Raw genomic sequence first — 115,343 nt, 5'->3', positions numbered from 1 at the left:
TCACCGGCACGTGCTGCTTCGATGGCGGCGTTCAAGGCCAGCAGGTTGGTCTGGTCGGCGATCGACTTGACGTCTTCCAGCAGCGCGAAGATGCCATCCAGGTGCTGCGCCATCTCGTCGATGTGGTGGACGGTGTTGGTGCTTTGGCCGCTCACCTGTTCCAGCGCTTCCACCAGCTGCTCCATGCGGGAGCTGGCGTGCTGGGCGAAGCGGGCGACGTCGACGCCGGCATTGCCATCGTCGCCAGCGCGGTCGACGATGCGGGCCAGTGCCTGGCTTTGCTGACGCGACTTGCGGTTCATCGCTTCGAAGCTGCCACCAAGACCGGACACGGCCTGGCGGATCAGTTCGCGGGCACGCTCGACTTCCGAGCGCGAACCGTCGACTTCGTTGCTGACGAACGTACGCAGTTCGTTGAGCAGTTGGTCCTGCTCGCGCAGGATGCGGGTCTGGTCCGGGTTGCGCCGGAACTGGGAATACGTCACCCAGGCAGCGAAAACCAACCAACTAAGGGTCATGGTCGCCAGGATCGCCCAGCGCACCGAGGCGGGCCAGTCGAATCCGACAGCGAAGGGAAACAGCAAGGTCAGAGCCAAAGGAGCGGCTAGACGGATGAGTGGACGTGAATACATGGGCGTTCTCGGCAGAGTCACGGTTGCTGTATCGGCCGTACCCCCTTTGTCTTTAGCGCCGATCGCTAGATCGTCCCGCTCCTACCAGCGTAATCGACGCACGCTAGCGAGCGCTGGCGGTGCCTGAAAGCATGCGCATTGCGTTGATTCAGCGCAGCGCGCGATCCACCGCCTCGATCATTGCACGCTTTGCGAACAGGAAATCCCACAAGCTGCCGCCCATCTGTCGCCACAGTACCGCCGAGCGCACCGCAGCGAGCAGGAGCGCGCGGATTTCCGCGACCACGCCGGCCTGGCCCAGGTAGTGCGGGTTGCCTTGCACCATGACCTTCGGGCGCAGGTGGCTGATGGTCTGCGCATACAGCCCGCCCAGCGCGCTCAGCACGTCGGGATGGCCGCTGTCGCCCAGGGTCTGCGCCTGATGCGCGGCAGCCTCGATACCGTTGGACACGGTGGTGACGGTTGCGGTGTCGCGCACGAACCGGCGCTCCAGCTGCAGCACCGCCAGCGCCAGGCGCGGCAATACATCGTCCTGGCCCTGATTGCGGAAATAGTTGTGCAGCAGCCGAAGGCCCGAGGCCAGGTCGGCTGGAGAGCCATACACGGCCTCTGGCGAGGAGGCATCCACCCGGAACACGCTGTCCATGGCGGTGCGCACCGTCGCCGCCTCCGAATGCCCGGTTTCGGCGATGCGTCGCACCTGTTGCAAGGCCTGGGCGACGCCGGCCAGCGCCAGCACGCGGTGATCCATGGAAGAACTCATCAAGCCACTACCTCAGGTGAAAAAGAAGATCCCGCCAATTGGCGTTCCAGCGGAGCATCGGTGGCGGCAATGACCGCGCCGCCCAGGCATTGCTCGCCGTCGTACAACACCAGCGACTGCCCAGGCGTCACCGCCCGTTGCGGCCGCTCGAAACGCACCTGCACACTGCCATCGTCCTGCACATCCACCGTGCACGGCTCGTCGGGCTGGCGGTAGCGCGTCTGCGCGGTGCAGCTGAAGTTGCGTGCCGGTGGCGCGTCGGCGACCCAGTGGGCCCGCTCGGACTGCAGCCAGCGCGATTGCAGCAGCGGGCTGTCGCGGTTCTGGTCCACGTACAGCACATTGCTCGCCACATCCTTGCCGACCACGTACCACGGCGCCGCAGCGCGTCCACGCACGCCGCCGATGTTCAGGCCTTCGCGCTGACCCAGGGTGAAATAGAACACCCCGGGATGCTCGGCGATACGCTGCCCTTGCGGGTCGCGGATGTCGCCGGTGCGCGCCGGCAGATAGCGGCCCAGAAACTCGCGGAAGTCGCGCTCGCCGATGAAGCAGATGCCGGTGGAATCCTTCTTGGCATGCGTCGGCAGGCCGGCGTCCTGGGCGATCCGGCGCAGCGCGCTTTTTTCCAGCTCGCCAATGGGGAACAAGGTCGCCGCCAGTTGGGTCTGCCCCAGCTGGTGCAGGAAATAACTCTGGTCCTTGCCGCGGTCGGCGCCGCGCAACAGTCGCCAGCGTCCGCCGCTGTGCGCCACCCGCGCGTAGTGGCCGGTGGCAATGCGTTCGGCGCCCAATGCCCGCGCCGCGTCCAGGAAATGCTTGAACTTCACCTCGCGGTTGCACAGCACGTCCGGGTTGGGCGTGCGTCCGGCCGCGTACTCGGCCAGGAAGTGCTCGAACACGCCGCTCCAGTATTCGCCGGAAAAATCGCGGAAGTGGAACGGGATGCCGAGCACGCCGCAGACAGCCACCGCATCACGACGGTCGTCTTCGGCGCGGCAATCGCCACTGCCGTCGTCGGCCCAGTTCTGCATGAACAACCCGGCGATGGACTCGCCTTGCTGTGCCAGGCGCCAGGCCGCCACCGAGGAATCCACGCCGCCGGAGACACCCACTACAACGCGCGGCGTGCTCATGCGAAGTGACGCACCAAGGCCAGCGGATAGCGTTGGCCGGCCAGGTAGTCGGCTACCACCTCCCACACCAGCGGGCTGCGCAGGCGTTCGGCTGCGGCGTGCAGTTGGTCCGGGGTCATCCACAGCGCGCGCACCACGCCGGTATCCAGGCTGCGTTCGGGGTGATGCGTCAACGCCTCGGCAACGAAAGCGAAGCGCAAGAAGCTCTGCCCGTTCGGTGCCACCCATTGGTAGGTACCGATGAAATGGGTCAGGCGCACGTCCCAGCCGGTCTCTTCCAGGGTTTCACGCACTGCGGCGTCCAGCAGGCTTTCGTCCGGTTCCAGATGGCCGGCAGGCTGGTTCAGCAGCAACTGGCCATTGATGGTTTCTTCGACCTGCAGCAGGCAGCCGTCGCGCACCACTACGGTGGCGACGGTGACATCCGGGTGCCAGCGCGATGCGGCAGTGCTCATCGGCCTCGGTCCTGTCCGGTTGTGGCACGCGCCACGCCGTCACTGACCGAGTGGGCTTGGCGATTGTGCGCAGGCGCGTGCGCGCCCGATGTCGCGGCGGAGGCGCACGCGGCAGCGGTGAGCGATGGCGACAACTGCAGCACGGTCGAAGGAACGGTCATCAAGGGCCAGCCAGGGAATCGGACACAAATTGTGCGTGCCGCAGCGTAAATCGTCCAATGCGCGCGACGATGAACCGTATAATGGACGAATGCCTCGTAAGACCTCCCACGAACACGATCACGGCCTGACGGTCGAAGCCAGCAAGCCCGAAGTCGCGCCACCGCCGCGCTACCAGGTGCTTTTGCTGAACGATGACTACACCCCGATGGACTTCGTGGTGACGGTGCTGCAGCAGTTTTTCAACCTCGATCTGGAGCGCGCCACCCAGGTCATGCTGCATGTCCACACCCGCGGGCGCGGGGTCTGCGGGGTCTATTCCCGGGAGGTTGCCGAGTCCAAAGTGGCGCAGGTCAACGAATTTTCGCGGATGAACCAGCACCCGCTGCTGTGCACGATGGAGCAGAGCTGAGTCCGCTAGAAGGACTATTCCAGCAGCGCAACAGTGTGGACGCGGTCACGTGCTAACGCTGTCTGAACATCCCTGTTCGATAGGGTTGTGGAAAATCCCGATAAAAGCCGCATATTGTTGGCAACAGCCGTTCGGAGTTCCCAATGTTCAGTAAAGACCTAGAGCAAACCATCGGCCAGTGCTACAAGCGAGCACGCGAGGCGCGCCATGAGTTCATGACCGTCGAGCACTTGTTGCTCTCGCTGCTGGACAATCCGTCCGCCCAGGCCGTGCTCAAGGCATGCGGCGCCGATCAGGTACGCCTGCACAACGATCTGGAGCAGGCGATCGAGGCATCGGTCTCGCGTCTGGCCGAAGATGACGGCCGCGACACCCAGCCCACGCTTGGCTTCCAGCGGGTGCTGCAGCGTGCGGTCTATCACGTGCAGTCGTCCGGCAAGAAGGAAGTCACCGGCGCCAACGTGCTGGTGGCGATCTTCGGCGAAAAAGACTCCCACGCGGTGTATTTCCTGAATCAGCAGGACATCACGCGGCTGGATATCGTCAATTACCTCTCGCATGGCATCGCCAAGCTGGGCGAGGACGGCGAGCAGCCGTCTGCGTCTGACGGCGAGCCCAAGGCCGAGGGCGGGGAGGGCGAGGCCAAGGGCGATGCGCTGGCCGAGTTCGCCACCAATCTCAACGAGCAGGCCCGTAACGGCAAGATCGACCCGCTGGTCGGCCGCGCCGACGAGATCGAGCGCACCATCCAGGTGCTGTGCCGCCGGCGCAAGAACAATCCGCTGTACGTGGGCGAGGCCGGCGTGGGCAAGACTGCGATCGCCGAGGGCCTGGCCAAGCGCATCGTCGACAACGACGTTCCCGAGGTGCTGGCCGACGCGGTGATCTTCTCGCTGGATCTGGGCGCGCTGGTGGCAGGCACCAAATACCGTGGCGACTTCGAGAAGCGCCTCAAGGGCGTGCTGACCGCGCTGAAGAAAGTGCCCAACGCGGTGCTGTTCATCGATGAGATCCACACCATCATCGGTGCAGGCTCGGCGTCGGGCGGCACCATGGACGCCTCCAACCTGATCAAGCCGGCACTAGGCTCGGGCGAGCTGCGGTGCATCGGTTCGACCACGTTCCAGGAATATCGCGGCATCTTCGAAAAAGACCGTGCGCTGGCACGTCGCTTCCAGAAGATCGACATCGTCGAGCCGACCATCGGCGAGACCTTCGAGATTCTGCAAGGCCTCAAGCCGAAGTACGAAGCCCATCACGGCGTCACCTACGCCGACGATGCGCTGCAGGCGGCGGTGGACCTGTCGGTCAAGCATATCGGCGACCGACTGCTGCCGGACAAGGCGATCGACGTGATCGACGAGGCCGGTGCGCGTCAGCGTCTGCTGCCGGAAGGCGAGCGCAAGGAGCTGATCGATATCGAAGAAATCGAAACCATCGTCGCCAAGATGGCGCGGATTCCGGCCAAGCAGGTCAGCGCGACCGACAAGGACGTGCTGCAGCATCTGGAGCGCAATCTGAAGATGGTGATCTTCGGCCAGAACCCGGCGATCGAGACGCTGGCCGGCTCGATCAAGCTGGCGCGGTCGGGTCTGGCCAATCCGGAAAAGCCGATCGGCAACTTCCTGTTTGCCGGCCCGACCGGTGTCGGCAAGACCGAGGTCACCAAGCAGCTTGCGTTGCAGCTGGGCATCGAGCTGGTGCGCTTTGACATGTCCGAATACATGGAAGCGCATTCGATCAGCCGCTTGATCGGTGCCCCTCCGGGGTATGTGGGCTTCGATCAGGGCGGTTTGCTGACCGAGAAAGTGGTCAAGACGCCGCACTGCGTATTGTTGTTGGACGAAGTGGAGAAGGCGCATCCGGACATCTTCAACATCCTGTTGCAGGTCATGGATCGCGGCATCCTGACCGACACCAATGGCCGCGAGGCGAATTTCAAGAACGTGATCCTGGTGATGACGACCAATGCCGGCGCCACCCAGGCCTCGCGTCGGTCGATCGGTTTCACCAAGCAGGATCATTCCACCGACGCGATGGAGTCGATCCGTCGCGGCTTCACGCCGGAGTTCCGCAACCGCCTGGATGCGATCGTGCAGTTCCAGCCGCTGGCTTTCGACCACATCCTGCGCGTGGTGGACAAGTTCATCATCGAGCTGGAAATGCTGTTGCAGGAAAAGCACGTCTCGCTGTCGGCCACCCCGACTGCGCGTGACTGGCTGGCCCAGCACGGCTTCGATCCGCTGATGGGCGCGCGCCCGATGTCGCGCGTGATCCAGGAGAAGATCAAGCGTCCGCTGGCCGATGAGCTGTTGTTCGGCAAGCTGGTGGAAGGTGGCCGGGTCAACATCGACGTCAAGGACGGCGAGCTGGTGGTGGAAGCGCACCCGGAACCGGAGCGTCTGTTGCCGGCAACTGTCGACTGAGCGATGCGGTTGGCTGACGCGTTCTAAGAAAAGGCCGCTCGGATGAGCGGCTTTTTTTATGTCCGGGCGGTGCGGTGTTGCGCGAACAGCGCGTTGCCGCCTCAGTGCCTGACGTTGCTCAGCGCAACACCTGGAATTTGCAACGACGTGTGGTGACGCAAGACTGACACGCCGCGTGACAAGCAGAGCGCTGCCGCATCAGTGCAAGTCTGCGTTTACGTCGCGAATAAGTGGCGAAAGCCCGCGCGCCCGGTTCACCGTCAGCTCGCGATCGGATGTCCCTCAGCGGCTCGTCTGCCAGAGTCCTTCCACCCAGGCATAAGCAACGTTTTGTCCTTCGTTCTGCTGAGGCAAGTTCCTCAGCAAATCGCGGGCACGACAAAAAGCGGCCATTGGCCGCCTCGCGTCTCACCACCAGTACCGCTTACTTCATGCGGTAGGTAATACGACCCTTGGTCAGGTCGTAGGGCGTCATCTCAACTTTGACCCGGTCGCCGGTCAGAATGCGGATGTAGTTCTTGCGCATGCGGCCGGAGATATGGGCGATGATCTCATGCCCGTTTTCCAGCTTGACCCGGAACGTGGTATTGGGAAGCGTCTCGCTGACGCTGCCTTCGAATTCAATGGAGTCGTCTTTCGACATGTAATCCTGTGCAATCACGGCTGGCCCGGGAGGGCCGTAAGGGACGGCATTTTACGCTCCATCTCCCCGTGGTGCAAATTTTATGTTAAGCGGGCTTCACCAAGTGCGCTGGCCGGGCGCTCGCCGTAGTGCGCTGACCACTTGCCGGGTGCTGCTGGTTGGGCGACCTGCGACTGCACGTGTTGCAGGAACTGGGCGCGGGGCAGGTGGTGCGCGCCCAGGCGCAGCAGGTGCGGGTTTTCCACCTGCGCATCGAGCAGAGGCCATCCGCTGGCATGCAGATAGGCGGCGAGCGCCGCCAGCGCCACCTTCGAGCCGCCGCTGGCGGCACTGAACATGCTTTCGCCGAAAAACATCTGGCCGATCGCCACGCCGTAGATGCCGCCCACCAGGCGAGCGCCATCGAATACCTCCAACGAATGCGCATGGCCCAGGTGGTGGAGTTCGATATAGGCCTGTTGCATCCGGGGGGTGATCCAGGTGCCGTCCTGGCCAACGCGCGGAATCGACGCGCAGGCGGCAATCACCTGCGCAAAGGCGGTGTCGGCGCGGACGGTCCAGGTGCTGCTGCGCAAGTGACGCTTGAAGCGTGACGACAGGCGGACGCCATCGGTACGAAACACCATGCGTGGATCCGGGCTCCACCACAGGATCGGCTGACCCTCGGAAAACCACGGGAACACGCCGTGCGCATACGCGGTGAGCAGGCGCTGCGGCGACAGGTCGCCGCCGATCGCGAGCAGTCCATCCGGCTCGCGCAAGGCGTCCTCGGCCGGCGGAAACGCGGCGGCAGGATCGGCGGCAAGCAGATAGGGAAGGCGGCGTGGCATGCCGTGAGTGTAGAGCGTGTTGTGCATCTCGCCCCTGGAGCGTGGCATGCCCGGGGAGGATGGCCGTGGGACGGGTGTGGCTGGCCCTGAGTGTGGAACACGTCCGCGCGCACTGCGGTGACGGTGCGCCATCCGCACACGCCGACAACGGGTAGCCAAGTGTGCGTGCCGTTGTTGCCGCTAATGCTTCGGGAAGGCGCCTGCGATCAGGCGTGCATGCCGCTGCTGTCGGTCGCGCTGGATCAATCGCGAAACGGGCTGTGCTCGGACAACTCATGCGCATGCCGGGCGACCGCATCGCGCTCGTCCGCACACCACTGCGCCAGTGGCTCGCGAAAGCCGGGATCGGCGATCCAGTGGCGGCTGCGCACGAGCGTCGGCAGGAAGCCGCGTGCGATCTTGTGCGTGCCTTGTGCGCCCGGCTCGAAGCGGGTGAGACCTTCGCGCAGGCAGTATTCGATGCCCTGGTAGTAGCAGGTTTCGAAATGCAGCCCGGGCAGCGCCTCGCCGCCCCAGTAACGCCCGTACAGCGTGTCGTGTCCGCGCAGGCACAGCGCGCCGGCAATCGGCTGCCCGTCCAGCTTGGCCAGAAACATCACCAGCTGGCGCGGCAGATGCTGGGCGAGATGGCGCAGGAACTGTGGCGTCAGCGCAGGCGAGTTGCCGTATTCGTTGAAGGTCTTGAGATAGAAGCCATACATCGCCTCCAGGTCCGCCTCGCTGGCCTGGTCGCCGTGCACCACGCGCAGTTGCACCCCGGCCCGCTGCACCTTGGCGCGCTCCTGGCGGATGTTCTTGCGGCGTTTGTGATCCATCGCCGCAAGAAAGCTCTCGAAATCGCTCCAGCCGCTGGCGTTGTGCCAGTGGTATTGCAAATCGTTGCGTTCCAGCCAGTCGGCATCGAAGGCGGCATCTTCATCAGCCAGATGAAAATTCACATGCGCCGAAGACAAGCTGCTGCGCTCCACCAGCTCGCGCATCGCGGCCAATAGATGACCGCGCCACTTGGGCGCGCCGAGCAGGCGCGGGCCGGTCACCGGGGAGTAGGGCACGCCGCACAGCCACTTGGGGAAATACTCCTGCCCATAGCGCGCGTAGGCATGCGCCCAGGCGTGGTCGAACACGAACTCGCCATGCGAATTGTTCTTCAGATACCCGGGCGCGGCAGCGACCAGCGTGTCGCCGTCCCACAGCGTCAGGTGCAGCGGATTCCAGCCCCAGTCCGGACGCAGGCAGCCCTCGCGTTCCAGGCCTTGCAGAAACCCATAGCTGATGAAGGGATGGGTGCCGTCGTGCAAGGCATCCCAGGCCCCGGCGGGAAGTTCGTCCAGCTGGCGACACCAGCGGGCGGTAACGCTCACGCGTTCAGCCCGCTGGCGATGCCGCTGCCCGCGCGGCGCGGCCGGCGGTCAGCGGCCACCTCAGGCACTCTTGTCCAGATAACGCTCGGCATCCAACGCAGCCATGCAGCCGAAGCCGGCCGAGGTGATGGCCTGGCGGTAGTGCTGGTCGGCGACGTCACCGGCTGCGAACACGCCGGCCACCGAGGTCTCGGTCGCTGCGCCGTTGAGGCCGGAGCGGATTTCCAGGTAGCCGTTGTTCATGGCCAGCTGGCCGTCGAACAGCTGCGTATTGGGATGGTGGCCGATGGCGACGAAGAAGCCGTGCGCGTCGATGTCGCGGGTGCTGCCGTCGATAGTGGACTTGACCCGCACACCGGTGACGCCGGCGTCGTTGCCCAGCACTTCGTCGATGGCGTGGTGCCAGACGGTTTCGATCTTGCCGGCGGCGACCTTGGCGAACAGCTTGTCCTGCATGATCTTTTCGGCGCGCAGCGTGTCGCGGCGATGGACCAGGTAGACCTTGCGGGCGATATTGGACAGGTACAGCGCTTCCTCGACCGCGGTGTTGCCGCCGCCGACCACGACCACGTCCTGGTCCTTGTAGAAGAACCCGTCGCAGGTGGCGCAGGCGGAGACGCCACGGCCCTTGAAGGCCTCTTCGCTGGGGATGCCCAGGTACTTGGCGGTGGCGCCGGTCGCGATGATCAGTGCGTCGCAGGTGTATTCGGCGCCGTCGCCGCTCAGCCGGAACGGCCGCTGCGACAGGTCGGCGGTGTGGATGTGGTCGAAGATCACCTCGGTCTCGAAGCGCTCGGCGTGTGCCTGCATGCGGGTCATCAGGTCCGGGCCCATCAAGCCGTGGGGGTCGCCCGGCCAGTTATCGACTTCGGTGGTGGTCATCAGCTGGCCGCCTTGCTGCAGGCCGGTGATCACCACCGGCTTGAGGTTGGCGCGGGCGGCGTAGACCGCGGCGGTCCAGCCGGCCGGGCCGGAGCCCAGGATCAGCAGGCGGGAATGCTTGGCGGAACTGGCAGAAGAGGCGCTCATGTATACTCGCGATCTAGGAATTGGCAGGGTTGGCGAACGCATTCGCGCCCCTCAGGCGGCATAGAGTGGCGGTCCCCACCCGGTGAATCAAGGCGGCGCGATGGAACTGCTTGAACCGCAGATGGCATGGTCCGCCCCGTCCGCGTAATCGACGCCGCCTTGTGCGGCGTTTTTTGTTGACCGCTGAATACCGTGGCGACCGGTCGTCATGCAACAGCTGAAACCGTGGCCTCAGTCGTTTATTATCAACCACTAACAGCATTTTTCTAAGGTCTGGCTACAGGTGGCAAAGCAGGTTCCCGAACGCAGCAAGCCCGCAGAAGGCAAGACGTCCTCGCGCAAGACGGCGGCGGACACTCCGCGTCGGCAAAAGCTCTGGCGCGATCTGGCATTGATCGCAGTGGCGCCGCTGCTGCTGTATCTGCTGGCCAGTCTGTTCACCTACTCGAGCGCCGATCCGGGTTGGTCGCAGACCGGCAGCGTGGTCGCGCCGATACACAACATGGGCGGCCGCGTCGGCGCCTGGACCGCCGACGTACTGCTGCAGCTGTTCGGCTACGTGGCCTTCCTGCTGCCGGTGGTGCTGGGTGCGGTGGCCTGGATCGCCTTGTTCGGCATGGACAAGGAAGGGCAGGCCGAAGCCGATCTGGGGCCGGCATTGCGGTTGGTCGGCATGGTCGGGTTCCTGATCGCCTCGACCGGCTTCCTGCATCTGCGCCTGTTCACCGGCGACGTGGCCGGGGCCGGCGGCATCCTGGGTCGGCTGGTCAGCAATTCGTTGAGCGCCGGCTTTGGCGCATTGGGCGCCAATCTCTTCGTGCTGGTGCTGCTGCTGGTCTCGATCACCCTGGCCACCGGGCTGTCGTGGTTTGCGGTGATGGAGCGCATCGGCACCTGGGTGCTGGCGCTGGGGCCGCTGCTGCAGCGCAAGAGCCATCAGGCCACCGAGTGGCAGCAGACCCGGGTGATGCGCGAGGAGCGCGAGGAAGTGCGCAAGGTCGATGCGGTCAAGCAGGCCAAGCGCGAGCCGGTCAAGATCGAGGCGCCGCCGGCGGTGGTGGTGGAGAAGAGCGAGCGCGCCAAGCGCGACACCCAGATCCCGATGTTCCAGGGCGTCAGCACCGACGGCTCGGACCTGCCGCCGCTGGCGCTGCTGGACGACCCCAAGCCGCAGGCCAAGGGCTATTCGGAAGAGACGCTGGAAACGCTGTCGCGGCAGATCGAGTTCAAGCTCAAGGACTTCCGCATCGAGGCGCAGGTGGTCGGGGCCTATCCGGGGCCGGTGATTACCCGCTTCGAGATCGAGCCGGCGCCGGGCATCAAGGTCAGCCAGATCAGTTCGCTGGACAAGGACATCGCGCGCGGGCTGTCGGTGAAGTCGGTGCGCGTGGTCGACGTGATCCCGGGCAAGTCGGTGGTGGGTCTGGAGATCCCCAACGTGACCCGCGAGATGATCTTCCTGTCCGAGCTGCTGCGCTCCAAGGAATACGACAAGTCGACCAGCCCGCTGACGCTTGCCCTGGGCAAGGACATCGCCGGCCGCCCGACCGTGGCCGATCTGGCGCGCATGCCGCATTTGCTGGTTGCCGGTACCACCGGCTCGGGCAAGTCGGTGGCGGTCAATGCGATGGTGCTGAGCCTGCTGTTCAAGGCCTCGCACAAGGAACTGCGGATGCTGATGATCGACCCGAAGATGCTCGAACTGAGCGTCTACCAGGGCATCCCGCATCTGCTGGCGCCGGTGGTCACCGACATGAAGGAGGCCGCCAACGGCCTGCGCTGGTGCGTGGCCGAGATGGAGCGCCGCTACAAGCTGATGAGCGCGGTGGGCGTGCGCAACCTGGCCGGCTTCAACAAGAAGATCAAGGACGCCATCGACGCCGGCCAGCCGATGATGGACCCGCTTTTCAAGCCGAACCCGGAACTGGGCGAAGCGCCGCGACCGCTGGAGACGCTGCCGTTCATCGTCATCTTCATCGACGAATTCGCCGACATGATGATGATCGTCGGCAAGAAGGTCGAAGAACTCATTGCGCGTCTGGCGCAGAAGGCGCGTGCGGCCGGCATCCACTTGATCCTGGCCACGCAGCGGCCGTCTGTGGACGTGATTACCGGCCTCATCAAGGCCAACATCCCGACCCGCGTGGCGTTCCAGGTCAGTTCCAAGATCGACTCGCGCACCATCCTGGACCAGTCCGGCGCCGAGGCGCTGCTGGGCAATGGCGACATGCTGTATCTGCCGCCGGGCACCGCGCTGCCGGACCGTGTGCATGGCGCCTTCGTCAGCGACGAGGAAGTGCATCGGGTGGTCGAGCATCTCAAGGCCAGCGGGCCGGTGTCCTACGTCGAAGGCGTGCTGGACGAAGTGCAGACCATGGGCGATGGCACCGTGGTCGGTGCGACCGGCCTGCCCGAGAGTAGTGGCGGCGGTGGCGACGAGTCCGACCCGCTGTACGACGAGGCTCTGCGCATCGTCACCGAAACCCGGCGTGCGTCGATCTCCGGCGTGCAGCGGCGCTTGAAGATCGGCTACAACCGCGCCGCGCGTTTGATCGAAGCGATGGAAGCGGCTGGCGTGGTCAGCCAGCCAGAGCACAACGGTGACCGCACCGTGCTGGCACCGCCGCCGCCTAAGTAAGCCGCGAGGCGATGTGGCAGCGGCACGTGCTGGCTGCGGATTGAGGGCGGGGGGGGCGGGTGCCGACCTGGCGGCGACGTACCACGTTGCAGCCGATTCAGCGGTGCGTGAAGTCGGTGTTGTTGGACCTATGCACCTGCCATTGCCGGCCACAACGGCTACCCTGTTGTGCAAGGGCCGCTCCGGCTCGCTGCGATCGAGACCCATGCTGCATCGTCTTCTGCTGTTGCTCGTGTTGCCGAGCTTCCTTCCGCTGCTGGCCCAGGCCCAGGCCCAGCAGCAGACTGCGCCTGCGGCAACCGCTGCGCGTACCCAGGCCGACACCAACTACAGTTTCGTGCGCTATCGCGCCGACTACGAAGTGCGCGACGACGCCAGCAGCGTGGAAACCGATGCCTACGAAATCCTGCTCAAGACCAAGTCGGCGGTGGAACAATTCAGCCAGGTGCGGCTGAGCTATAGCGAGAAGATGGAAACCCTGGAGGTGCTGGAGGCCTACACCGTCACCGCCGAAGGGCTGCGCCAGGACGTGGCGGCCGACAAGATCTACACCCAGGAGAGCTATTCCAGCGCCTCGGCGGCGATGTACGCCGATCGCAAGGTCAAGGTGGTGGTGTTCCCCAACCTGGCGCCCGGTGCGCGCATCGTCTATCGCGTACGCCGTGCGCAGAACACCCCGTATTTCCCTGGCTATTTCAGCCTGTGGGAGACCTTCAGCGTGTTCGCGCAGTACGACGATGCGGTGGTCACGCTGGTGGCGCCGAAGTCGCTGCCGATGCATCTGTCGGTGCGCGGGTTGCAGGGCGGCACCAAGCCGGTGGTACGCGGCGATCAGGCCCGCTGGGAGTGGCGCTACCAACGCGCCATGCCGATGAAGAACCAGAACTGGAGCGCGGCGACCTGGGAGTTCAGCCCCACCTTGATGGCCAGCACCTTCGACAGCTGGTCGCAGATGGGACTGGCGTATCACGTCAAGGGCGGACGCGCGGCAGCGGTGACGCCGGCGATCCAATCGTTGGCCGATGCAGTCACCAAGGGGATCGACGACCCGCGCGCGCAGGCGGCGGCGTTATACGCCTGGGTCGCACGCAATATCCGCTACGTGGCGGTGTATCTGGGCAATGGCGGTCTGGAGCCCAACAGTGCCGACAGCATCCTGGCCAACCACTATGGCGACTGCAAGGATCACACGGTGATTCTGGAAGCCTTGCTCGCGGCCAAGGGCATCGACAGCACGCCGGTGCTGATCGGCGCCGAGGGCGGGCCGACGCTGCCGCCGATTCCGGTGCTCGGCCGCTTCAATCACGCCATTACCTATATCCCGGCGTTCGATCTGTATGTCGATTCGACCAACCCCTACGCACGTTTCGGCCAACTGCCGGCCGGCGACCTTGGCGCCCCGGTGGTGCATACGCGCGATGGCAAGGTCACACAGACGCCGCCGAACGACCGCAAGGTCAATCGCTACGTCGCACGCACCGAGTATCGCTTCACTCCGCAGGGCGGGCTTGAGGGGCTGACCACGCTCGATAGCGGACAGACCGGCGAGGTGGGCTTGCGCGCGATGTTCGTACAGCTCAATGCGCAGAACCGCAATCGTATCGAGGAGTCGATCATTGCCCAGTCCGGTTTCGACGGCACCGGCGATCTGTTGATCCAGGGCGACCCGCTGGATCTGGATGCGCCGTTCAATTACCGGTACGCGTTCCAGGCCAAGGATGCGGTGGATTTTTCGGTGGTCGGCGGCATGACCTTGCCCGATATGCCGGGTGCCGAATCGACGCGTGCGATCTACACGACCACCTCGGCCGAAGACAACCTGACTCCGTTCTACTGCAACGACAGCGTGCGTGAAGAGACCTATGTGGTTCGCTTCCCGGACACCGTGCCGATCATCGCGATCCCGCGCAGCACAACATTTCGTAACGCCGCCGGTGAATATGCCGTCGAGTGGACGCGTCAAGGCCAGACCGTGACCGCGGTGCATCGGCTGCAACGCGCCGCCGTGCGCGGGCCGCAGGCGCTGTGCCAGCCGCAGGACTACCGCGCGTTCCGGCAGTTGTACCAGCAGGTGCGGCGCGGCTTTCGCGGACAGATCGTCTACGGCGATCTGTCCAAGGTGCAGACCGCACCGTGAGAGGCGGCGGCACGCCGTTCTCATCATGAACGCGTCGCGCGATAGCGCTCGCCCATTCATCCATGAAGTATCAAAATCCACCGATGTCCTTTTGGAAGACCGCGATGCATCGCCAGCTCCGTTATGCCGTTCTCGCCGCCGCTCTGTTCGCCGGCACCGCAGTTGCCGGTGCGCGTCAGGAGCTGGACACGTTCACGCGCGGCCTCAAGGGGCTGGACGGGCAGTTCAGCCAGCAGGTCGCCGATGCCAATGGCCGGGTCAAGGAACGTTCGAGCGGGCGGGTGGCGTTGTCGGCACCGCGCCAGTTCCGTTGGGAATATGCCAAGCCCTATAAACAATTGATCGTGGCCGACGGCAAGAAAGTGTGGGTGTTCGACCCCGACCTGGAGCAGGTGACCGTGCGCGCGCAGGGGAGCGAGGAACAGAACAGTCCGCTGGTGGCGTTGATCGATCCGGCGCGTCTGGACAAGCAATACGACGTCAGCGAGGAAGCCGCACCGCGCGACGGGTTGCAGTGGTTGTCGCTGACGCCCAAGGTCGATACCGAAGCCAGCTTCCAGATGGCCTCGCTGGGGTTCGGCAAGGACGGACTGGCGAAGATGGAAGTGGTGGATGCGGTCGGCCAGCGCACCGCGATCAGCTTCAGCGGCTGGAAGCGCAATCCCGCATTCGCCGCCGACACCTTTCGCTACATTCCGGCCAAAGGCGTGGACGTGGTCGGCGACGCGCAATAAGAGCAGCTAACAAAAGCTAGCGAGCGCCTGTCAGTGAGTGCAGTGGTTTTGTCGGCCGTATCTTGGTGGATGCCGTCAGAAGTCCAGATCAAACACTGAGTGGGTCGAATGCGGGGTGCCCTCACTGCTGGCGGGACACCCCGCAAGTACGTCCATGTAGGCTCGGTGGCGGAATCCATGCCGCCACACGGTCCCGCAAGCGGCCAGGACACCGCACCAGAGACTCCGCTGGTTGCTGTGTTTAAACCCATGCATGCCGACCATCTCGACTGGTCCTTGCCCGCCCAGCGTCGCGTAAGAGCTTCCAAGGACGTACTTGCAGCGTGTCCCGCGACGCTGGGCGGGCAAGGGCCCTGCAGCCAGGCCGCAGATAGTGGGCCTGCAGTAGGCTGACGCGAAGTCGTTTTGTTAGCCGCTCTTAGCCCTCGCTTGCAGCATCCGCGCAGCCAGCGGCCTTCTTCGCAGAAGGGCGTTGGCTGACGCGATACAATGACCCGTGGCACGAACCAAGCTCCCCATCGCTCCCGAAGCCGATCTGCTCAGCGTAGACGGCGAGCATCTGCGTCCGCTGGCCGAGCGCATGCGTCCGCGCACCCTCGACGAAATGGTCGGGCAGAAGCGACTGCTGGCGCCCGATAGCGCGTTGCGACGCGCGGTGGAATCCGGCCGCGTGCATTCGATGATCCTGTGGGGCCCGCCCGGCTGCGGCAAGACCACCCTGGCGCTGCTGCTGGCGCATTATGCCGATGCCGAGTTCAAGGCGATCTCGGCGGTGCTGTCGGGTTTGCCCGAGGTACGCCAGGTACTGGCCGAAGCTGCGCAGCGCTTCGCCAGCGGTCGCCGCACGGTGTTGTTCGTCGACGAGGTGCACCGCTTCAACAAGGCGCAGCAGGACGCGTTCCTGCCGCATATCGAGCGCGGCACGATCCTGTTCGTCGGCGCGACCACCGAAAATCCCTCGTTCGAATTGAACTCGGCATTGCTATCGCGTTGCCGCGTGCATGTGCTGGAAGGCGTTTCGCCGCAGGACATCGTCGAGGCCTTGCAGCGCGCGCTGCACGATCCGGAGCGTGGGCTAGGGCAGGAGACGATCCAGGTCAGCGATGCCTCGCTGCTGGAAATCGCCAGCGCTGCCGACGGCGATGTGCGGCGGGCGCTCACGCTGCTGGAGATCGCCGCAGAACTGGCGAGCGGCGAGGGCGGTGAGATCACCCCGCAGACGCTGCTGCAGGTGCTGGCCGACCGCACGCGCCGCTTCGACAAGAATGGCGAGCAGTTCTACGACCAGATCTCGGCGCTACACAAGTCGGTGCGCAGCTCCAATCCCGATGCCGCGTTGTACTGGCTCACCCGCATGCTCGACGGCGGTTGCGATCCGGCCTATCTGGCGCGGCGGCTGACCCGCATGGCGATCGAGGACATCGGCCTGGCCGATCCGCGCGCGCAGAGCATGGCGCTGGAGGCCTGGGATATCTACGAGCGTCTCGGCAGCCCGGAAGGCGAACTGGCCTTCGCGCAACTGGTGCTGTATCTGGCCAGCACCGCCAAGTCCAACGCCGGCTACGCGGCCTTCAACCAGGCCAAGGCCGAGGTGCGCGCCACCGGCACGCAAGAAGTGCCGCTGCATCTGCGTAATGCGCCGACCAAGCTGATGAAGACGCTCGGCTACGGTCAGGACTATCAATACGACCACGATGCCGAAGGCGGGATCGCGCTGGACCAGACCGGCTTTCCGGATGCAATGGGCGAGCGGGTCTATTACACCCCGGTGCCGCGCGGGCTGGAGATCAAGCTCAAGGAAAAGCTCGATCGCCTGCGCGAGGCCAGGGCGCAGGCGCGCGCCGACAAGGGCAGGGCAGGCACTTAGCGCAGCGGCAGCTCGAGCGGCTGCCGCCACGACCGCAGCGACTCACTGCCTGTTGTCGTGGTCCGCGGCGGCGCTGCGCTGCGAGTCCGCCGCAGGCAGGTCGGCAGGCCGTGCGGTGTCTTCCGGACCGATGCTACGCCGATGATGCTTGCCATCGCCGATGCGCTGCGCGTGATAGATGCCGCGATGGCCGGAGAACAGGTAGGCGGTGATACAGGCAACGGCGGCAAAGGGGGCGATGTCGGCGCCGAACAGTTCGACCGCCATCAGCGTCGAGGCGATCGGGGTGTTGGACGCGCCGGCGAACACCGCGACCAGGCCCAGCCCGGCCAGCATCGAGAACGGCAGTTGCAGCAGGGGCGCCAGTGCGTTGCCCAGGGTCGCGCCGATGTAGAACAAGGGAGTGACCTCGCCACCCTTGAAGCCGGTGGCCAACGACGCCACGGTGAAGCAGGCCTTGCCGAGAAAATCCCAGGGTGCCATGGGTTCGTGGAAGGCGCGCACGATCTCCGGGATGCCCAGCCCGATGTAACGCTGCGTGCCCAGCAGCCAGACCGCCAGGGCAATCACCACGCCACCCAGCAGGGGCCGCAGCGGCGCATAGGCGATCGCCTGCTTGACCGATTGACCCAGGCGATGCGTGGCCGTGGCGAACAGCCTGCCGACCAGGCCGAACACCACGCCGGCCGCCATCACCGCCAATACGCTGCCGACACCGACCGGCACGATGCGCTCGATCGCATAGTGCGTGTGGTGGATGCCCCAGGCCAGGCACACCTGATTGGCCACGATCGCGGCCACCGTGCAAGGCAACAGCGCGTCGTAACGCAAGCGGCCGATGACCAGGACTTCGAGCCCGAAGATCGCACCCGCCAGCGGCGTGCCGAACACCGAGGCGAAACCGGCGCTGATGCCGGCCATCAGCAGCAGGCGCCGGTCCTGGTGCAGGAGACGGAACACACGCGTCAGTTGGTCGGCGAGCGCCGCGCCCATCTGCACCGCCGTGCCCTCGCGCCCGACCGAGGCGCCGAACAAGTGGGAGATCACCGTGCCCCCCAGCACCAGCGGCGCCATGCGCAGCGGCAACGTTTTCCGGGGATCGTGGATTTCGTCGATGATCAGGTTGTTGCCCGCGTCCACGTCCTTGCCCAGCAAGTGGTAGACCAGGCCAACGCCGAATCCGGCCACAGGCAACAGCCAGAGTACCCAGGCATGGCTTTCACGCCAGGCGGTCGCCGCCTCCAGCGCCAGCAGGAACAGCGCCGACGCCGTACCCGCCAGGACGCCCACCACGCTGGCGATCGCCAGCCACTTGGCAAGCTGTAGGAAAAGATCGAAATACTCGGGGCGGCGGAATCTGGACATGGCAGCCTGTCGCTTGGGACGTGATGGCTGGCACGGCAGGGAGTTGTGAGCAGAGACGCGCCTACAATCCCTGGCCGGGCCAGAGTTCTTGTAGGCGTCATCAGTAGCGATCGCTACGGTTGATGGTACAGCGCGGAGGAACGCCATCTCCGAGAAGTGAGAATAATCCCGCGCCGCTTGGGTGTCCAGCCGCTGCCTTGTGGCATAGCCCGACAAGCGGTCCGCTTGCCGACGGCAATGGATCGGTCTGAGACACTGGATTGGAGCGCGCGCGCTCCAATCCATTCCGGGCCATCGCAGCGGCAGTCGCTGCCGGGCCGCTGGCTGCGCGGTTTACAGCGCCTCGATGATGCCCGCCGCGCCCATGCCGGTGCCGATGCACATGGTGACCATGCCGTACTTCTGTTGACGACGACGCAGGCCGTGCACCAGCGTGGCAGCACGGATCGCGCCGGTCGCGCCGAGCGGGTGGCCAAGCGCGATCGCGCCGCCTAACGGGTTGACCTTGGACGGATCCAGCTCGCTATCGCGGATCACCGCCAACGCCTGTGCAGCGAAGGCTTCGTTGAGCTCGATCCAGTCGATCTGGTCCTTGGTCAGGCCGGCCTGCTTGAGCGCCTTGGGAATCGCGGCGATCGGGCCGATGCCCATCACTTCCGGGCGCACGCCGGCTACCGAGAAGCTGACGAAGCGGGCCAGCGGGGTCAGGCCGTAATCCTTGATCGCCTGCTCGGAGGCCAGTAGCACCGCACCAGCGCCATCGCTCATCTGCGACGAATTGCCGGCGGTGACGCTGCCGCCGAACTGGCCGTTACGGAACACCGGGCGCAGTTTGGCAAGGCCTTCGAGCGAGCTGTCCGGGCGCGGGCCTTCGTCGGTGTCGACCAGCCGCTTGCGCAGCGCGATGACGTTGCCTTGCAGGTCAGGTTGATGCGAGAGGATTTCGTACGGGGTGATCTCGTCGCGGAACTCGCCCGCCGCGATCGCTGCAATCGCCTTCTGATGCGAGGCCAGTGCGAATGCATCCTGATCTTCGCGCGAGACCTTCCATTCTTCGGCGACCTTTTCGGCGGTGATGCCCATGCCGTAGGCAATGGCCACATGGTCGTCGGCAAACACACTTGGCGACATCGCCACCTTGTTGCCCATCATCGGCACCATCGACATCGACTCGGTGCCGCCGGCCAGCATCAGGTCGGCGTTGCCCAGACGGATCTGGTCGGCCGCCATTGCGATGGCCTGGATGCCGGACGAACAGAAGCGATTGATGGTCTGGCCAGCCACGGTGTTGGGCAGGCCGGCGAGCAGCACGCCGATGCGCGCCACGTTCATGCCTTGCTCGCCCTCGGGCATCGCGCAGCCGATGATGGCATCGTCGATCCGCGACAGATCGATACCCGGCGCCTGCGCCACCACCGCGCGCAACACGTGCGCCAGCATGTCGTCGGGACGGGTATTGCGGAACACGCCCTTGGGCGCCTTGCCGACCGGCGTACGCGTGGCGGCAACGATGTAGGCTTCTTGAATCTGCTTGCTCATGTGGCTTTCTCCGAAAGCCGGGAATGGGGAGTGGGGAATCGGGAATCGCAACTGCGGATTCGCCTGAGTTCACCCTCGACATCGACCGGCAGAATAGTGGAGGAGCAGGGAATCGATTCGGCTTTTCACCATTCCCGATTCCCCATTCCCGATTCTCAGTTCCTCAGCGGCTTACCCGTCTTGAGCATGTGCCCAATCCGCGCCTGGGTCTTTTCCTGCTGGGCCAGTTCGACGAAGTGCTTACGCTCCAGCTTGAGCAGCCATTCCTCGTCGACCAGCGCGCCGCGATCGACTTCGCCGCCGCACATCACGGTGGCGATGCGGGTGGCGATTTCGTAGTCGTATTCGCTGATGAAGCGGCCTTCCAGCATGTTGACCAGCAGCATCTTGAAGGTGGCGATGCCGACGTCGCCGGCGACCTGGATGCGGCGTGCCGGCAGCGGGGCGCGGTAGCCGCCCTCGGCCAGCGCGCGCGCTTCGGCCTTGGCGATGTGCAGCGCCTCGAAGCTGTTGAACACCACCTTGTCGGTGCCGCGCAGCAGGCCCAGTTCCTGGGCGTTGACCGCCGAGTTGGAGACCTTGGCCATCGCGATGGTTTCGAAGGTCTTCTTCAGTTCGGCGAACACATCGCCGCCCGGACCCGCGGCTTGCGAGGCGCGCACGGCGATTTCCTTCAGTCCGCCGCCGGCCGGCAGCAGGCCGACGCCGGCCTCGACCAGACCGATGTAGCTTTCCAGCGAGGCCACCGTCTTGGCGCTATGCATCTGGAACTCGCAACCGCCGCCCAGCGCCAGTCCGCGCACGGCCGAAATCACCGGCACCTGCGCGTACTTGATGCGCTGGCTGGTGGCCTGGAAGTTGGCGACCAGCGCTTCGAACGCATCGACCTTGTCGGCCTGCAGCAGGCCCAGCGCGCCAGCCAGATCGGCGCCGGCGGAGAAGGGTTCCTTCTGCTGCCAGATCACCAGCCCGGCGAAGTCCTTCTCGGCGCGGCCAACCACGTCCTGCAAGCCGTTGAGTACGTGATCGGACACGGTGTTCATCTTGGTCTTGAAGCTGACCACCGCGATGTCGTCGCCGTCGTGCCACATGCGCACGCCATCGTTTTCGAACACCGTCTCGCCCGGCGAGAACTGCTCGCCCAGGAGCGGATCGGGGAAGCGCTGGCGCTTGTAGACCGGCAGTGCCGAGCGCGGCAGCTTGGCGTCGCGCGCAGGGCTGTACGACCCTTCGGCCGCATGCACGCCATCGCGGCCATCGAACACCCAATTCGGCAGCGGTGCGCTGCTCATGCTCTTGCCGTTGGAGATATCTTCGGCAATCCACTGCGCCACCTGCTTCCAGCCGGCGGCCTGCCAGGTTTCGAACGGGCCAAGCGACCAGCCGTAGCCCCAGCGGATCGCCAGATCCACGTCGCGCGCAGTCTCGGCGATGTCGGCCAGATGGAAGGCGCTGTAGTGGAACAGGTCGCGGAAGCTGGCCCACAGGAACTGCGCCTGCGGATGCTGGCTTTCACGCAGTTTGGCGAACTTTTCGGCCGGATTCTTGATCTTGAGGATCTCGATCACTTCCGGTGCAGCGCTGCGATCGGCGGTTCTGTAATCCTGTTTCTCCAGATCCAGCACCACGATGTCCTTGCCGACCTTGCGGAAGATGCCGGCACCGACCTTCTGGCCGAGCGCGCCCTTGCCGATCAACGCCTCCAGCCACTTCGGCGACTTGAAATACTGATGCCACGGATCGTCGGGCAGGGTGTCGCCCATGGTCTTGATCACGTGCGCCATGGTGTCCAGGCCGACCACGTCCGAGGTGCGGTAGGTCGCCGACTTCGGGCGCCCGACCAGCGGACCGGTCAGCGCATCGACTTCATCGAAGCCCAGGCCGAACTCGGCGGTGTGGTGGATGGTGGACAGGATCGAGAACACGCCGATGCGGTTGCCGATGAAGTTCGGGGTGTCCTTCGCATACACCACGCCCTTGCCGAGCGTGGTCACCAGGAAGCTTTCCAGCCCTTCCAGCACGGCCTTGTCGGTGCCCTTGGCCGGAATCAGTTCGGCCAGGTGCATGTAGCGCGGCGGGTTGAAGAAATGCACGCCGCAGAAGCGGTGGCGCAGTTGCTCGGGCAGCACGTCGGAGAGCTTGTTGATGCCCAGGCCGGAGGTGTTGGATGCCAGCACCGCATGCTCGGCCACGAACGGGGCGATCTTCTTGTACAGGTCCTGCTTCCAGTCCATGCGCTCGGCGATCGCTTCGATGATCAGGTCGCAATCGCGCAACTGCTCCAGGCCGCTTTCGTAGTTGGCCGGCGTGATCGCCTCGGCCAAGGCTTTGCTGGCGAGCGGGGCAGGGCTGAGCTTGCCGAGGTTGGCAATGGCCTTGAGCACGATGCCGTCGGCCGGACCTTCCTTGGCAGGCAAATCGAACAGCACGGTGTCGACACCGGCGTTGGTGAGATGCGCGGCGATCTGCGCGCCCATGACGCCGGCACCGAGCACGGCGGCACGACGGACTAGCAACGGATTGGACATAGCAATTAGCCTCTTGGTCGAACGTTTACTGTGTGGAATGAGCGCGGAAACCGGGTTCCGCGAAACGAATGAGTTCGCGCGCGGCCCGCGCACGATGGTCGGCCTCGCTGACGCCGGCCGGGCGCTTGATCAGCCCGAAGTCGGCCATGGCGTAGGTGAGCGCACCGGCCAGAAAATCCAGCCGCCAGTACAGCTCTTCCTTGCTCAGGCCCGGCACGCAGGCCGCGATGGCCTTGCCGAATTCGCGCAGCACATGTCCGTAGTGGTCGGACAGGAACTTGCGCAGGTTGTCGTTCTTTTCCGCGTAGGCGCGTGCGATCACACGCACGAACGCACCACCGTTCTGGCGGTCCTGCGCCATCGCCAGGGCCGGCTCGACGAACGCGGCCAGCACCGGCGTCAGTTCGCCGGGGTGCAGGCGCTTGGCGGTCTCCAGCTGTTGCAAGCGGGCTGCGGTCATTTCGTCCATGCGACGACGAAAGACCTCGTTGACCAGGTTTTCCTTGGAGCCGAAGTGGTAGTTGACCGCTGCGATATTGACGTCGGCCTGGGTGGTCAGCTGGCGCAGCGAGGTCCCGGCGAAGCCATGCTGGGCGAACAGCTCCTCGGCCGCGCCGAGGATGCGGTCCTTGGTGGAGAAGTGGGCGGGCTTGACCATGCGCTGGGTGGAACTCAATCAAACGATTGTTTGAGTCTACGGGCTGCCGGCAGGCGGGTCATGCGGCAACGCAGCACGATTCAGGGGGCGGTGTGCAAATCCAATGCCAAAGAGATAGAATTGACCATCGCAAAGAAGCCTAAGCCCGCGTTTTGACGCGGGTTTTTTTCATGTTAACCTCGGGTCTTCAGTGGCCCGCCCAACGGAGATCTTCCCATGGCGCTGGAGCGCACCCTGTCCATCATCAAGCCCGACGCCGTTGCCAAGAACGTCATCGGCGAAATCTACAGCCGCTTCGAGAAGGCTGGCCTGAAGGTCGTTGCCGCCAAGTACAAGCAGCTGTCGCGCCGCGAAGCCGAAGGCTTCTACGCGGTGCACCGCGAGCGTCCGTTCTTCAACGCGCTGGTCGAGTTCATGATCTCCGGCCCGGTGATGATCCAGGCGCTGGAAGGCGATAACGCCGTTGCCGCACACCGCGACCTGCTGGGCGCGACCAATCCCAAGGACGCTGCGCCGGGCACCATCCGCGCCGACTTCGCCGATTCGATCGATGCCAACGCCGCCCACGGCTCGGATTCGGTCGAGAACGCCGCCAACGAAGTCGCGTATTTCTTTGCCGCCACCGAAGTGGTCTCGCGCTGAGGCCGAGAGAGTCGAATCGTGAATGAGGTCGTGATCCCCTCCGTGCTGCAGGACGTTCCCGTCCGTGCCCCGGACCTGCGCAAGCAGAACCTGTTAGACCTCGATCGCGAGGGACTGGAGCGCTTCTTTGCCGACACGCTCGGCGAGGCGCGTTACCGTGCCCATCAGGTGATGAAGTGGATCCATCATCGCTACGTCACCGATTTCGACCAGATGACCGACCTCGGCAAGGCATTGCGTGCGAAGTTGCACCAGCATGCCGAGGTCCTCGTCCCGAATGTCGTGTTCGACAAGCCTTCTACCGACGGCACCCATAAATGGCTGCTGGCCATGGGCACCGACGGCAAGAATGCGATCGAAACCGTCTACATCCCCGACAAGGGTCGCGGCACGCTGTGCGTGTCCTCCCAGGTCGGTTGCGGCTTGAACTGCACCTTCTGTTCGACCGCCACCCAGGGCTTCAATCGCAACCTCACCACCGCCGAGATCGTCGGGCAGGTGTGGGTGGCCGCACGCCATCTGGGCAACGTGCCGCACCAGCAACGCCGTCTCACCAATGTGGTGATGATGGGTATGGGCGAGCCGCTGATGAATTTCGACAACGTCGTGCGCGCGATGAGCGTGATGCGCGACGATCTGGGCTACGGCCTGGCCAGCAAGCGGGTGACCCTGTCGACCTCCGGCCTGGTGCCGATGATCGACCGGCTCTCGACCGAGAGCGATGTGTCGCTGGCCGTTTCGCTGCATGCCGCCAACGACGCGCTGCGTGAGAGCCTGGTGCCGTTGAACAAGAAATACCCGATCGCCGAGTTGATGGAGTCCTGCGCGCGTTATCTGCGCGGCAACAAGAAGCGCGACTCGGTGACGTTCGAATACACCTTGATGAAGGGCATCAACGACCAGCCGGAGCATGCGCGCCAGTTGGCGCGGCTGATGCGCCAGTTCGACAATGCGGTGCAGTCCAAGGACGCCGGCAAGGTCAACCTGATTCCGTTCAACCCGTTCCCGGGCACACGCTACGAGCGCTCGGGCGAAACGGAGATCCGCGCATTCCAGAAGATCCTGCTCGACGCGCAGGTGCTGACGATGGTCCGCCGCACGCGCGGCGACGACATCGACGCGGCATGCGGGCAGCTCAAGGGGCAGGTCATGGACCGTACCCGTCGCCAGGCGGAATTCCGCCGCACATTGGAAGGGCAGGCCGATCGAGATGCGGCAGCGTGATATCGCGTTAATGGCGGCCGTGGCGATCGCGCTCAGTGCGGTCGGCTGCGGCGGTCGCAATGCCAAGGCCGGCTCGGTCAAGAGCGTGGAAGAAGTCGCGCCGATCTATTCGTTCCGCGACAGCAGCGCCACCAAAGACCGTCTGGCCGTGCAGGAAAAGCTCGGTCTGGCCGGCAACCGGCTGCAGACCGGCGATTACGTCGGCGCCGAACAGCAGGTACGCGCGGCCTTGAAGAAGGATCCGCAATCGGTAGATGCCATCGGCATGCTGGCCTTGATCCAGGGTGCCAGGGGCGATACGGCTGGCTCGGGCGCGTCGTATCGGCGGGCCGCAGAATTGGCCCCGCAACGTGGCGATGTGTTGAACAACTATGGTGCGTGGCTGTGCGCGAACGGTTCACCTGCCGAGGCGCTGACATGGTTCGATCGCGCCTTGGCCGACAGAAATTACGCATCTCCAGCCTCCGCGCTCGGCAACGCCGGTGGCTGCGCACTCAAGGCGGGCCAGCCCGAGCGCGCGGTCAGCGACCTGCGCAAAGCGCTCGAGCTGGATCCAACCAACGCGTATGCGCTCGAATCGATGGCGCGCTCCGAAGCGGGGCGTCGCAATTATTTTGAAGCGCGTGCATTTATCGAACGACGTCTGGCGGCTGCACCGGCAACTGCTTCCGTGTTACAACTCGCCATTCAGATTGAGCAAGGGCTCGGCGACAAGGTAGCTGCCGGCCGTTATCAACAGCGGTTGGTCAAGGAATTCCCTGACGCAGCGACCGCTAACTCCGGGGCCAATGCATTGTGACCAGTGATTCCAACCCGAACCTTTTCGAGCAGGAAAAGGGCTGTGGACAGCATTTGCGCGAAGCGCGCGAGGCAGCAGGCCTGAGTCTTGACGATGTCGCCGGCAAGCTGCACATGCCCACGCATGTGGTGCGTTCGCTGGAGCAGGAAGAATGGCAGCGCCTGGGCGCGCCGGTCTTCGTGCGCGGCCAGTTGCGCAGTTATGCCCGCTTGCTGCAGGTCGATCTGGCGCCATTGCTGCAACAGGCGACCATCGCGCCGATCGAGCCGGTCAAGCTGGTCAGCCACACCCATACCCCGCGTGCACGCCGCATTATCGAAAGCACCGCGCGCAAGGCGATGTATGTGGTCATCACCTGCGTGTTCGCGGTGCCGGTCTGGTATGCCACCCGTTCGCATCTGGACGGCGGCGCGCCCAGCACGGTCTCGCTGGACAGCATGCCGGAGACAACCAAGGCCGGAACGCCGGCGGATGCCGCAGCGCAACCGGCCGCCGTGCCGCGCGAACAGCCGGCGCCGTATATCGCGTCGATGACGCCGGTGCCGCGCGGCGACACCGCAACCGAAGTTCCTGCGGCCGATCCTGCCAAGCACGGCAGTCTCTCGCTGCGGTTCAGCGGCGACAGTTGGGTGCAGATCCTGGCACCGGATGGCACGGCGGTCGAAAAAGCCCTGATCCATGCCGGCGAGCAGCGTAGCTACACGCCCGGTCAGGTAGGGCGCATCGTGCTGGGCAATGCCTCGGCGGTAGAGGTTCAGCAAGGCGGCAGTATCGTCGATGTGAAACCCTTCCAGCGCGCTAATGTGGCGCGTTTTGCGGTATCCTCCGACGGCTCCGTGGTACCTGCTTCCGAGTGAAGCGGACTGCGGTTTTTCATTTTTCCCTTTTGATGTTCCGCGCCTCCGGGATGACGGAGCGAGAGTACGCATGGCGATCGACGATCTGCTGGACGAACACGAACAAGGCGAACGCGTTCGTTCCTGGTTGAGAAAGAATGGCGCAGGGCTTTTAGGCGGCGTCGTGGTGGGTCTGGCCCTGATCCTGGGCTGGCAGTGGTGGCAGAAGCACACCAACACCGCACTGGTGGAAGCCAACACCCGTTACGAGGCAGTGGTGAAGTCCATCCAGGGCAAGGACCTGGACAAGGCGGCCAAGGACATCGTGGCACTCGACGACGGCAAGGGTGGCATCTACGCCGAGCTGGCGGCGCTGCGACTGGCCAAGGCGCAAGTGGACGCTGGCAAGCATTCCGAAGCGATCAAGACCCTGCGCGACGTACCGGCCGAAGGCGAGCTCAAGCAAATCGTGCAGCAGCGTCTGGCACGTGTGCTGACCGAAAGCGGCAAGCCCGACGAGGCGATCAAGCTGCTGGCCGATGCACAGGATCACAGCAGCCTGGAGATCCGCGCCGATGCGCTGGTCGTGCAGGGCAAGACCGATGAAGCGCGTGCGTTGTACGCCAAGGCATTGACCACGGTGGATGTGGCCTCGCCGCAGCGCCGGTTGTTGGAAACCAAGCTGATGGATGTGGGCGGCAAAGTGCCCGATCCGGCGGAGCAGATTTGATGAAGCAGGACACCATGTACAAGCGCATTGCGTTGATCGCCCTGATGGGCATGTCGTTAGCCGGTTGCAGCACGGTCAAGGGCTGGTTTGCCGGGAAGGACGCTGCAGCCAAGAAGGCGCAGGAACCTGCCGAGCTGGTCAAGTTCGAGCCGTCGGTCAAGGTCGACAAACTCTGGTCCACCGGCGTCGGCAAGGGCGAAGGCCATATCGGCGTGCGTCAGCGTCCGGCCGTGGCCGATGGCAAGGTGTATGCCTCGGCGATCACCGGCGGCGTGCAGGCATTGGACCTGCAGACCGGCAAGCGCGTGTGGGAATACAAGCCCAAGAAAGAAGAGCGTAACGATCGCAAGTTCAAGCAACGCCTGTCCGGTGGTCCCGGCGTCGGTGAAGGCCTGGTCGTGATCGGTACGCTGTCGGGCGACGTGATTGCGTTGAACCAGGCCGACGGCACTGAAAAATGGCGCGCCAAGGTGCCCAACGAAGTGATCGCCGCACCGGCCATTGCACAGAGCCTGGTGCTGGTGCGCAGCAACGATGGTCGCGTCAGTGCTTTCGACGCCGCAACCGGCGAGCGTCGCTGGTTCCATGCCGAAGAAGGCCCGACCCTGTCGGTGCGCGGCAATGCGCCGATCGTCACCGGCCCGGGCGTGGTGTTCGTCGGTAACGACAGCGGCACCTTGAGCGCCCTGGCGTTGCAGGACGGCCGCCCGTTGTGGGAACAGGCCATCGGCGTGCCGGAAGGTCGTACCGAGCTGGAGCGCATGTCCGATGTGGACGGCGCACCGGTGCTGGACGGCACCACGTTGTATGCGACCAGCTTCAAGAACGAGACCCTCGCACTGGAAGGCCCCAGCGGTCGTCCGCTGTGGACGCGCGACCACGGCGGCGCCGGCGGTGTCGGCGTGTCTTCCAGCATGGTGGTGGTTTCGGACAATGCCGGTTCGGTATGGGGCCTGGACAAGAGCAGCGGTGCGGCGATGTGGTCGCAGGCTGCGCTGGCCCGCCGCTCGCTGACCGGAGTGGCCATCCAGGGCGATTACGCCGTGGTCGGCGATTACAAGGGTTATCTGCACTGGCTGAAACTCAGCGACGGTGCACTGGCCGCGCGCGCTCGCGCTGGACGCGACACGCTGCTGGCGCAGCCGGTGGTCGTCGATGGCATTCTGCTGGTACAAAACACCGACGGCGATCTCACCGCCTTCCGGTTGGCACAATAAGGACCTTGCGATGCTGCCCCTGGTCGCCCTGGTTGGACGGCCCAATGTCGGCAAGTCCACCATCTTCAATGCGCTGACGCGCACCCGTGACGCGCTGGTCCACGACCAGCCCGGCGTCACCCGCGACCGTAACTACGGGGTCTGTCGTCTCGACGAGGAGCGCCCCTTCATCGTCGTCGATACCGGCGGTATCGCCGGCGACGAGGAAGGCCTGGCCGGCGCCACCGCGCGTCAGGCACGCGCTGCCGCTGGCGAAGCCGATCTGGTGTTGTTCGTGGTCGATGGACGCGAAGGCGCTTCTTCGCTCGACGACGAGATCCTGGCCTGGCTGCGCAAGTTGGCGCGGCCGACCGTACTGGTCATCAACAAGATCGACGGCACCGACGAAGACACTGTGCGCTCGGAATTCGCGCGCTATGGCTTCTCCGATGTGGTGGCGCTGTCTGCCGCGCATCGGCAGGGCATCGACGAACTGCTCGAGGAAGTCGGCGCACGCCTGCCCGAGGAAGGTGCCGGCGAGTTGCTGGATACCGACCCGGCGCGCGTGCGCATCGCCTTCGTTGGCCGCCCGAATGTGGGCAAGTCGACGCTGGTCAATCGCCTGCTCGGCGAAGAACGCATGATCGCCTCGGAAGTGCCGGGCACCACGCGCGATTCGATCGCGGTGGACATGGACCGCGATGGCCGCCAGTACCGCTTGATCGATACGGCCGGTCTGCGTCGCCGTGGCAAGGTCGAGGAAGCGGTGGAGAAATTCAGCGCGTTCAAGACGCTGCAGGCGATCGAGCAATGCCAGGTCGCGGTGCTGATGCTCGATGCCGGCGAAGGCGTGACCGATCAGGACGCGACCATTCTCGGTGCGATTCTGGATGCCGGTCGTGCGCTGGTGGTGGCGATCAACAAGTGGGACGGGCAGAGCGATTATCAGCGGGCGCAGGCCGAAGACCTGCTGTCGCGCAAGCTGGGCTTCGTCAGCTGGGCCGAGGCGGTGCGGATTTCCGCGTTGCACGGCTCGGGCATGCGCGAGCTGTTCCAGGCGATCCACCGCGCGCACGCCTCGGCCACGCACGAATTCAGCACCAGCGAAGTCAACCAGGCGCTGGAAATCGCCTACGAGACCAATCCGCCGCCGAGCATCCGTGGCCATGTCTCCAAGCTGCGTTACGTGCATCCGGGTGGCGCCAATCCGCCGACCTTCATCGTGCACGGCACGCGCCTGAAGGTGCTGCCGGAGTCGTACAAGCGCTATCTGGAAAACTTCTTCCGCAAGCGCTTCAAGCTGGTCGGCACGCCGGTGCGTTTCATCTTCCGCGAAGGTGCCAACCCGTTCGAGGGCAAGAAGAACACGCTCTCCGAGCGCCAGGTCGCGCGCAAGCGGCGTTTGATGCGGCACGTCAAAGGCAAGTAGGCAGGAAGATCACGCCTGGCGAGCTATCGCCAGGTGCAGACCGGTGGTTGTGCCTGTAGTACTGCAGCGTGGTCGGGTCATCGATGATGGTTGCCTCTGTCTGATGACAGCGAGGCTGTTTGCCGGTCGTCGCTCGGGGCCACCGTGGCGCGCTGGTATCCTTCGCGCCATGAACGATTATCCTTCCCGCATTCCCTACGCGCAGGCGCTGCAGATCCTGCGAACCGTTGCGGCCAATAGCCGTCCGCCCGATGAGACCATCGCCACCTCGCGCGCCGATGGGCGGATTTCCGCTGCCGATCTGATTGCTCCGCTGGCCTTGCCGCCGTTCGCCAACAGCGCGATGGATGGCTTTGCGTTGCGGCATGCCGATGTCGCTGGCGGCGATGCGGCGTTGCAACTGGTCGGCGAACAATTCGCTGGCGAACGTTGGACCGGCACGTTGCGTGCGGGTCAGTGCCTGCGCATCACCACGGGCGCACCGCTGCCCGATGGCGCCGATACCGTGATTCCAAAGGAAGATGCCGATGCGCGCGACGGCGTGGTGCGCTTCAGTAGCACGCCTGTATCGGGTGCGGCTGTGCGCCTGGCCGGCAGCGATGTGCGTGCTGGTGATCTGGTGATACAGACCGGCCAGGTACTGACGCCGGCGCGGATCGGGCTGGCGGCCGCGCTTGGTGTATCGCGGCTTGCGGTGGCGCCACGGCCCACGATTGCGGTGCTGGCCACCGGCGATGAGTTGGTGGAGCCGGGCATGCCGCTGGGGCCGGGGCAGATCTACAACAGCAACCGCGACATGCTGATGGCGCAGTTGCGCGCATTGGGATATGCGCCAACCGCATGGCCGACCTTGCCGGACGATCCGCAGCGCATTCGCACCATGCTGGAAGATGCGGCGGCGGCATTCGATGTGGTGATCACCTGTGGCGGCGTGTCGGCTGGCGAAAAGGATTATCTGCCGCAGCTGATCGGCGAACTTGGCCGCATCCATTTCTGGCGTGTGCGCATGCGCCCCGGCATGCCGGCGGTGCTGGGGCAGATCGGCCGCTGTCTGGTGCTTGGTCTTCCCGGTAATCCGGTCTCGGTGCTGGCGACGTTGATCGCCTACGGCTTGCCGTTGCTGGATGGCTTGCAAGGGCGTAGCGAGCCGCGTCCGGTATGGCATGCGGCGCTGGCGAGTGCTTGGGAAAAACGCCACGAACGCCTGGAGTTTCTGCGTGGGCGATTGCAATGCGGCGAAGACGGACGTCTGACTGCGCTGCCGCATCGTGGCGATGCATCGCATCTGCTGCGCGGTGCCGCCGACAGCAATGCCTTGATCGTGCTGCCGGAGCAGGCGCGGCGCTTCGAGGCAGGCGAGATCGTGCGCGTGATTCCCTATGCGCTTTGATCGCTGGCTGCGTTAGAGACAGATCTCGTCATGCGCTTGCCGCCTGCAGTGCCTGTGTGGGGCGATGCTGCGTCCACCGGCGCATGTGCAGATCGCCGCTCTCAGCCGATGGCGCTGCCGCAGAACACGGCGTAATCGGCATAACCGGGAAATGCAACGCCGGGCGCGCAGACCGGGCAATGCGGATCGGGTGGCAGGCGGATCTCGCGAAAACGCATCGCCAGCGCGTCGAAGCTGAGCAGGCGACCGGCCAGGCTGTCGCCAACGCCCAGCAGCAACTTGATTGTTTCGGTGGCCTGCAACAGGCCAATCACCCCGGGCAACACACCGAGCACGCCGGCCTCGGCACAGCTGGGTGCAAACTCCGGCGGCGGCGGTTCGGGGAACAGGCAGCGATAACACGGCGCGTGGCCGCGATTGCGGCCGGCATCGAACACGCTCAACTGCCCTTCGAACTGCTGCACGGCGCCGTAGACCAGCGGCTTGCCGAGCTTGACGCAGGCATCGTTGAGTAGATAACGCGCAGGAAAGTTGTCGGCTCCATCGACCACCACATCCACGTCCTGCAGCAGTGCTTCGACATTGCTGGCGGTGACGCGTGTCTGCAGTGCTTCGACCTGCACGCGCGGATTGAGTGCGGCGATGCGCTGCGCCGCCGAGCTGACCTTTGCAACGCCGACACTGTCTTCGGTGTGCAGGATCTGGCGTTGCAGATTGCTGCGGTCCACCACATCGTCATCGGCGATACGCAGATGGCCGACGCCAGCGGCGGCTAGATAAAAGGCAGCCGGCGAACCAAGCCCACCCGCGCCGATCAGTAGAACGCGCGAGCGTGCCAGCCGTTGCTGACCGGCGACCCCAACCTGTGGCAGGCGCAGATGGCGCGAATAACGCTCGAGAAAGTCCTGTTCGTCTGCGGGAAGCGTCGGGCGCACCAGCGGCAGGCCGTCGCTCGCCCATGCGTTGGTGCCGCCGATGACCGAAGACACCCGTGTGTAGCCCTGCGCCCGCAACAAATCGGCGGTGTGTGCCGAGCGTTTGCCGCTCTGGCAGATCAACACGATCGCGCGGGTCTGCTCGGGCAAGTGCTGCGCAGGCGCCAGTTCCAGATCGTTTTGCGCAATCGCCAACGCGCCCTCGGCCTGGCCGCTGGCGCGCTCGTGCAGCTGGCGGATGTCGATCAGCAAGGCGCCTTGCAGCGCAAGCGCGCGGGCGTCGGCGGCGGAGAGATGATGGCTGCTCATGGGCATATTGTCGCGCAAAGTCGAACGCCAGACCGTGTGGTGAGGCGGTGTCGGCATCAGCATCAGCGTCAGGCTCGGCAGCACCACGTTGGCGTTGCCGGGCAGCTTGCTGCTGCCAAGCCAGTGCAGGCCGGCATCAGCAGCACCGCAGACTGCTGAGGCCTGTCTGCAAGGTTGGCAAAACCGTTCACCGATGCAGGGAGCCCCACCGGCATTGGGCGCAGTGTGACGATGCAGGCCGCGCCTTGAATCGTCGTCCCTGCTGTCAATGGACGTGCCCGGCCAAGTGCAAGTCCACACGCCTGCGTGCAGAGAGGCTTCACTCCGCTTGAGCATCTGCTTAATGCCACGACCGGGATGCTGATGCCCTTTGCACGCTCGGTCGTTCAGCCATGCCAGCTACCATGCGCAAGATCGCCACCTTCAACGTCAACGGCATCGCCAGCCGTCTGCCGCATCTGCTGGAATGGCTGCAACGCGATCAGCCGGATATCGTGGGCCTGCAGGAACTGAAGGCCACGCAGCACGCATTTCCGGAACAGGCGATCCGCGATGCGGGCTACGGTGTGATCTGGCAAGGCGAGAAGGCATGGAATGGGGTGGCTTTGCTGGCGCGCGGCGCCGATCCGGTGGAAATCCGCCGTGGGCTGCCGTGGGACGCGCGTGATACGCAGAGCCGCTATCTGGAAGCGGCGATCCATGGTGTGGTGGTGGCTTGCCTGTATCTACCCAATGGCAACCCGCAGCCGGGACCGAAGTTCGACTACAAGCTCAAGTGGTTTCAGCGCTTGATCCGCCATGCGAAGACGCTGGTGGACTTGCCGCATCCGGTGGCGCTGATCGGCGACTTCAACGTGGTGCCGACCGATGCCGATATCTACGATGCCAAGGGTTGGCGCAAGGATGCGTTGCTGCAGCCAGAGAGCCGCCAGGCTTACCAGACACTGATCGGACAGGGGTGGACCGACAGCCTGCTGGCGGTACACGGCCATACAGCGATCTATACCTTCTGGGATTATTTTCGCCAGCATTTTGCACGCGATCGTGGTCTGCGCATCGATCATCTGCTGCTCAACGGCATCCTGGCGCCGGGTTTGCAGGATGCCGGCGTAGACAAGTGGGTGCGCGCCTTGGAGAAGGCCAGCGATCACGCACCGACCTGGATCAGCGTGCGGTTGCCGGAGGCGGCAACCAGGCTGACGTACGCCGATGCCGAGGCCGAGGCGATGCCCAGAGCGCGTAAGCGGGCAGTGGCAAGGCCACCTGTGGCGCGTACGGCGGTGAAGAAGTCCGCGTCCGCTGCGACGAAAAAACCTGCGAAGAACGCTGCGACCAACTCGATGACGCAGGCCAAGCCTCGCAAGGCAGCGAAGAAAAAACCTTGAGTCGCGCTGCTGCGTGCGCATCAGCGCAATCCAGCTGGCGCTGCTTGATGCGTTGCAGCGCGTGGCCGGCATGGCGGTCAGCAGGATCCGCATATTGCTGACGAGAGACACCGCATGGCCGACCAGGCAGCCGTAGAGGCTACACGGCAGCAATACGCTGATCCAGCCGTTGACCAAGCAGCACCAAACGCGTCGGCTGCATCGCAACGCCATTGCCTGGAGAGGTGGCGGGCGAGGGTGCCGAGCGCCATGGCGCTGGCGAGCGAGCCCACGGTATCGCCGTATTGCCTGGAGCGTAGACACTGAAACGGTGCATTCGACTTCGCGCGAGATGCCTTGCGAGCGTGGTGTTCCAGCGACGTCAAGCGATGTGGACGGTGCGATGCAGCTTGCTGCGTATGCAGCGCGACTGCCTTCTGGGTGTGATTGCCACGCATGCACGCGGGGCCCTGGAGGCCGGTATCCTAGCCATGTCATCCATTGGTCGGACGTCGCCTCGCCCATGATCAGCTACGCCCACGCCCTTGCCCTGGTCCATCAGCAAGTCGCCGTGCTTGCCAGCGAGTGGGTGGACAGTGCCGATGCCGAAGGGCGTGTGCTTGCGCAGCCATTGTCGAGCCCGGCCGAACTGCCGGCCTTCGATAACAGCGCGATGGATGGATTTGCCTTGGCCACTGCCGGCTGCGGCGCGCTAGCCGGCAGCACGCATGTGGTCGGCGGCGCCATTGCAGCAGGCGAAGATGCCTTCAGCGCTGCGGCGGGTACGGCGTGGGAGGTGATGACGGGTGCCGGCTTGCCGGTGGGCGCCGATACGGTGGTGCCGATTGAGCACGTGGACATTCTGGAGCACACGCAGACACGGCCCAGTCGCATCGTATTGCGTGCGGATGTGCGCGCAGGGCAGCACATCCGTCGTCGTGGCGAGGATGTGGCGTTGCACGATCGCGTAATCGAGGCCGGCACGGTGCTGCGCGGCGCGCATGTGATGTTGCTTGCGGGAGTGGGATGCGAACGGGTACAGGTGGTGCGACGCCCGCGCGTGGCGTTGATCGCCACCGGGCGCGAGTTGGTCGGCGATGCCGCGCAGCCGTTGCTGCCAGGCCAGATCCGTGACGGCACCAGCAGTTACCTGCGCAGCCAGTTGCAGGCCGCCGGCGCAGAGCTGGTGTGGCAGGGCCAGGTAGGCGATGACGATGCCGCGTTCGATGCGGCACTCATGCGGGCGCGTCAGGCCGGCGCCGATCTGATTCTCAGCACCGGTGCGGTGTCGCGTGGTCGCTACGACTTCGTGCCGGATGCGTTGGCGCGGCATGCGGCGGCGTTGCTGTTTCACAAGGTCGCGGTGCGGCCCGGCAAGCCGGTGCTGTTGGCGCGGTTTGCCGATGGTGTCTTGTACCTCGGTTTGCCGGGCAATCCGATGGCCAGTGCTGCGGGGTTGCGTTTTTTCGCGGAGCCGGCGTTGCGCGGAATGCTCGGCATGCCGGCCGAACGCGGCCTGCGCGTGGCGCTGGACACTCCGCTGGATGCTCGGCCGCTGTGGCGCCAGCATCTGCGTGCGCGTCTATGTTGCAGCGAGGCAGGCGTGCTTGCGGTGCAGGTGTTGCCGCAGCAGGAATCGTTCCGCGTGGCGCCATTGCTGCAGGCCAATGTGTGGGCGGTGGTGGAGCCGCAGGACGATGCGGCCGTGCCGATCACGATGGTCGAGGTGTTCGGTCTGGGCCATCTGCAGCCGGCCGCGCCGGTCTTGATGCCGTGATCGCTGCCACGCACCGCACTGCATGGGGGTGCGCCGTATGAGCGCCGCATCCGCATGGACAGGCGTGGTGCTGGCCGGTGGCCGCTCCTCGCGCATGGGCCAGGACAAGGCGTTGCTGTCATGGCGCGGACGTCCTCTGCTCGAGCACATGCAGGCGGTGCTGCGCGAGGCTGGCGCGCACGCCGTATTGATCAGCGGTGCGCGTGCCGGTTACGCCGGCATCGCCGACACGCAACCCGATCTTGGCCCTCTGGGTGGCCTGGTCAGCGTGATCGAGCGTGTCAGCGATACGACGACCCTGGTGGTGGTGCCTGTCGACATGCCGCTGCTGTCCAGGTCATTGCTGGACCGTTTGCTGGCGCCATCAGCGCAGCGCTGCGTCGCGTTCGAGGACGAGATGTTGCCGATGCGTCTGTGCGTGGATGGCGCCGTGCGCGGCGCGCTGTCCCTATTGATGGACGGTGATGCTTCGTCGCGTTCGTTGCGCGCCCTGCAGCGCTCGTTGCAGTGTCATCGCGTGGCTGTCACCGCCAGCGAACGCGCTGCGTTCGTCAATTGCAATACGCCCGAGCAGTGGAGTCAGCTCATCCATGAAAATCCAGCTTGAAGGTCAGCATGTGCGGTTCCGCATCGACGAGGCCGAACTGGCCGAATTGCTCGCCGGCCGCCGCGTCGAGAATCTCAGCCGCTTGCCGAGCGGGCAGGGTGCGCGCCTGGTGCGCCACAGCGTCAGCCTCACCGGCGGGCACGCCGCCTGCAATTGCGCCAACGATCATTGGCAGTTGTCGGTACCGCGCGATGCGTTGGAAGCGCATGCGCGACAACTGCCGAGCCGTGACGGCTTGAGTTTCAGTTTCGACGCAGGTGCGGGGCATGCCGAACCCACCGTGCTGCACGTGAGCTTCGATATCGATGTGCGTGACAGTGCGCGCAAGCGATTTCCGAAGGCATGATTTCCGAGCGTGCGATCGGGCCAATGCGTGCGCGTGGCTTACGCGGCAGTCTGGGTTGCTGCTGCAACGCCTGGTACACGGTCGCAGGCCAGGCCACGCTCGCGTAGCGCAGCTTCAATTGCAACAGCATCGGCATCGTCGTAGCCGGCACCGCTACGCAATGCCACCACGTGCAGGCCGTCGTTGGCCAGTTCGAGAAGGAGTTGGTGTTGGGCGTTGGCCGCTTGCGGCAACACGCGGCGGGAGGCATCGCGTCGTGCCAGTTCGAGCACGGCGTTGGGAATATCGCTGTCGATCAGCAGCACGTCGGCCAGATTCATCGCACGCAGCGCCTTCAAGGTCAGCAGCCCGGGATCGCCCGGGCCGGTGCCGACCAGTTGCACGCTGCCACGCGCCGGCACCGCGCCGGCATCGTCCAGTGCCGCGGTGAACGCGGTTTCGGCGGCGTCATCGTTGCCAGCCTGCAGCAGCAACGGCACCTCGCCATCGATGACGCGATCGAACCAGCGCCGGCGCCGATTCATGTCGGGGAACTGGCTGCGGATGCGTTCGCGGTGGCGCGCGAACAGTCCGGCGAAGCGGCCGACCGAGGCATCCAGTTCACGCTCCAGCCGTTCGCGCAGGCGGCGTGCCAGCATTGGTGCGGCGCCTGCCGAGGAAATGGCGATGACCAGCGGGTCGCGGTCCACGATCGCCGGCACTTGATAGGTCGAGAGCTCCGCGTCGTCCACCACATTGACCAGGCGCTGACGCGCGCCGGCAGCGGCGGCGACACGTTGATTCAAATCGCCGTCGTCGGTGGCGGCGACCACCAGCCAGACGTCATCGATCCAGGCAGGATCGAACTCGCCGCCCAGTTGCTCGAAGCGGCCGGCCTGCATCAACACGGCAAGCTCCGGCGACAGCGCGTGTGCGTACAGCCGGATATGCGCACCGGCCTTGAGCAGCGCCAGCACCTTGCGCGTGGCGACCTCGCCACCGCCGATGACCAGCACGGCACGGGCTTGCAGGTTTGCGAACAGCGGAAACAACGGCATCAGACGGACTCCGAAAAGATGGCTCGCACCGGCGGCATGGTGCATGGCTCCCTCAGGCCACGTCCACACGCGTGACCGCCGCCACTGCGTGGTTTGTTGATCAACGATACCGAAAGGCAGATCGGCGAACTGTGCCGTGCCTTGGCGCGCGACGATATGGCCGCGGTCGGTGGGTTGGCACATGCGCTGCAGTGCCGGCGAGCGGACGTGGTGGAGATCGATGCGGGCTGGACCGATGCACACGGCGAGCAGGGCAGGAGTGCAATATTTGCACGGCGAGCGCAGCTGTTTTTTCCGTATGTGCCGGTCGTGCACCGGATTGCTTGAGTTTGCGAGTTGGCACGATTGTTGCGGTATCTCAATCACCAATGGCGTAACCGAAGCATCGAGAGGAGGCACAGTGGAAGACGTACAGAACGTTACTCGTAGCCGGCGCGGCTTTGCCGCATTGGATCCTGAAAAGCGCCGCGTGTTGGCCAGTAGCGGCGGCAAGGCAGCGCACGCCAGCGGCAATGCGCACGAATTCACCAGCGACGAAGCACGTGAGGCAGGTCGCAAGGGCGGCCAGGCAGTGAGCCGCGACCGCGATCACATGTCGCGTATCGGCAGCAAGGGAGGCCGCTCCAAGCAGGCCAAGCCGCAGGAAGAATCCGCGTAAAGCACGCAGTCGGCACGCCACTGGCGTGCCGCTCTTGAGCGCGCTGATACACGGCTGATATACGAGGGAGGGGCACGACCCCGCACCGCTACGGGGCGGGGTCGTGTCGTTATGAACGCCATGTTTGTACGGTTCGATGACGCCGGTGCAGGCAATCGATTTCATGGCACGTGTGGCGATTCTGAATGGATGCACAGCTGGCTCGAGATGGCCGCCGACAGTCCGATGCGCAACGCATTCCCGGCCGGTCGGAAATTTTTGCATTCACTCCCCGGCATTGAGATCGATTGCAGGGAAAATTTTCACTCTTGTCATGTGTGCCGGCACGGTGTCGGCAAGATATGTACGCATCGGTCCATCGCAGACATCGTTGATCGATCCCATGACGTGCTACCTCGCGCATTCGGATCGTCCGCCAAGCATTTGCGTTCGGTAAGGCGCTGCCAGTCTGCCCAACAAGCCTTGGAAATTTTCCAGCTTCGACGAGATCATCGAAGGTGCGATGACCGTTGTGGGTTCGAACACCAGGCGATCGCCAACTGCACGACACTGCTCGCTGCCGGAAGGACGGTGGGCGATAGCGAAACGTCGTGCGTGTGCGAGCTGCTGCGGCCGCAGGAACAGGCGATGGCCGACTGTCGTTGAAGCATGTTCTCGCATTGACCGAAAATTTCTGGTGCGCGATGCGATCCCGGGCGTCACCGCAAACACGTGATCGGCTGACACAGGCTGGGTCGGCAAACTCGGCATCTCCAATCGGCTCGGCACTGCGGAGCCTTGCGATGTCTGCGCCATGTCCGGGCAAGCGTCAGTGTCGGGTGCGCACATGCTGCGTGGGGCTGACGCGCTGCTGCGTTGGGTTTACTCTTCCCGGTCTTCTGGCAGACGGTTGCTCACGATGACGGCGCACCTGACTTATCCGATCGGCACACCCGGACGTGCGTGGGGCGAGCAGGAACGCGCCGCATGGTGCGCGCGTCAACTGCAACAGCGCAGCTATGCAAGCGATGTCCTGCAGCCGATCGATGCACTGGATGCACGCTACACACGCGTGCGCTACGGCACGATCGGCCAGGCGCCCGAGCAATACCCACTGATGGCACTGCGCAGTGCCAACTGGGATCCATCGCTGCCCTGCGCACTGGTCACCGGCGGCGTGCACGGTTATGAAACCAGCGGGGTCCACGGTGCATTGCAGTTCCTGCAGCAACGCGCAGCGTACTATGCCGGCCGGATCAATCTACTGGTGGTGCCCTGCGTCAATCCGTGGGGGTATGAGCGTATCCAGCGTTGGAATGCCGAGGCGATCGACCCTAACCGTGCATTCCGCGACAACAGCCAGGCCGCGGAGTCGGCCGCGCTGATGCAGTTGGTCGCCGCAACCACCGGGCAGATGTTGGTACATATCGATCTGCATGAAACCACCGATAGCGACGAAAGCGAATTCCGGCCCGCGCTGGCGGCACGCGACGGGCTTGCCTTCGAGCCGGGCAGCATTCCCGACGGTTTCTATCTGGTTGGCGACAGCGAGGACCCGCAGCCGGCATTTCAGCAGGCGGTGATCGCGGCGGTCGCAGAGGTCACCCATATCGCGCCGGCCGATGCGCAGGGGCAGATCATCGGCGCGTCGGTCGTCGGCCATGGCGTCATCAACTATCCGGTGCGCCGCCTTGGCCTGTGCGCCGGGGTCACCGATGCGCGCTACCGCACCACCACCGAGGTGTATCCGGACAGCCCGCGCGCGACGCCTGCGCAATGCAATGCAGCCCAGGTGGCGGCGATCTGCGCAGCGCTGGACCATGCGCTGGCGCACAACTGAAGGGCAGGGTGGCAGCGTGCTGCCCGGCTCACTTGCTTGGAGAACGCGATGACGCAGGACACAGGCTGGCACGGCGGGATCTGGCTCAATCGGCCGAAAACGCTGCAGATCAGTGGCGACACGCTGGATGTGGTGACCGAGCAGGCAACCGATTTCTGGCGCGAGACGCATTACGGTTTTACCCGCGACAGTGGCCATTTTCTCGGCATGCAGGCACCCTCGCGCTTCACTGCGCAATTGCGGGTGCGCGCGCACTACGAATCGCTCTACGACCAGGCCGGCATCATGGTGCGCGTGGACGCGCAGCATTGGCTCAAGGCCGGCATCGAACTCAGCGATGGTCGCGCCATGCTCAGCAGTGTGTTGAGCAACCCGCTGTCGGATTGGTCAACAGGCCCATACGAGGCCGACCCTGAGGATTTCTGGATGCGTGCGACCGTTGCCGACGGGGTGCTGCGCCTGCAGGTATCTGCCGATGGACACAGCTGGCCGCTGGTCAGGCTGTGCCCGTTTCCGGTGGCAAGCGACTACCTTGTCGGCCCGATGTGTTGCACACCTGAGCGCGCCGGCCTGAAGGTGGGTTTCTCGGAGTGGGCATTGACTGCACCGCTCGGCAAGGATCTGCACGATCTGAGTTGAGTGCGCGTTTGCCGCTTACTGAAAGAAGCTGCGCGCTCTGTGTCGGTAGCCTATCGCGCCAGCACCCGACGGCGCGGGCGCGGCTGTCCCCACGCCGTCAGCCGCACATCACGGCAGGCATTTGCGGCGTGCCGCATCGCGCACGTAGTCCGCAATCAGGTGGGCTTCCATCGGTTTGGAGAGCAGATAGCCCTGCGCCTCGTCGCATCCCCAACTGCGCAGCAACGCGATCTCGTCGGCATGTTCGATGCCTTCGGCCACGGTGCGGTACCCCAGTGCACTGGCCAGGCGTACCACCGCTTCTGCACGCACCTGCATGCCCGCCTTGTTGCCGATACCGGTGACCAGCGAGCGATCCAGTTTGAGCACGTTGACCGGCAACTCGGTGAGATAGCCGAAGTTGCTGTAGCCGGTGCCGAAATCGTCGATGGCCACGCTCACTCCGGCGTCGCGCAAGGCGCGCAGCCGTGGCACTGCCTCGACATTGCTACGCAGCCAGCGGCCTTCGGTGATTTCCAGTTCGATCCGGGTGGTCGGAATCGCCAGCGCGTTGCAGCGATTGATCACGTCCGCAGCGAGATTGAGGTTGCCGAAATCGCGCGACGACAGATTGATGGACAAGGAGACATCCAGCCCCTGTGCGCGCCATTGCGCCAACTGCACCAATGCACTTTCGATCACCCAATTGGTGACGGTACACATGAGCGCGGTTTTTTCGAACAGCGGGATGAATTCGTCCGGGCCGATCGGGCCCAGCATGACGTGATGCCAGCGCAGCAGGGCTTCAAACCCTGTGACCGACAGATCCTCCAGGTTGATGCGCGGCTGGTAGACCAGGCGGAAATCGCCCGCTTTCAATGCCTTTTCGGCGTCCTGCGCCAGCCGGTAGGAGCGTTGAATGGCATCGTCGTGGGAGGCGTCGTACCAGCACACGATGGCGTGGTGATTGATTGCATCGCCCAAGGCAACCAATCCCTTGCGCATCACATCGTTGGTGTCTGGTAGCTGCGGGGCGAAGCGCACGACGCCGGCATGGAAGGTCAGCGACATCGGGACACCGGCGGCATCCACCGGCAGCTGCAACATGTCGCGCAGATCGAGCAACAGGTCTTCCATCTCGTCGGGTGCCGAATTCAGCAGGAAAAATGCAAACCGCATCGACGCCACGTGGTACACGGTGGCCTTGCCACGCAAGGCGCGCGTCAACACGTAGCCGGCATGACGAATCAGCTCTTCCAGCGGCTGCATGCCCAGCGCCTGATGCGCCTCGTTGGCAGCCTGGTTGTCGTAGACCTCGATAAAGGCGGCAATCGTCGGCAGACAGTGGCTACCGAAGGCCAGTGCGTCCAGGTCCGATTGCAACTGCCGGGCATTGAGCAGCCCGCTGTGCGGTTCACGGCGGCCGGCGCCAAACTGTAATTCGAGTTGCGCCGCTGCCACGTTGGCAAACATCAGCAGTTGCTGATGCTCCTGGCTGGCCAGGCGACGCTCGCGCGTATCGATCACGCACAACGTGCCGGACACGCCGGTTTGCGGGGTGCCGACCGGCACGCAGGCAATGAAGCGTGCAGGCAAGCCGGGAAATGCCGCATCGCCCAATTGAATCGGTTCCAGCGCTGCACCCTCGATCAACTCGGACACGCCATTGCTCGCGGCAGGAACCTGTTGGCACAGCGCAATTGCCTGTTGCACATGCTCGGTACTGATGCCGCGTGCCGCCAGCACACGCAACCGACCGCCTTCGGTAATGGTCAATGCCGCCGCAGGCGCCACCAACGCGTGGCAGAGCAAACGTGCGATCTGCTCCAGCGGCTCCATTCCGCCGAGATCGATCGGCACTCCTGACCAGTCGAATTGGCGGCCCTGTGTTTTTTCTTCCAGCACAAGCGTCATGTCGTCAGGTTCCGTGTTGAGGATCACATATCACATGGCTACTAGAAACAAACCGAGGTCATCGATAAGTGATGAGCGTCAAACACACAAGCGCACATTCGCCCACCTCTGCGACGATAAAGTGGCCGTTACAACACGGCGGACTCGACAATAAAATGATTCGCTACGATGGCGATATACCCATCCAGGAGGTGGGTTGGTGGCCTATTTTTTGCATTGGTATTATCGCAGTAATTTTCCGGATGAGGTGGCGATAAAACGAACCCATCCAGAAAATATCGGGCTCAAGGGTAGTTTTCCTTCTCGGCGCTTCACCTCATTGTTCTGTTCGTTTAAGGCTTTGCTGGTTGCATGAGGCCGCTTCGCGAAGGTCGTAAATCAATCGATTACATGAAGATCAACGTTTATCTACGTGATTTTAGCCTCCATTCTGCGATGAGCTGCAGATCGGGTGTCGGAGCAGGCGCTGGCGGCCGCAAGCAAACAGGCTCACATATTGCGTGTTCACTATGGATATTGGTGTGGTTAGTGATATCCGGCACATTTCGGTAACATCGCTTCGTGTGTTAATCCGCCGTGATGGCGAATAACAAAGTGGTATTAAACGGCATGCACTGATTGATCTGCGTGTGTGCGGACGTCGGATTAAACAGACGCGGCAGTAAATCCAAATCTTGTCTTGGCGGGTATGCACGGGGTGCATGTCCGTCTCTACGTGGCAATCAGGGGGAAGCAATGAATCGTGCATTTGCGCTGGTCTGGAATGCAGCAATCGGCAATTGGGTCGTGACGCACGAGTTGGTGCGTCGGCGGCGCAAGCCCGGGGCAACCCGCCGCAGTTTGCCGTGCCTGGTCGTCCTGGCGGTGGGGGCCGCCGCACCTGTCCTGGCCTGGGGAGCATGTACGCCTGCACTGCCGGCAGCGGGCGCAACCGTCAACTGCACGGGGCTGCCAATCACCAGCAACAGCTTCGCAAGCGGCGCAAACAACCTGACCGTGAACGTTGCCGCAGGCACGCAAATGACCGCCGGGCTGCTTGGTGGCACCGCCGTTGCGCTCAGCGGCACCAATTCCACGTTCAACAACAGCGGGACGGTCGATCCGTCGGTGCTTGGCCTGTTGTCGGTATTGAGCACCGGCGTCACCATGGGGAACACCAGTTCCACAGCAGTGACCGCCAACAACCTCGCAACTGGCGTGATTTACGGCACCGGCGGCGTGCTTGGAGCAAACCTGCTCAATCTCGACGGCATGGCACTTGGCATCACCTCGGCCAGCAATGGCGTCGTGCAGATCAACAACGCCGGGCTGATCGATAGCCGTGCATTGTTGGATGTGTCGGTACTGAGTTCCGATACCCCGGTGATTGCGGTGACCGGCGGCGGCACCGTCAATGCAGTCAACACCGGCACCATCAACGGCCGCGTGGGCTTCCAGAGCTCGACCACAGGCAATACCTTTGTCAACGCCGGCACCATCAACGGCAGCGTGTCGATGGGTGCGGGCAGCACCAACAGCTTCACTGCCGTGACGGGCGGCAGCGTCAACAGTGGCGGTGGACTGGCGCTTGAATTGCTGGGCCCCGGTGGCTTGCTTAGCTTTGCGCAGACAGGCGTGGTGGATGGCGGTGCAGGCGGAACCAATACGCTGATCCTGCAGAACTCGGCAACGGGGACCGGCAGCGGCAGCACCGGCGTCGGATCGCTGAGCACGGCGCAATACATCAATTTCGGCAGATTGCGGGTCAATAGCGGCACCTGGTCGGTGGGGGGCGGCAGCAACTTCGGCACCAGCGCACTCAATGGCGGCGTCTTGCAATTCGTCAATCCCGCGCAGCTGGGGACCAGCATCACCGCCAACGGTGGCGCGCTGGAGGCCACTGCTGCCGGGCTCACCCTCAATCCCACGGCTGGTATCGCGCTGGGTGCGGGAGGCTTGACCCTGCAAGGCAGCAACAGTTTGACGGTGTCCAGCCCGATCACCGGCACTGGCGCACTGACCAAGACCGGCACCGGCGACGTGAGCCTGACCGGCGCAAACACCTTCAGCGGCGGCGTCAATCTGGTCGGCGGCGCGCTCACTGTCGGTAACAACAGTGCATTGGGCACCGGAACCGTCAACGCCTCCGGTGGCAGCCTGCTTGCAGGTGCGGCAGTGAACCTGGCGAATGCGTTTGTGCTCAACAACGCCGTCAGCATCGGTGGCACAAACGCGATACGGCTTGGCGGCACGGTCAGCGGGACCGGCGCGCTGACCAAGGTCGGTGCGGGCACGCTCACGCTGGGTGGCACCAACACCTATGCCGGTGGCACCACGCTGGGTGCAGGCACGGTGCTACTCGAAACAAATACGGCGCTAGGTGCCGGTACGGTGACAGCTGCCGGTGGGCAGTTGGATACGACCAGTGCGCTGACCCTGGCCAACAACGTTGCGCTGACCAATACCCTGGGCCTGGGCGCCAGCGGCAATGCGCTGACCTTGACCGGCACGCTTGCCGGCGCTGGCGGTATCAACAAGACCGGCAACGGCACGCTCGCACTCAACGGCAGCAATACCTTCACCGGCGCGACCACGCTGGCATCGGGAACCTTGCAGCTCGGCAACGCCAGCGCCTTGGGTACCGGTGCATTGAATGTCACCGGTGCGTCCAACCTCAGCAGCAGTGCTCCGTTGAGCGTTGCCAACAACATCAGCCTTGATGGGCCGTTGAACTTCACCGGCGCGCAGGCGCTGACGCTGAGCGGCACCATCAACGGCGGCGAGGGCCTGATCAAGGGCGGCGCAGGCGATCTCACGTTGACCGGTAACAACGCCTACACCGGCGGCACCACGCTGAGCACCGGGCGCTTGGTGGTCGGTGCGAATGCGGCACTGGGCACCGGCACGCTGACCGCAAGCGGCGGCCAACTGGATGCAATCGCTGCCACGACACTGGGCAATACGATTGCGCTCACCGGCACGCTGGACGTGGGCAGCAGCGGCAACGCATTGAACCTGGCTGGCACCATTGGCGGTGCCGGCGCATTGAACAAACTCGGCACCGGCACGCTCACGCTGGGCGGCCTGAACACCTACACCGGTGGCACCGGTCTCAATGCCGGCACCTTGCAGGTGGCCGGCGGCGCGGCACTCGGTACGGGCGCGTTGAACGTCACCGGCAACGCGACGCTGCAAAATACGGCAGCCACCTCGCTGAGCAATGCGATTGCGCTGACCACCGGCGCATTGACCCTCAACGGTGCGCAAGCCCTGACGTTGAGCGGCGCTGTCACCGGTAACGGGAGTCTGATCAAATCCGGCAGCGGCGATCTCCTGTTGAGCGGCAACAATCTGTATAGCGGCGGCACCACGCTCAGCGCGGGCAAGCTTACGGTGGGCAGCGACACCGCACTCGGTACCGGTGCACTCACTGCTGCGGCCGGCACCACGCTGGACAACGCAACCGTGAGCACGCTCGCCAATGCGATTGCGCTGGCAGGCCTGGTCAATGTGGGCGGCAGCAACGCGCTGACCTTGACCGGTGCCATCAGCGGCGTCGGCAGCTTGAACAAGCTTGGCCCGGCCAGCCTGACCCTTTCGGGTAACAACGGCTACACCGGCGGCACGCGTCTGAGTGCAGGCAGCCTGATCCTGGGCAGCGACACGGCGTTGGGCCTGGGCACCTTGACGGTGGCCGGCGGGTTGCTCGACAGCACCGCCGCACGCGTCGTCGCCAACAACGTTGCGCTGGAAGCGGATCTGCAGCTCGGCGGCAGCCAGAATCTCACGCTCAACGGCGTGGTCAGCGGCGTAGGCGGCGTGGTCAAGGACGGCACTGCTGCATTGACGCTGGGTGGCGCCAATACGTTTGCCGGTGGCGTGGATCTCAATGCAGGCAGCCTGCTGATCGGCAATGGCGCAGCACTGGGCAGCGGCGTCCTCACTGCGGCAGGCGGCACGCAACTACAAGCCACCACTGCAACGACCATCGGCAACGACGTCGTGGTGAATGGTGCGCTTGCGGTCACCGGCAACAACGCTCTGGGCATGACCGGCGTCGTGAGTGGCGCAGGCAGTCTGGTCAAGCAGGGCACGGGTGCGCTCACGTTGAGCGGCAACAATGTGTATGCGGGTGGCACGTTGCTGGACGCCGGCACTTTGGTGGTCGGCAGCGATACCGCGCTCGGCACCGGCACGCTCACTGCTGCCGATGGCACGCAGCTCACTGCAAGTACCGCAGTGAGCTTGCAGAACGCGCTCAGCGTCGCCGGTCAACTCGGCATCGATGGCCAGAACCTCACGCTCGATGGCGCGATCGACGGTGCCGGCAGTCTGATCAAGAACGGCACGCAAACGCTCACGCTCAATGGCAACAGCAGCTGGGCCGGCGGATTGCAGTTGCAGAGCGGCGCATTGGTGGTCGGCAGCGACACCGCATTGGGTGTCGGCACGCTGACCGCCGCAGCTGGCACCTCGCTGGATGCGAGCACGGCGGTGGCCTTGGCCAATGCGGTTGCGCTGGATGGCGCAGTGACGCTGCCCGGAACGCAGGACATCGCGCTCAATGGCGTCGTCAGCGGCATCGGCAGTCTCGATAAACAAGGCGCGGCCACGCTGACCTTGAGCAACGCCAATACCTTCAGCGGCGGTGTTGCGCTGAATGCAGGGCGTGTGGTGCTTGGCAACGACAGTGCGTTGGGCGTCGGTGGCCTGCTGGTTGGCGGCGCTGCCGAACTGGATGCCACGACCGCGCTGAGCTTGGGCAATACGGTGCAGTTGAACGATCAGCTCACGCTGATCGGCAGCAACGATCTCAGTTTGAACGGCGCCATCGCCGGCACCGGCAGCCTGATCAAGAACGGCACGACCACGTTGTCGCTCAATGCAACCAACACGTACAGCGGCGGCACCACGCTATCGGGTGGCACCATTGCCGTTGGCGCGAACGATGCGCTTGGCACCGGCAATCTCTCGGTCGTTGGCAATGCGACGCTGAGCAATGCGATTGCGGTGGCCTTGGGCAACGGTATCGATCTGGGCGCAACGCTCAGCGTGGACACCGCAGCCGACATGCTGGCCAGCGGCACCATCAGCGGCGCGGGCGACTTCATCAAGACCGGCGCCGGCACCTTGACCTTGAGCGGCAGCAATACCTACACCGGCCCGCTGGCGATCCAGGCCGGCACATTGGTGGCCAGCACCGGCGCGGCGCTGGGCAATGCCAGCAATGTGGATGTCGCGGCAGGCGCGCTGTTGAACCTCACCAACGGTGGCCTGATCAACGTGCTCAGCGGCGCCGGGAATGTCGACACCGATGCGGGCGGCACATTGCAGCTGGGTGGCGGCGACTTTGCCGGTAGCCTGGGCGGTGGCGGCAATCTCGACAAGGTCGGCACCGGCACCGTGCGCTTGCTTGGCACCAGTGCGATCGGCGGCACCACGCAGGTCAGCGGCGGTACGCTGGATGTCATTGGCAGCCTGGGCACCAGTGCGTTGAACGTGGCGCTGGGCGGCACCTTGACCGGCACCGGCACCACCGGCAGCGTGGGCAGCAACGTGACCATCGCCGACGGTGGCCGGCTTGCGTTGACCAGTGGCTCGTCGCTCAGTGTGGGCGGCTTGTCGCTGGCGTCGGGTGCGTTTGTGGATGTTTCACTGGCAGCACCGAGCAACACGCGGCTGTTGGAGGTCAATGGCAATCTCACCCTGGACGGCACGCTCAACATCACCGACATCGGTGGCTTCGGCACTGGCGTCTATCGCCTGATCGATTACACCGGCCTGCTCACCAACAACGGCCTGGCCATCGGCCTGTTTCCCGGCAGTGTGGATATCAGCCAGCTCGCCTTGCAGACCTCCATCGGCCAGCAGCTCAATCTGGTGGTCACGGCGCCCGGCAGCATCGTGCAGTTCTGGGATGGCGTGCAGACCACCGCCAACGGCACCGTCGATGGCGGCTCAGGCACGTGGGGCGCGGCGACCAACTGGACCGGCCAGGACGGCAGCGCCAACAGCACCTGGCAAGGCGATTTCGCGGTGTTTTCCGGCACTGCCGGCACGGTGGGGGTGCAGGGCACGCAAAGCATCGGCGGCCTGCAGTTCGTCACCGATGGGTATCGCCTGACCGATGTCGGCGCAGGTGGTCTGGCGGTGACCGACCCGCTGACCGCGATTCGCGTCGATCCTGGTGCCACTGCCAGCATCGATGTCGCCATCTCCGGCGTGGGCGGGCTGCAGAAACTCGACACCGGCACCCTGGTGCTGGATGCGGCCAGCAGCTACACCGGCGGTACCGCGCTCAGCGGCGGAACCCTGGTGCTGGGCGATGCGCAGGCGCTTGGCACTGGCACGCTGACTGCGTCAGCCGGCACCAGCCTCGATAGCAATCAGGCATTGGCGATTGGCAATGCAGTGGTGCTCGATGGTGCGCTGACCTCCGTGGGCAGCAACGACCTGACCCTGTCAGGCACGATCAGCGGCGCCGGCAGCCTGATCAAGAACGGTGCGTCCACGCTGACCCTGGACGGCGCCAACAGCTACGTCGGTGGCAGCGTGTTGAACGCCGGCACCCTGGCGGTCGGCAGCAACACTGCGTTGGGCGTGGGCAGCTTGTCGGTGCTGGGCAATGCCACCTTGAGCAATGCGATTGCGCTGGCATTGGGCAACAGCATCAACCTGGGCGCCAATCTGACCATTGCCAGCGCGGACGATCTGGCATTGACCGGCGTCCTCAGTGGCGCAGGCGCGTTGACCAAGACCGGCGCGGGCAGCTTGACCTTGTCCGGCGCCAACAGCTTCAGCGGCCCGGTATCGGTGCAGGCTGGCGTCCTCGCAACCGCTGCCTCCGGTACCTTGGGCAACACCGGCACCGTGGACGTCGCGGCAGGTGCTGCGCTCTCGCTCGGCAGCAATGCGGCGCTGGGCGCGGTGACCGGGCAGGGCAATGTCGCGGTGTTGGGCGGCAACACGCTGCAGCTTGGCGTCAACAATGTCAGCAGCACCTTTGCAGGCACCTTGAGCGATGCCGGCAATCTGGACAAGGTCGGTACCGGCACGCTGCAGCTCACCGGCAGCTCCTCGCTCGGCGGCACCACGCAGATCATCGCGGGCACGCTGGACGTGGATGGCACCCTGGCCAGCGCAGGCGGCCTGACCGTGGGCACCGGCGGCACGCTAAGCGGTAGCGGTGTGGTCGATGCGGCAGTTACGGTGAACAACGGTGGCCGTCTGGTGGTGACCAGCGGGTCGCAGTTGACCACTGGCAACCTGAGCCTGGCGACCAACGCCACGCTCGATGCCTTCCTCGGGGTGGCCAGCCAGACCGGCGTATTGGCGGTCAATGGCGACCTCACCCTGGACGGCACGCTCAACATCACCGACATCGGTGGCTTCGGTACCGGCGTCTATCGCTTGATCGACTACACCGGTGCCTTGACCAACAACGGCATGGCCTTCGGCACGCTCCCCGGCACGCTGGACCCGACCCAACTGGCGCTGCAGACCGCACTGGCCCAGGAGGTCAACGTGGTGGTGCTGTCGCCCGGCAGCAACGTGCAGTTCTGGGATGGCGCGCAGACCTCGGCCAACGGCAGCATCGAGGGCGGCACCGGCGTATGGGTCGCAGGCGCGACCAACTGGAGCGCGATCGATGGCCTGACCAACAGCGATTGGCAGAACGGTTTTGCGGTATTCGCCGGTACCGCCGGCAATGTGGGCGTGCAGGGGACCCAAGGCATCACCGGCATGCAGTTCGTCAGCGACGGCTATGTGCTGAGCGATGCCGGCGCCGGTGCGCTCAGTGCCAATGCAGCCAACACCATCATCCGTGTGGATCCCGGCGTCACCGCCACCGTCGATGTGAGCATCGGCGGCACCGGCACGGTGCAGAAACTCGATACCGGCACGCTGGTGTTGAGCGCCGCCAATACCTATACCGGTGGCACCGCGCTCGGTGGCGGCAGTTTGATCCTGGGCGATGCCCAGGCCCTGGGCACCGGTCCCCTGACTGCGGCAAACGGCACCAGCCTCGATACCGACCAGGCATTGGCAGTGGGCAATGCGGTGGTGCTCGATGGCGCGTTGACCCTGCTCGGCAGCAACGACCTGACCCTGAGCGGCGCGATCAGCGGCGCAGGCAGCCTGCTCAAGACCGGTGCGTCCACGCTCACGCTCAGTGGCAACAACAGCTATGCCGGCGGCACTGTGCTGAGCGATGGCACGGTCTCGGTCGGCAGCGACAACGCACTGGGCACCGGCACCTTGTCGGTGATCGGCGATTCGGTGCTGAGCACTGCGGTGGCAGCCGCACTGGGCAATGCGGTCACATTGGGCGCAGCGCTCACGGTCGACAACCCGGCAGACCTCACCCTTGCCGGCAACATCAGCGGCAGCGGTGCGTTGATCAAGACCAACACCGGCACGCTGACGCTGGATGGCAGCAACAGCTACACCGGCGGCACCACCCTCACTGCCGGCACATTGGTGGGCGACAGCGCCAGCTTGCAGGGCGCCATCGTCGACAATGCCGCGTTGGTGTTCAACCAGACCGCCAATGGCGTGTTCACCGGTTCGGTCACCGGTACCGGCAGCGTCACCAAGGAGGGCGCAGGCGCGCTACTGCTCGACGGCGCCAATGGCTATACGGGCGGCACCACCATCGCGGCCGGCAGCTTGATCGGCGACACCACCAGCCTGCAGGGCGATATCGCCAACAACGCGGCGCTGGTGTTCAACCAGACCACCGGCGGCGTGTATGCCGGCACGCTCAGCGGCACCGGCTCGCTGGAGAAGGCCGGCACTAGCGCGCTGCAATTGCTCGGGCCCAACACCTACACCGGCGGCACCATCATCAGTGCCGGCAGCCTGATCGGCAACACCACCAGCCTGCAGGGCAATGTGGTGGACAACGGCACGCTGGTGTTCGATCAGGCCGCCGATGGCGTGTTTGCCGGGGCGGTCAGCGGCACCGGCAGCGTGATCAAGCAGGGGACGGGGACATTGACGCTGGTCGCCCCCAACACCTACAGCGGTGGCACCACCATCGCCAGCGGCAGTCTGGTCGGCAACACCACCAGCCTGCAGGGCAACATCGTCGACAACGCCACCCTGGTGTTCGACCAGGCCGGCGACGGCACGTTTGCCGGCAACATCAGCGGCAGCGGTGCATTGATCAAGACCGGCACCGGCGCAGTCACCCTGGACGGCGTCAATGGCTATCTCGGTGGCACCACCATCAACGCCGGCACGCTGATCGGCAATACCACCAGCCTGCAGGGCACTATCACCGCCAACAGCGCGCTGGTATTTCAGCAGAACACCAATGGCACCTACGCTGGAACCTTGTCGGGTGCCGGTAGCCTGCTCAAGGCGGGCGCCGGGATCTTGCTGTTCACTGCAAACAGCAGTGGTTTCACCGGACCGACCACGGTTGCCGCAGGCGTCTTGAGCGTGGGCAACCCAGCCAATCCGGGCGCGGCCTTGGGCGGGCTGGTCACGGTGGCGCCGGGCGCCACGCTTACCGGCAGTGGCAGCGTCGGCAGCCTGGTCTCAGGGGGAACCGTGGCGGTGGGTGGCAGCAACGGCACGCTCAGCGTCGGCGGCAATGCCACGGTCGGCTCCGGCTCCACCTTGCAGGTGACCCCGAATGCCGGTGGAACGATCACGCCGGTCACCGTGGGCGGGACGGCCACGTTGGTACCGGGCAGCACCTTGCAGCTGATTCGGGCAACCGACTTGCCGTTGTTCACGCAGATTACGGTGATCAATGCGGCAGGTGGACTCACCGGCCAGTTCACCAACGTCGTCTCCGACTACGCCTTCGTCGATCCGAACGTCAGCACCACCGCGACTACGCTGTCGGTCTCGTTCGGCCGCAATACCGATGCGATGGTCGATGCAGTCACCGCGCCCAACCATCAGGCGACTGCAGCGGCCGTGGATGGACTGCCGACCACCAGCCCTGTCTACCAGGCGGTAGTGCGGCTACCCGACGATCCGGAAGCGATCCGCACCGCGTTTGCCTCCCTGTCCGGCGAAAGCCATGCCAGCACGGCAACCGCATTGCTGGACAGCCGATTTCTGATGAGCGGGGTCGGCAACCATCTGCGTGGCGACAGTCAGGACACCCGGGTCGGCGACACCACGGTGTGGATCACCGGGCGCAGCCTGCCCAATCGCATCGACGGCGATGCCGATACCGCGTCGGTGCGGCGCGAGGACAACGGCATCATGGCCGGTGCGGAACGCCGCGTCGGCGAGCGCAGCGTGGTCGGCATTGCAGTGGGCAATCAGGACATCGAAAGCGTGTCGCGCGCGTTGGGCGATCGTGCCGATGTCGATGGCACCCACGTCGGCGTGTACGGGCAGGCCGACTGGTCCGCGTTTTCCCTGCAGGGTGCGGTGGACTATGCGGACTACAACGTGGACAGCACGCGTCGGGTGATGTTGCCCGGCGTGCTCGAAGAGCGCTTGACCAGCAACTACGACGCACAGGCCGTCACCGTGTCGCTGGAGGCGTCCTGGAACCTGCGCACCGGCAACGCGGTGTACAGCCCGTTCGTCGCGGCCGAGTACACACGTCTGAAGACCGACGGCTTCAACGAGCGCGGCGGCATTGCCGGGCTATCGGTGGACCGTGCCGAGGACGACTACACCACCAGTACCGTGGGTGTACGTGGTCGCTGGGAACTGGGCACGCGTACGTCGATGTACGCAGCGGCAGGCTGGCGGCATGCGTTCGGCGACCGTTTCGTGCAGCGTTCGGCAGGCTTTGTCGACACCGACGCGCAGTTCACCGTGCAAAGCGTCACGCTTGCCAAGAATGCGCTGGTCGGCGAAGTGGGGGTCAGCCTGATCACCTCGCCCAACAGCCGCTTGGCGTTGTCGCTGCAGGGACTCAACGGCGATGGCCAGACCGCGTATGGCGGCCAGGCGACCTGGGGGGTGAGTTTCTGATCGCTCGCCGGTAAGCAGGAAAAAAGAACGCCCCGGCATGCTGGGGCGTTCTTTTTCTGTGCGCTCGCAGAGCGGGTTACGCATCGCTGCGTGAATAGGTTGACTGCAGTGATGGCGTGCAACGAGAAGCACGTATCGCGCGGTCTGCGCTGGTTGCGGATTGCATCGCTGCCGAAGTGACCCTCACACCGCGGCGCGTGGCTTTGCCTGCTCGCATCCACACCTGCTGCACGTGGCAGCCAGCGGCGATGCAACGCAGGCATCGCCATCACGACCGCGGCGCCTCATCGCCTTACAGCCCGATCCGCTCTGCCAGACGCACCAGCTCGGCCAGCGAACCGGCCTGCATCTTGCGCATGGCCTGGCCGCGTCGCACCTTCACGGTAATCTCGCTCAGGTTCAGGCGCGCGGCCACCTGCTTGTTCAACAGGCCTTGCACCACCAGCCGGGTGACGTCCTGTTCGCCGGCGCTCAAGGCATCCCACCGCGCACGCAGTTCCGCCGCAACGGCCTGGCTCTGGCGCCGTGCGCGGTCGCGGCGAATGCCGTCCTGGATCGCGTCCAGCAAGGCCTGGTCGCGGAACGGCTTGGTCAGGAATTCGATCGCGCCGTTCTTCATCGCTTCCACGCCCATGGCGATGTCGCCGTGCCCGGTGATGAAGATGGTCGGCAAGGTAAAACCCGAATCGACCATGCGTCGATGGAACTCCATGCCGCTCTGGCCGGGCATGCGGATATCCAGCACCAGGCAGGCCGGTGCGTCTGGCAGAGGATGGGCAAGAAACTGATCGGTAGAACCGAACGCGCTGACTTGCAGTCCGACCGAGGCGAACAGATCCTCCAGCGCGGCGCGCATCGAGGCATCGTCGTCGATGAGATAGACGATGGGTGCAAGCTCGCTCATGCGTTGTGCTCCGTGTTGACCAACGGCAGCCGCAGGCCGAAGCGCGCGCCGCGCGCGCCGGCCGGCTCGGCCCAGATCTGCCCGCCATTGGCCTCCATGATGGTGCGGCTGATGCTCAGGCCGATGCCCATGCCATCGTCCTTGGTGCTCCAGAACGCATCGAAGACATGCGCCAGTGCCTCGTCCGACAAGCCGGGGCCGGAGTCCTCGATGCGCAGACATACCCATGCACCGTCGATATGCGAGCGCACATGGATGCTGCGCGTTTCGTCGGGCATGGTCGCCAGTGCCTCCACTGCGTTGAGCAGCACATTGCCGATCACCTGCTGGATCTGTACGCGATCGGCAAGCACGGCGGGCAGGGTGGGGTCGAGCTCCAGCGACAGCGCAATGCCATTGCGTTCGGTTTCGCCACGGGTGAGCGCAATCATTTCCAGCAGCGTGCGATTCAACTCCATTGGCTGGCGCTGGCTGGCCTCGCCGCGGGCCAGGGCGCGCATGCGCGCGATGATCGCGCTGGCACGGCCGGCGTCGGCAAGCATGCGTTCGACTGCGGCATCGGCCTTGGCCAGGTTTGGCGGTTGCTGCGCCAGCCAGCGTTGACAGGCGTTGCCGCTGGTCACGATCGCAGCCAGCGGCTGATTGACCTCGTGTGCGATCGACGCGGCGAGCCCGCCCATGCTGCCGCTGCGGGTCAATCGCAACAGCCGTGCCTGCGCGGCGTGTGCGCTGGCTTTGGCCGCTTCCATCTGCACCGCCAGATAGGTGGTCACGGCCACCACCACCGCGCTGATGCAGGAGTTGATCACGCCCACGCGGTAGCTGCCGGCCGGGGTGAGATGGAAACTGAGCACGATCAGCGCAAGGCAGGTGGCCGCCAGCGCCACCACACCGGTACGCGTCAGCAAGCGCACCGACAGCAACACCACCAGGGTGTAGAACAACGCTGCGGCCACCGCATAGTCGGTGATCGTATCGGCGACGAAGATCGCCGCCATGCCGGCCGCCAGCCCGGCCATGCCGAGCAGATCGGTGCGGGTGGGCGGCGAACGGAACAGGGAGGTCAGGCGCATGCGGGCGATTGTCTCAGCTGCCGGCCGCAGCGTTCCACAACGCCCGCTGCATGCCGGATTCGGTTCACGGAGCCGCTGCGGCGGCAGGCGACCACCAGGCGCCGCCACCCAGCGCCTGATACAGCGCCACGGTGTCGGCATAGCGTGCCGCCTGCGCCTGGATCGTGCTGGCCTGCGCAGTCCGATAAGCCTGCTGCGCCTGCAACAGGTCGGCCATGCCGACCGCGCCCACCGCCTGCTGACGTTGCACCGCTGCCAGGCTACGTTCGGCCAATGTTTGCGCATCGGCTGCGGCGCGCACTGCCTGCGCATCGCTCTGCAAGGCCGCCAGCGCATTGGCGACGTCGCCGAACGCACCCAGCACCACGCTGCGGTATTGCGCCATCGACTGATCGTAGGCAGCCTCGGCGGCATGTTGCTGATGCGCCAACGCACCGCCATGGAACACTGGCTGCAACAGGCTAGCGGCCACCGACCACTGCGTATTGCCGGCGGCAAACAACCGGCCGAATGTCGCTGCCGAGCCACCGGTCGCCGCACTCAAGGTGATCGCCGGCAAGCGTGCGGCCACCGCCACGCCGACCAGTGCGCTGGCCGCGTGCAATTGCGCTTCGGCCGCACGCAGGTCGGGGCGTCGATCGACCAGTTGCGAGGGCAGCGACAGCGGCAGTTGCGCAGGCAGATGCAGCGTGTCCAGCGTAAACGCCGCGCCGGCGCCTTCGCTCGGCAAGCGACCGACCAGGATGGCGAGCAGGTTGCGCTGCTGCTCAAGCTGTTTTTCCAGCGTGGGCACAACCGTCCGCGCCTGCGCAAGCGCACTGCGTTGCGCGAGCACCTGCGCCAGGCCGACGGCGCCCAGCGCCTGTTGGCGTTCGGTGATGGCGCAGAGCCGTTCGGCGATGGCGACCTGCGCATGTGCGGCATCCAGTTGCGCGCGCAGGGCTGCGTCCTGGATGGCGGCGTTGACCACGTTCGCGGTCAGACTCAGATACGCCGCATCGCGCTGATAGCGCTGCGCCTGCACTTGTGCACCGGCCGCTTCCAGTTGCCGCCGCGTGCCGCCGAACACATCCAGCGTGTAGCGCACGTTGAGTTGTGCGGTGCGCAGCGCATACGGTGTGTTGTCGCCGGTTTCCGGCGTGGGCACAGCGGAATCGCGTTGACGGCTGGCATCCACCTGCAGATCGGCCTGCGGGGACAGCACGCCACGTTGCGCAGCCAGACTCTGTTGCGCCTGCCGCAGCGCGGCATCGGCGGCCTGCAGATCGGGGTTGGCCTCCAGCGCCTGATCCACCAATGCATCGAGTTGCGGTGAGCCGAAGGCGCGCCACCACGCCGCCGGGACGTCCTGTCCGGGCACGAACTGCTGCACTGCGCCGCCTGCCACATCGGCCGCTGCGGTACGGGCCGGCATTGCGGCAGGCGTGTAGCGATCGGTGTCGGGTGGAGCGGGGCGATGAAAGTCCGGGCCCACCGCGCAGCCGCCAACCGACACGGCAGCGGCCATCGAGATTGCAATGCGCAAGCTGCAAAACCGGCTCATGCAATCTGCTCCCGGCGGGGCTGACGTGAGGCGACGAAGGTTTCCATCAAGTAGTACAACGAAGGCAACAGGACCAGGGTGAGCACCGTCGCGGTGACAAGACCGCCGACCACCACCGTGGCCAACGGACGCTGCACATCGCTGCCCAGGCCGGTGGCCAGCATGGCCGGCGTCAGCCCCAGTGCCGCCACCGTTGCGGTCATCAACACCGGGCGCATACGGCTGACTGCACCGGCCACCACCGCCTCGCGTAGCGGCATGCCGGCGTGCTCGCGCAGCCGATTGATCTGCGCCAGCATCAGCACCGCGTTCAGTACCGCCACCCCGAACAGCGCAATGAACCCGACGGCGCTGGAAACGTTGAGCGTCATCCCGCGCAACTGCAGCGCGGCCAGCCCACCGATCATCGCCAACGGGACCGCCGCCAGCACCAGCGATGGTTGGCGCAGATTGCCGAATGCTCCGAACAGCAACACGAACATGATGCACAACGTGGTCGGCAGCACCACCATCAAACGTGCCTGCGCACGCTGCAGGTTCTCGAACTGCCCACCCCACACCAATTGCAGATGTTGCGGGTCGACATGCACCCGGCGGGCGAGGGTGGCCTGCGCATCGTCGAGGAAACTGGATAGGTCGCGGCCACGCACGTTCAAACGCACGATGATGTTGCGCCTGCCCATCTCGCGCACGATCACGCTCTGGCCGCTGGTGGTCTCGATGCTGGCCACCGCCGACAACGGCACTTCCGCACCGCTGGATGTGCGCAGGCGCAACCCACCGATCGCTTGCGGATCGTTGCGGTAACGCGCAGGGAACCGCACTGTGAGGTCGTAGCTTTTTTCGCCCAGATACAGTTGCCCGATCGGGCTGCCTCCGATGCCGGTGGAGATCAGGTCGGAGACATCTGCCGCATTGATGCCATAGCGCGCAGCCGCCGCACGGTCGAAGCGCACCTGCAGATTCGGCAACGGCGGCTCCACATCCACGGCGATGTCCACCGCACCCGGCACGTGTTTCAGCGCGGCCGCGACCTGTTCGGCAACACCGCGGACCTGCTGCAGATCGTCGCCGAACACCTTGACGGTGAGATCGCTGTGCGCCCCCGACAACTTGTCCTGCACCCCATCGATCATCGGTTGCATCATGCTGACCGTGTAGCCGGGCATCTGTGCATAGCGCTTGCCCAATGCAGCGATCAGCGCCTGCTTGTTCATCCCCGTTGGCCATTGGTGATACGGCCGCAGTCCCACGCTGGCTTCGATATGCGACGGCGTCCAGTAATCGGTGCCATCGTCGTTGCGCCCGGTCTGGGTCACCACGTACGCCACTTCGGGAAATTCCAGCGTGGCCTTGCGCAAGGCATTGGCCATCGTCGCGGCCTTGTCCAAGGTGATGCCCGGTGGCATCTGCACCTGCAGCCACAGCGAGCCTTCGTCGATATAGGGCAGGAAATCGCGGCCGATGGTGCTGCCCAGCACTGCAAGCACGCTCAAGGCAACCGCAGCGGTCACCAGCAGCCACGGGCGCCGGCCGACCGTGTGCTCCAGCAAGCCGCGATAGCGATGGCCTACCGCTTCCAGCACGCGGTTGTGAAACATCTTGCGCGGTTTGCGGAATGCCAGCCACGCCAATGCCGGAATCAACGTCAACGCCACCACGAGTGCGCCGATCAGGGCAGCGCCCACGGCGTAAGCCATCGGCGAGAACAGCTTGTACTCGATCCGCTCGAACGCCAGCAGCGGCAGGTAGGCACAACCGATCACCGCCATGCCGAAGGTGATCGGACGCGCCACCTGCAAGGTGGCCTCGATCGCATCGAACGCCGTCAACGCACGCTCACTGTGCTGCTCGCGCAGGCGCAGGACGTTTTCCACCAGCACCACCGCACCATCGACCAGAATGCCGAAATCGATCGCCCCCAGCGACAGCAGATTGGCCGGGATCTTCAGGTGGTGCATGAAGATGAAGGCGATCAACAGCGATAGCGGAATCGTCAACGACACGATCGCCGCCGCACGCGGGCTACCCAGGAACAGCAGCAGTACCACGCATACCAGCAACATGCCTTCGGTCAGTGTCGCGCTGACCGTGTGCAGGGTGGCATCGATCAACCCGGTGCGATCCAGGTACGGCACCAGCTTGACGTCCTTGGGCAACAGACTGCCATTGAGCTCGTCCACGGCAGTGTGGATGCCGTTCAGGGCGATCGACGGGTTGCTGTCCTTGAGCAGCAGCGCGATGCCTTCGATGGTGTCGGGGTTGGCGTCCTTGCCCAGGATTCCGCGTCGCTCCACGTTGTCGTAACGCACCTGGCCCAGATCCTTGACCAGCACCGGCACGCCATTGTTGCTGCTCACCACCACATTGCCTATGTCCTGCAACGAGTGCAGCAGGCCGACGCCGCGAATCACATAGCTCTGCTCGCCGCGGTCCATCACGCTGCCGCCGCCATCGGAATTGTTGCTGGTGATCGCGGTCTTGACCTGCTGCAGCGACACGCCATACCGGGTCAGACGATCCGGCTCCACCGCCACGGTGAACTGCGTGGTGAGCCCGCCGAAGTTTGTGACATCGGCCACGCCTTGCACCTTTTGAAGGCGCGGAATCACCGTCCAGAACTGCAGGTCGGATAACTCGCGCAGACTGCGCGTTTTCGATTCCAGCGTATAGCGGTAGATCTCGCCGGTCGGCGAGGTATACGGATCCAGTCCGGGAACTGCGCCATAGGGCAGGGTGACGCCCTGGATGCGTTCGAGCACGCGCTGGCGTGCGAAATACCCATCGGTTCCGTCGTCGAAGACCAGGGTGATCAGCGATAGGGCGAACAGGCTGCGCGAGCGCACCACGTGCAAGCCGGGTGTGCCCATCAAGGCGCGTTCCAGCGGAACGGTGATCTGCTGTTCTACTTCTTCCGCAGCCAGGCCCGGCACCTGGGTGACGACCTGCGAGGTCACATCGGCGATATCCGGATACGCCTCCACCGGCAGCTGCATCCAGCTCCAGGTGCCATACAGGGCCACCAGCGCAAAGACCAGCCAGACGATGCCGCGCCGATGAAAACAGTTGGTGATCATCGACTCAATCATTGAGCAGCGCCCCGTCCTTGACCACCACGCGCTCGCCCGCACTCACCCCGGACAGGAGTTCGGTCTGCCCGCCCAACGCGCGTCCGGTCGATACGATGCGCGAGACATAAACAAACGGCGCGGTTTCGACAAACACCCGTGTATACAAGCCGATCTGCAGCAGGGCGGTATCCGGTACCACCAATGCCGGCTGCGGATGCGATTGAAAGTCGGCGCGCGCAAACATGCCCGGTTTGAGCAGCCCGTCTTGGTTCTTCAATGCCACCCGCACCTTGAGCGTGCGGCTGCCGGTATCCAGCAGATCGTCCACATGTTGCACCTGGCCAACGAAGCGCTTGCCCGGGTACGCATCCAGCGTCGCGCTGACCGGTTGGCCTTCAAAGACCTGGCTGACCTCGTGCTCCGGCACGCTGGCGGTCAGCCACACGCGCGAAATGTCGGCCACCGTCATCAGCGGGGCCGCGGTGTCGTTCCAGAACCCGCCCAGCGATGCGCTCATCTCCACGACGCGGCCGGCGATCGGTGCCCGCAGCGCGTAGCGCCGATGCGAGGCGGCCTGCGTCGGCACGCCGAGTTGCGCCAACCGGTCGCTGGCGGCACGTGCCTCGTTTTGTGCACTGTCGAAGGCTTGCTGCGCGCTCTGCACATCCTTGGCCGCGGAAATCCTGTCGGCCTCCAGTGCTTGTTGCCGCAACAACTCCTGGCGCGCCTGATCCAGCGCCGCACGCGCCTTGCCGGCGTCGCTGTAGGCGTTGGCCAGTTCGGCCGAGTCGATCACGCACAGCACATCGCCCACCTGCACGGTGTCGCCCAGCGTTTTGGGAAGCTCGACCACACGCCCGCCCAACGGCGGCACCAGCCGCATCAGCCGTTCGGGCAGCGCGTCGATCACCGCCGGCATCTGCAGTGTCGGTGCGATGGTCTGGCTGCGCACAGCCTGCACGCGCAGGCTGGCGCGCAGCGGCGAGTGCGCCGGCACGATCACCTGATTGCCGGTGTGGATCAGCAGTGCAAGCGGTGCGGGCGGCGGCGGTGTGGCAGTGCAGCCAGTCAGCAGGCTGCCGACGCAGGCCGATGCCAGCGCGGTACGCAGGAAGATGGACGACATGCTGTGACTCGAACGGGAATGGGCTAAAGCGGTGCGACGACTCCCTGACGTTGCGGCAGCGGTGCGGCAACGTCGCGCGGAGGTGTATGGCGATCAGCGCGAATGGGTGCGACGCCTGCGCATTCCACCGACAATGCCGACCATCGTTGCGTTGCCGTGCGTCCTGCAAGTCGTCTCGATGGCGTGCATGGTGCCATGCAGCAATGCGGCAAAACCAGGGGTTTTCAGCTGTTTTCGGCAGTCCATGCACATAGCCCGGATATACCTTCGTATCGTCCGTGTTCCGGCATGGCGGCGGGCGCTGCGGCCGCAACGGGAGCGTTCGCCTCGAGGTTCGCGCTCAACCGACGACCAACAAAAAGGCCCCGGACATGCCGGGGCCTTTCGTTCACTGCTGACACGCCATAGGGTTAGCGCAACATGCGTGCATGCTCACACGTGTCCCGCATCCCGCACTCAGAACTGCCAGCGCACACCGATATTGGCGTTGGTGCTGTTGGCATCGGAACGACCGCGCTCGGCGCCCACATTGCCGTAGATGGAGAAGGCATCGTTGAGCTGGTAACGCACGCCGACCGATGCACGCAGCGACTGCCTGGACACCGGCTCGCCGGCCACGTTGAAACGCGCTTCCGGCAGGCCGGTGAACCACGCGGTGAAATCCGAGCTCGGGTTGCCCAGCAGCGAGCGGTAGGCGATCAAACCGTCCAGGCCCCACTTGCCGCGCGCCAGATGGCCACGCACACCCACCTCGCCGTAGCCGGCGCGCAGCGTGTCGCTGTTGGCGCTCAAGCCCAGCCCGGTGATCGAGGCCTCGCTGAAGGCATCCTGGGTCTGGCTGACCACACCTGCGGCCACGAACGGCGACAGCCCCGCATGCGGCATCAGGCCGACTTCGGCGCGCAACGACCAATTGGTGTCGTGGCGACGATCCTGCAAGCGCTCGCCAATGCTGCCGGCCTGCACGTTGCGTTCGGTTTCCACGTTGCTCATGCCGTACGAACCGATGCCCGACACGTACGCCTGGCCGATCGGCTGATACAGGTATGCGGTCATCGCATAGCGATCAGACCGCAGGCGGCTGGCCGATGCCGAGATGGTTGCGCGGTCCTGGCCGGAGCTCAGTGCCGCACCGACGATGGTGCCGGCGTTACCCATCGGCAGGTCCACACCGATGGTGGTTGCCTGCTGGGTGTAATCGGCCGACGCAAACCCGCTGCGGCTCAGATCACCGTCCAGGTAGCTGCCCTGCATCCACGTCGTCAACGTGGTGGTGTCGGCAAGATAGGGCAGGCGGTCGGCCGCCACACGGGCGTCGTTGAGCGCGGACTGGAAACCCAACGTGCGCTCGATCCCGTGCACCTGGCCGGCCAGGGTCGGCAGCGACGCGGCAACCTGTGCATCGGTGGCGCCCAGCAGCGAACCGGTGGCGCTGATCAAACCGCCCAGGTTGTCGGTATCGCCGGAAGCCACACGCGTATCCAGCACCTTCACCAGCGCATCGGCCTGCGTGGCACCGTTGACCACCGCTTGCGGCGCACCGGCCGCCTGCGCGCTGGCAGCGGAAGCATTGCGGGTCAGCGTGGCGGTGACCGTGGTCGGGTCGTAGGCCAGCGCGGCCGTCCAGAAGAAATTGTTGGCGTACTGCACACGATCGAACGTGCCTTGCACGACGCCGGCCTTGACGATCTTTTCGCTGCTGCCGACGCTGTAGCCCGCCGCTTCCGGCAGCAACAGCAGATTGCCCTTCAGGCTGGCCTGGCCGGTGACGGTCAGACCCTTGCCCAATTCGAGGGCGGTGGTGCCGGTCGTGTTGACCAGGCTGTAATTACCGTTGATGACACCGCCGCGCGATTCGAACGTGGCCGAGTTGAGCACGAGCACGTCCGAGCGCAGGCTGCCGGACAACGCCAGCACGCCGTCGCTGATGCTGGTGCCGCCGGTATAGGTGTTGTTGCCGCTCAGCGTGAGCTTGCCGGCACCGTTCTTGGTCAGGCTGCCCGCACCGCCGATGTCGTTGCTGAAAGTGCTGTCGTAGCCGGAGCTCACGTTCGCCGACCAGTTGCTGGCGAATTGGCCCGGACCCTTGATCGCCTTGGCCGCATTGACCAGACCAAAGCCATACAGCGCATCCACGCCGGGATCGCCCAGGTCGGTGGCGGTGGTCAACAAGGTCTGCTGCAGGTTGGAGGCGCTCATCCACGGATACACGCCCAGCACCTGCGCAGCGATACCGCTCACTGCGGCGGTGGAGAACGAGGTGCCGGCGATCTGGCCCTGCAACTCGGTCCCGGCCAAGGCCGGCGCGGTGTAACTGCCCGGCGCCACCAGGCACCACTGCGCGGCAGCGCCGCAATGGTTGGAGTAGCTGGTCAGCCCGGCGGCATTGCCGGCGGCGTCGATGTTGATCGCGCCCACCGCCAGCCAGTTGTTGCGCAGGCTGGCTTCCTGCACCGGCGTGGCTGCCGGATAGGATGCTTCGCTCGCCCCTTCGTTGCCGGTGGAGGCCACGATCAACGCATCGGCCTGCACCAACGGGCTCAATGCGTATTTCCAGGCCAGGGCAGCGTTCGCACTGCTGGCCGCATCCGCATACGAGGCACCGATCGACAGGTTGGCGATGCGCACGCCGGCTGCGGCCAGATCCACCGCTGCGCTGCGGGTCTGCTGGGTGCCGCAGGAATTTTCGGCGCAGATGCGCGCATAGAACAGGTCTGCATCAGGCGCGACACCGCCGGCAAAACCTTCTTGCGCGGTGCCCAGCACCAGTGCCGAGATGACGGTGCCGTGGCCACGCAACGCGTTGGAGGACGACTCCGGCGTGCCGGGGCTGGCGGTGTAATCGGTGAATCGATCGACCTTGCCGCTGATCGGCGCGTAACTGGTGACCAGGTTGTCGTCCAGCACCGCCAGCTTCACGCCCTTGCCGGTCGCACCGGCCTGCTGGGCCAGATCCGCATTGGTGGGCACCAGCAGGTTGCTGCCAACACCCTGGTAGCGAGCCGGCGCCGGGGTTGGCGTCGGCGTCGGGGCCGTTTTGGGCAGCGGATCGGCGGTTGTTCCCGGCGTGGTGGGCGCTGTAGGGGTGGGTGCGACCATCGTGCTCTGCGGCGGGTCACTGCGGACGTTGCCACCACCACCGCCGCCACAAGCGGTCAGGACAAGGCAGGATGCGATGGTCGTTGCGAGTAGCGAGCGATTCATAAGTTGGTCGGTTCCAGTCATTTGGTGCGCCGCTACAGCTGAATATTCGAATTTGGCGCAAGAGGTTCCAGCGCCGGCAGTTCGCAGGCGAGGCGTTTAATTTCACGTCTTATTCACTTTTTATTGCCGGCACCTCCTTCCCTTAGGAGATGCGCTACGGTGAACCTGGCAATCCTGCGGAGTGGTTTGCGGACTGCTTACGAGATTGTTTAACGGCGCTGGCCAATGACTCTAAAATCTGAATGGTCAGTTGCAATTCAGAGAAAAAGTCAATCGATAGCCATTTCCGACTTAATCAATAGCCAAACGCAATTAAAATCCGCCTAGCAATCTCTACGGCATAGAAACGTGATAGCGAACGCTACAATAAACCATCACATTTCTCAGAGGGCGGCAATCCTAAATGCGACGTGTAGTGCAGGTAATCAGGGAATCACGTCTAGGATGTCGGAAACTTTCCGACGGGCTGTAGCGGATTCAAGCGTATGTCAGTGGTTCTAACGGACTCTTCCGTAACAGCGTTCGATCTTCGCATGTTATTCAGACATGGCTTGAATTGCCTGCCTCGATACTTGCGGGTTATCGATAACTGAATCGGATTTTATACTAGGCAGTCGTTAGCGGCGTCAGCCATTGTGCGTAATTCAATGCTTTTCCTGAAGGGATTCCCCAGCGTGCATGGCTTGGGAATTAATTCGGATTGTGAATATTCAACAAAGCGCAAGACTGGACCGCGACGGTTGACGTCAGCGCAGCAGGCAATTGAGCGAAAACTTATTCAATACAGATAGGGCGCTGAAATGCACCACCAAGACGCGCGCGATCTGCAGGTCGCTGCGGCCGCTTGCTGGAATGGCGTACACATCCGTGGGCATGGCTGCTGCCGGACCGGACAAGGCGCCGGCTCAAGCAGCGTGCGTACGCGGTGCAGGGGCCGAGACGCCGTGATTGCGTCCGTCGATCAAGGCCAAGAGCGGTGGCACACGCTGTCGGCGCATATCGGCGGTTGTTTCAGTGCCCAGGGACAACACAGCCCCAGTGCGCCGGTTCCGCAGCACCGTGCAGAACCACGGCGACGCCGCACAGATAAGCAACAACCGCAGGCGGTACCGTAACGCCGTTACGAATTCTCGATCGGCACCGGCGTGGTCGCCAGCATCTGCGCTTCCAGGCGCAGCAGATATTCGCTGAACCCGCCGGTGGCGCGGGCGTTGCGGCGGGCGCTGGTGTTCACCACGGGCGCGACCAGGCGCGCGATCTGCATGCCGGCGCGTTCCAGCGCGCTGACAAGTTCGACATCTTCGCTCGACGTCACCGCAGAGAACCCGCCAGCGGCCAGATAGGCGGCAGTGCTCATGCCAAGGTTGGCGCCATGGACGTGCGGATGCCCATCCTGGCGGATTTCGCTCTGCAGGAAGGCGTGCTGCGTTTCCGGCCGGAAGTCGTGCCAATCGGTCACCTCCACAACGCCGCAGAACACATCTGCCGCACAACCGAGCTGCGCCGTCAGCCAGTCCGGCGGTACGCAGCTGTCGGCATCGGTAAAGGCAAGCCAGCGCGCACCGCGTGCGATCGCCACCGACGCTGCTGCGCCGCGCGCCATGCCCACGCCGCCGCTGGTCTTGAGCGTCATCGCCCCATGTGCGCGCGCGATTGCGCCGGTCATGTCGGTGCAACGGTCGAGCGCGACATGGATTTCCACCGGCTCTCCACCCAACTGCGGATGTCTGGCTGCCAGCAGGACGGATTGCAGGCATTGTCCGATCAACGCTGCCTCGTTGTGCGCCGGAATGGTCACCGCAATCATCGCAGGCGCTCTTGCTGGGCGATCGAAGGGCCCGCCATCCATGCCTGCAGGAGGAAATCGGCATCCTGGTAGGTACATAGCGTCGGCAACGCCAATCCGTTGTCGAGTGCGTGGTGTATCTGCTCGGCGCTGCGCAGCGCACCTTCAAAATCATGTCGCCAATGGCAGGCGATCAGGCAACCGCGCGCGCTAAGCGACTGGGCAAAACGCGAGATGGTGTTTTCAAAGGCTTGGTCGTCGAGGTAGTAGCCCACTTCGCTGAAGACGATCAGATCGAAGCTGCCCTCAGGCCATTGCAGCGGATGCGCCGCTTGCCGCAGTACCACGTTGTGCATCTGCTCAACGCGCACGCGCGCCAGCTCGACCGCCTGCTGCGAAACATCGGTGCCCAGCAATGCCGCGCAGCGCGCACCCAGTGCTGCGGTCAGTTCACCATTGGAGCAACCGAATTCCCAGCCATGTTCAAACAGGCGATAGGGCAGGGCACCAAGCAGGATGTCGCGCTTGCGCTGCTCGTACCATCGGGAGCGATAGCCGAACGGATCTTCATCGGCATAGAGCGCATCGAAATGCGCCACGTTCAGCGCGGTCATCGGAAGAAGACCTCAAACCGGCGTTCAAAACGTTCCAGCACATGCGGCGGCAGGATGGGATTGGCGATGGCAGGCGTGCACTGGCCGGTTTGCGTGGCGAACCGGGCGATGGCGCGCGTCTTGGCATCGGCAATGTCTGCCGACAGGTCGAAGCGCAACGCGCGCGCGTCCTCGAAGACGCCGTCGCCGGGGCGCGACCAGTGCCAGGCCCAGACCGGATACTGCAGCAGACGCGCCGCGTGCCGGCTACATGCCGTCTCGGCCGCACGGGCGGCCGCTTCGTGGTCGGGATGGCCGTCGCGTCGCCAGGTCACCAACACCAGGTCGCCTGGCTGCAACAAGGTGCCAAGCGCATCGGCAATGCGATCCTGCAGGGAGGACAGCGCGCCGTCGCCCAGTCCGAGATGCACAACCGACGCCACTGGCAGGCCGAGCTCGCCCACGGCGTCTTCCAATTCGCCGCGGCGGACAGGAGCGAGCAGACGCGGCGCCCAGCCAGGCGCGTCGGGATAGGCCAATTCGCCGTCGGTCAGCGAAACGATCCGTACCGGCACGCCGGCAGCCTGCGCGGCGGCAATCAGTCCACCACAGCCGAGCACCTCGTCGTCGGGATGCGGCGCGACAACCACCAGGCGCGCACTGTCCTGGATGAGCTGGGCGAGCGAGACGCGCGGCATGTCTTGCAGGCAGGAGGCCTGTCGCCACTCCTGTTCTGGCGTGCCCGTGCCGTGGATCTGCTGTCCCATTAGAGGGTCCATGTGCGGTCCTCCGCATGGCACAGCTCACCCAGTGCCTGCAGGTCGCGCTCGGCATGATGCTGTCGAATGAACACCGCCAGATCCGCACACCGCTGTGCGTGCGCGCGGTTGCCGCACAGCGGGCCTGGCCCGAGTGCGCGTGCGACACGGTCGATGGTGTCGCGCGCCAGCGTTTCGACCACGCTGCGCGCCTGCAGCACCGCACGCAGATGCGGTCGACCCGGATGCGTATCGATGTGCTGGGCCAGCTCGCGCAGCAAGGCGCCGGCAGCAGCCAGGCCGGCATCGATGGCGCCCAGGTGTGCCGCCGCATGCGGGTCGCGGCCGCTGCGCGGCGCGGCACGCAACAGCTCGGCGACAGCGGCGGTCGCGCCGAACCAGCAGGCCGCGATGCCCGCGCCGCCGTGCCAGAAGCCGGGGCGTTGCAGATAGCTGCCGGGTGCTCCGACCTGAGTTGCGGGTGTGGCGGCGAAGGTGACGGTCGCGGTCTCGATGTCTTCCATGCCGATCGCCTGCCAACCGCTGGCATCGATGCGGATGCCCGGTCGATCCAGCGCTACGGCGAACAGGCAACTGGCGCCATCGTGCTGGGTCGTCACCAACGCATGGGTTACCGACGCGGCGCCCGAGCACCACGCCTTGGTTCCTTCCAGCGTGCTGCCGGTGAAACCTAGATCGACGCCGGGAGGCTCCGCCGCCCACACCGCCCAGCGTTGTCCCGGCGCCATGACGTCGGCGGACAGATCCGCGCAGATCGCTTGCGCGTCGTAATGGGCTTCCAGCAATTTGGCCACGCACAGGTCTTCGGCGGCGATGGCGGCCAGGGCCTTCCAGCGTTCGAGCGTTTGTCCGCGTCCTGGCAAGGGCAGGGACGGATGCGAGGCAAGCCAGCGATCGGTCAGTGCATGGTCGAGGCCGTTGCTGCGTGGCGACGTGTCCGGTTCGGCAGACACCGGATGGTGCGAAGGAATACATACGCTCATCGCAAAAAACTAAGCAGCGCGCAGTGCAAACGGTGTGATGCAGCGCGAGAAATTGCCGCGGCGCGGAGCTTGTGCGTGCGATGGCTGCGGCGCGGCGCAGGCCTTGCGCAATCCGGGATTTGCAGCGCTCGCTTGGGCGGCAGGCAGATCGCAGCAAACATTGCGGGAACGGCGTAGAAAAACGCAAACCGGCGGGCATCGCTGCCCGCCGGTTTGCGTCGTCGTGATCGCTGCCGATGACTGCAGGCAGGTGCTCACGGTGTTCTGCACCGAGCTGCGGAACGCGGCCACGCCATCGAGATAAGCGAAGCCGGTCGGCAGTGTCGGACGCGTGCTGGAGTTGTAGAAGATGCCGAACAGATCCTTCAACGACTGGATATGCGCAGCGCTGCCGTTGCCACTGGTGTAACCGGTGCGCGCGGTAGCCCTTGGCGTGGAACCCTATCGCACCGTCGCCAATACCGCGCATATTTGCGATGGCGATGAAGGCACACCGATTCCACGTCAGGTGGAAAGATCCTCTCATCACCGTACCCATCACATGGCAGCTGGCAGCATCGGGCCATGTTTCGACAACGCCCCGAATGAGTCCGCTATGAATTCAACCGCCATGCCCGCCCGATCCTGGGCCATCCATCCGTTCCATGCAGCCGTGCTCGGCGGTGTGTGGCCGCTGTTTCTTGGTGCATTGCTGAGCGACTACGCGTACTGGAGCAGTCATCAGATCCAGTGGGCCAATTTCGCGGCGTGGTTACTGATCGGTGCGATGGTACTGACGACCATCGCACTGCTGTGCGCAATCATTGGCTTGGTTCGCGGCAGCCGCAACGTCATCTACCTCATCGCACTCGGTGCGGCATGGATCGCTGGCTTCTTCGACGCGCTGCATCATGCGCGTGATGCCTGGGCCATTATGCCGGCAGCGTTGGCCTTCTCCGCGATCGCGACCCTATTTGCGCTGGCGGCCACCTGGTCAGGCCTGTCCGGTCTGCGCGTGGGAGGTGCACGATGAAGCACACCATCTCCGTCTTGAGCGTCTCCATCCTTGCGACCGCACTTGCAGGCTGCGGGCAGGCGCCCGATCTCAAACAACACGGTGCAAGCCCGGAATTGCCCGTGCCGGATCGGGGCTTATTGCCCGACATGACGATCGCCAAGCCCACAGCGTGGGGCGAGCGTAAACCCACTGTGCCGGCGGGCTATCGTATCTCGGCAATCGCCACCAATTTAGGCATTCCACGCCAGACGCTGGTGCTGCCAAATGGCGACATCCTGGTGGCCGAAGGGCGGGGCGGTGGCGCGCCGAATCTCAAGCCCAAGGATGTGATTGCCGGCGCGATCAAATCCAAGGGCAACACCTCGGTCAAGAGCGGCAACCGCCTGACGCTGCTGCGCGATGCTGATGGCGACGGCACCTACGAGCTCAAGACCATATTCGCGGACAAGCTCAACGCGCCATACGGGCTTGCACTGATCGGCAACGCACTCTACGTCGCAAATCAAGATGCCCTGGTGCGATTCGACTATCGCGACGGCCAGACCAAAGCCAGCGCTGCGCCGAGCAAGGTCACCGATTTGCCGGCAGCCATCAACCATCACTGGACCAAGGCCCTCACCGCCAGTGCCGATGGGCGCTATCTCTATGTCGCCATCGGCTCCAACAGCAACATCACCGAGCGCGGCATGATTGCCGAGGTCGATCGCGCGCAAGTCTGGCAGGTGGATCCGGCAAGCGGCGCGCACAAGAGCTACGCCACCGGCTTGCGTAATCCCACCGCGTTGGCAATCCAGCCCGGTAGCGGGACATTGTGGGCAGTGGTCAACGAGCGTGACGAAATCGGTCCGAACCTGGTTCCCGATTACCTCACGTCGGTGCGCGAAGGCGGATTCTATGGCTGGCCATATAGCTACTGGGGCAAGAACGTGGACACCCGCGTGATGCCGCAGGATCCGCAAAAAGTGGCCTCGGCGCTCGTGCCCGATTATGCATTGGGCTCGCATGTCGCCGCGTTGGGCGTCGCATTTTCATCCGCTGCGATGGGCGCAGCGTTTGCCGATGGCGTGTTCGTCGGCGAACACGGCAGCTGGAACCGCGCCCCGCCGGTTGGATACAAGGTGGTGTTCGTGCCGTTCCGCGACGGACGCCCGGCAGGTGATCCGATCGACTTCGTTTCCGGCTTCTACGGCGACGATGGCTTGACGCGTGGCCGTCCAGTGGGCGTCAGCGTCGACCCGCGCGGCGCGCTGATCGTTGCCGACGATTTGGCCAACACGATCTGGCGCGTCACACCGGAGACTGCGGCCGCTTCGCCGCAATAAGCGCTGCAATGGACGCTTGCCTGCGCGGCTCCTTGAGGAGTCGGGCAGGTTTGCAGCACGGCTGCTGGCGTGTACTGCGTAGTGCGTCGGCCATGAACGCATGCAGCGTGCTTCCTGCGCACGAGCACTGCCGCGATAGGCAATTTCATCGCGTTCGCCTACAGTGCGTCCCCCGCGCTGCATATCTGGCGTGGGTGTCATGCGCAGGATGTCATTGGCAACGCAATCGGCTGAAGTGCTGAAGACAAGGCAAGCGCAGACGGACCTGGCTTTGCCGATCGCCCAGGGAAATTGTTGTTGATGTTGTCCAGATGTTTGCTGTTTCTTTGCATCGCGCTATTCGCTTCACCCGTTGCTGCAGTAGCGCTTGTCGGCCGGGTCACCGTGACCGATGGCGACACCATCACCTTGGCGCACACGCGTATTCGGTTGTGGGGCATCGATGCGCCGGAGAGCGCCCAGCAATGCACCTCCCGCGATGGAACTGCGTGGCCATGCGGTCGTCGTTCGGCTGCGGCACTCGATGCCTATGTAATTGACAAGACGGTGCACTGCCAACCAAAGGACACCGACCGCTATGGACGCATCGTTGCCGAATGCTTCGTGCAAGGGCAGTCGGTCAACGGCTGGATGGTCAGAGCGGGCTGGGCGGTGGCGTACCGCCAATACGCCACCGCGTTCGTTGCAGACGAACGCGTCGCGCAAGGACAAAAACGCAATATCTGGCAAGGAGCCTTCCAGATGCCGGTCGACTATCGACGCGGCAAGCGCAACCAGCCTACCGCTCGCGCTAGCGCCAAGGTGCAAACGCTCGCGCCTGGCAACTGCGCCATCAAGGGCAATATCTCAAGCACGGGCAGCAAGATCTTCCATGTGCCGGGACAGCGTGATTACAACCGCACCAGCATCTCTCCCAGGAAGGGCGAGCGCTTTTTCTGCTCCGCGCAGGAAGCGATCAACGCGGGATGGCGACGTGCGGCACGCTGAAGCAGCGTACGGTCCAGTGGGTGCCAAAACGCGGGGGGATCTCACTGCAATCAGCGCTCGGCCGTGGGCAATACACGCGACATCGACATCCTGTCGCTCCGAATCTTACAGCCAAGGCATTGAATTCATCAGCGAAAAGTCTGCGCTCAGCTGCGCCACGTCTTAATCGTCCAAATCAATCATCCAACCAGCCTGCGATCGAGGCATGTTCAGCTACACCTTTGTAATCGTGATCCTTGTATTTGTAACCTTCGGCCCTAACCCACGCTTCTGGAAGAAGATTCAGAGTCTCCATCAGCTGGCTGTCGCTGCAGTGTTCTTTCAGGCATTGCAGAAAGATAAACTGACCTCTCATGCAGGTGAATAGCAAAAGCGGATCCACAAAATCATCGTGGAAATCGAGATGAACTTTTTCTTTTATCCTCTCGTCCACGCCTGTGTCGTCGTGATTCCGGACTGCCTCAAGGATGGCCATATGTTTGTCAGATCGCCGCTCGTGCGACAGCTTCCACAAAAATGCCTGTGTGCGTTCTACTCGCGCCGCATCAAGGTGCTTTGCCCACGCATGATCGTGTTTAGCCCAGTGCAGCGTGCTATCCCAAAGATGAGGCAGCAAATCAGGCGAGTAGATCCCGTTGTAGCCGTTCTTGATCCACCCTCTCAGGGCATTCCCATCGTCTTGCGGCGCCGCTTCAAAATAGGAACTGCGAAAGCTCAGGGCGATACCGGTCCAGTCGACGCTCCAGGCATGAATGTCGGGATGGAATACGGCGTCCGGAATCGTATCCAGGGCTAACCGACACTGGCTCCTGAACAGGCTTTTTTCTTGAATGTTTAGGAAGGACGTCTCGAACAGGTCGTCTGAATAGCTCAGGGCGAATACGGAAAGCATCTGGCCAAGGTCGTGTTCGCCAATCATGGTGTCGGATCCCATCCACCTTTCATGGAAACATTGGACGTCGCAAGAACACACGTGGGTGTGTCAGGCGCGGGGCAGGACATTGCCGCAACACGTCGGAGACGAGAAGTCGGGAGGGGAAATGCACAGACTCATTTGCCGGGATGCAGGCAGAGCGGCGCAGCACACTTCAATGACGCCTGGCCGGCGATCGCTGCACATCGAAGAAAAAGACACGACCCCGCCAGGAGCGAGGCCGTGTCTTGGGCAACGTGACGCATGTCTAGCTCATGCCTGTGCGGTGTTGCGCGTGGCAAACGCAGGATTTACGGCAGATCGCACTTAAGCTTTGCATCCACATAGTAGGGCTTGGGAACATCCGGATTCTTGCTGGTCCGTTCGAACACCACTTCGAACGATTCCATATCAGGCTTGCCCTGACGTTCGGTGCAGGCATCCTGCAATTTTTTCTTGACCGCCGCGATACCCGCATCGCGGTTGGCACCGTCGGCGCTGTTGGTCAACTGGCCAACCTCTGCGAATGCCAACGGGCTGGCGCCCAGCAATCCAGCGACCATGAGAACGTGCAGCTTCTTCATACAATCTCCTTTGCTATGTCGATATCCGTCGTGTCCGGCGATGCGGTTTGCCACACGGCCCTGGCTGGGCTGGCTACCTCATCCGGCGCGACGACAGGATAGGGCAGGCGAGTTAAGGCTCCGTGGGGATGCGACCGCTTGCCAGCGTTGGTGATCGCAACGCCGGCTTCGGCTTCGCGCATGAAGCCAATGATCTGTTCCTCGGAAAAGCCTTCTTCACGTCCAATCTCCTCCGGGTAGGGAATTGGACTCCAAACTGAGGCGCTACTCAAAATCGGGGGACGTCGCAGCCTCGCAATCTGGTGCAACGACTCGCCCTGCCGCCAGCGGTCCCACATCAGGGCCTTGTGGCTGTCGGTGTACTGAATCCTTGTCCTTCGCTTCATCCGCAACACTCCTGCTGCTTGGGCAGCTGTCTGTGTTTCATCGAACATATGAACCGCCACCCAAAGCGGACACCATGGGCGACGACTCAGCGCCATTTCGTCGGCGATCCGGGTGATTCATCGGCGGCTTCTGTGGCTTGGTCGCAAACGGATCGCCACGCCCCCGCGCGGATGGCAACTTGCAGCGGCCATCACGTCGACCTGGAGCCCCGCATGACCCCCGTTGCCCTGTATTCGCCCGATCCGGCCCGCGGCTGGCTGCCCTGGGCCTGGCTGACGCCGATCCTGATGATCCTGTTCAACGCGGTACCGGTGATCGCGCTGGACGGGTGGATGCAGTCGCAGCATTGGTCGACGCCGCGCGGCGATCCGATCGGCCTCGCTGGCTTGTATGCGCTGCTGTGGATCGGCTTCGCGCCGACGCTGGCGGCCGTGCTCGCCTGGGTACGCTTCGTCGAAGGGCGCTCGCTGGCGAGTATCGGGCTGACCGGTCCGGCGCCGCTGAAAACCTTCCTGCGCGGACTGGCCGTTGGATTCGGCATGATCGCGCTGGTCGTAGTCGCGATCTGGATGGCTGGCGGCATGCAGGCGGCGGGCTTGGGGCAGGCCTGGCGGTCGCCCGTCAGTCTGCTGCACATCGGTCTGCTGCTATTGAGTTTCATGTTCCAGGCGAGCGTGGAGGAAGTCATCTTCCGCGGCTGGATGCTGTCGGTGGTGGCGCGCAAGACCAATGTCGCGGTGGCAGTGCTGCTGGTGTCGCTCGTTTTCTGCTTCCTGCATTTCAGTCCGCACCAGCCGCCCCGGGTCATGCTCGGCACGTTCCTGTTCTCGCTGCTCGCCTGCGCCTGGGCGCTGCGGACCGGCAATATCTGGGGCGTGATGGGCTGGCACGCGGGGTGGAACTGGTTGCTCGCGACCGGCTTCGAACTGCCCGTCACCGGCATGGATGCGCACTTGCCGGCGCTGCTGGTGGCGCTGCGCCCGCAAGGCCTCGACACCCTGACCGGTGGCGCGCAAGGGCCGGAAGGCAGTTACCTGTGCAGCGCCTTCCTCGTCGCCGCGATCGCGTGGATCCAGTGGCGAAAGACGCGCGGAGCTCAGAACTTCTCGCCGACCAGCAGGTAACGCCACTGCCCGGGCGGCATCGCCCCGTCCGGGCCCTTGCCGATCGGATGCTGGTTCGCGCCGTACCGGCGACGACCAAGCAATGGAGCGTCTGCTAGCGCTCGGTGGGCCGATCGACGCTCCGCTACGGGGCTTCTCGGTATCGACCGACCCGCGGCCGGGCCCTCGCTAATCGAGAAGGCCTTGCGTCTGCGGCGGACGCGCCAGATCGCTCCACTCATCGCGCGCGGCGCCCTCGAAACGGAGGTTGCTGCGAAGCTGCAGACGGACGCGGATCGCCCATATGTCCCGGAGCTTGAGCGGCGCCTTCTGGCCGACGATCTTGTCCTTCTTCCAGGGCACTCGGTGGTGCCTAAGCGTGGTAGCCGTGGGAATCTCCCGTCTTGAGGGAGTACAAGCGTGCTACTTCACCTCCGCGGCCGCATTCGACCCAGAGCGAACGTTCTGATACGCCCAGGGTTTCCTAGACATCTCATAGCCATGGAAAATGGCAGATTCGGAGGTGTCCATAAGCAGCAAGCGATATACGGATGAGTTCAAGATCGAGGCGGTCCGGCAAGTGACCGATCGTGGGTTCAAGGTGGCAGACGTCGCCGAGCGCCTGGGTGTCACCACGCACAGCTTCTACGCTTGGCTGCGCACGTTCGGCACGCCTGGCGTGGTGCAGCGCGCCGAGATGGACCAGAGCGCCGAGGTTCGGCGCCTGAAGGCCGAGTTGCGTCGGGTCACCGAGGAGCGCGACATCCTAAAAAAGGCCGCCGCGTACTTTGCCAAGGGGTAAAGGCAAAGTACGCCTTCATGCAAGCCCACTGCGGGGAATTCAGGGTGTGTGCAATGTGCCGGGTATTGCGGGTGAACCGGGCCGGTTACTACGCGTGGCTAAAGTCGCCCAACAGTGAGCGCGCCAAGGAAGACCAACGCCTGCTGGGATTGATCAAGCACCACTGGCTGGCCAGCGGCAGTGTCTATGGGCATCGCAAGATCACCATGGATCTGCGCGATTTGGGTGAGCGTTGCAGTCGCCATCGGGTGCATCGGCGGATGCGCACCGAGGACTGCGTGCCCAGGTGGGCTATGGTCGCAAACCGCGCTTCCATGGAGGAATGCAGTGCAAGGCGGCGGCCAACCTGCTTGACCGGCAGTTCGACGTGACGGAGCCGGACACGGCCTAGGCGAGCGATTTCCCCTTCATCCGCACCCATGAAGGCTGGATGTACCTAGCTGTTGTAATCGACCTGTTTTCCAGGCAAGTCGTCGGCTGGGCAATGCGCGATCGGCCGATACCGAGTTGGTCGTGCAGGCCTTGTTGTCTGCGGTGCGGCGGCGCAAACCCAACGCTGGTTGCTTGGTTCACTCGGACCAAGGGTCTGTCTACACCAGCGATGACTGGCAGAAGTTCCTGGCGTCCCATGGCTTGGTGTGCAGCATGAGTCGGCGCGGCAACTGCCACGACAACGCACCCGTGGAGAGCTTCTTCGGCCTGCTCAAACGCGAGCGGATCAGGCGGCGGATCTATCCCACCAAGGACGCCGCTCGCGCCGAGGTATTCGACTACATCGAGATGTTCTACAACCCTAACCGCCGCCACGGTTCCACTGGCGACCTGTCACCTGTAGAGTTTGAACGGCGCTACGCGCAACGAGGGTCCTGAGTGTCTACGGAACCCTGGGCGTATCAGTTAGCCGCTATCGCGCTGACGCCGAGGATTCGGGCACGCCTACGCCATCCTGAGCGCTACGCCGCTGACCGGCGACGATGACGCGCGGTGCAGTTGGACAGCCTGGCCTGGGTGGTACAGGGCGTCACGAGCGCACACCGGCAGCCCAGGCGTACCGAGTGCTGGCGTCGCTTTCACAAGGTCTTTAGCAAGAACCGATCAATGGCCGCCAGCACCTCGGAATGCTGGTCCCTGATAAAGAAATGGCCGCCTTCGAAGGTCTGGAAGGTGGTTTCACCAGAGGTTTCGTCGCGCCAACCCTGGGCGACGTCGAGACCATGGGTGGGGTCTTGGCGTCCGCTCAAGATCAAGAGTGGGATCGGCAGGCGGGGCTGCGGTTGCCAGCGATAGCTGCGAACCAGGGTCAGGTCCGCCTTGATGGTCGGGAGGAAGAAACTCATCAGCGCCCGGTTGTTCAGGACCGTTTCGGGTGTACCGCCGTAGGCGCGGATAAGGGCCAGCACCTCAGCATCGGAAAGTGCTGGCTGCGCTAAAGGTTCGAAGCAGGCGGGCGCCTTGCAGCCGGAGAGGATCAAGCCGCGAGGCAAGGGCAGCCCTCGCTCTGCCAGCGCTCGGCAGATGAGGAAGGACAGCAGGCCACCGAAGCTATGGCCGAAGAAGGCGAAGGGTTTCTGGCTGTCGGCGAAGAGAGGCACCAGTGCCTGGACGAACGCCTGGATGTCGGCATAGACAGTTGCCGGGCAACGCCCTCTGCCTGGCAATTCCAGGGTGATCCACTCGATGGAGGGGTCGAGTCGCGTCGCCCAGCCCGAGTAGGCCTGGGCGTCGCCACCGGCGTAGGGAAAGGCATAGAGGGTGCGTGGCCGCGGCTCGCGGCTGGCACGTACCAGCCAGGGATGGTCTAGGGTCTGGGACATGGCGAGGTCTCCTAGGCTCTGTACGAGAAGTGCCTGCGCTCGGTGATGCTTCGTTGAAAAAGGCTTCGGAATGCTCATTTACCACTCGTAAACTGCGCTTCCTCAGCCTTTTTCGCCTCGCCTGACCTTCGCTCGACGACTTTTCGTACAGAACCGAGCAAGAGGAAGAGGTCGCGCAGCAAGCGGGCCGGCGGTCAACAACCGACCCCGAGCCCTGGTCGCTCGGCCTTGACCAGCACGGCGGCATTGCCCACGACTTCGCCACTCAGCAGCGCCTGATGCGCCTTGGGTGTCTCCTCGAACCGGTAGAGGGTATTCAGGGTCGGCACTACCCGGCGTTGTTCGACCAGTTGCAGGAATTCCTGGCATTCGCGGATGTTGGCGTAATGGGAACCCTGGATGCGCTTCTGGTGCATCCAGAGGTGGCGCACATCGAAGTCGCAGTTGTAGCCGGACGTGCCGCCCACGATGACCACCATGCCGGAGCGGTCGCAGATCTGCAGCGAGGTGGGGAAGGTGGCCTGGCCGGAGTGTTCGATCACCAGCTTGGGCAGCTCCTTTTTGCCCAGCACCTTGAAGAAGTCGCGCCGAAAACTCGCGAAGCTTTTGGTCCAGGCGCTGTGCGCGTCGGAGTTCAAGTCCGGCAGACGGCCCAGGTGCGGATAGTCGGTTCTGAGCAAGTAGCCCACGGCGCCGAGTTCGCAGGCGTAGCGGCCTCTCTCCGGACTGGACACCACGGCCACCGGCAGGCCCCCGAGCGCTCGGGTCAGTTGGATCGACATCGAGCCCAACCCGCCTGCCGCCCCCCAGATCAGGACCGCATCGCCCGGTTTGACGGTATTGGGGGCCCAGTGAGTGAGCTGCTTGTAGGCGGTCGGACCGTTGAGCATCAGGGTGGCGCTTTCCTCCCAGCTCAGGAACTTGGGTTTGGGGAAGCATTGGTAGTCTTCGACGAGGGTGTATTCGGCGAAGGAGCCGTAGCTGGTCTCGTAGCCATAGATTTCCTGGTTGCTGCAGAACATGGGGTCGGGTGCCACTCGCGATTCGATGGTGGTGGCGTCGTAGACCGAGCAGGACACCACCACGGTATCGCCTACCTTGACGTGGCTGACCGCGTCGCCCACGGCTTTCACGTAACCGGAGGCTTCCGAACCACCAATGTGGAAGGGTTCGGCGTCACGGTTGCGCTTGCGCCGCGCGGCGATGATGTCCACCGGCTTACCCTGGGCAGCCCAGACGTTGTTGTAGTTGAGACCGGCGGCCATCACTTCGATAAGGACTTGGTGCGGACCCAGGGCGGGGATCCGCACCCGTTCGAGTTGGATGGCCTGCAGGGGTTGGCCATAGCGCTCGGGACGGATCAGAAAGGCCTGCATGTTTTCAGTCAGTGCTTGATTCATGGGCTTCCTACTGGTTTTCAGGTTGAGGATCGGCGCGGCCGATCCGGGGCTAGTCGAGCGGTAGGCCGCGCTCGGCGGCGGCTCCACGGGTAGCGACCACGATGCCGGAGGCCAGGGCGCAAGGCGTACCCCGCGCATTGGTCAGGACCGCAGAGGCGAACGCCAGGCCCGGTGCCTGGCGCTCGAGCCGCGCCGTGACCTGACAGGGGAGGCGGCGCACCTGGCGCAGCAGCTTCACCGACAACTCGATGACGCCCGCGGGGGTGTGACCGAGGGCGGCATGACCGCAGAGACCGATGGCCGCCTCCAGGGCCGCACACAGCACGGCGCCGTTGATGCCAGGTTGGGTGAGGTCGCCGAAGGCGCCGCCGTGGGTCGGGTGCGGCTCCGCGATGGCCAGGCAGACGCTGTCGGCGCTCAGGGTGACGACGCTCAGGCCCAGGCTCTGGAAGAGTGGCGACCGATCCAGGACATCGTGGAAGTGCTCCGGGGTCATGACGCCGCTCCGCTGTAGTCCGCCAGCACCTGGATGAGGCGCTGCGCGGTGTGCGGCACCTCATCGCTGAGCAGGGCGAAGTGACGTCCCGGTGTCTTCACCACCTGTGTCAGACGCGGCCAGAGTCGCGGCCAGGTATCGCTGGCGCCCGCTGCGGAGGCCTGCTCCGCCTGCAGCAGCAGGACCGGAGCCTCCAGTGGCAGGGGACTCCAGCGGCCGAAGAGGTCCAGGTAATAGGCCATGGCGCTCAGGCCGTCGTCATCGGTCGACCAGAAATCGCTGCGGCTTTCCAGCCAGTCGCTCAGGACTTCCTCGAGGACCGCCGAACGCATGGCGGCCGGCGGGTAGGTATCGATCAGGCAGAGAGCCGCAGGGTGGATGCCTCGCTGTTGCAGTTGCTCGGCGACTGCATAGGCGACCAATCCCCCGGTGGAAAAACCCAGCAGCGTGAAGGAGCGACCGGCGGCGCAGGCTGCGACGGCGTGCGCGAGCGCCACTGCCGCAGCTTCGACGGAAGCTGGCAACGGCCCGTTACCGTAGCCCGGCAGGGGTAAGGTCGCCAGGCTGTAGCGGCCTTCGAGTTCGCGGCTCAGGCGTTGATAGGTGAGATTAGCCCGGGCGGGCAGGAAGGAGTTCAGGCAGATGAGCAATGGCCGGTCACGCTCTTGGCGCGACCAGCTGGGCGCGAGTGCCTGCCCTTCGGCGGCAGCCGGGGCGAACGTCGGCCTTCTGGCCGCGGCGTGCGCCAAGCGCTCCAGCCCCTTAGCCAGGCGCCCCTGCTGCATCGCCTCGCGCAGTTCTTCGAAGATCAAGCCCACTGCCGCCGTGGTTGACGCCGGGGCCCGCTCCGGCTGGTCCAGGCGGGCGCCCAGGTGTTCGGCCAAGGCGTTGGGGGTCGGATGGTCGAACACGGCAGTGGACGGCAAGCGGACGCCGGTCGCGGCCGCCAGCCGACTGCCCATCTCGACGGCCGTGAGCGAATCGAAGCCCAGGGCGAGGAACTCGGTATCGCCGGGTATCGCCGCTGGATCGGGATGCCCGAGCACTTCGCCGATCCCTTGGGCGATCACCGCCAGCAGGTGTGTCCGTCGCTCGCTGGGAGCCAGTTGCGCAAAGGCGTCGGGGCCTTGGCTTGCCGGCTGCCCGCTGCGGTCGGCGAGCAATTCGCGCAGCAGCGCCTGGGGCCCATGGCGGCGCAGTGCTGGCAGGTCCAGGCGGGCCGGGATCGAGAGCGGCGGCAGGGTGCCAGTCAACGCCAGATCCACCTGGCTCAGGCCATCCTCCAGGGCGATGGGCAACTGGCCCCGGTCGAGTAGTTCCTGGATACCCTCGGCGGCCAGTCGCTCGCCCATGGCTGAGCGCTCGGCCCACAGGCCCCAGGCCAGGGCAACGGCCGGCAAGCCCAGATGGCGACGATGGTGTGCGAGGGCATCGAGGAAGGTGTTGGCCGCGGCATAGTGGCTCTGGCCTGGCTGGGGCAGCAGGCCGGCCGCCGAGGAGTAGAGGACGAAGGCGGCCAGGTTCCGCTGGCGGGTCAGCAGGTGGAGTTGCCAGGCGGCGTCCAGTTTGGGCCGTACCACCGCTTCGAGCAGCGCCGGGGTGAGTTGCAGCAGGGTTGCCGGCTCGACGACGCCGGCGACATGGAAGACGGCGGTCAATGGATGCCGTGCGGGCAGGCCGTCCAGCAACAGCGCGAGGGCCTGAGGATCAGCGACATCGCAGGCGGCGACCGTGGTGGCTGCCCCTCGTTCTGCCAGCTCTTCCACCAGGGCGGTGGCCTCGGGCGCCGCTGCGCCGCGACGACTCACCAGGAGCAGGTGGCGTACGCCGTGCTGGTCGACCAGGTGACGCGCGAGAGCCCGGCCCAGGGTGCCGGTGCCCCCGGTGATCAGCACGGTGCCCTCAGGATCGAGCGGTACGTCCGGCCGTTGCTCGGTTGCCGGCGCCACCGCACTGGAGCGCACCAGCCGTGGCGCCAATAAACGCTCCTGGCGCCAGGCCAACTGCGCCTCGCCGCCCTGTGCGGCGGCCAGGGCGCGTGCGAAGTCGAGCGGGGTAGCGGGGGCGGCATCCAGGTCCAGCAGCAGGATGCGGCCGGGATGTTCCTCCTGGACGGTGCGCACGAGGCCCCAGAAAGCAGCCTGGGACAGGTTGGGCACGTCTTCGTCATCGGCAGTGGCCACCGCCCGGCGGGTGGCCACCAGCAACGCATGCCTTGCCGTGCGCCCATCTTCCAGCCATTCGCGGAGCGTTGCCGCCAGGGCCTGCAGGGCGCGGTTCGCCGCGGCAGGCGTGGCCGGGGGTAGGGGCGGTACAAGGACGAGCGCCGTACCGGGTGGCGTAGCGGCCAGGGCGGTGAGGGCATCGGTCAGGTGGCGGTAGGCAGCGCTGGCGCAGTCGCTCGGCAGGTCGTCCGCGGAGCCCAGCCAGAGCGGTTCGAATAGGTCAGCCACGGGGTCGGGCGATACCTCGCGCCACCTTAGGCTGTAGCCGACGAGCCGGCGTGGCATGGCCCCCGTGTTGGCCGACTTCAGCACCATGGAGTCCAGGGTGACGACTGCCCGGCCTTGGTAATCCGCCAGGCGCATGCGGTAGTCGTGGGGCGCGGTAGGCGAGGTTTGTCGCGCCTTGATTTGTAGCAGGCCGCGTAGCTGCGTGGCGCCGGCTTGGTACAGACGCATGCCGCTCATGGAGAACAGCAGGCGCGGTGCAGCGGCGGGAGGCGCGGCGCCCTCGACCAGCAGGCCCGAGTGCAGGCCCGCGTCCAACAGCGTCGGGTGCAGGGTGAACGTCGGGCCTGGCTCGCTATTGGCACGCTCAGCTTCGACGTAGATGCCTTCCGGGCTCTGCCAAGCGCGGACGATTCGCCGGAAGGAGCCTTCCAGTTCCACACCCTGTTCGGCCAGCCGCGCATAGAGGTCGGCGAAGGCCAGCGGCTCGGCGTGGGCCGGTGGCCAGACGGCGCTCTGCAGGTCCGGCCAGAGCGGTGGCTCGGTGCGGTCGGGCAACAGCCGGCAGCTGGCGAAGTGCAGCCAGCCACCTGGGGCATCCTGCTCCGCCGGGCGATAATAGGCCGCGACGTTGTGCACACCCTGGGCGTCGGGCGCGTCCAGATGAATCTGGATATCGACCGCACCTTGGTCCGGCAAGGGCACCAGGCGTTGCAGCGTCAGGTCTTCGAGCCGCGGACAGCCCAGCCGGTTGCCTATCGTCAGGATGCACTCGGCGGTCATGGCGCCGGCGCCGTACGCCTGGCCACCGACGCGATGTTCCAGCAACCAGGGCTGGTGGGAACCAGCCAATTGCCCCCAGAACATCCAACCCTGGCCATCGGCGCGTTGGAGCCCGTGCGACAGCAGCGGATGTTGCAGGGCGAGCAGGCCGGGCAGGCTGCCCGCGTGACCGGTCGCGCCGGCGCGCGGCTGCAACCAGTAATGCCGGTGTTGGAAGGGATAGGTGGGCAAGGCCATGGCGGGAGCCGGCGGCAGCAGCCGGTGCCAATCCAGCGCGGCGCCCTGGGTGTACAGCTGGGCGAGCGCTGCGAACAGCGGGCGGGGATCGTCCTTGTCGCGCCGCTGGGGGGCGATCCACTGCGCCTTATCGCCCGCGGGATGATGGCTCGCGTTGGTCCGGCCGAGCGCCGTCAGCACAGCGTCCGGCCCGATTTCCACGGCAGTGGTCAGGCGGTGGTCGAGCAGCCAGTGCAGTGCAGCGGCGAAGCGTACCGGTTGGCGGGCCTGCTGCGCCCAGTAATCGGGTGAGCGCGCCTGCTCGGCGGTCAGCGGCGTACCGGTGACGGTCGAGACGATGGGCAGGGTGGGGACGTGGAAGCTGAGTCCTGCCAGGGTCTGGCGCAGTTCGGCAAGGATGCCGTCGAGGTGCGGCGAGTGGAAGGCATGGCTGACGCGCAACGCCTGGGTGCGATGGCCCCGTTGCTGCCAGTCCGCAGCCAGGCGCTCGACCGCGCTGCGATCACCGGAGATCACCACGGCCGTCGGGGCGTTCACGGCGGCAATGGCGACGCTCTGTTCGAGCCCGGCCAAGGTGGCCCTGACGTCCTGCTCGCTCGCCTCGATGGCGACCATCGCGCCCTCGCGGGCGATGGCTTGCATGAGGCGGCCACGGACGGCGACGAAGCGGGCGGCATCGGCCAGCGTGAAGACGCCAGCGACATGGGCCGCGGCGATTTCGCCGATGGAGTGACCCAACAGCACGTCCGGGACGATGCCGAAATGCCGCAGCATCCGGTACAGGGACACCTCGAAGGCGAACAAGGCCGGCTGGGTGAAGTCGGTAAGATCCAGCAGCGCGGCGCGGTCGCTGCCCTGATCGGCGAATATGACGCTCTTGAGCGGCTGTGCCAGCAGCGGGTCGAAGGCGGCGCAGATCTCATCCAGCGCCGCAGCGAACGGCGGACAGAGGCGGTGCAGGTGCCGCCCCATGCCCGGCCATTGCGCCCCCTGGCCGGAAAACAGGAAGGCGGTCGTGCCGCTCGGCGAGCGCTGGCCCTTGATCAACCCCGGAACATGCCGGCCTTCGGCGAGCGCGCGGAGTTGCACCATGGCATGTTCGCGCTGGCCGGCCAGGATCACCGCGCGATGATCCAGGGCGCTGCGTTGCAGGGCCAGCGACGCATTGAGCGCGTCGATCTCGGTTGCCGGGTCTTCGAGCAGGGGGAGGATCTGGAGCGCCTGGGCCCGCAGCCCTTCTGCGCAGGCGGCAGACAGCGGGAAGCTGACGGCTGGCAGTCCTTCAAGCTCGGCGACGGTCGTGTGGCGGACCATCGGCGCGGCCGGTGGAGCCTGTTCGAGGATCAGGTGGGCATTGGTGCCGGAGAAACCGAACGACGACACGCCGGCCCGCCGGGGATGCCCGGTGTCGGGCCAGGGACGCGCCGTGTCGAGCAGGCGCACGGTCCGGTCCGACCAGTCGATCTTGCTGGAGGGCTCCTGGGCATGCAGGCTCTTGGGTAGTACGCCCTGGTTCAGCGCCATCACCATTTTGATGACGCTGGCGACGCCCGCCGCCAGTTGGGTGTGCCCGATGTTGCTCTTGAGCGAGCCCAGCCAGAGTGGCCGCTCCTGCGGGCGCCCGCGTCCATAGGTGTGGATTAGCGCGCCGGCTTCGATGGGATCGCCCAGCGCGGTACCGGTACCGTGCGCCTCGACCACATCGATGTCGAGCGGGCGCAACCGCGCATTCTGTAGCGCCAGCTGGATCACCTGCTCCTGGGCCGGGCCGCTCGGTGCGGTCAGGCCGTTGCTGGCGCCATCCTGGTTGAGCGCGCTGCCACGGATCACCGCCAGCACGGGATGACCGGCGCGCTGGGCGTCGGCGAGCCGCTCCAGCAGCAGCACGCCGGCACCCTCGGCGAAGCAGGTGCCGTCTGCCTGTTCGGCGAAGGCCTTGCAATAGCCATCGGCGGCCAGGCCGTTCTGCCGGGTGAATTCGGCGAAGACCTCGGGCGTGGCCATGACGGTCACCCCGCCGGCCAGCGCCAGCGAGCACTCGCGGCCACGCAGTGCCTGGACCGCCAGGTGGATGGCGGTGAGGGAGGCGGAGCAGGCGGTGTCTACCGTCACCGCTGGGCCCCGCAGGCCGAGGACGAAGGCGATGCGTCCCGAGATGATACTGCTGAGTCCGCCCTGCAAACGATAGCCGTCGGCAGCCGGGTTACGCCGCCCCAAATCGGCGAGATAGCCATTCTGGGTTGCGCCGAGAAACACGCCGGTGGCGCTGTTTTTGAGGCTGGCGGGCACAATGCCGGCCCGCTCCAGCACCTCCCAGCTGACCTCCAGCAGGAGGCGCTGCTGGGGGTCCATGGCCTGGGCTTCACGGTCGGAAGTGCGAAAGAAGGGGGCGTCGAAGCCGGCGACATCGTCGAGAAAGCCGCCCCGCCAACCGGCGACGCGCTCGCGCAGCGGCGATTCCGCGGAGAACAGGCTATCGAGCTGCCAGCCCCGGTCGCTTGGCAAGGCGCCGCTCACGGCCTCGCCCGCTTCGACGAGGCGCCATAGCGCCTCCGGTGTCGCCAGGCCACCGGGCAACCGGCAGCCCATGGCAACGATGGCGATGGGTTCCTGGGCGGCGGCCTGCAACTCGTGGTTCTGCCGCCTGAGCATTTCGTTGGCCATCAGACTGGCACGCAGGGCTTCGGTCAGTCGCTCGCTGTCGGTGTTCCTGGTCTCGGTCATGGCGCTTACTCGTTGGGTCGCAGCGCGAGGGCAATGAGTTCATCCGCACTCGCCGTCTCGAGGTCGGTGGCAAGGGCCGTCGCGGCGGCCGGCGGAGTGACCGCTGGCTGCTGGGCAAGCTGTAGCAGCGGGGTGAGCAGACCCGCTTCCTGCAAGGCGTTCAGCGACAGGCTGGCGAACAGCGCCCGTACCTGCGGCTCGTCTACCACCGCGCTGTCCGCGCCGCTGGCATCGCTTGCGGGGAACAACTCGTCGCCCAGGTAGGCCGCCAGAGCGGCCGGAGTCGGCTGGTCGTAGGTGAGGGTCGCCGCCAGCCGCAGCCCCGAGGCGGTGGCCAACCGGTTGCGCAGCTCGAGTGCCATCAGCGAATCGATGCCGCTCTCCTTGAAGGTCGCGTCTGGTAGCACCTGGCCCGGATCTTCCAGGCCGAGGATGGCGGCGGCCTGGGTCGCGATGATGGTCTGCAACTGCTTGGTCCGGGCTTGTGGGTCGAGTCCAGCCAGCAACTGGCGCAGGTCCTGTACCTTGGCTGGGCCCTCGCTGCCACGCGCGCCGGGGCTGACACCCGCTAGGCGCTCGAACAGCGGGTGCAAGGTACCCGCCCGGGCGTTCTTGCGCAGTGTCTGCGGATTGAGTGGTGCCGCGACGAAGAGAGCCTGGGGGGCGGCGACCGCCGTATCGAGTAGCGCGTGGCCGTGCTCGGGGGTGATGGGGGCGAAGCCCGTCCGGGCGATCCGCGCATTGTCCGCCGCCGTGAGGCGGCTGGAGAGTCCGGTGACCGGCTGCCACCAGCCCCAGGCCAGGGAGGTCGCCGCCAGCCCCTGGCGCTGCCGCGTCTGCGCCAGGGCATCGAGGAAGCGGTTGGCCGCAGCGTAGTTGGCCTGGCCGGGACTGCCCAGGGTGCCGGCGCTGGAGGAGTAGAGGACGAACGCCGCCAGATCCAGCCGACGGGTGCGTTCATGCAGTATCGAGGCGGCGTCCGCCTTGGGCGCGAAGACCCGCTCCAGCTCCTGGGGGCCGAGGTTGGGCAGGGTGGCGTCGGCCAGGACCCCGGCGGTGTGGATGATGCCGGTCAGCGGGTGCGCGGCGGGCAGCGAGTCGAGCAAGCGTTCGACGGCCTCGGGATCGGCCAGGTCGCAGGCTTCCAGCCGGACCTGGGCACCCGCGGCCTCCAATTCCTGGCGCAGTGCCAGGGCGCCTTCCGCCCGGGCGCCACTGCGGCTGGCCAATACCAGATGCCGGGTCTGCCCGGTGGCGACCAGATGCCGTGCCGCCAGGCTACCCAGGGTGCCTGTGCCGCCGGTGATCAAGACCGTGCCGTCCGGGTCCAGGGTGCGCGGCAGGGTCAGGACCACCTTGCCGGTGTGGCGCCCCTGCTGCATCCAGCGCAGGGCCTGGACGGCCTCGCGCAGGTCGAAGGCGGTGACCGGCAGGGGCGTCAGTATCCGGTCGTGCACCAACCCGAGCAGTTCGTCGAGCATCCGCCCGGTGTCCTGGGGATCCTTGTCCGGTCGATCCAGGTAATGATAGTGACGTCCGGGATATTGAATCGCGACCGCGGCGGGCTCGCGGACCTCGGTCTTGCCCAGTTCGATGAAGCGTCCGCCGCGGCCGAGCAAGGCCAGGGAGACGCCGATCGCCTCGCCGGTCAGGGAGTTGAGCACCACATCCATCCCCTGTTCGCCGAGCTGGGCGCCGAAGCGTGCGGCGAAGGTCAGATCCCGTGAACTGGCGAGGTGATCTGGAGCTATGCCCAGGGCCTCCAGGATCGGCCATTTGTCCGGATGGGCGGTTGCGAAGACCTCGGCACCCAGATGCTTCGCCAACTGGATTGCCGCCTGGCCGACACCACCGGCGGCCGCGTGGATCAGCACCCTGTCACCCGGACGCACCTGCGCGAGTCGGACCAGGCCGTAGTAGGCGGTCAGGAAGGCCACCGGGAAGCCGGCGGCCTGGGCGAAGGTCCAGTCGGCGGGCAGTTTGCGCGCCGCGCGCTGGTCGGCGACCAGCAGCGGGCCGAAGGCGCCTTCGCTCATGACCAGAACCCGATCGCCGGGTTGCAGAGCGGTGACGCCCGCGCCGACTTCGGTAACGATGCCCGCGGCTTCCGTCCCCAGTTTGTGTTGCGGCGGAATCAGCCCCAGGGCGCAGACCACGTCGTAGAAATTGACCCCGGCGGAGCGCACCGCCAGGCGTATCTGGCCGTTTTCCAGCGGGGCCTCGGCCTGGGGTTCCGGTTGCAGCGCCAGATCGTCGAGATTGCCCGCGCGCGTGATCTCCAGGCGCCAGGCGCCGCCGCCCAGCGGCGGCGTGAGGCTGCTGTGCTGGCTGCTGCGGGTCAGCTGCGGAACCAGCAGTTGGCCGCGGCGCAGGGCCAACTGGCGCTGGTCGCTGGCCAGCACGGCCTGCAAGGGCGCCGGGTCGGCCAGGGGGCCATCGGTGTCCAGCAACAGCAAACGCCCCGGATTCTCGTTCTGCGCGCTGTGCAGCAACCCCCAGAGAGCCGCATGAGCCGGATCGACGGCTTCACTGGCGACCGTCGCGTTGGCCTTGCGGGTCACCACCAGCAATCGGCTATCGGCCAGACGCTCCTCGGCGAGCCAGGCCTGCAGCTGGGCGATCACCTCGGCGCACAGCTGGCGGGTGGCCAGGGCGATGTTCGCGCCCGGTGCCTCAGGCAAGCGCCAGACCAGCACCTCGGGTGGCGTGGCGGCGTCCAACGCCTGGCCGAGGGCCACCAGCGAGGGATAGGTCGGCGCACCGAGTCCTGGCTCGTCGGCGCCGATCTGTGCCCAGCGCGTTACGGCGCGTGGCGCGCGCGGCCGTGTTGGCAACTGGCTCCAGGTGAGCCGCAGCAGGTCATGGGCGGGCTGGACCCGGGCCAGGTCGCGCAGGGTGTCGCGGGAGGCCGAACGCAGCTGGAGCGCGGCAATGTGCAGCAGGGCGTTACCCGTCTCGTCGTAGGCGCTGATCGCATAGGTCTCGGCCCCGGTACGCTGGAGCACGGCGCGGAGCTGGCGCGGGCGATCCGCGGCTGCGCTGATGCCGGTGAACGCGAAGGGCAGCCGTAAGGGCGCGGCGGTCTCTTCCTCAGGAAGGGCCAAGGGATGCAGGGCCGCATCCAGCAGGGCGGGGTGCAGGATTTGGGCGCCGGTGGGCAGGGCTTCGGGGAGGATGACCTCGACATAGGTCCGTTCGCCGTCCCGCCAGGCGGCGGTGAGTCCCCGGAAGGCCGGACCATACTCGTAGCCGGCCTCGCTGAGCCGCTGATAGAGCGTGGCGCTGTCCAGCGGGGTGGCGGCCAGCGGTGGCCAGGCCTGGTCGAGCGGAGCGAGCGTCTCGGGGGCGGTCGGCGCCAGTTGCGCACTGGCGTACAGGACCCAATTGGCGGCGGCATCGGCATGCCGTCTGGCATGCAGACTGGCCTGGCGCAGGCCGTCGACTTCCGCCCGACTCACCGTGAGCAAGAGATCGATCTGCCCCTGTTCCTCCAGCACCAAGGGCGCCTGCAGCGTCAGCTCCAAGAGGTGGTTGCAATCGGTCTGGGCCGCGGCGAACAGCAGCATGTCCAGGTAGGCGGTGCCAGGTAGCAGCACCACACCGGCCGCGGCGTGATCCGCCAGCCACGGATGGGCGCCGAGTCCAAGGGTGCCGGTCAGCAGCAGGCCACCCTCGGGTAGATCCACGGCCGCGCTCAGCAGCGGGTGCTGGGTGGCCCGCTGGCCCGCACCGGCGACATCGGTCGGTCCCTGTCCGGTGAGCCAGAAAGGCTTATGGTCGAACGGGTAGGTAGGCAGCTCGACGATACGCCCCTGGGGATACAGCGCCCGCCAATTCAACGGGTGGCCCTCGGTGTAGAGCTGCGAGAGGCCGGCCACCAGGCAATCGACCGCAGGCTTGTTGCGTTGCAGCGAACCGAGGCTGCTAGCCTGGTCGCCAACCGTCTCTTCCAGCGGTGGCAAGAGGACCGGATGGGGACTGCATTCGATGAAGGTGACATCGCCTGTGCGGCTCAGCGCCTGGGCCGCGTCGGCGAAGCGCACCGGCAGGCAGAGGTTGTCGCACCAATAGGTCGCGTCTAGCTGGCGGCCATCCAGGGGGATGGCTGGGTCGTGTCCGGCGACGGTGCTGTGGAAGGGGATCTGCGTCGCCTGGGGACGCAGGTCGGCGAAGCGCGCCAGCAACTGGGGACGCAGGACTTCGATTTGTGGGGAGTGCCCCGCCACGTCGACCGCGACGCGCCTGGCGACGATGCGTTCGCGTTTGCAAGTTTCCAGGAGTCGCGCGATGGCATTGGTTGCGCCGGAGATCACCGTGCTGCTGGGACTGTTGAAGACCGCCAGGGTCAGCGAGGCGTCCACCCGCTCGGCCAGTTCGGCGGCCTGCTGCTCCGGCAGGACGACACTAGCCATGGCGCCGGTGCCGGCCTGGGCCAGCATCAGCTTCGAGCGTATGGCCAGGATCTTGACCGCATCCTCCAGCGTCAGGGCCCCGGCGATATAGGCTGCGGCGATCTCGCCTTGCGAGTGACCGATCACCGCGTCCGGGGTGCAGCCCAGCGACTGCCAGAGGCGCGCGATGGCCACCATCACCGCAAACAGGGCGGGCTGTACCACATCGATGCGCTCAAGCGAAGGCATACCTTCCTCGCCACGCAGCACCGCGAGCAGCGACCAGTCGACATAGGGCTGGAGCGCGGTCTCGACCTGGTCGATGGTTTGGCGATAGACGGCGAAGGCAGCGTACAGCTCCATTCCCATGGCCGCCCATTGGGAGCCCTGGCCGGGAAAGACGAAGACCCGCTTGCGCGCCCGGGCGTGCGCCGTACCCTGCAGCAGGCCTGGGTGGTCGGTACCGCTCGCCAGCGCCTGCAAGGCCTCCAGGAGCTCTTCGCGCGAGGAGCCGCGCAGCGCGGCGCGGATTGGGAAGCCACTGCGCGAGACGCCCAGGGTGTAGCCCATATCGCCCGGCGCAAGCTGCCCGTGCTCGAGTAAATGGGCATTCAGGCGCGCCGCAGACTCGCGCAGGGCTTCGGCGCTCTTGGCCGCCAGCGGCCACAGCGGCGCCTGGGTCTCGGGCATCTGGCGGGCGCCCGTTGCCGGAGGGGCGACGTACTCTTCGACGATCAGGTGCGCATTGGTGCCGGAGACGCCGAATGAGGAAATCCCGGCGCGGCGTGGTCGGTCGGCTACGGTTGGCCAGGGGCGCCGTTCGCTGAGCAGCTCAATGGCGCCGGTCGACCAATCCACCTCGGTGGAGGGCGCGGTGATGTGCAGGCTGCGGGGTAGGATGCCCGTGCGCAGCGCCATCACCATCTTCATCAGACTGGCGACCCCGGCAGCGGCCTGGGTATGGCCGGTGTTCGATTTTATCGAGCCCAACAACAGCGGCCGCTCCGCCGGGCGCTGCCCATAGGTGGCCAGCAGAGCATTGGCTTCGATGGGATCGCCCAGGCGGGTGCCCGTGCCGTGGGCATCGACGGCATCCACGTCCTCGGGCTGCAGACCCGCATTGGCCAGGGCATGGCGAATGACCTGCTGTTGCGCGGTGCCATTGGGGGCGGTCAGGCCGTTGGAGGCGCCGTCCTGGTTGACGGCGCTGCCGCGGATGACGCCGAGGATCAAGCGACCCTTGGCCTGCGCCTGGGAGAGGCGCTCGAGCACCAGCATGCCGACGCCTTCGCCCAGACCGACGCCATCGGCCGACGCCGAGAAGGCCTTGCAGCGCCCGTCCGGGGCCAGGACCCGTTGCTGGGAAAAGTCGATCAGCACGCCGGGTGTCGGCATGACCGTGACGCCGCCGGCCAGCGCCAACTGGCAGTCATTGCTGCGTAGCGCCTCGCAGGCGGTATGGATGGCTACCAGCGAGGACGAGCAGGCGGTATCGATCGCCAGCGCCGGTCCCTGCAGGCCCAGGCAGTAGGACACCCGGCCCGCGGCGACGCAGGTGGCCGTGCCCATGTAGCCATAGCCGGTCACGTCCTCCGAGGCGTGCTGGATCTGGGTGCCGTACTCGGTACCCATGATGCCGACGTAGACCCCGGTCAGTGAGCCGTGCAACGAGGCCGGGTCGATCCCGGCACGCTCGAGGGCCTCCCAGGACACCTCCAGCAGCAGCCGCTGTTGCGGTTCCAGCGTCAGTGCCTCGCGCGGCGAAATGCCGAAAAAGGCCGGATCGAAGACCGAGGCCTCGTGCAGGAAACCGCTGGTGCGGGTGGCGATCTTGCGGAACCGCCCGGGCTCGGGATCGTAGAGCTTAGCGATGTCCCACCCCCGATCGGTCGGGTACTCGCTGATCCCATCCCGCTCTTCCATCAGCAGCGCCCAGAGCGCTTCCGGGCTAGTGGCGCCGCCGGGATAACGACAGCTCATGCCGACGATGGCGATGGGCTCGTCATGGTGCGCGCCCGCCGCGACGGGGGCGGCCTGGCGCTCGCTCGGCGACAGCAGCCCGAGCACGCCGCGTAGATAGGTGACGACGGCTTGAGGCGTGGGGTGGTCGTAGACCAGGGTCACCGGCAGGCTGACACCGACCGCGGCCGACACCGCCTGGGCGAATTCGACCACATTCAGCGAGGTGAAGCCGCAGTCGCGAAACGACTGGGTCTCGCTGGCGAACGGCTGGCCGACCAGCGTTGCCATCTCCTGCGCCAGCAGCTTCAGCAGCAGCCGGCGTTGTTCCGGCTCACCGAGTTGGGCGAGGTGAGCCGAGGCGAAGGTATCGTCAACCGCCGTGGTGGCCTGGGGCTCTGGGGGTGCCACCGACGTCGACCATTCCGGCAGCAACCGCTCGATCGCCTGCGACCAGTCCACGGGGGCGCCATGCACGAAGGCATGGGCCAGGGCCTGGAGCAGGCTTTCGCGATCATCCTTGCGCTGGTCCAGAGTGGCTACCGCCCCGCCGGCGACACCAGCGCCACGCAGGGCGTCGTCGATGAGCGAGGTCAGCACCGGATGCGGGCTCACCTCGATGAACAGGCGGTGCCCATCGGCGATCAAGGCCTGCAGGCTGTCTTGGAAGCGTACGGTTTCGCGGAGGACGCGGAACCAATAATCCGCATCCAGACACTCGCCGTTCACCCGCTCACCGCAGACCGAAGAGTAGTAGTGCACCTGTCCGGCCAAAGCCTTGGCCGGGGCGCGCGACGTCACGGCGTCGCGCAGCGGCTCCACCTGTGGCCCATGGCCGGCGACCTGGCCGCCGGGTACGCGCCAGGCCCAAAAGCCAGCGTCTGTGAGCCGCGTCTGCAACGCATCGAGGTCCGCCAGGGTACCGCTCAAGGTCACGCTGCGCGGTGCGTTGATGGCCGCGACGCTGAGGCTTTCCTGGTTGCCCAACAAGGGCTGGATGTCATCCAGCGCCGCGGCGACCGACAGCATTCCGCCCTGGCCTTCGATGGCAGTGAGCGTCTCACCCCAGAGGGCGGTGAGCGTGGTACCGCTGGCCTCGTCCAGATAGCCACCCACGCAGGCGGCGGCGGCTTCGCCCACGGAGTGACCGATCACCGCTGCTGGCGCGATCCCGAAGGCTCGCCAGGTGTCCGCCAGGCTGCAGGCCAGCGCGAATTGCAGCGGCTGGATGCGCACGAGGCGATCGATGTCCTCGCCCTCGGCGAGGGCCCGCGCCGGATTCCAGCCGATCTGAGCCTCTATGAGATCGCCATGGCGGTGCAGGGCCTGCTGGTAGCCTGGCAGGGCGGCGCTCAGTCCGGTCGTCATCCGTGGCCATAGCGGTCCCTGGCCCGGAAACACCAGTACCGGCTGCCGCACCTGGTCGGCGCGGCCCAGCACCTGCTGCCTCGTGGTCCTGCCGCGGGCCAGCATCTCCAGTCCCTTGAGCAGGCTGGCCTGATCGGTGGCGAAGAGCGCCGCGCGGTATTCGACGTGGTCGCGTGCGAGTTGCTGTCGGCAGAACAGCTGCCATTCGGCGAAGGAGCGTGTTGCGTACTCGGTGCGCAGGCGTTGCGCGGTAGCGGCGAGCGCCGCAGGGCTGGCATCCGACAGAATCAGGGGCACGGTGAAGGTGGTCACGGGCAGACTCCTGCAGAAATGTTGGAAGCAGTTAACGGCGGCCTTTTTGCCAGACGGCGTGCTGGGCGAAGGTCACGTCCAGCCGATCCGGTTGCTCTGCGCGCACCAGGATCCTGGCGAGTTGTCGGCGCAACGCTCGTTCATCGAGGTCGGGGTCGTGGCTTTGCACATCGAGGATCAGCGCTACCTCGTTGTCCGCTACGGCGTTCGGCTGCACCCAGGCCTGGGCACTGACGATCCCCGGCAGGCTTTCGACGATTTCGCAAATCGAGCGGGGGCAGAGCTTTTCCCCCCGGCGCATGACGAAGGTCGGATTACGCTGGCGGAAGAACAGATAGCCGTCCGCATCGATATGGAAGAGGTCACCGGTGGCGACCAGGCGTTTCTGGCCGCGCAGCGCGGGCAGGCAGGTCGCTTCGCCGTCAGTGATGCGCCGCTGCATGGCGGTGTCGGTGACCACCAGCAGTTCCCCTTCGCGAGCACCCGGCGCGCCAGCCAGCTCGACCTCGACCTGCGGTAACGGCCGACCGACAGAGGCGTACCGTTCGGCCGGCTCGAGGTGCGCGGCCAGTGTCGCAACGCGCGGGCCGGCCTGGGTCAGGCCATAGGTCAGATAGAGCTCGAGATCCGGGTTACGGGCCAGCAGCCGCGGCACAAGCTCGGCGGCCAACGCATCGCCCCCGATCGTCAAGCGGCGTAGTGAGGGCGGCAGCTCATCCAGGCCCGCCGCGCACAACGCCGTGATCATCACGGGCGTCAACGAAGACAGGGTGATGCCGAGGTCCTGGAGCCTGCGGTGGTAATGGATCGGGGTGAACGGCGGGGTGGCCAGAACCACTTCGTTGCCCAGGGCGTAGCTGCTGAGCAATTGCGCCACGAAGGCGAAGGAGTAGAACAGCGGCAGGTTGATCAACAGCCGGTCGGCAGCGCTTTGGCCGATGGAGGCCGCATGTCGCCTGGCATTGAGCAGCAGCGCCGCGCTGTCGAACACGCAGCCGCTGAAGATGCCGGACGTCCCTGAGGTGAGCAGCACCACTTCGCCCGGTTTGTAGGTGAGAGGGCTGACGTCTTTCAGCCGCGCCCATTGCAGGTCGGTCGACAGCCGTCCGGCTTCCTGCGCGTCTAGCGCCTTGATGGCGGCGCCGCCGGGCAGGATCAACAGGTCGGCGCCGAGCAGCATGGCGATGCGGCGAAGGCGCCCGGGCGGCGCTGCGTAGGGCAAGGGGGTCGGCACCGCGCCTAGGAGCAGCAGCGCGAACAGCAGAGCCACGAAGTGGGACCCGTTGGGCAGCGCCACCAACACCGCGCGCCCGGGCTTGACCCCGAGACGCTGCAAGCCCTCGCACAGGGCGGCGAATTCCTCGAAAGGCTCGCGTCCGCTGCCCGCCTCCAGCGGCAGCACCCGCTCGAACAGCGCCTGGACGCCTTGTGCATCGACCACCACGGTCATGGGTCCATCCGCTCGGCCTGCGGCTTCAGCAAGGTGCAGCGCACCCGGTGCTGGGTGCCAGCCAGCTCGTGGGCACTCACCAGGACATAGCTGGCGGCGCCGCTATCGAGCCAGTCCTGGGCGAGCAGGGCAGCCGGCACCAGGCCGTCCTGGGGCGGCATGGACAGCACCATGCTGGGACCGCTGAAACGCAGCAACTGGCCTGGCAGGCTGCAGACCAGTCCCGGACAGGCACCGGAAAAACGCAGCGGCGACAGGCGATTCCGGCCCAGGTCGCGAGCGATATGCTGCATGGTGTGCAGGGTGCAGATGTCGCTCACGACGATATGCCCCACCGTCTGGCAGGCGGTCAGCACCGCATCGCGGCAGTTGTCCAGGGCGCGCTCCACGGCCTCGAACACCAGCCAGGACAGCGGATCGGCATAGGCGGAGGTTTTTTGCGCCGCGCCTGCCGCTGAGCCAAGGGCGGCCAGAGACTCCGCTTGGCCAAGGGCGCTCAGGTGGTAGGCGCTCCAATCGAGTTCGGTCATCGCCTCGCCTCCCGCGCCCGTTGAAAGACCAGGCAGGTATCGAAGCCACCGAAGCCCAGGGTCACGCTGATGCCGACCTCGGCGGGACAGGCGAGCGCCGTCCGCATGGCCAGCGGCAGGCTTATCCCCGCCAGGGGATTTTCAAGTCCAACGATGGGCGGTACCTGCTGGTGAGCCAGCGCCAGCAGGAGACTGATGGCCTCCAGCGCGCCAGTGGCGCCGAGCGTATGGCCGAAGGCACCCTTGGTGCCGAACAGCAGCGGCGGGCGTGGCGAACCGGCGAACAGTTCGCTGTAGGTTTTGGCCTCGACCTCGTCGTTGAGCCGCGTGCCGGTGCCGTGGATGCTGATGCAACCGACCTCACGGGCGGTGAGGCCCGCGCCGTGCAACGCGCGTTGTACGGCCAACGCCAGACAACCACCCGACAGGTCCGGCGCGACCGCGCTCACGGCGTCGTTGGCCGAGCCGGCCCCGGCGAAGATGCCGTAGGGCCGCGCGCTGCGGGCCAGGGCGGAGGCCTGAGTTTCCAGCACCAGAAAACCCGCACCTTCGCCCAGCACAGTGCCGCTGTGCGCGCGATCGAAGGCGCGCAAACCATCCGCCGCCAGCGTCCCCAGTTGCGAATGTCCGAGCCGTTTGGCCGGCGTGAGGATGTCCGCACCGCCGCACAGGCAGACATCGGCGAAGCCCCTGCGAAGCAGGCTCAACCCAAGCAAGAGGGCGTCGGCCCCGGCCGAGCAGGCGGTGCTGACGGTGATCGGCGCGCGCTGGCAGCCGGCCTCTCGCGCCGCCGCTACCGCCCAGCGGGAGAGCGAGTCGGTCTCCGGCACATCCAGGTGGTGCCCATAGCTGGTGGCCAGGACCGGCACCACCTCGGCGGTAGCCCCAGCTAGTCCGGCGTCCTGCAACGCCCGGCGCAGGGTCGTCACCGTCAACCGGTGCTGCCGCTCTGCTAGTGGAAGGGCTGGATCCAGGTCTGGCAAGGGCGAGGCCAAGGGACTGCGCAGCGCCATGGGGAAGTCGACCGCGCGGATGCCCGAGCGACCGGCGAGCAGGCTTTGCCAGACGCCCGCCAGGTCGTCGCCCAGGGTGGTCGACCAGGCCATACCGGTGACCCATGCCTCCACGGGACGGCTCACCATAGGTGCTCTCCCAAGTCGGCGAGCGACTTGCGGACCAGCGAACCTTTGAGCATCCCGACGCTGCGATCGTCCACCGTCGCTCGGCAGTTGAAGGTAAAGAAGTCCGGCCGCAGGCTTTCGCAATCGAGCTGGAAGATCACCAGGTCGCCCGGTACCACGGGGCGGATGAAGCGCGACTTGATCGAGCCGACCAGAGTGACCTCATCGTCCGCCAGGCGCGAGGTCGATAGCTGGAACAGGATGATCGCCGACTGCGAAATGGCCTGCATCAGGTGGCTCGCCGGATAGATCGCCCGCTCCGGGAAGTGACCGGCGAGCGCGTCAGTCTGGCCCGACACCGCCATCAACGTCTTGATCTGGACGCCAGGCTCGTAGTCGAGCACACGATCCAGATACACCATTGGGTGACGATGGCGCAGCCAGGTCTTGAGTTCGGTGAAACCCATGGTGCGTGGTGCATGGGGCTGCTTATCGCTCGCCGGAAGGCTCATGGCGATCGCCCTCACTTGGCCTGCAGGGTGGTCAGCAACTGGGCCAGCGCATGCACCGAGTCGAAATGCTGCGGATTGAAGTCCTCGTCCTCGATCTTGACGCCGAAGGCGTATTCGCACTGGGCGCGCAATTCACTGAACCCGAGAGAGTCCAGCCCCAGGGCAGTGCGCAGGTTGGCGTTGAGGTCGATATCCGCGCGGGGCGTGCTGATGAACAGGTCATCGACCAGGATGTCGACGATGTTTTTTTCGATCTCGTTCACGTTGAGAACTCCAGCGGTGGGCAAAGGGTTGGTGTCGGGGCCGCTGTAGAGCCGGTCCCGCAGGCAATGCGCGTCACTGAAGGGACTAGGTAGAGGGCGCGGAGCCGAGGATCTCTCGGTAGTCGCTCGCCAATTGCTTGCGGCTCACCTTGCCCGTGGAGGACAGCGGAATGTGCTCGACGAACAGGTATTGGCGGGGGTGCTTGTATTCCGCGATCAACGCCCCGAGGTGCTGCTTCAGCCGCTGCGCGGGAAGCTCCCGCCCATTGGCGGTACGCAACAGCGCGACCGGGCGCTCGCCGATGGTGGGATCAGGAACACCAAACACCACGGCTTCGGCGATGTCGGGCAGCTTGAGCAGCGCGTGCTCGACCTCCACGGGGGAGATGGAATAAGCGTCGCATTTCAGGATGTCCTTTTCCCGACCGATGATGAGGTAGCCGCCATCGTCCTGGCGCTGCACCAGATCGCCCGTAGCCATCCAGCGCGCAGTAGGCAGGCGATCCACCTCCTGGCCGTTCCACAGCCCCAGGGTACTGGCTGGCGAGCGAATCAACAGCTCGCCGTTCTCCGTCTGTTGCAGATCGACACCGGGCAGCGGCCAGCCGATCGACGACTGCTCGGTGGCGGCGACATCGGGTTGGCAGAAGATCGGGCCGGACTCCGTCAGCCCGTAGGAACCACGCAACGCGCCGCCCCATAGGTTGCGCCAATGCCTCCCCAGTTCCGGAGGGCAGAGATCACCGCCGCTGACGCTATAGGTGCTCGTTAGCGAGGGAAGGGGAGTGGCTGACGAGGACTCGGCTGCAGCGAGCAGATTTTTGAAGTGCGAGGGAGCGCCTTTCAGAAAGCTCAGCGGCAGTCGTCGTAGCAGCGCCAGGGTCGTCTGCGCCGTCAGTTCGGGTAGCAACACGACAGCCCGCCCCTGCCGGTGCGCGGCCAGGATCATCAGGGTGCTCCAGGGCGTGATCGCGTCCAGCATCGAATGGACGGGCCCCTTGCCGAGAGCGCCTTGGGCCGTGCGGGGTGGCAGCATAGCCTCCATCAGGCCGACGGCCTGCGCCAGGGTCGCCTGGGAATGCACGATCCCCTTAGGTATGCCCGTGGTGCCGGACGTATAGAAAATCGCCGCGAGCCACTCCGCGTGGGCAGGCGTCCGCTTGCCCGGCGAAGCGACGAGCAGAGCGGACCAGGGCAGACAGTGCTCCTCCTCGAGCGCTTCCTCACCCGCGACGATCCAGGCCCGTTCCACCGTCGCACCGCCCGCGATCACCGCGGCGCAACGGCGGTAGGTTTCCTGGTCGCCGACGTAGTAACGGGCGCCACTGTGGTGGAGCAGATGCTCGATTTCGTTGGCGATAAGGCGCCTATTGATCGGCACCATCACTACGCCGATGTCCAGGCACGCATAGTACAAGGCCACTAGTTCCAGCCGATTACCCAGGTGGATAGCCAACCGGTCGCCCGGCTGCAGGCCCGCTTGCAGCAGCCCGGCGGCGACCTTGTCGGCTAGTTGCGCCAGTTCCCGGAAGGAAATCGCTCGCTGATCTTCCACCACGGCCGTGGTATTCGGCTGTTGGGCGACGATGCTGCAGAACTCAGGAAACAGACTCATACGAGATCACCTTTTTCTTGCACAGGCGTGCAGATGGGAAAAGACGAGGCGTTTGGGTTGGGTGCAGGCGCCGGGCCGAGTACGACGGCATCACTGCCTAACGCCGGCGTACAGCGGGTCGGGTGGGGTCGCCGCTGCTCGACTGGTAGGGCAAACCAGAAGTGGCGTGTCGTGCCGGGTTGCAAGCGTGGAGTCGCTGCCAAAGAGATGGGCCCCGTTCCGTAGGCAAGCAGCCGAAACAACCCTGCCTGGAGTGCAGCCGTCAGGACGTGAGAGCAGATTCCGTCCGTGCAGGGGGGAAATACCAGCATGGTGGCATTCCAAGGTGGCTCTGTAGCACTTAATGACTGATCGCAAGGAGGGCCACCTTCCCCTTAGGGTTCACCGCAGGACGGAAGCCGGCTGCTTTTTCAAGGAGGCGACCCACGTTCAACCACGAATTGACCTTAAAGGCGCAACGAGCGGAGACCCATAGTCCATTTTGACGAAAAGTATGGTGGCCCACCCACCCGGAGAGCTTATTGGGCGTTAATAGTCGTCACAGAGTTGTTCAATGAGCAGACAACATCGTTCCTTTACGCTCGACTTCAAGCGTGAGACGGCCCGTTCGCTGGGTCGGGTCGGGTCGGGTCGGGTCGGCGCAGCGTCGCTGGATGCATCAGCCTCGGATAGAGCGTGGCGGGGTTGCGCTCGCGCGCAAGGGGCTAATGCCCGGCACTGGAAGAAGACCCAGGCGCTGGAAGCCCAGGCCAATCGGTGAAGCGTGAGAAACGGATCCTCGGTTACCTGGGCGCCGCACAAGCGCAACAAGACATCGGCAGATACTGCTGCAGCGCTGCGACCAGCAGTAGCCACACCATTTACTGGTCTAATTCTCATGGACGCCTCGATAGGGGATGATCACCCCAACGAGCCCCGCGCAAGCTATGACGAAAAACCGCAGAACCTTTCGATACCGCCTTCAGACTACAGGTGGTGCAGATGATCCGAGAGCAGGGCCTGAGCGTGGCGCAGGTGTGCCGCGACCAGCACCTGCATAGACAGCGCTGTGCGCCGCTGGCTTGCCCAGTACGATGCCGAGCAGACCGGCCAAGCCGGCATCGGCAAGGCGCTGACGTCCGAGCAGCAGCGCATTCGTGAATTGGAGCGGGACAACCAGCGCCTGCGCGAGGACGTCTCGATCTTAAAAAAGCATCGGCCTTCTTCGCCCGGGAACTGAAGTGATCCAGCAGGTGATCGAGCAGTGGGAGAAGAAGGCCGATACCGCCCGCCTGTGCCGATTGCTGGACGTGAGTCGCTCGGGCGTCTATGCCGCCAGTCGGCGACGGCGAGTACCGCGCGCGTGCACGCTCACAACGCCGCTGCAGGCTGCCTTCCAGGCCAGTGGCGGCAACTACGGAAGCCGTCGGCTGTGTGCGGCTTTGCAGGCCCAGGGGCTGGCGGCGGGGCGTTACCGCGTCCGCCGCCTGATGAAACAGCTGGGCCTGAAGGCGCACTGGAAACACAAATTCGTGCACACCACCGACAGCCGACATGACCTGCCAGTGGCAGCCAACCTGTTGGACTCGGCGCTTCAATCCCGGTGCCCCCGATCAAGCATGGGTGGCCGATATCACCTACATCCGTACCGAACGCGGCGGGCTGTATCTGGTCGCCGTTTTGGACCTGTACTCGCGCAAGATCGTCGGTTGGGCGATGGCGCCGAACATGCCCGCCGAGTTGGTCTGAACAGCGTTGCAAATGGCCATCGCCCTGCGCCAGCCCAAGCCGGGACTGATCGTGCATAGCGACCGTGGCAGCCAGTACGCCACCAGGCCCACCGCGATCTGCTGGCCAAGCACAAGCGCGTGGCCAGCATGAGCCGCAAGGGCAACTGCTGGGACAACGCGGTGATGGAGCGGTTCTCCCTGAACCAGAAAATGGAGCGTGTCTGGCAGCGCCGCTACGCCAACCACAACGAGGCCATCGCGGACATCACCCACTACATCGTCGGCTTCTACAACACCCACCGACTGCGCTCGACCTTCGGCTACAGATTACCAGCCGACTACGAGAAAGCCACTACCTGAAATTGCATATCGCGGTGTCCACAAATTGCATATCGCGGTGTCCACTAAAACTTGACCACGACACCAATTCAAGGGTGGACTGCCGCCTATGATTGCCGAGAAGAAACGTAACCCGATCCGTAATTAGTTCACCAACACAACAGTGGTTTGGCTAGGCGATGTACTGACTGAGGTTTAAGAAGTCCATGCCGAACGCTTCGATCCTGCTCATTGATGATCACGCACTGTTCCGCTCCAGCGTGGCCCTGATGTTGGAAATGAGACTGGCGCAGATGACGGTCAGCGAAGCCAGCACGATCGAGGAGGCGCTTGCCCAGGTGTTGCCGGTACCCGACCTCATACTGCTCGATGTGCAACTGAAAGGTGCCAATGGCCTGGAAGGTATCGCCTTGCTGCTGGAGCGCTGGCCGCTGGCGAAGGTGGTGATCGTGTCAGCCTTCGACCAGGAGGCGATCGTGTGCGAGGCGATCCAACGAGGTGCGGTGGAGTTTCACGCCAAGACGGAATGTCCGGAGCGCTTTCTGCAGCGGATCCAGGCGCTGATCTCCGGGGAGCCACCCGAACCAATGACTACCGCCGCCACTCCTTTGTCGCTCACTCCACGCCAGCGCGAGGTGCTCGGGTTGCTGTGCCACGGGTTGACGAACAAGGCGATTGCCTTGCAGCTCTGGCGCTCGGAGCACACGGTCCGCAGCCATGTCCAGGCAATACTGACCATCCTCCAGGTGTCCAGCCGTACCGAAGCGGCCGATGCCGCACGCCGCCTAGGACTCGTCCTGTGAGGCATGATGCCCGCTCATGCCAGGAGGCCTTACGGCTCATCCTGGACGAACTCACCCAATCACTGGTCAAGACCACCCTGCTTGCTACCAGCCTGATCTTGATCTTCACCCTGCTCGACGGCTTCCATGCCAGCTTTTCCTGGGCGCCCCTCGCCCCACTGAGCAATGACTGGGCCCCTGACCTTATCCAAACGCAATTGTTGCTTTGGTATGTCGCCGTCTTGAGTCTTAGGATGTGGCAAGTAATATATGCTCGCCGGGTATTAAGATTCGGCCTGGACGTTGGCCTGGTGCAGCCAGTGACTCTGGTGCTGATGCTGGCGGGGACCTTGGAAGGCGTCGTCTGGACCATGCTGTGCGGAATTGCCCTGCAGCAGGCATTTCCTACGCCCTTCAGCGCCTTGCTGCTGGTGCTGCTCGCCGCGCTCGGCAATGTCAACGCGTCCCTGAAGTGCGCTGTGCCCAGTCTGTACTTGGGAAGCGTCCTGCTGCCGGCGGTACTGATCGCTATGTGGCTTCTGCGCGTTGGCGATGACCTGCACAAGATCCTGAGCATCACTTTCCTGCTCTATGGCCTGGGACTCTGCCAATGGGCACGCACGGGTGGGGAGCGTCTGGTTGAGCAATTGAAACGGCAATTGCTGCTGGATGAGACCACCCAGCGGGCACACCGTGACCTGCAGCAGGTACGCATCGCCTTGCATCGTGCGCGGCAGTCGGATAAGGCCCGCTGTCAGCTACTGGCTGGCGCCAGCCATGACCTGCGCCAGTCCCTGCAGGCTCAGGGATTCTTTCTGGCAGCCTTGGCCGGCAGTTCGCTCGGTCCCCAACAACGGCAACTGCTGGTCAAGGCCCGGACGGCCGTCACGACCACTACCGACATGCTGAATACGGTTCTGGACCTATCACGCATCGAACTGGGAGCCTTGCAGCCGACCTTGCACGTTTTTGCCCTGCAGCCGCTGCTGGATAGGCTGGAAATTGAGCTGGCACCCCTCGCCAACGGCAAGGGCCTCAGCTACCGCACGCGGGATACGGAGCTACTGTCATTGTCCGATCCCGCCTTGCTGGAGCTGATACTGCGAAATCTCATCAACAATGCGATCCGCTACACCCTGAGAGGGGGCGTCTTGGTCGCTTGCCGGCGGCGCCATGGCTGCACCAAGATCGAAGTCGTCGACACCGGTATCGGTATCGCTCCCCAGCATCAACAGGAAATCTTCCGCGACTTTCATCAACTTGACCATTCGAACCGGCACACCCACGAAGGGCTAGGTCTGGGGCTTGCCATCGTTGCCAGGTTGGCCCGTCTCTTGGGCCATCCCTTGACCCTGGTTTCCCGAGAGGGGCACGGCAGCACTTTCCGCGTGCATCTCCCCTTGGTCAGGCCGGTGCTAGCCGCCGGTGAGAGGGTCCTCGTGCCCGATACATCCAAGACTTAGCGAGAGTCTTGGATGCCGGCGACGTTTTACCGAGCGCCTGAGCTGCAAGGCTGTTGGTACCTTCCAGCTGCACATCGAACAGTATGAGATCGGGTGCCGGCAACGCCTGAGCAAGCCGCTCCTCGATCCTGCCGGCTTCGCTGACCGCCGTCCCCGGCAGCCTCTCTTAACAACATCAGGGCCACGCTGGAACGGAACAAGGCGTGAGCATCAATGAGCAAGCTCGAAGAGCTCGGCATGGACTCCGTATACCTCCAGTAAATCCTATCCCCGGGGCCCTTTTCGTCAAAATGGACTATGGGCGCTCGCCCGGTACGCCTTTAAGGTCGGCTTGTGATTGAGCGTGGGCCGTCTCCTTGAAGGAGCAGATGGCTTGCTTCCCTATGATAAGCCCATGGCGAAGGTGACCCTCTTGGCAAAAAATTATGGCACCCGCTTTCGGGATTTTGCTTTGATGCGTGGAGGGTTAAATGAGCGCCTATCTTATTGGTAAAATGAAAATCACCGACCAAGCCCGGTATAATAACTACAAGCGGCTAACGCCTGATATTGTGAAAGCTCATGGAGGCCGCTTCATCTCGAGGGACGGCGAGAAGTTTTTTTTGGAGGGAGAGGCTGAAAGCCGTCGCGTGGTCATTGTAGAGTTTCCTTCGGTTGATGCAGCACAGAATTTCTACCACTCTGAAGAGTACAAAAGAGCTAGAGAGCTCCGCGAAGGTGCGGCCGACGGCATGCAGTTGTTCATTGTAGAAGGATTGGACAACTAGAGTTCATATGACCCGCCAGGGGCTCTTAGAGCGGCTAACAAAACCCAGGAAGAAGCCGTAAGCAGATGATGGAACATGCAAGCGAGAGCAGTGCCAAGTGGATACCTGATTAGCCCTGACCTTCAGCCGCCAGTCGCAGGATCTGCGCCGCGCTTTGTGGATGCTGCAGTCACCTGAAGCCAATGAGGTGGCGTGATGAGCATCAATGCCGTGCAGTTCTAAGCAGGATTGTCGATGCCTGAGTTCTTCGCGTCCTACGGCACCGAGGCCAAGTGCTACCGCCCATTGTACAAGTGGCGCTGGCCGCAGGGATTTCGCTGCCCCTGCTGTGCCGGGCGGACGCGCTCGCGCTTCAAGCGTGGTGCTGTCATCTACTATCAGTGCAGCGCGTGCCGGCATCAGACCAGCCCGATTGCAGGCACGATGTTCCAAGGCACCAAACTGCCGCTGCGCACCTGGATGCTGGCGTTGCACCTGTTGACCTCGACCAAGACCAACATGGCCGCGCTGGAGCTGATGCGTCATCTGGGGGTCAACTACAAGACAGCCTGGCGGATGAAGCACAAGATCATGCAGGTCATGGCCGAGCGCGAATCCACGCGGAAACTGGCGGGTTTCGTGCAGATCGACGATGCCTATCTGGGCGGTGAGCGCAACGGTGGCAAGGTTGGACGCGGATCGGAGAACAAACAACCGTTCCTGATTGCGGTGCAGACCGATGACACCTTCACCGCACCGCGCTTTGTGGTAATCGAGCCGATGCGCAGCTTCGACAACGCCTCGCTGCAGGACTGGATTGCCCGTCGCCTGGCGCCCGGGTGCGAGGTCTACACCGATGGGCTGGCCTGTTTCCGCCGGCTGGAGGACGCCGGCCACGCGCATACCACGCTGGACACAGGCGGTGGTCGTGCTGCAACCGAAGCGACCGGTGCACGTTGGGTCAACGTGGTGCTGGGTAACCTCAAACGCGCCATAAGCGGGGTGTATTACGCCATCGCGCAAGGCAAATACGCAAGGCGGTATCTGGGAGAAGCGGCCTACCCATTTAATCGTCGATTTCGATTGCGCGACATGCTGCCACGACTTACCAAGGCCATAATGCAATCCGCACCATGGCCAGAACCGGCTTTACGCGCAGCGAGCAATTTTCACGGCTGAGAGTTAGGGCTAATCAGGAGTGGATATCGATGCGGCGTTCAAAGCGGATGCGCAGTTTACCCATGCCTGCGAACCCGGCGTGGGTGCGCTCGACGACCCAGCGATGATGGCCCAACCGGTCGTTGCGCTCGATCCCTTTGCGGGCGATCCGCGCAATGATGCCGCGTTGCTTGAGAACGGTGCGACACCGTTGGACGTCGTAGGCTTTGTCGGCATGCAGTTTGTCTGGCCAGCGTCGCGGATGCCCTGGTTTACCGGAGATGGCAGGCAAGGCATCAAGCAACTCCTCGAACACGACAGAGTCGTGCCGATTGGCCCCAGTGATGCAGACTACCAAGGGCACGCCGTTGCGATCGACGATCATATGCCGTTTGCTGCCGAGTTTGCCGCGATCTGTCGGGTTTGGCCCGGTGTAGGCCCCCCCGGGGGGAGGCCACACTGGCCGCGTCCAGACTGGCTCGGCTCAGATCCAGCGCATCGGCGCGACGTAACTCGGCCAGCAACACCTGATGCAGACGATGCCACACACCGGCAGCCTGCCAATCACGCAACCGGCGCCAACAGGTCATGCCGCTGCCATACCCCAGTTCCGCAGGCAGGTCCTCCCAGGGGATACCGGTCCGCAGGACATAGACAATGCCGTTGAGGGCTTGCTGATCACTGATACGCGGTCGTCCACCTTTGGGCGAGCGCTTTACTTGCGGAATCAATGGTTCGATGCGCTTCCACAGCGCTATGGGGATCTCTTTGCGACGTGTCATGTGGGCAATTTTGCCTCCGTGGAGACAAGATTCAAGTGTTTTTATTAGCCGCTCTTAGTCGTATTTCCGCAGCCTGCTAACCCCTAAAAAGCCACGCTGCTCTTGATCAGTGAGTCAGTCAATTGGGAAAGGATCGCCACCGCGAAGCAGCAAATGATCACCGAGGCGGTGCGATTGATGTTCAGCGTTGTAAGCCAGGCGTGCCTGCTGCGTTTGATGTATGCGCCAAGCAGCACCCAGGCGCAGCCAATCGGGATTACCGTCAGACTTAGTTGTACGACGAAATACAGGTACAGCGTGATATCGGTAAAGGTCTGCTCGGGAGCGATGAACGAGACCACCAATAGACCCTTGGGGTTAATAAGGGTCAGCCGAAAAAAATAAAGATTGGAGATCTGGTCCTTGGGTGATGGATGGCGCGGGTTGTCGAGATCGCGCCATAGCCGGTATGAGGTTTTGATCAGATAAGCCACTGATATTAGTTGCATCACTTTCAGGCACCAGGGTGCGCTGTCACCGATATGGCTGAGAAGACACCCCCAGAAGGAAATCTGCAATAGGTAGGCTGAGTACTCCAGCAGGCTCAAAGACCAGGCACGCCGTAAGCCGCTTAGCGCTCCAGACCGCAGCAGTAGTGTGTTCGTAGGTCCCGGCATCAATAGCAACAACCCAAGTGCAGACATGATGTTGAGCATGATGGCTGTCTCCCAGTGCCACTCTTGGGCAGTCAATCCACTAGGTAAATTTCGACGCGCTCTTTGTGCGCCCCGATGTTGTTGCGCTTGAGGCGAATGCGCCCGACCTCGTCCGTGTTGCGCAGATGGGTGCCGCCACAAGGCACCGTGGAAAATCCCTCGATGTACCAGCAACGGCGCAACCGGTCGGCGTCGGTAAAGCGACTTTCAATTGGTAGAGCGGCGGCTACCAGAAGCTCTACATCCTGCAGGATCTCCGGGAAGTACTGACTGATATTGCCTTCCAAGGCAAAGTCGATCCGCGCTTTATGTTGGCCGATATGCGCACCGATCTTTTCCAGACCTGGGAATTTCCTGTAGAACAACTCCAGCACGATTTCAGCGGCAAAATGCAAGCGCATAAGTGCATATCGGCGAGGCCAATCGATCTCCACGCTGACTAGATCACCCACGACAAAGTCAGGCTCTCTGGCCAAGCGATAGATGATGCGCTCGTCGACAACCGTGGCCTGGGTGACTTCGATGCGGTTGATGTAACCCTTATCCGACTCCTGGCCACCGGATTCGGCGAAGAAAATCGTCGGGCTGATAACCACGTCGCGCCCATCAATGCTTAGCACCTGAGCGTCTAGGGACGAGAGATAAGGGGTGGTCCAGAATGCACGTTCCATGACGCTCAGCTGCCTTGTTCGTCCAGAGTGGTTAAAAGTGGCAGGTACAAACGCTGAAAATCGATGTTGAAGAAAAAATGTCCGCCGGGCACGCATTCGCTATGGAAGCTTGTGCTGGTGTAGCGCTGCCATTCGTCCAGGCGTTGGAGCTCAAGCAATGGGTCGTCCCGGCCACCGAGAACGTACAGGGGCACTGGCAGCGGTCGGATAAAGCGATAAGTGAGTTGTGCATTGAGCGCCAAGTCAGCTTTGAGCTTGCTCAGCGCCTGCCTGGCGAAACTGCAGGAGGCATCCGTCGGCAGTGGCAAGGGGCTCTCTGAGCGTACGTGCCGCCACAGTTGCTGGTCGTCCATCGCACCCAGTAGCGGTGAGTAGCCGGTATGGGGCGGCATGCGCCCTGACAGGATCAAATGCGTCGGCAGCGGCTGGTTGCGTTCGGCTAGCGCGTGGGTTACATCCAGCGCCAACCCAGCACCGAAGCTGTGGCCGTAAAACGCATAGGGTATGCCTACGCCTTGCAGTGCATCGACGATCGCCTCGATAACCTGCGCGACCCGCGTGACCGGCGCTTCCGTACTCCGCTCCTCGCGCCCAGGTAGTTTCACGGCCCATGCCGTAACGCCGACATCGGCTAGCCGGCTCAAACCATTGAACGCTGAGGCGCCACCCCCTCCATAAGGAAAACATAGCAGCAGGCGAGCAGCGTTCATCGGGGCGCCTGGCAGGGGGGCAAGCCAGGGCCGTTGCACCACCAAAGGATCGGCCATGGCTGCTCCTCAACCGGTGATCTCAAACAGGCCCACCGCGGGGTGGAACATGTGCGAGGTTGTCAGCGAGCGATGTTCCTCCGTGGCCGGATAAGGAATGGTCATGGGTGCGGTTACCGTGACGCCTCCGATACGTGCCAGAGACGTCTGGACAGTCTGGATATCGCTGACCCTGAAGGCTGCGTGGTAGATACAGGCCTCCACATTCACCAGGAGCCGGCTGACCACGCTGTCAGGTCGAAAGGGTTCGACCACTTCCACGATTTCGCCGACTGGCGAGTGCAGCTTGGTTATCAACACGCCAAACTTCTCGATGGGTTGTTTGTGGAACAGCACTTCGAACCCCAGGGCCGCGAAGAACGCGGAGGTTTTCTCCGTAGACCGGGTGGCATAGGCGATGTGATCGATTGCCAGGTAAGAGGGCTGTTCCATGATCGATCCTCAGTAAATGACTAGTGGCTTCAAGTCCATGCCGCTGAGGCTCTTGCTGGCCACTCTGTTCTGGCGGTCGGTGGTGGTACCGGCCACCTGCACCACGCTGAACCGGTCAAGCCGATACTCGCCCCCGAATTCCTTGACGTAATCTGTATCTGGGTAAACCTTGACCCGTCCGGGTACGTAGCGGGCCACATAGCCCAGGCGAGTCTTGTCGGTTGTCGAGTTGGGTAGCGAGCTGTGCATCAGCATCGAGCGGAAGATTACGAACTGGCCCGCTTTCATCACGATCGGCACTGCCGAGGCGTCATCCGGCTTCCACGACTTGTCCTTTTGCAGCGTGGTGTAGTCGTAGCCTTGGAATCCCCGTGCATACTGCCCCTTGACCACATTGTTGTTGGCAACCGGGTCGAAGGTCATGCCTTTGGATTCATCGTAGTTCATGTGCTTGTGGCTGCCGGGGATAAATTGCATGCAGCCGTTTTCTTCGGTGGCATCGGTGAAACCCGTCCACACATTGATAGCGCCGCCGAACGGCTCGCCCTCGGGCCATACCAGTTGCGGCTCGCCTGATGCGTGACCAAAGGTGTCTGCCTGGTGCCAGTCAGTACCTTCGTTGCCTGGGTATTTAGGAATGAACTCGCTACGCCAGCAGATGACGTCCGGACCGAGGATGCTGCGCACCCGGTGCACGATCTCCCTGCGAAACACATGACGGGTCAGCAAGTCCACATCCAGGTGGCGGTCGTAGTTGGTGATCTGGGCATCCAACGGCGCGTCGTAGGGCGCATGGGTACGGTTGAACAGTTGTGCTCGGACCGTCTTATGCAGCTGTTTCATCTCTTCAGGCTCATAGAGCGTGAAGGGACCGATATACCCATCCCGATCAAATTGCTGAAGCTCCTCTTCCGTCAACGAAAAGTCAGTGATTTCCATGTTGGCTCCTGATAGAAGTTACTGGGTCTTCATGGGTTGCGTAGTACTGCACCCACTCTTGCAAGGTGTTCAGCCTGGCGACTTCGTCGTAAGGGGCTCTTCTGCCGAGTAGTTCGTTGATGCGGCTATGGGCCATGACCACGCTCAAGGATGAGGCGCCATATCCATAAATTGAGCTTTCCAGCTGCAGGTTGCTGGTGCCGAGGATACCCGACCAGATATCCAGCACTGCCGAGCCGGCCTGCAGGGACGTCACCGCGACCTGCTCCGGTGGCGGTAAGGAACGCTTGTCGACCTTGCCATTGGCTGTCAACGGAAGTTCCGCCAAGTAGTGTATCCGCGCCGGTACCATGTAACGGGGAAGCCGGTCGCCCAGTAGTCTCATGAGCTGGTCTTCTTCAACAATTGGCCAGCCATACTGGAACACGATGTAAGCGTGCAGGCTGTTTTCCAATTCGTTCATGGCATGCGCCTGCACCACCGCCTGGGCGACACCAGGCAGTTGGGTCAGCGCATGCTCGACCTCGGCGATCTCTACTCGGAAGCCTTTGATCTTTACCTGTTCGTCGATGCGGCCCTGGTAGAAAAGCCTGCCGTGCTCATCTTGGATGACATAATCGCCGGTCCGGTAATAGGTGCCTTCCGGTAGTTGCAGAAAGCGGGTCTGAGTCAAAGCTTCGTCGAGGTAACCCAGGGCCAGATTGACGCCCGTGAGTAGCAACTCGCCGGGTGTGCCGATCTCTACCTCTTGCAGTTGGGGGTCGACAACCTTTCCATGCACCTGGCTTAGGAAGTGGCCGATGGGCAGTGCGTCACGCTCAGCGTCCTCAGGCTTGTTCAGGCTGTACCAAGTGGAGAACACCGTATTCTCGGTCGGGCCGTAGCCATTCACCAAGGTGATGCTGGGGTTGGCCAGCAGCAGTGCGCGGGCATGCACCGGTTTGAGTACTTCGCCGCCAACGTAGAGCACCCGTACCGCGTCGAGCATTGAAAGGCGGTGCTGCGCCACCAGGTGAAACAGTGAGGTGGTCAGTAACAGCACATCACACCTAGCCGCCCGTACGCAGTGATCCAGTGCATCTATATTGAACGCGCCAGGTTGCAGGGTGAGGCGAGCACCGGTCAGCAGCGGTACCCAGATTTCGAACAAGGCAGCATCGAAGCCGATGGACGAATGATGTACATAGCTGCCGGGCTTGCCCTGGACTTGGTGCTGTACGTTGTCTACTAGATTCAGCAACCCATCATGGCTTATGCGTACCCCTTTGGGGACGCCGGTAGTGCCAGAGGTAAACATCACCGTTATCACCGAGGCATCCTCCATACGCCGTCGCATAGGCTGGCGTAGCGCGGGACCGTCGGAGCTCAGGGTGCCGCAGTCGTCCAGCCGAAAGCACGTTAGCCGCGGGTCAGGGCGACAGTCTGCTGGCTGACCGAGCAATAGCACATGGGTGCAGCCCAATTGCTCCAGCAAGGCGATCAGGCGTTTGTTTGGTGTGCCTGGTTCAATGGCGACGTAGGCAATTCCTAGTTTGCAGCAGGCCAGTACCGTTACCAGATACTCAAGGCACCGGTTGGCCAGCAGCGGCAGGTAAGGATGGTCTGCCAGACCATGACTTGTTAGCTCTTCGCTACGTTCCAGCACCTGCGTCTGGAGCTGTTGATAGGTAACTAGTGTTCCTTCCTCGACTACCGCAATTGCGTCTGCCGCTTGCGTGCAGACCGACTCGAATCGGCGGTAGGCTTTGGGGGGGACTGAAGGGTGGGAGTTCATTGAACGGCCCTCTGCTTGTGAAGGGCCAGAAAACGGGTTATCGCCTGGTACAAATGTTCGCGGCCATCGACAAAATCGTGGTGCTGGCCATCAGGGTCTTCCACCAGTTCACTGTGAGGGAGCAACTGGGCGATGTACCGGGAAGATGCGGTGTCGGTATAACGGTCCTGGCTGCCGCACCACACCAGCGTGGGCGTCTTTAAGGTCTGCGCAGTCCTGGCCAGTTCCAGGCTCGCCAGGCTGTTGAGGAACATTAGGTACTGGCGAAACGCAGACAGGTCTCGCAGCGGGCGAACCTGCTGGTAGCGATAGTCACTCGGGGTATAGGCGCTGTTGGTATACAACAGACTTACGGCTTCGTAGACCTGGGCGCAATTGCCTTGGGGAATGGACTGCATCATACGCTCCACGTCGCGCTCGTATTGGCTCTTGATCACCCCGTCATCTTTGAGAAAGTACGCGCCATTAAGCAGTAGCAAGGTGCGACAAGCACCTTGGCCGGCTGCCAAGAGTGCTAAGGGCGCTGAGGAGCAATAGCCTACCAGTGCATCTAGCCGCACGGTTTCTGGCAGTGCTGCATTGAACTGGCGGATAAAGTCCGCAACGCCTTCTTCGGGATTGACTCCGGGTGCGTTGGCGTACGCCAGCCAGGTGTCGCTTTCCAGGATGATCAGATTGAAATGGCTGATCAGAAAGAGTGCGGCGTTCTTCATGTAGAAGCACTGGGTACCCACGGGCGACAACAATAGGAGGGTTTCTCTGGCGGGGTCGAACGGCAAGCTCTGGACACAGATCACCTTTCCGGCTCGCTCTAGCTCCAGGTTCAGTGTCACCAGGCTGTGCATGGCAACCCTCTCAGGCTTTGTCTGCCACAGGGGCGACTTGCAACTGCACAAGCACCGTTTGCTTGCAGGGCGCCAGGAAGAACTGCTCCATATTGATGTTGGCGCCAAACGCCTCGTTTATCTGACCAATCAACTGGATAGCTGTGAGAGAATTGGCACCCAGGTCGAAGATATCTTCGTCGTTTCCCACTGGACGCTGAAAAATGGCCTCAAAGATCTGATCGATTTTTGCTGAGCTCATGGTTTACCTGCCTCGTCGTCAATAAGGGGGACGGTTGCCCGGCACATCGGTAAGCTTCACACCACAGCGCGACAGCCGGCGGCCTGCAGGAGGCTGACGTGGGGCGATTGCTCGTTCAAGGAGACGGCCCGCGCTCAACCACGAACCGACCTTAAAGGCGTACCGGGCGAGCGCCCATAGTCCATTTTGACGAAAAGGGCCCAGGGGATAGGATTTACTGGAGGTATACGGAGTCCATGCCGAGTGTGGTGTTTCAGAAGTTCGCGCAAGAATTGATACTGATACGCCCAGGGTTTCCTAGACATCTCAAGGCCATGGAAAATGGTCGATTCGGAGGTGTCTATGAGCAGCAAGCGGTATACGGATGAGTTCAAGATCGAGGCGGTCCGGCAAGTGACTGATCGTGGGTTCCAAGGTGGCAGAAGTCGCTGAGCGCCTGGGTGTCACCACGCACAGCTTCTACGCTTGGCTGCGCACGTTCGGCAAGTCTGGCGTGGTGCATCGCGCCGAGGTGGACCAGAGCGCCGAGGTTCGGCGGCTGAAGGCCGAGTTGCGTCGGGTCACCGAGGAACGCGACATCCTAAAAAAGGCCGCCGCGTACTTTGCCAAGGGGTAAAGGCAAAGTACGCCTTCATGCAAGCCCACTGCGGGGAATTCAGGGTGTGTGCGATGTGCCGGGTGTTGCGGGTCAACCGGGCGGGTTATTACGCCTGGTTACGCTCGCCCGACAGTGCGCGCGCAAAGGAAGACCAACGCCTGCTGGGATTGATCAAGCACCACTGGCTGGCCAGCGGCAGTGTCTATGGGCATCGCAAGATTACGAAGGATCTGCGCGATCTGGGTGAGCGTTGCAGTCGCCATCGGGTGCATCGGCTGATGGCGCCGAAGGACTGCGTGCCCAGGTGAACTATGGCCGCAAACCGCGCTTCCATGGTGGAACGCAGTGCAAGGCGGCGGCCAACCTGCTTGATCGGCAGTTCGACGTGACCGAGCCGGACACGGCTTGGGCCAGTGATTTCACCTTCATCCGCACGCACGAAGGCTGGATGTACCTGGCTGTGGTGATCGATCTGTTTTCCAGACAGGTGGTCGGCTGGGCGATGCGCGATCGGGCCGATACCGAGTTGGTCGTGCAGGCCCTGCTATCGGCAGTGTGGCGGCGCAAACCCGCCTCCGGCTGCCTGGTTCACTCGGACCAAGGGTCGGTCTACACCAGCGACGACCGGCGCAGTTTTCTGGCATCCAATGGCTTGGTCTGCAGCATGAGTCGGCGCGGCAACTGCCACGACAATGCCCCGGTGGAGAGCTTCTTCGGCCTGCTCAAACGCGAGCGGATCAGGCGGCGGGTCTATCCCACCAAGGACGCCGCTCGCGCCGAGGTATTCGACTACATCGAGATGTTCTACAACCCCAAACGCCGTCATGGTTCAACTGGCGATCTGTCGCCTGTAGAGTTTGAACGGCGCTACGCGCAACGAGGGTCTTGAGTGTCTACGGAACCCTGGGCGTATCAAACAGACACCAGTAAAGCTTCGGATTAGGCATGTTTATCAGGGCTACGAACCATTAGGGTCAGGAACCCCAGGCATATTCGGAGAACCGGCGAGCGGGGGTAGCGATCATCAGTGGTGCTTGAGGACTTGCTGGGAACCTGCGTTGTCCCGGAAGCGGACCACAGGATCATGTTCACGATTCCGGCAACCATGCGGTGCTGCTATCGCGCAGATCGACACTATGAGTATGGGGGGGCGTGCCGGTGCTAATCTTGGCACCTACGCTCAGGGGCAATCCGCGACGTGCCAGCCGACTACGGAAAGGTCAAATCAGCGCTACGGAAGGTGCCCTTAGAGGATTCGCTTCGCCACGTGTGGCAGTACTCAAGGCTCGTGTCGGGTCAGGTGAAGCTACCTGACAGCTATGTCCACCGGGATGAGCGGGGCTACTCCCACGATATCGAGAAGTATCTTCACCCTCACCAGGTGGAGCTTCTGGCTCGCGAGCTGCTTTTGCATGCAGACAGGAGTGGGAGACCTACAGGCCATTCTCTGGCGAATTGGCCGGACTTTGCCAACGTAAAGAGTGCTTTGGATACGTTCGCCAATGACGTACACGAGGACAATCCAAACACTGACATCATGCTGACGCTGCACCGGATTGCGCAGGCCCAATTTCCGCGGTTCAGCCGACTGACACGTGCCAAGATCGGTCGCTACCTGGCGATGTACCGAACGCCAGCACTTCGGGCGATCTTCGAAGAGCATATGGGCATCGATGTCGACACATACTTCGTCCTGACGTTTGCCGTGATCGCATCAGCACTCAGCCGGGTACAGATGAACACCATGACGGACTACGAAATTCTGGGGGTGGATAGATCGCAGTCGACACGCTTCTTCGAACGCATCAGCGGTAGCTTGGAGCCGATGCGCAAGAAGCTAATTGATACCCAGCGACGTCCCCCCGATTTTGAGTAGCACGCCAGTTTGGAGTCCAATTCCCTACCCCGAAGGAGATTGGACGTGAAGAAACGTTTTACTGACGAGC

Annotated in this window: 83 protein-coding genes, 4 pseudogenes and 1 riboswitch (1 of these 88 running past the window's edge); of the genes and pseudogenes, 37 read left to right on the top strand and 50 right to left on the bottom strand. The window is 64.4% G+C overall.

Annotated elements, in window-relative coordinates:
- From GGR62_RS14325 to GGR62_RS14310, 4 genes are all read right to left on the bottom strand, one after another.
- Positions 1-632 carry the 5' portion of a methyl-accepting chemotaxis protein gene (locus tag GGR62_RS14325; RefSeq protein ID WP_184408532.1) on the bottom strand. The gene continues 559 nt to the left of window position 1, outside the view, so only the first 632 of its 1,191 coding nucleotides appear in the window; the start codon lies at positions 630-632; the stop codon falls past the left edge of the window.
- A gap of 148 nt (positions 633-780) precedes the next feature.
- Positions 781-1,395: a high frequency lysogenization protein HflD gene (hflD, locus tag GGR62_RS14320; RefSeq protein ID WP_184408531.1), complete on the bottom strand. Its 615-nt coding sequence runs from the start codon at positions 1,393-1,395 to the stop codon at positions 781-783.
- Positions 1,395-2,531 carry a tRNA 2-thiouridine(34) synthase MnmA gene (gene mnmA, locus GGR62_RS14315; RefSeq protein ID WP_184408530.1) on the bottom strand — a complete coding sequence of 379 codons (1,137 nt, stop codon included), beginning with the start codon at positions 2,529-2,531 and terminating at the stop codon, positions 1,395-1,397. Before mnmA ends, hflD begins: the two co-directional genes overlap by 1 nt.
- Complete coding sequence (locus GGR62_RS14310; RefSeq protein WP_184408529.1) at positions 2,528-2,986, bottom strand: NUDIX hydrolase; 459 nt, start codon at positions 2,984-2,986, stop codon at positions 2,528-2,530. The genes mnmA and GGR62_RS14310 overlap by 4 nt, the downstream gene beginning before the upstream one ends.
- 250 nt (positions 2,987-3,236) lie before the next feature.
- Here GGR62_RS14310 and clpS point away from each other — a divergent pair, with 250 nt between their 5' ends.
- Positions 3,237-3,557 (top strand): ATP-dependent Clp protease adapter ClpS, encoded by a 321-nt coding sequence (gene clpS / locus GGR62_RS14305; RefSeq protein ID WP_029219836.1) that lies wholly within the window; start codon positions 3,237-3,239, stop codon positions 3,555-3,557.
- Positions 3,558-3,700: 143 nt separating this feature from the next.
- Positions 3,701-5,983: an ATP-dependent Clp protease ATP-binding subunit ClpA gene (clpA, locus tag GGR62_RS14300; protein ID WP_184408528.1), complete on the top strand. Its 2,283-nt coding sequence runs from the start codon at positions 3,701-3,703 to the stop codon at positions 5,981-5,983.
- A 424-nt stretch (positions 5,984-6,407) separates the two neighbouring features.
- On the opposite strand, the gene infA is transcribed toward clpA, so the two are convergent.
- The 4 genes from infA to trxB all read right to left on the bottom strand — a co-directional run bounded on the left by infA (position 6,408) and on the right by trxB (position 9,846).
- Complete coding sequence (gene infA / locus GGR62_RS14295; RefSeq protein WP_002813418.1) at positions 6,408-6,626, bottom strand: translation initiation factor IF-1; 219 nt, start codon at positions 6,624-6,626, stop codon at positions 6,408-6,410.
- 80 nt (positions 6,627-6,706) lie between these two features.
- On the bottom strand, positions 6,707-7,456 hold the full coding sequence (gene aat, locus GGR62_RS14290) for a leucyl/phenylalanyl-tRNA--protein transferase (RefSeq protein ID WP_184408579.1): 750 nt from the start codon (positions 7,454-7,456) through the stop codon (positions 6,707-6,709).
- A gap of 242 nt (positions 7,457-7,698) precedes the next feature.
- Positions 7,699-8,817, bottom strand: coding sequence for a GNAT family N-acetyltransferase (locus GGR62_RS14285; RefSeq protein WP_184408527.1), 1,119 nt, complete (start codon positions 8,815-8,817; stop codon positions 7,699-7,701).
- 60 nt (positions 8,818-8,877) lie between these two features.
- On the bottom strand, positions 8,878-9,846 hold the full coding sequence (gene trxB, locus GGR62_RS14280; protein ID WP_184408526.1) for a thioredoxin-disulfide reductase: 969 nt from the start codon (positions 9,844-9,846) through the stop codon (positions 8,878-8,880).
- Positions 9,847-10,129: 283 nt separating this feature from the next.
- Here trxB and GGR62_RS14275 point away from each other — a divergent pair, with 283 nt between their 5' ends.
- The 4 genes from GGR62_RS14275 to GGR62_RS14260 all read left to right on the top strand — a co-directional run bounded on the left by GGR62_RS14275 (position 10,130) and on the right by GGR62_RS14260 (position 17,222).
- On the top strand, positions 10,130-12,484 hold the full coding sequence (locus GGR62_RS14275) for a DNA translocase FtsK (RefSeq protein ID WP_184408525.1): 2,355 nt from the start codon (positions 10,130-10,132) through the stop codon (positions 12,482-12,484).
- A 205-nt stretch (positions 12,485-12,689) separates the two neighbouring features.
- Positions 12,690-14,621, top strand: coding sequence for a DUF3857 and transglutaminase domain-containing protein (locus GGR62_RS14270; RefSeq protein ID WP_184408524.1), 1,932 nt, complete (start codon positions 12,690-12,692; stop codon positions 14,619-14,621).
- 62 nt (positions 14,622-14,683) lie between these two features.
- Positions 14,684-15,355 carry an outer membrane lipoprotein chaperone LolA gene (lolA, locus tag GGR62_RS14265; protein WP_184408523.1) on the top strand — a complete coding sequence of 224 codons (672 nt, stop codon included), beginning with the start codon at positions 14,684-14,686 and terminating at the stop codon, positions 15,353-15,355.
- A gap of 580 nt (positions 15,356-15,935) precedes the next feature.
- On the top strand, positions 15,936-17,222 hold the full coding sequence (locus GGR62_RS14260) for a replication-associated recombination protein A (RefSeq protein ID WP_221229217.1): 1,287 nt from the start codon (positions 15,936-15,938) through the stop codon (positions 17,220-17,222).
- A 42-nt stretch (positions 17,223-17,264) separates the two neighbouring features.
- Here the strand turns inward: GGR62_RS14260 and GGR62_RS14255 are convergent, their stop codons facing one another.
- The 4 genes from GGR62_RS14255 to GGR62_RS14240 all read right to left on the bottom strand — a co-directional run bounded on the left by GGR62_RS14255 (position 17,265) and on the right by GGR62_RS14240 (position 23,312).
- On the bottom strand, positions 17,265-18,587 hold the full coding sequence (locus tag GGR62_RS14255; protein WP_184408521.1) for a voltage-gated chloride channel family protein: 1,323 nt from the start codon (positions 18,585-18,587) through the stop codon (positions 17,265-17,267).
- Positions 18,588-18,671: 84 nt separating this feature from the next.
- Positions 18,672-18,747: riboswitch (Fluoride riboswitch) on the bottom strand.
- A 173-nt stretch (positions 18,748-18,920) separates the two neighbouring features.
- Complete coding sequence (locus GGR62_RS14250; protein WP_184408520.1) at positions 18,921-20,126, bottom strand: acetyl-CoA C-acyltransferase; 1,206 nt, start codon at positions 20,124-20,126, stop codon at positions 18,921-18,923.
- A gap of 155 nt (positions 20,127-20,281) precedes the next feature.
- On the bottom strand, positions 20,282-22,654 hold the full coding sequence (locus tag GGR62_RS14245; RefSeq protein ID WP_184408519.1) for a 3-hydroxyacyl-CoA dehydrogenase/enoyl-CoA hydratase family protein: 2,373 nt from the start codon (positions 22,652-22,654) through the stop codon (positions 20,282-20,284).
- Between the two features lie 25 nt (positions 22,655-22,679).
- Positions 22,680-23,312 (bottom strand): TetR/AcrR family transcriptional regulator, encoded by a 633-nt coding sequence (locus tag GGR62_RS14240; RefSeq protein ID WP_184408578.1) that lies wholly within the window; start codon positions 23,310-23,312, stop codon positions 22,680-22,682.
- Positions 23,313-23,528: 216 nt separating this feature from the next.
- Between GGR62_RS14240 and ndk the strand changes: the two genes are divergently transcribed.
- From ndk to glp, 8 genes are all read left to right on the top strand, one after another.
- A complete protein-coding gene (ndk, locus tag GGR62_RS14235; protein ID WP_184408518.1) occupies positions 23,529-23,954 on the top strand; it encodes a nucleoside-diphosphate kinase in 426 nt (141 codons plus the stop codon).
- Positions 23,955-23,972: 18 nt separating this feature from the next.
- On the top strand, positions 23,973-25,178 hold the full coding sequence (gene rlmN / locus GGR62_RS14230) for a 23S rRNA (adenine(2503)-C(2))-methyltransferase RlmN (RefSeq protein ID WP_184408517.1): 1,206 nt from the start codon (positions 23,973-23,975) through the stop codon (positions 25,176-25,178).
- Between the two features lie 10 nt (positions 25,179-25,188).
- On the top strand, positions 25,189-25,977 hold the full coding sequence (pilW, locus tag GGR62_RS14225; RefSeq protein ID WP_184408577.1) for a type IV pilus biogenesis/stability protein PilW: 789 nt from the start codon (positions 25,189-25,191) through the stop codon (positions 25,975-25,977).
- Complete coding sequence (locus GGR62_RS14220; RefSeq protein ID WP_184408516.1) at positions 25,974-26,834, top strand: RodZ domain-containing protein; 861 nt, start codon at positions 25,974-25,976, stop codon at positions 26,832-26,834. Before pilW ends, GGR62_RS14220 begins: the two co-directional genes overlap by 4 nt.
- A gap of 70 nt (positions 26,835-26,904) precedes the next feature.
- Positions 26,905-27,543: a tetratricopeptide repeat protein gene (locus GGR62_RS14215; protein WP_184408515.1), complete on the top strand. Its 639-nt coding sequence runs from the start codon at positions 26,905-26,907 to the stop codon at positions 27,541-27,543.
- A complete protein-coding gene (gene bamB / locus GGR62_RS14210; protein WP_184408514.1) occupies positions 27,543-28,760 on the top strand; it encodes an outer membrane protein assembly factor BamB in 1,218 nt (405 codons plus the stop codon). The genes GGR62_RS14215 and bamB overlap by 1 nt, the downstream gene beginning before the upstream one ends.
- Positions 28,761-28,770: 10 nt before the next feature.
- Positions 28,771-30,168, top strand: a complete 1,398-nt coding sequence (gene der, locus GGR62_RS14205) for a ribosome biogenesis GTPase Der (protein ID WP_184408513.1) — start codon at positions 28,771-28,773, stop codon at positions 30,166-30,168.
- 169 nt (positions 30,169-30,337) lie between these two features.
- Entirely contained in the window at positions 30,338-31,558 is a 1,221-nt protein-coding gene (glp, locus tag GGR62_RS14200) for a gephyrin-like molybdotransferase Glp (protein WP_184408512.1), read from the top strand.
- A gap of 101 nt (positions 31,559-31,659) precedes the next feature.
- Here glp and moeB read toward each other — a convergent pair whose 3' ends face one another.
- Complete coding sequence (gene moeB / locus GGR62_RS14195; protein ID WP_326520265.1) at positions 31,660-32,865, bottom strand: molybdopterin-synthase adenylyltransferase MoeB; 1,206 nt, start codon at positions 32,863-32,865, stop codon at positions 31,660-31,662.
- Positions 32,866-33,194: 329 nt separating this feature from the next.
- Between moeB and xth the strand changes: the two genes are divergently transcribed.
- The 4 genes from xth (at position 33,195) to GGR62_RS14175 (ending at position 36,896) form a co-directional block, all read left to right on the top strand.
- Positions 33,195-34,187: an exodeoxyribonuclease III gene (gene xth, locus GGR62_RS14190; RefSeq protein WP_184408510.1), complete on the top strand. Its 993-nt coding sequence runs from the start codon at positions 33,195-33,197 to the stop codon at positions 34,185-34,187.
- 502 nt (positions 34,188-34,689) lie between these two features.
- Positions 34,690-35,943 carry a molybdopterin molybdotransferase MoeA gene (locus tag GGR62_RS14185; protein WP_184408509.1) on the top strand — a complete coding sequence of 418 codons (1,254 nt, stop codon included), beginning with the start codon at positions 34,690-34,692 and terminating at the stop codon, positions 35,941-35,943.
- A 37-nt stretch (positions 35,944-35,980) separates the two neighbouring features.
- Positions 35,981-36,550: a molybdenum cofactor guanylyltransferase gene (locus GGR62_RS14180; protein WP_184408508.1), complete on the top strand. Its 570-nt coding sequence runs from the start codon at positions 35,981-35,983 to the stop codon at positions 36,548-36,550.
- Positions 36,534-36,896, top strand: coding sequence for a hypothetical protein (locus GGR62_RS14175; protein WP_184408507.1), 363 nt, complete (start codon positions 36,534-36,536; stop codon positions 36,894-36,896). Before GGR62_RS14180 ends, GGR62_RS14175 begins: the two co-directional genes overlap by 17 nt.
- 38 nt (positions 36,897-36,934) lie before the next feature.
- On the opposite strand, the gene GGR62_RS14170 is transcribed toward GGR62_RS14175, so the two are convergent.
- On the bottom strand, positions 36,935-37,933 hold the full coding sequence (locus GGR62_RS14170; protein WP_184408506.1) for an NAD(P)-dependent oxidoreductase: 999 nt from the start codon (positions 37,931-37,933) through the stop codon (positions 36,935-36,937).
- 84 nt (positions 37,934-38,017) lie between these two features.
- On the opposite strand from GGR62_RS14170, the pseudogene GGR62_RS21465 reads away from it, so the two are divergent.
- From GGR62_RS21465 to GGR62_RS14145, 5 genes and pseudogenes are all read left to right on the top strand, one after another.
- Positions 38,018-38,155: pseudogene (locus tag GGR62_RS21465) on the top strand (response regulator); the annotation flags it as partial.
- Positions 38,156-38,333: 178 nt separating this feature from the next.
- Positions 38,334-38,591 (top strand): KGG domain-containing protein, encoded by a 258-nt coding sequence (locus GGR62_RS14160; protein WP_184408504.1) that lies wholly within the window; start codon positions 38,334-38,336, stop codon positions 38,589-38,591.
- Positions 38,592-38,702: 111 nt separating this feature from the next.
- A complete protein-coding gene (locus GGR62_RS14155; protein ID WP_184408503.1) occupies positions 38,703-39,236 on the top strand; it encodes a hypothetical protein in 534 nt (177 codons plus the stop codon).
- A gap of 253 nt (positions 39,237-39,489) precedes the next feature.
- Positions 39,490-40,410 (top strand): M14 family metallocarboxypeptidase, encoded by a 921-nt coding sequence (locus GGR62_RS14150; RefSeq protein ID WP_184408502.1) that lies wholly within the window; start codon positions 39,490-39,492, stop codon positions 40,408-40,410.
- A gap of 48 nt (positions 40,411-40,458) precedes the next feature.
- The gene (locus tag GGR62_RS14145) at positions 40,459-41,049 is read left to right on the top strand and encodes a DUF1349 domain-containing protein (protein ID WP_184408501.1); all 591 of its coding nucleotides are present in this window, start codon (positions 40,459-40,461) and stop codon (positions 41,047-41,049) included.
- Between the two features lie 108 nt (positions 41,050-41,157).
- Here the strand turns inward: GGR62_RS14145 and GGR62_RS14140 are convergent, their stop codons facing one another.
- Positions 41,158-42,969, bottom strand: a complete 1,812-nt coding sequence (locus tag GGR62_RS14140) for a GGDEF domain-containing phosphodiesterase (protein WP_184408500.1) — start codon at positions 42,967-42,969, stop codon at positions 41,158-41,160.
- A 708-nt stretch (positions 42,970-43,677) separates the two neighbouring features.
- Between GGR62_RS14140 and GGR62_RS14135 the strand changes: the two genes are divergently transcribed.
- Positions 43,678-53,874 (top strand): autotransporter-associated beta strand repeat-containing protein, encoded by a 10,197-nt coding sequence (locus tag GGR62_RS14135; RefSeq protein WP_184408499.1) that lies wholly within the window; start codon positions 43,678-43,680, stop codon positions 53,872-53,874.
- Between the two features lie 292 nt (positions 53,875-54,166).
- Here GGR62_RS14135 and GGR62_RS14130 read toward each other — a convergent pair whose 3' ends face one another.
- The 12 genes from GGR62_RS14130 to GGR62_RS14080 form a co-directional block, all read right to left on the bottom strand.
- Complete coding sequence (locus tag GGR62_RS14130) at positions 54,167-54,778, bottom strand: response regulator transcription factor (protein WP_184408498.1); 612 nt, start codon at positions 54,776-54,778, stop codon at positions 54,167-54,169.
- Positions 54,775-55,797 carry a HAMP domain-containing sensor histidine kinase gene (locus GGR62_RS14125; RefSeq protein WP_184408576.1) on the bottom strand — a complete coding sequence of 341 codons (1,023 nt, stop codon included), beginning with the start codon at positions 55,795-55,797 and terminating at the stop codon, positions 54,775-54,777. Before GGR62_RS14125 ends, GGR62_RS14130 begins: the two co-directional genes overlap by 4 nt.
- Positions 55,798-55,915: 118 nt before the next feature.
- Positions 55,916-57,394, bottom strand: a complete 1,479-nt coding sequence (locus GGR62_RS14120; protein ID WP_184408497.1) for an efflux transporter outer membrane subunit — start codon at positions 57,392-57,394, stop codon at positions 55,916-55,918.
- Complete coding sequence (locus tag GGR62_RS14115; RefSeq protein WP_184408496.1) at positions 57,391-60,483, bottom strand: CusA/CzcA family heavy metal efflux RND transporter; 3,093 nt, start codon at positions 60,481-60,483, stop codon at positions 57,391-57,393. The genes GGR62_RS14120 and GGR62_RS14115 overlap by 4 nt, the downstream gene beginning before the upstream one ends.
- The gene (locus GGR62_RS14110; RefSeq protein ID WP_184408495.1) at positions 60,476-61,591 is read right to left on the bottom strand and encodes an efflux RND transporter periplasmic adaptor subunit; all 1,116 of its coding nucleotides are present in this window, start codon (positions 61,589-61,591) and stop codon (positions 60,476-60,478) included. The genes GGR62_RS14115 and GGR62_RS14110 overlap by 8 nt, the downstream gene beginning before the upstream one ends.
- A 456-nt stretch (positions 61,592-62,047) precedes the next feature.
- The gene (locus GGR62_RS14105; RefSeq protein ID WP_184408494.1) at positions 62,048-64,795 is read right to left on the bottom strand and encodes a S8 family serine peptidase; all 2,748 of its coding nucleotides are present in this window, start codon (positions 64,793-64,795) and stop codon (positions 62,048-62,050) included.
- Positions 64,796-65,541: 746 nt separating this feature from the next.
- Positions 65,542-65,670 (bottom strand): hypothetical protein, encoded by a 129-nt coding sequence (locus GGR62_RS21280; RefSeq protein WP_260306014.1) that lies wholly within the window; start codon positions 65,668-65,670, stop codon positions 65,542-65,544.
- 245 nt (positions 65,671-65,915) lie between these two features.
- Positions 65,916-66,602, bottom strand: coding sequence for a glycosyltransferase family A protein (locus tag GGR62_RS14100; protein WP_184408493.1), 687 nt, complete (start codon positions 66,600-66,602; stop codon positions 65,916-65,918).
- Entirely contained in the window at positions 66,599-67,195 is a 597-nt protein-coding gene (locus GGR62_RS14095) for a class I SAM-dependent methyltransferase (protein WP_184408492.1), read from the bottom strand. The genes GGR62_RS14100 and GGR62_RS14095 overlap by 4 nt, the downstream gene beginning before the upstream one ends.
- On the bottom strand, positions 67,192-67,953 hold the full coding sequence (locus GGR62_RS14090; RefSeq protein ID WP_184408491.1) for a PIG-L deacetylase family protein: 762 nt from the start codon (positions 67,951-67,953) through the stop codon (positions 67,192-67,194). The genes GGR62_RS14095 and GGR62_RS14090 overlap by 4 nt, the downstream gene beginning before the upstream one ends.
- A complete protein-coding gene (locus tag GGR62_RS14085) occupies positions 67,941-68,936 on the bottom strand; it encodes an acyl-CoA dehydrogenase (RefSeq protein WP_260288760.1) in 996 nt (331 codons plus the stop codon). The genes GGR62_RS14090 and GGR62_RS14085 overlap by 13 nt, the downstream gene beginning before the upstream one ends.
- Positions 68,937-68,945: 9 nt before the next feature.
- Complete coding sequence (locus GGR62_RS14080) at positions 68,946-69,305, bottom strand: hypothetical protein (RefSeq protein ID WP_184408490.1); 360 nt, start codon at positions 69,303-69,305, stop codon at positions 68,946-68,948.
- A 226-nt stretch (positions 69,306-69,531) separates the two neighbouring features.
- On the opposite strand from GGR62_RS14080, the gene GGR62_RS14075 reads away from it, so the two are divergent.
- From GGR62_RS14075 to GGR62_RS14065, 3 genes are all read left to right on the top strand, one after another.
- On the top strand, positions 69,532-69,948 hold the full coding sequence (locus GGR62_RS14075) for a hypothetical protein (protein WP_184408574.1): 417 nt from the start codon (positions 69,532-69,534) through the stop codon (positions 69,946-69,948).
- Positions 69,945-71,255: a sorbosone dehydrogenase family protein gene (locus tag GGR62_RS14070; protein WP_184408489.1), complete on the top strand. Its 1,311-nt coding sequence runs from the start codon at positions 69,945-69,947 to the stop codon at positions 71,253-71,255. Before GGR62_RS14075 ends, GGR62_RS14070 begins: the two co-directional genes overlap by 4 nt.
- 300 nt (positions 71,256-71,555) lie before the next feature.
- A complete protein-coding gene (locus tag GGR62_RS14065; RefSeq protein WP_184408488.1) occupies positions 71,556-72,242 on the top strand; it encodes a thermonuclease family protein in 687 nt (228 codons plus the stop codon).
- 175 nt (positions 72,243-72,417) lie between these two features.
- On the opposite strand, the gene GGR62_RS14060 is transcribed toward GGR62_RS14065, so the two are convergent.
- The 3 genes from GGR62_RS14060 to GGR62_RS14050 form a co-directional block, all read right to left on the bottom strand.
- Positions 72,418-73,176, bottom strand: a complete 759-nt coding sequence (locus tag GGR62_RS14060; RefSeq protein ID WP_184408487.1) for a hypothetical protein — start codon at positions 73,174-73,176, stop codon at positions 72,418-72,420.
- A 290-nt stretch (positions 73,177-73,466) separates the two neighbouring features.
- Positions 73,467-73,739, bottom strand: coding sequence for a hypothetical protein (locus GGR62_RS14055; protein ID WP_184408486.1), 273 nt, complete (start codon positions 73,737-73,739; stop codon positions 73,467-73,469).
- Positions 73,736-74,173 carry a hypothetical protein gene (locus GGR62_RS14050; protein ID WP_184408580.1) on the bottom strand — a complete coding sequence of 146 codons (438 nt, stop codon included), beginning with the start codon at positions 74,171-74,173 and terminating at the stop codon, positions 73,736-73,738. The genes GGR62_RS14055 and GGR62_RS14050 overlap by 4 nt, the downstream gene beginning before the upstream one ends.
- 165 nt (positions 74,174-74,338) lie before the next feature.
- Here GGR62_RS14050 and GGR62_RS14045 point away from each other — a divergent pair, with 165 nt between their 5' ends.
- On the top strand, positions 74,339-75,250 hold the full coding sequence (locus GGR62_RS14045; protein WP_260306013.1) for a type II CAAX endopeptidase family protein: 912 nt from the start codon (positions 74,339-74,341) through the stop codon (positions 75,248-75,250).
- Positions 75,251-75,418: 168 nt separating this feature from the next.
- Here the strand turns inward: GGR62_RS14045 and GGR62_RS21275 are convergent, their stop codons facing one another.
- Complete coding sequence (locus GGR62_RS21275) at positions 75,419-75,592, bottom strand: hypothetical protein (RefSeq protein WP_260306012.1); 174 nt, start codon at positions 75,590-75,592, stop codon at positions 75,419-75,421.
- Between the two features lie 166 nt (positions 75,593-75,758).
- Here GGR62_RS21275 and GGR62_RS14035 point away from each other — a divergent pair.
- Positions 75,759-76,901 (top strand): annotated as a pseudogene (locus tag GGR62_RS14035) (IS3 family transposase).
- Between the two features lie 200 nt (positions 76,902-77,101).
- On the opposite strand, the gene GGR62_RS14030 reads toward GGR62_RS14035, so the two are convergent.
- The 11 genes from GGR62_RS14030 to GGR62_RS13980 form a co-directional block, all read right to left on the bottom strand.
- The gene (locus GGR62_RS14030) at positions 77,102-77,845 is read right to left on the bottom strand and encodes an alpha/beta fold hydrolase (RefSeq protein WP_184408485.1); all 744 of its coding nucleotides are present in this window, start codon (positions 77,843-77,845) and stop codon (positions 77,102-77,104) included.
- A gap of 194 nt (positions 77,846-78,039) precedes the next feature.
- Positions 78,040-79,245 carry a crotonyl-CoA carboxylase/reductase gene (gene ccrA / locus GGR62_RS14025; RefSeq protein WP_184408484.1) on the bottom strand — a complete coding sequence of 402 codons (1,206 nt, stop codon included), beginning with the start codon at positions 79,243-79,245 and terminating at the stop codon, positions 78,040-78,042.
- Between the two features lie 49 nt (positions 79,246-79,294).
- Entirely contained in the window at positions 79,295-79,741 is a 447-nt protein-coding gene (locus GGR62_RS14020) for a PaaI family thioesterase (RefSeq protein WP_184408483.1), read from the bottom strand.
- A complete protein-coding gene (locus GGR62_RS14015; protein WP_184408482.1) occupies positions 79,738-85,935 on the bottom strand; it encodes a type I polyketide synthase in 6,198 nt (2,065 codons plus the stop codon). The genes GGR62_RS14020 and GGR62_RS14015 overlap by 4 nt, the downstream gene beginning before the upstream one ends.
- Positions 85,936-85,940: 5 nt before the next feature.
- Positions 85,941-93,965, bottom strand: a complete 8,025-nt coding sequence (locus GGR62_RS14010; RefSeq protein ID WP_184408481.1) for a type I polyketide synthase — start codon at positions 93,963-93,965, stop codon at positions 85,941-85,943.
- Positions 93,966-93,996: 31 nt separating this feature from the next.
- Positions 93,997-95,415: a class I adenylate-forming enzyme family protein gene (locus tag GGR62_RS14005; RefSeq protein ID WP_184408480.1), complete on the bottom strand. Its 1,419-nt coding sequence runs from the start codon at positions 95,413-95,415 to the stop codon at positions 93,997-93,999.
- Positions 95,412-95,945 carry a coronafacic acid synthetase gene (locus GGR62_RS14000; protein WP_184408479.1) on the bottom strand — a complete coding sequence of 178 codons (534 nt, stop codon included), beginning with the start codon at positions 95,943-95,945 and terminating at the stop codon, positions 95,412-95,414. Before GGR62_RS14000 ends, GGR62_RS14005 begins: the two co-directional genes overlap by 4 nt.
- Complete coding sequence (locus tag GGR62_RS13995) at positions 95,942-97,084, bottom strand: beta-ketoacyl synthase N-terminal-like domain-containing protein (protein ID WP_221229202.1); 1,143 nt, start codon at positions 97,082-97,084, stop codon at positions 95,942-95,944. Before GGR62_RS13995 ends, GGR62_RS14000 begins: the two co-directional genes overlap by 4 nt.
- Complete coding sequence (locus GGR62_RS13990) at positions 97,081-97,578, bottom strand: beta-hydroxyacyl-ACP dehydratase (protein ID WP_184408478.1); 498 nt, start codon at positions 97,576-97,578, stop codon at positions 97,081-97,083. Before GGR62_RS13990 ends, GGR62_RS13995 begins: the two co-directional genes overlap by 4 nt.
- 11 nt (positions 97,579-97,589) lie before the next feature.
- Positions 97,590-97,841, bottom strand: a complete 252-nt coding sequence (locus GGR62_RS13985; RefSeq protein WP_184408477.1) for an acyl carrier protein — start codon at positions 97,839-97,841, stop codon at positions 97,590-97,592.
- 85 nt (positions 97,842-97,926) lie between these two features.
- Positions 97,927-99,456, bottom strand: a complete 1,530-nt coding sequence (locus GGR62_RS13980) for a class I adenylate-forming enzyme family protein (RefSeq protein WP_184408476.1) — start codon at positions 99,454-99,456, stop codon at positions 97,927-97,929.
- A gap of 926 nt (positions 99,457-100,382) precedes the next feature.
- On the opposite strand from GGR62_RS13980, the pseudogene GGR62_RS13975 reads away from it, so the two are divergent.
- The 5 genes and pseudogenes from GGR62_RS13975 to GGR62_RS13955 all read left to right on the top strand — a co-directional run bounded on the left by GGR62_RS13975 (position 100,383) and on the right by GGR62_RS13955 (position 105,674).
- Positions 100,383-101,525 (top strand): annotated as a pseudogene (locus tag GGR62_RS13975) (IS3 family transposase).
- 185 nt (positions 101,526-101,710) lie between these two features.
- Positions 101,711-102,307, top strand: coding sequence for a response regulator transcription factor (locus GGR62_RS13970; RefSeq protein WP_184408475.1), 597 nt, complete (start codon positions 101,711-101,713; stop codon positions 102,305-102,307).
- Positions 102,304-103,749, top strand: a complete 1,446-nt coding sequence (locus GGR62_RS21460) for a HAMP domain-containing sensor histidine kinase (protein WP_184408474.1) — start codon at positions 102,304-102,306, stop codon at positions 103,747-103,749. Before GGR62_RS13970 ends, GGR62_RS21460 begins: the two co-directional genes overlap by 4 nt.
- Positions 103,750-104,219: 470 nt before the next feature.
- Complete coding sequence (locus GGR62_RS13960; RefSeq protein ID WP_184408473.1) at positions 104,220-104,516, top strand: DUF1330 domain-containing protein; 297 nt, start codon at positions 104,220-104,222, stop codon at positions 104,514-104,516.
- 234 nt (positions 104,517-104,750) lie between these two features.
- Positions 104,751-105,674, top strand: a complete 924-nt coding sequence (locus GGR62_RS13955; protein WP_260306006.1) for an IS1595 family transposase — start codon at positions 104,751-104,753, stop codon at positions 105,672-105,674.
- A gap of 13 nt (positions 105,675-105,687) precedes the next feature.
- Here GGR62_RS13955 and GGR62_RS13950 read toward each other — a convergent pair.
- From GGR62_RS13950 to GGR62_RS13915, 8 genes are all read right to left on the bottom strand, one after another.
- Positions 105,688-106,435, bottom strand: a protein-coding gene (locus GGR62_RS13950; RefSeq protein ID WP_184408472.1) for an IS5 family transposase whose coding sequence is annotated in 2 segments (ribosomal slippage) — positions 105,688-106,105 and positions 106,104-106,435 — 750 coding nt in all. Because the reading frame shifts where the segments join, the coding sequence is not laid out codon by codon here.
- Between the two features lie 83 nt (positions 106,436-106,518).
- Positions 106,519-107,130 carry a LysE family transporter gene (locus GGR62_RS13945; RefSeq protein WP_184408471.1) on the bottom strand — a complete coding sequence of 204 codons (612 nt, stop codon included), beginning with the start codon at positions 107,128-107,130 and terminating at the stop codon, positions 106,519-106,521.
- Positions 107,131-107,162: 32 nt separating this feature from the next.
- Positions 107,163-107,801: an alanyl-tRNA editing protein gene (locus tag GGR62_RS13940; protein WP_184408470.1), complete on the bottom strand. Its 639-nt coding sequence runs from the start codon at positions 107,799-107,801 to the stop codon at positions 107,163-107,165.
- 5 nt (positions 107,802-107,806) lie between these two features.
- A complete protein-coding gene (locus GGR62_RS13935) occupies positions 107,807-108,568 on the bottom strand; it encodes an alpha/beta fold hydrolase (protein ID WP_221229200.1) in 762 nt (253 codons plus the stop codon).
- A 9-nt stretch (positions 108,569-108,577) separates the two neighbouring features.
- Positions 108,578-109,000 carry a coronamic acid synthetase CmaC gene (gene cmaC, locus GGR62_RS13930; protein ID WP_184408469.1) on the bottom strand — a complete coding sequence of 141 codons (423 nt, stop codon included), beginning with the start codon at positions 108,998-109,000 and terminating at the stop codon, positions 108,578-108,580.
- A gap of 9 nt (positions 109,001-109,009) precedes the next feature.
- The gene (locus GGR62_RS13925) at positions 109,010-109,939 is read right to left on the bottom strand and encodes a chlorinating enzyme (RefSeq protein ID WP_184408468.1); all 930 of its coding nucleotides are present in this window, start codon (positions 109,937-109,939) and stop codon (positions 109,010-109,012) included.
- The gene (locus GGR62_RS13920; RefSeq protein ID WP_184408467.1) at positions 109,926-111,713 is read right to left on the bottom strand and encodes a non-ribosomal peptide synthetase; all 1,788 of its coding nucleotides are present in this window, start codon (positions 111,711-111,713) and stop codon (positions 109,926-109,928) included. Before GGR62_RS13920 ends, GGR62_RS13925 begins: the two co-directional genes overlap by 14 nt.
- Entirely contained in the window at positions 111,710-112,558 is an 849-nt protein-coding gene (locus tag GGR62_RS13915) for an alpha/beta fold hydrolase (RefSeq protein WP_184408466.1), read from the bottom strand. Before GGR62_RS13915 ends, GGR62_RS13920 begins: the two co-directional genes overlap by 4 nt.
- Between GGR62_RS13915 and GGR62_RS21265 the strand changes: the two genes are divergently transcribed.
- The 3 genes and pseudogenes from GGR62_RS21265 (at position 112,557) to GGR62_RS13900 (ending at position 115,273) form a co-directional block, all read left to right on the top strand.
- Complete coding sequence (locus GGR62_RS21265; RefSeq protein WP_260306004.1) at positions 112,557-112,793, top strand: hypothetical protein; 237 nt, start codon at positions 112,557-112,559, stop codon at positions 112,791-112,793. The two genes, GGR62_RS13915 and GGR62_RS21265, sit on opposite strands and share 2 nt — an antisense overlap.
- Before the next feature lie 348 nt (positions 112,794-113,141).
- Positions 113,142-114,286 (top strand): annotated as a pseudogene (locus tag GGR62_RS13905) (IS3 family transposase).
- 411 nt (positions 114,287-114,697) lie between these two features.
- On the top strand, positions 114,698-115,273 hold the full coding sequence (locus tag GGR62_RS13900; RefSeq protein WP_184408464.1) for a hypothetical protein: 576 nt from the start codon (positions 114,698-114,700) through the stop codon (positions 115,271-115,273).
- Positions 115,274-115,343: the final 70 nt, after the last annotated feature.

The sequence above is a fragment of the Xanthomonas sp. 3075 genome, assembly GCF_014197275.1.
In the GTDB taxonomy this organism is placed as follows: domain Bacteria; phylum Pseudomonadota; class Gammaproteobacteria; order Xanthomonadales; family Xanthomonadaceae; genus Xanthomonas; species Xanthomonas campestris_B.
This window is presented reverse-complemented; position numbering and strand designations above follow the sequence as displayed.

Bases quoted from the DNA above. Each gene is read 5' to 3' on its own strand.
- GGR62_RS14065 (WP_184408488.1), top strand. From the start codon at position 71,556: ATGTTGTCCAGATGTTTGCTGTTTCTTTGCATCGCGCTATTCGCTTCA.
- GGR62_RS14100 (WP_184408493.1), bottom strand. From the start codon at position 66,602: ATGATTGCGGTGACCATTCCGGCGCACAACGAGGCAGCGTTGATCGGA.
- GGR62_RS14030 (WP_184408485.1), bottom strand. From the start codon at position 77,845: ATGTCCCAGACCCTAGACCATCCCTGGCTGGTACGTGCCAGCCGCGAG.
- clpS (WP_029219836.1), top strand. From the start codon at position 3,237: ATGCCTCGTAAGACCTCCCACGAACACGATCACGGCCTGACGGTCGAA.
- pilW (WP_184408577.1), top strand. From the start codon at position 25,189: ATGGCGGCCGTGGCGATCGCGCTCAGTGCGGTCGGCTGCGGCGGTCGC.
- GGR62_RS21265 (WP_260306004.1), top strand. From the start codon at position 112,557: ATGGCAACCCTCTCAGGCTTTGTCTGCCACAGGGGCGACTTGCAACTG.
- GGR62_RS14075 (WP_184408574.1), top strand. From the start codon at position 69,532: ATGAATTCAACCGCCATGCCCGCCCGATCCTGGGCCATCCATCCGTTC.
- trxB (WP_184408526.1), bottom strand. From the start codon at position 9,846: ATGAGCGCCTCTTCTGCCAGTTCCGCCAAGCATTCCCGCCTGCTGATC.
- moeB (WP_326520265.1), bottom strand. From the start codon at position 32,865: ATGCTGATGCCGACACCGCCTCACCACACGGTCTGGCGTTCGACTTTG.
- lolA (WP_184408523.1), top strand. From the start codon at position 14,684: ATGAAGTATCAAAATCCACCGATGTCCTTTTGGAAGACCGCGATGCAT.
- ndk (WP_184408518.1), top strand. From the start codon at position 23,529: ATGGCGCTGGAGCGCACCCTGTCCATCATCAAGCCCGACGCCGTTGCC.
- GGR62_RS13915 (WP_184408466.1), bottom strand. From the start codon at position 112,558: ATGCACAGCCTGGTGACACTGAACCTGGAGCTAGAGCGAGCCGGAAAG.
- GGR62_RS14185 (WP_184408509.1), top strand. From the start codon at position 34,690: ATGATCAGCTACGCCCACGCCCTTGCCCTGGTCCATCAGCAAGTCGCC.
- GGR62_RS13935 (WP_221229200.1), bottom strand. From the start codon at position 108,568: ATGGCCGATCCTTTGGTGGTGCAACGGCCCTGGCTTGCCCCCCTGCCA.
- GGR62_RS13955 (WP_260306006.1), top strand. From the start codon at position 104,751: ATGCCTGAGTTCTTCGCGTCCTACGGCACCGAGGCCAAGTGCTACCGC.
- aat (WP_184408579.1), bottom strand. From the start codon at position 7,456: ATGCCACGCCGCCTTCCCTATCTGCTTGCCGCCGATCCTGCCGCCGCG.
- GGR62_RS14070 (WP_184408489.1), top strand. From the start codon at position 69,945: ATGAAGCACACCATCTCCGTCTTGAGCGTCTCCATCCTTGCGACCGCA.
- GGR62_RS14240 (WP_184408578.1), bottom strand. From the start codon at position 23,312: ATGGTCAAGCCCGCCCACTTCTCCACCAAGGACCGCATCCTCGGCGCG.
- GGR62_RS14130 (WP_184408498.1), bottom strand. From the start codon at position 54,778: ATGAGCGAGCTTGCACCCATCGTCTATCTCATCGACGACGATGCCTCG.
- GGR62_RS14090 (WP_184408491.1), bottom strand. From the start codon at position 67,953: ATGGACCCTCTAATGGGACAGCAGATCCACGGCACGGGCACGCCAGAA.
- mnmA (WP_184408530.1), bottom strand. From the start codon at position 2,531: ATGAGCACGCCGCGCGTTGTAGTGGGTGTCTCCGGCGGCGTGGATTCC.
- GGR62_RS14180 (WP_184408508.1), top strand. From the start codon at position 35,981: ATGAGCGCCGCATCCGCATGGACAGGCGTGGTGCTGGCCGGTGGCCGC.
- der (WP_184408513.1), top strand. From the start codon at position 28,771: ATGCTGCCCCTGGTCGCCCTGGTTGGACGGCCCAATGTCGGCAAGTCC.
- cmaC (WP_184408469.1), bottom strand. From the start codon at position 109,000: ATGGAACAGCCCTCTTACCTGGCAATCGATCACATCGCCTATGCCACC.
- GGR62_RS14270 (WP_184408524.1), top strand. From the start codon at position 12,690: ATGCTGCATCGTCTTCTGCTGTTGCTCGTGTTGCCGAGCTTCCTTCCG.
- GGR62_RS14060 (WP_184408487.1), bottom strand. From the start codon at position 73,176: ATGGGATCCGACACCATGATTGGCGAACACGACCTTGGCCAGATGCTT.
- GGR62_RS14175 (WP_184408507.1), top strand. From the start codon at position 36,534: ATGAAAATCCAGCTTGAAGGTCAGCATGTGCGGTTCCGCATCGACGAG.
- GGR62_RS14135 (WP_184408499.1), top strand. From the start codon at position 43,678: ATGAATCGTGCATTTGCGCTGGTCTGGAATGCAGCAATCGGCAATTGG.
- clpA (WP_184408528.1), top strand. From the start codon at position 3,701: ATGTTCAGTAAAGACCTAGAGCAAACCATCGGCCAGTGCTACAAGCGA.
- GGR62_RS14105 (WP_184408494.1), bottom strand. From the start codon at position 64,795: ATGAATCGCTCGCTACTCGCAACGACCATCGCATCCTGCCTTGTCCTG.
- GGR62_RS14155 (WP_184408503.1), top strand. From the start codon at position 38,703: ATGAACGCCATGTTTGTACGGTTCGATGACGCCGGTGCAGGCAATCGA.
- GGR62_RS14095 (WP_184408492.1), bottom strand. From the start codon at position 67,195: ATGACCGCGCTGAACGTGGCGCATTTCGATGCGCTCTATGCCGATGAA.
- GGR62_RS14000 (WP_184408479.1), bottom strand. From the start codon at position 95,945: ATGACCGAACTCGATTGGAGCGCCTACCACCTGAGCGCCCTTGGCCAA.
- GGR62_RS14150 (WP_184408502.1), top strand. From the start codon at position 39,490: ATGACGGCGCACCTGACTTATCCGATCGGCACACCCGGACGTGCGTGG.
- GGR62_RS14260 (WP_221229217.1), top strand. From the start codon at position 15,936: ATGCGTCCGCGCACCCTCGACGAAATGGTCGGGCAGAAGCGACTGCTG.
- GGR62_RS13970 (WP_184408475.1), top strand. From the start codon at position 101,711: ATGCCGAACGCTTCGATCCTGCTCATTGATGATCACGCACTGTTCCGC.
- GGR62_RS13960 (WP_184408473.1), top strand. From the start codon at position 104,220: ATGAGCGCCTATCTTATTGGTAAAATGAAAATCACCGACCAAGCCCGG.
- GGR62_RS14050 (WP_184408580.1), bottom strand. From the start codon at position 74,173: ATGTTCGATGAAACACAGACAGCTGCCCAAGCAGCAGGAGTGTTGCGG.
- GGR62_RS14245 (WP_184408519.1), bottom strand. From the start codon at position 22,654: ATGTCCAATCCGTTGCTAGTCCGTCGTGCCGCCGTGCTCGGTGCCGGC.
- GGR62_RS14215 (WP_184408515.1), top strand. From the start codon at position 26,905: ATGGCGATCGACGATCTGCTGGACGAACACGAACAAGGCGAACGCGTT.
- GGR62_RS13980 (WP_184408476.1), bottom strand. From the start codon at position 99,456: ATGAGTCTGTTTCCTGAGTTCTGCAGCATCGTCGCCCAACAGCCGAAT.
- GGR62_RS14015 (WP_184408482.1), bottom strand. From the start codon at position 85,935: ATGACCGAGACCAGGAACACCGACAGCGAGCGACTGACCGAAGCCCTG.
- GGR62_RS14120 (WP_184408497.1), bottom strand. From the start codon at position 57,394: ATGAGCCGGTTTTGCAGCTTGCGCATTGCAATCTCGATGGCCGCTGCC.
- GGR62_RS13940 (WP_184408470.1), bottom strand. From the start codon at position 107,801: ATGGAACGTGCATTCTGGACCACCCCTTATCTCTCGTCCCTAGACGCT.
- ccrA (WP_184408484.1), bottom strand. From the start codon at position 79,245: ATGAATCAAGCACTGACTGAAAACATGCAGGCCTTTCTGATCCGTCCC.
- GGR62_RS14085 (WP_260288760.1), bottom strand. From the start codon at position 68,936: ATGAGCGTATGTATTCCTTCGCACCATCCGGTGTCTGCCGAACCGGAC.
- GGR62_RS14170 (WP_184408506.1), bottom strand. From the start codon at position 37,933: ATGCCGTTGTTTCCGCTGTTCGCAAACCTGCAAGCCCGTGCCGTGCTG.
- GGR62_RS14125 (WP_184408576.1), bottom strand. From the start codon at position 55,797: ATGGCCGGGCTGGCGGCCGGCATGGCGGCGATCTTCGTCGCCGATACG.
- bamB (WP_184408514.1), top strand. From the start codon at position 27,543: ATGAAGCAGGACACCATGTACAAGCGCATTGCGTTGATCGCCCTGATG.
- infA (WP_002813418.1), bottom strand. From the start codon at position 6,626: ATGTCGAAAGACGACTCCATTGAATTCGAAGGCAGCGTCAGCGAGACG.
- GGR62_RS14115 (WP_184408496.1), bottom strand. From the start codon at position 60,483: ATGATTGAGTCGATGATCACCAACTGTTTTCATCGGCGCGGCATCGTC.
- GGR62_RS14020 (WP_184408483.1), bottom strand. From the start codon at position 79,741: ATGACCCCGGAGCACTTCCACGATGTCCTGGATCGGTCGCCACTCTTC.
- GGR62_RS14005 (WP_184408480.1), bottom strand. From the start codon at position 95,415: ATGACCGTGGTGGTCGATGCACAAGGCGTCCAGGCGCTGTTCGAGCGG.
- GGR62_RS14045 (WP_260306013.1), top strand. From the start codon at position 74,339: ATGACCCCCGTTGCCCTGTATTCGCCCGATCCGGCCCGCGGCTGGCTG.
- GGR62_RS13990 (WP_184408478.1), bottom strand. From the start codon at position 97,578: ATGAGCCTTCCGGCGAGCGATAAGCAGCCCCATGCACCACGCACCATG.
- GGR62_RS14110 (WP_184408495.1), bottom strand. From the start codon at position 61,591: ATGTCGTCCATCTTCCTGCGTACCGCGCTGGCATCGGCCTGCGTCGGC.
- GGR62_RS13925 (WP_184408468.1), bottom strand. From the start codon at position 109,939: ATGGAAATCACTGACTTTTCGTTGACGGAAGAGGAGCTTCAGCAATTT.
- glp (WP_184408512.1), top strand. From the start codon at position 30,338: ATGAACGATTATCCTTCCCGCATTCCCTACGCGCAGGCGCTGCAGATC.
- GGR62_RS21280 (WP_260306014.1), bottom strand. From the start codon at position 65,670: ATGCCCACGGATGTGTACGCCATTCCAGCAAGCGGCCGCAGCGACCTG.
- GGR62_RS13920 (WP_184408467.1), bottom strand. From the start codon at position 111,713: ATGAACTCCCACCCTTCAGTCCCCCCCAAAGCCTACCGCCGATTCGAG.
- GGR62_RS14145 (WP_184408501.1), top strand. From the start codon at position 40,459: ATGACGCAGGACACAGGCTGGCACGGCGGGATCTGGCTCAATCGGCCG.
- GGR62_RS14310 (WP_184408529.1), bottom strand. From the start codon at position 2,986: ATGAGCACTGCCGCATCGCGCTGGCACCCGGATGTCACCGTCGCCACC.
- xth (WP_184408510.1), top strand. From the start codon at position 33,195: ATGCCAGCTACCATGCGCAAGATCGCCACCTTCAACGTCAACGGCATC.
- hflD (WP_184408531.1), bottom strand. From the start codon at position 1,395: ATGAGTTCTTCCATGGATCACCGCGTGCTGGCGCTGGCCGGCGTCGCC.
- GGR62_RS13945 (WP_184408471.1), bottom strand. From the start codon at position 107,130: ATGCTCAACATCATGTCTGCACTTGGGTTGTTGCTATTGATGCCGGGA.
- GGR62_RS14250 (WP_184408520.1), bottom strand. From the start codon at position 20,126: ATGAGCAAGCAGATTCAAGAAGCCTACATCGTTGCCGCCACGCGTACG.
- GGR62_RS14255 (WP_184408521.1), bottom strand. From the start codon at position 18,587: ATGTCCAGATTCCGCCGCCCCGAGTATTTCGATCTTTTCCTACAGCTT.
- GGR62_RS14055 (WP_184408486.1), bottom strand. From the start codon at position 73,739: ATGAAGAAGCTGCACGTTCTCATGGTCGCTGGATTGCTGGGCGCCAGC.